Consider the following 114393-nt stretch of genomic DNA (forward strand, 5'->3'; position numbering starts at 1 on the left):
CGATCTGGGGTTCCGACGGGTCGAAGGCCGACGCCGTCGGCATGAACCACCGCCTTACCGACTTCCGCGACGGCGTGGCCGAGTGGCCGACCCTCCGCCAGGAGGGACCGACCGTCTTCCGCTGGGCCGTCTGGGAGATGGCGAAGGTCGCGAAGCAGGCGCTGGAAGCCGCCGGTGTCACCGCCGACGACCTCGCCGCGTTCATCCCCCACCAGGCGAACATGCGCATCGTCGACGAGTTCGCCAAGCAGCTCGGCCTGCCCGACACGGTCAAGGTCGCTCGCGACATCGAGACCACGGGCAACACGTCGGCCGCGTCCATCCCGCTCGCGACCCACCGCCTGCTGCAGGAGAACCCCGAGCTGAGCCGCGGCCTCGCCCTGCAGATCGGCTTCGGCGCGGGACTGGTGTTCGCCGCGCAGGTCGTCGTGCTCCCGTAGCGGCGCACAGCGCGACCATAGACTGAACCCCGGTTCCGTCGTCCGATTCGTTTCATCCGACCCCGATACATCCTGAGAAAGAGGAGAGCCCCATGGCATTCACCACTGACGAGGTCCTCGCCGGCCTGGCCGAGCTGATCACCGACGAGACCGGCATCGCCGCGGAGGAGGTCGAGCTCGAGAAGTCGTTCACCGACGACCTCGACATCGACTCGATCTCGATGATGACGATCGTCGTCAACGCCGAGGAGAAGTTCGGCGTGACCATCCCGGACGACGAGGTCAAGAACCTCAAGACGGTGAAGGACGCCGTCGACTTCATCACGAACAACCAGTGACATCCGCGGTGCCGCACCCAGCCTGACGACGGCGGGTGCGGCACCGGATCCCGCGAATCGGAGCACGAGGAACCATCCCATGACCAAGCGCATCGTCGTGACCGGAATCGGCGCCACGTCGGCGATCGGCGGCACGGCCCCCGAGAACTGGCAGAAACTCCTGGCCGGCGCCTCCGGCGCGCGCACGCTCGAGCACGACTGGGTCGCGCAGTACGAGCTGCCCGTGACGTTCGCCGCCGAGGCGATCGTGCGACCCGAGACGGTGCTCGACCGGCCCGTCGCGAAGCGGCTCGACAAGTCGAGCCAGTTCGCCATGGTCGCCGCCATGGAGGCCTGGGCCGACGCGGGGTCGCCGGAGATCGCGCCCGACCGTCTGGGCGTCGACTTCGCCACCGGCATCGGCGGCGTGTGGACGCTCCTCGACGCCTGGGACACCCTGCGCGAGAAGGGCCCGCGTCGCGTCATGCCGATGACGGTGCCGATGCTCATGCCGAACGCGGCGTCCGGCAACCTCTCGCTGCACTTCAACGCGCAGGCGTTCGCGCGCACCGTCGCATCGGCGTGCGCGTCGAGCGTCGAGTCGATCGCGAGCGCCTATGAGCACCTGCAGCTGGGGCTCGCCGACGTCGTGATCGCCGGTGGCACCGAGTCGGCCATCCACCCCATCACCGTCGCCGCCTTCGCGTCGATGCAGGCGCTCTCGCGCCGCAACGACTCCCCCGAGACGGCCTCGCGCCCGTTCTCGGTCGACCGCGACGGCTTCGTGATGGGCGAGGGCGCGGCCGTGCTGATCCTCGAGACGGAGGAGCACGCGAACGCCCGAGGGGCGAAGATCTACGCGGTGCTGGAGGGCACGGCCGTCACGGCCGATGCGTATCACATCACGGCCAACCACCCGACAGGCGCGGGCGCCGCTCGGGCTGTGCGCCACGCGCTCGAGCAGGCCGGCCGCACGCCCGACGAGGTCACGCACATCAACGCGCATGCCACGTCGACGCCGGTCGGCGACCCGGCCGAGTACGCGGCGCTGCTCGACGTGTTCGGCGATCGGGTGCACGACATCCCCGTCTCGGCGACCAAGGCGTCGACGGGTCACCTGCTCGGCGGAACGGGTGCGATCGAGTCGGTGTTCACGGTTCTCGCCCTGCGCGATCGTGTCGCTCCCCCGACGATCAACCTCGTCGATCAGGATCCGGCCATCCCGCTCAAGGCCTCGAGCTCGACGCAGGCGCTGCCGGAGGGCCCCAACGTCGCGATCTGCAACTCGTTCGGCTTCGGCGGTCACAACGCCGTCGCGACCTTCGCGTCGTACGAGGGCTGAGCCGCCGCGCGAGCCGCACATGCGAAGGGCCCCTGGTTCTCCAGGGGCCCTTCGTCGTTCCGGAGTGACGCGTTCTCATCCGCCGGGATGATTCGACCGGCCGACGGTACCGACGCCGCTCCGTGGTCTGTTCGGGCTGTTCAGCCCACCTTGTGGAGCCACACGACGGGTGCGTCGTCGCTGGCGTGGCGGAACGGCTCGAGCTCCTCATCCCACGCCGAGCCGAGAGCGATGTCGAGCTCGCGCTGCAGTTCGATCGGATCGCCGGCCGCGACCTCCATCGCGTACCGGATGCGGTCCTCGGGCACCACGACGTTGCCGGACGTGTCCATCTGGGCGTAGTGGATGCCGAGGTCAGGCGTGTGCATCCAGCGGCCGCCGTCGCTGCGCGGGGTCGGATCCTCCGTCACCTCGAAGCGCAGGTGCTCCCAGCCGCGGATGCCCGTGGCCAGGGCCGCGCCTGTGCCGGCGGGACCTTCCCAATAGAACTCGGCACGTCGTGCCCCGGCCAGCACCGGCTGGTCGGCCCACTCGAAGTTCACGGCACGGCCGATCGAGCGGCCGACCGCCCACTCGAGGTGGGGGCACAACGCGCGTGGCGCTGAGTGGATGTAGACCACTCCGCGCGCCAAAGGTGTCGCCATGATCTCTCCGTTTCGTCAGGTACGTCTTCCCCTACGACCTGACCGGTGTGATCCGGCTGACGAGCTATTCGGTTCTCCCAGCATTATTGCTGCGGTCGGTCGGAATCACAAGCGTGTGATTCCCGCGTCCTGTGTCGCCGCAGCCGCATCGGCGAGCACATGCGCCATGGAGCCGCCCTCGCGCAGGGCCGTGCGCTGCCGTTCCGCCCCCGTGCCGACGCGTGCGATCCGGCGCACGCCCTCGCGTACAGGGTCCTCGTCGCCGTGGCGGCGCAGCGCCGGACCCACCCACGCGAGCATGCGCTCGATCACCGCCACGGCGGCGCGCGGCGTGCCGGTCACAGGGTCGACGAGGCGATCGCCCATCCCGTGGCGCGCGGCGAGCCACGATGCGAGGCGGATGGCCGCCGTCGACGCCGGCAGCGGCGCGATGCCGCTGCGCCAGTCGTCCGCCGCCTGGTCGACCAGCGCGCGGACGACGCACGCCAGCAGCGCCCCGTCCTCGGCCGCCAGGCACACATCGGCGATCCGGACCTCCACTGTGCCGTGGTTACGCGACAGCCGAGCGTCGAAGTAGAGCATGCCCGTATCGAGGATGGCACCGGTGGCCACCAGTTCCCGCTCGAACGCCCGGTAGGCCGCCGCGTCGGCGAGCACGTCGATGGGGCCCGCCGTGGGCCAGTGGTGCCAGACCACGAATCGGAAGCTGGCATGGCCGGTGTCCTCGCCGTCGCGGAAGGGCGAGTTGGCCGACAGCGCGAGCACAGCGGGCAACCACGCGCGGATGCGGTTGAGCACCGCGACGCCCTCCTCGTCGTCGGCGACGCCGACGTGCACGTGGAATCCGCACTCCAGGGTCGTTCTCGCCATGCCCGCGTAGCCCTCGGCGATCGCCTGGTAGCGCCGCTTGAGCGTGGTATGCGGTTGCACGGGCAGAGGCGAGCTCGCCAGTGCCACCGCTCTCGCACCGCGGTCACGGGCGAGACCGTTCGCCGTGCGGCGCCCCGCCCGCATCAACGCGAGGAGCTCGCCGCGGTCGGTGCAGGGCGACGAGACGACCTCGATCATCTCCTGCTGCATCTCGGCCTCGAGCGCGAAGCCCGCGCTGTCGCCGTGGCCCGCGCGGTCCAGGATGTCGGGCGCCAGCGCTCGCGGGACCCCGGTGACGGCGTCGACCAGCAGCAGCTCTTCCTCGACGCCGAACGTTCGCATGCCTCACTATGGGCATACCCATGGCGGGGGCGAAACGGACTTGACGCGACTGCGGGCCCTGATCCCGTCCTCGTGCCTGGGCGGTCCACCCGGGACGGTCACGCTGATCCGCGACGGCTCGCGGGCGACTCGTCGCGATAGACCCTGTGCTCGCACCGAAAAGCGCTCCGGCGGAAGTTCGTGGGGCAGGCGGGACTCGAACCCGCGAATCGTTGAGTTATGAGCTCACTGCCTTAACCAGCTTGGCCACTGCCCCGCATCGACACTACTCGTGTCGGACGCCTGCCTCCGCGCTGGCCACGCGGAGCGCCGGAGTCAGCCCGAGCGGTCTTCGGGCGGCGGCGTACGACGTCTGAGCAGGTCCTCCGGATCGCGGAGGTTGCGCAGCTGGTCGAGCGGAGTGACCCCCTGGGGGGCCGGCGCGTCGCCGTCGCCGCTGCCGCGGGTGATCTCGATCTGCTGGCTCTCGCTCAGCACCTGCGGATGGTGCTTGGCCAGCAGGAACACCCCGTAGGACGCGATGACCCCCGCGAGCACGAAGATCAGCAGGGCCGGCACCGGCGCGTGGGACGCCTCCCCCAGCACGATGGCGGCGATCAGCACGGCGACGATCGGATCGATCACCGTGAGACCGGCGATCACCAGGTCGGGCGGTCCCGACGAGTACGCCGTCTGCACGAAGTAGCCGCCGGCGGCAGCCGCCGCGACCAGCGCTATGAGGCAGACGATGGTGATCCATTCGAAGTCGTCCGACTGGATCCGCTTGATGACGACCTTCGCGAGCGTCGCGACGAAGCCGTACAGCACGCCAGCCGCCGTGATGTAGAACAGCGCTCCCATGCGCTTGCGCATGATCACCCACATGCCGCCCAGCAGGATGATGACGACGAGCAGGATCGCCAGCACCGTCAGCAGCTCGAAATCCGACAGCGGTCGCTCGGTGGCGTAGATCGCGGCGACGATGACGAACAAGAAGATGCCGCCGACGCACAACCCGATCGAGATGAGCGACTTGCGCGTCGGCACATGACCGGTGACCTGGGCATTGAGAAGCGTCGTGATCACAAGCGACACGGCGCCCAGCGGCTGGACGACGATGAGCGGAGCGACCGCGATGGCGCTGAGCTGGCAGACGATCGCGACGCCCAGCAGCACGGTGCCGATGACCCAGGACGGACGCGTGAGCAGTCGCATGAGGTGCGACATCCCGAGACCCGTCTCACCGGTCGCGCCCGACAGCTTCTCGACCTTGCGCACGCCCTGGCTCTGATACTGGGCGCCGAGCGACATGAACACCGCTCCCGCGAGGGCCAGCGGGATGCCGAGCAGCAGCCCCGGGTTCTGGAACGCGCCGACCAGCTGGTCTCCCACGCCTTCCATCCCGGCCCCCAGGCCCCATGGAACGATCCCGCGATGCACCCTCCGAGGGTACCCGGCGGGTGCCCCACTACGCTGGAGGCATGGCCGTTCTCCCGATCCGCATCATGGGCGATCCCGTGCTCCACGCCCCCGCTTCGCCCATCGAGCAGATCACCGAGGAGATCCGCACGCTGGTGGCCGACATGTTCGAGACCATGGACGCCGCTCCGGGCGTCGGCCTCGCCGCCCCGCAGGTCGGCGTGCCGCTGCGCATCTACACGTACTCGTACGAGGACGACGAGGGCTCCCCCTGGCGGGGCGTCATCCTGAATCCCGAGCTGTGGATGACCCCGCTCGTGCCGGGCGAGCCCGACGAGGACGAGGAGTCGGAGGGGTGCCTGTCGTTCCCGGGCGAGCGCTTCGCGCTGCGCCGCTCCGAGCGCGTGCTGGTGACGGGCATCGACCTCGACGGCGAGCCCGTGCGCATCGACGTCGACGGATGGCGCGCCCGCATCATGCAGCACGAGTTCGATCACCTCGACGGCGTGCTCTACATCGACCGGCTCACGGGGCCCGACGCGAAGCTCGTGCAGAAGATCGCACGCAAGCGTGGCTGGGGCCGCCCCGGTGCGAGCTGGATGCCCGGGGTCGACGACCTCGAGGGCTGAGGCCCGCACGCAGGCGGTCTCGCATCAGCCGTTGCACAGCGAAGGGCGGTTCGCGACATGCGCCTCATGTCGCGAACCGCCCTCCCCCGCCAGGCCGCGGCGTCCCCGCCTACTCGGCGATCGCCACCCCGCCGCCCTGCGGCAGCGCGGTGGGTGCACCGATCATCGGACGCCCGAGCGCCCGGTACTCCCACCCGGCCTCGAGGTAGGCCTCGACGTCGAGCGCGTGACGCGCGTCGACGATCCGGCGCGCCGCTGCGAGCCGGCCGAGCACGCCCGGGTCGGCGTGACGGAACTCGTCCCATTCGGTCAGCAGCACGGTCACCTCGGCACCCGCGACAGCGGCGTCCATGGAGTCGACGTAGTCGAGGTCCGGGTACACGCGGTGGGCGTTGGCGTTGGCTTCGGGGTCGTAGACCGCGACGGTCGCTCCCTCGAGGTAGAGCATGCGGGCGACGTCCAGCGCGGGCGCATCCCGCACATCGTCCGAGTTCGGCTTGAACGCCGCGCCCAGCGCCGCCACGCGCACGCCTTCGAGCGAGCCGCCCGCCAGCTCGCGCACCAGGTCGACGGTGCGCGAGCGTCGGCGCAGGTTGATGCCGTCGACCTCGCCGAGGAATGCCACCGCCTGGCCCGCGCCGAGCTCAGACGCCCGGTGCTGGAACGCGCGGATGTCCTTCGGCAGGCAACCGCCGCCGAAGCCGAGGCCCGGCCGCAGGAACCGGCCGCCGATCCGGTCGTCGTACGCCAGCGCGACCGACAGCACGTCCACGTCGGCGCCCGCCACCTCGCACACCTCGGCCATGGCGTTGATGTACGAGATCTTGGTCGCGAGGAACGAGTTCGCCGCGACCTTCACGAGCTCGGCAGTCGGCAGATCCGCGACGACCAGGGGCGTGCCGGCGTCGAGCAGCGGTCGGAACACGCGCTGCAGCTCCCGCTCCGCACGCGGCGAGGCGACCCCGAACACGAGCCGGTCGGGGTGCAGGGTGTCCTCCACCGCGAACCCCTCACGCAGGAACTCGGGGTTCCAGGCGAGCTCCAGCTCCTCGCCCACGGGTGAGACCTCGCGCACCAGCTCGCGCAGACGCGCGGCGGTGCCGACCGGCACGGTCGACTTCCCCACCAGCAGCGCGGGGCGTGTGATGCGCCGCGCCAGCTCGGTGAACGCGCTGTCGACGTAGCGCAGATCGGCGCCATGCGAGCCGGGCAGCTGCGGCGTGCCGACACACACGAAGTGCACGTCGCCGAATGCCGCGGCCTCGTCGAAGTCGGTGGTGAACCGGATGCGCCCCGCGTCGAGCACCTCCCGGAGCTTCTCCGGCAGGCCCGGCTCGAAGAACGGCACCCGGCCGGCCGCGAGCTCCGCGACCTTGGGGGGATCGACGTCGACTCCGAGCACCTCGAAGCCGAGGGCGGCCATGCAGACCGCGTGAGTGGCGCCGAGGTACCCGGTGCCGATGACGGTGATCCGCGGGGCCGCGAAGTCAGTCTGGCCCTGGACGGTGATGTCGGTGTGGTTCATTTCGTTCTCCCTGGGGGTGGGTGGTGCGTGCGGTGGGGGTGGAAGGAGGCGCTCGAGGGCGCGGTCGAAGACGGTGGCCTCGCGGACGGGGGCCGTGGAAAGGCGCAGCGGCGACGGGCGCATGCGCCGGCTGGCCCGGCGCGATCGCGCCATGCGGGTACGGGCGGAGCGGGTACGGGCGGAGCGGGTGCCGACCCGGACGCGATCGTCCTGTGCCGGACTGGGCGAGGAGGCGGGGTTACCTCAGCCCGAGCACTCCACGTTCATGTCGCCCTCTGCCGCGTTGCTGGCGGTGTTGTCGCAGGTGACGACGTTGTCGCGTTCGGGGGTGAGCGAGTAGCCGAAACCGGGGCCATTGACCTCGGCGATGTTGCCGCGGAAGGTGTTGCGCGTGCCCCAGCCGTCGAGGATCTCGTGCGTCTGGAACCCGTCGAGCGGCGAGTTCACGCCGTGGTTGTCCTCGATGAGCCAGTCGTTGCCCTTGATGTCGACCCACGAGTCGGCTCCGACGATCGCCGACCCCTCGAAGGTGTTGCCGCGGACGATGCCTCCGGTCGTTCCCTCTTTGATGTCGACGGCCTCGCTGCGCACGCCGTGGATGGTGTTGCCCTCGACCACGTTGCGATCCGACTCGTCGGGTTCGCAGTCGGTGATGTTGCACCAGTTGCTCTCGGCGGACCCGACGTACACGCCCTCGCCGAACTTCTCCCGGCGCAGCCCGGTGTCGCTGATGTCGTTGCCGATCACCAGGTTGTCGGTGCTGTGGCGGCGCAGGTGGATCGCCTCATCGCCGATGTGGAAGACCGTGAGGCCCTCGATGGTGGATCCCTTCGTGCCGTCGGCCATCACGCCCTTCTGGCCGTTCGTCACGCTGAAGCCGATGAGGTGCCAGTACTCGGCCTGATCGAGGTGGAACACGTAGCCGCCCTTCACGCCATCGCCGTCCAGGATCGCGTCGGACGAGCCGCAGAGCGTGATCGGCTGATCCTCGGTGCCCGACTCGGTGGCCACGAACTCGCCCACATACCGACCGGCCTGAAGCTCGATGACATCACCGGGAGCCGCCTCGTCCAGTGCCGTCTGCAACTCGGCGGCCGTCGACACCGTGACGGTCGGCGACGGGCACTCGGTGGTGGTCGATCTCGGCGGCTCGGGCGGCGCCACGGGGTCGTCCTCCGAGTCGTCCTCCTCGTCGTCATCCGAGCGGGTCGGCGAGGGGCTGGCCGACGGGCTGGGGCTGGCGGTCTGCCCGAGGGTCGTCGGGTCGGGGTCGCCCGCGGTGCCGTCGGCGCCGGCGGCGTCGGCGCCCGTGGCCCTCCCACTGGCGCTCGCGAGGGCGACGCCGCCCCACAGGGCGCTGACGAACAGCGCTCCCAGGAGGAAGGCGGCGATCGCGAGCACGAGCGGATGGGTGCGCAGATAGGGGATCACGACGACCGCTCCTCTTCTCGGCGCAGACGCGGACGCTTGCCGATGTGCGACCACGGCGCGGGCTGAAGGCCCAGCGCCTCGGGTGCCACGACGCCCGCGGTGAGGGCCGACATCGGCACGCGGTTCGCGTAGGGGTGATGGATCCCCGCCCGCCGCCGTCCGATGCTCGTGAGGGCAGTGATCAGCAGCAGCAGCCCGAGCGACAGCCACATCACCGTGAGCGGCTGGAAGATGCTGCGCAGCACCACATCCAGCGGCTTCGTGCTCTGCCACTCCACGACCCGGTTGCCTGAGCTCGCCACGTCGCCGCCTGCCCGCGCGACGTCGATCGCGCTCGGCCCGATGCCGGACACCTCGTTGTCGGTCACCGACGACGCGACGGTCTGATCGATCAGGGTGACGGCGTGGTTCGTGACCCCCGTGACGGTGTTGCGGTCGATCACTCCCCCGGCATCCCGCAGGTAGATGCCGATCTCGCCGCCGTCGACCTCGTTGCCGCGCACGAGCGCCTCCACCACCCCGGCGCGCAAGGCGATGCCCTGCTCCTCCGAGCCGGTGACGAGGTTGTCGGTGACCTCGACGGTGTCGACGTCCGTCGAGACGACGATGCCCATGCGCTGGTCGGTGACGGTGTTGCCGTCGACCACGAGCTTGGTGCCGCCCATCACATCGATTCCGTACCGGCCGTTTCCGGATGCCTCGCTGTTGACGACCTGGTTGTTGCCGTAGCGCCCGACCGCGGTGCCGGTCGCGCTCGGCCCGTCGGCCAGAGGCCCGCCCTGCAACGTGATGCCGTTGCGGCCGTTATCGGTGGCCTCCACCCTGTCGAGGCTGATGCCGCTCGTGGCCCGGGTCAGGAGGAACCCGTCGCCGCCGTTGTCGGAGGCGGTCGACGTGCGGACGATCGTGTTCGTCACGTATCGGTGCAGCACGAGGCCATCGACCAGGTTGTGCTCGAAGGTCGAGTCTCTGATGTCCACGCCGTCAGCGCTCGTGATGAACATTCCATAGGCATTGTCGCGGCTGACCACGTTGCGGAGGAAGGCCGAGACGTAGCTGTAACCCGACAGATCCGGCGCCGTCGAGAGGGTGTCGACCCCGCCGGCGGGCAGCAGCTCGCTGCCGTAGACCTCCGCGGGCGCCTGGGTGGGCTCGGCCTGGAGGTTCTGCGGTGCGTAGTCGGACAGCACATCCGGGGTCGTCGTGCCGGTGAGCGAGACGCCTCCCGTCGTGCCCGCCCAGAACCCCAGATCGTGGAACACCACGTCGGCGAACGAGGCGTGGCCGCCCGTGACGCGGATGTAGGCGCGCCCGTCGGATGTCTCCTTGTCGGGCTCCGACTCGACCGGGTCCCAGCTCGTCACCTCGAGGGGCGAGTCGGTGGTGCCAGAGAACTCGAGAGCACCGCCGATCGTGACGATCGACACGAACGCGTCGGGGGTGCTGCTCATGTGCAGGCGGAGCCCATCCGGGCTGCTCAGCTTCAGCGTCGCATCCTGCTCGACCACGATGTTCTCGCTCAGCAGATACGACCCGTCGGGCTGCCGCACGAACGTGCTGGGCGCGTACTCGAGCAGGTCGTCGAGCGTGTACGGCGCCTCGCGGGCGATCAGCACGAGCGTGTAGGTGTTGCCGGTGACCAGGCGGTAGGGCTTGCCCTGGTTGACGTTCGTCCACCCGGCCGCGTTCGAGATCGAGCGCACCTCGACGAGGCGACGATCCTCGGCGCCCACGAGCAGCGCCTCGGCCTCGGCGTCGCCCGGGTAGGGCTGGCCGGTGACGACGGTGGCGTCCTCCGGCCCGTACGACCAGTCGACCGCGGGCTCATCGGCGTGCACGATGCCGGGGAGGAACGCGAGGACGGCGGCTCCGACGAGCCCGGCGACGCCGGCAAGCGCCCCGCGCACGGTCCGCGTCCTGCGCGGCGATCGATCCTGTGCATTCATGCGAGGGCCTCCTCGGCGACGAGCGTGCGGGCGGTCTGGCCGTCTCCGCCGATGGCGGTGGCGCTGCGCGTGAGCCAGCCCTGCTTGTTCATGGTCACGAACGCGTACAGCTTGATCGGCAGCGCGATGAAGATCACGACGAGCACGATCAACGGAAGCATCAGGATCTCCTGCGGGTGACGCCGCAGGTGCGAGAAGCCGCGGATGCCGCGGGTCAGCACGACCCAGGCGACGGCGGTCCAGATGCCGATGGTCGTCAGCTCGAGGCGGCTGAAGAAGAGGTACCCCAGCGTGAGCCCCATCGTGACGGGCGTCAGCAGGATCTGCAGCACGGTGACCTTGGTGACGAAGGGCGTCTTCCAGAGCCAGCCCTTGAACATCGCCGTCAGGTAGCAGCGGTACGAGTTGCGGCTCCAGCGCACCCGCTGCTTGACGAACGCGCGGAACGTCGCGGGGAACATCGACAGCGCCTTGGCCGACGACTGGTGCACCGTCTTGTACCCGGACGCGAGCACGAGCCAGGTGAGGCGGCCGTCGTCGCCTGCGATGCAGCGGCGCCCGAGGAAGAACTCGTTCTCGAGGTCGTCGAGCACCGGCATCACGGCTTCGCGCCGGTAGACGGCGGTGCGGCCGGAGACGCACGGAACGGCACCGGCCTTCCCCATGGCGGGCACGTAGTCGTAGTAGCGCAGGTCGACGAGCCAGTCGGCGACGCGGCGCCAGACGCTCGTCGTGCGCTGGTAGACGTTCTGCTGCGTGCTGACGGCGCCCACCTCCGGGTCGATGAACGGCTTCTGCACGTTCTCGAGCAGCCCCGGGGTCCAGCGGGTGTCGGAGTCGACGAGCAGCAGCACCTCGGAGCGTGCGGCGCGGATGCCGACCCCCAGCGCGCTGCGCTTGCCCGCGTGATGGAACAGGATCGGGTGCACCCGCTCATCGCCGAGGTCGACGATGCGCTGGTAGGCCTCGGTGTCGGCGACGTCGAGCACGATGATGATCTCGGTGGGGTTCTGCTCGCGCCACGTCTCCAGACAGCTCAGCAGGATGTCCGGGTCCTCGTGGAACGACGGCACGACAACCGAGGTCGTGGTGCGGAAGTCGCTCTCGATGGCCTTGGCGCGCCGCGACAGGATGACCCGGTAGAGCCACAGGGCCCACACGACGGTGCCCGCGGCGGCGAGCGGGAAGTACGGCAGCAGGGACACCGCGAACGCGACGATGGAGTCCCAGCTGAAACGCAGCTCGGCGAGCATCGAGAGGACGTCTGCGGGCGGGTGGACGGCGGATGGCAGGAGCGGCATCGGGTGTGCCCTTTCTCGGCGGGGGACTCAGGCACAGACCCGGAGCGGACCTCACCGGGATAGATACGGCCACCCCCACTCACTGGGAGAAGTCGCCTGAATCGGCCGCGGGGCTCCCGCTCAGCGGTGCACAACCCCCACGCCGACGCCTCCGGCGCGCGCTATCGCCGGCGCTCGCCATCCTCTCGGCGCATCCGTTCCCGGATTCCGCCGTCCACCGTGGTCGTGCCGGCCATGGGCTCGTAGATGGCACCGACCGTATGCGGCGCAGGGTGGCCCCGCTCCGTCTCCACGTCGACGACCTTCGCCGAGAACCGTTCGGTGAGGTCGGGGAAGAGCCGATGCGAGAGGTTCGCGCCGCGCGCCTTGGGGCCGACCGGCTGCTCCTCCTTCGGATCCGTGCATGCGGCCACGATCGCGTCCACGACGATGGCGGGATCGTCCATGGCCGCCATCCGGAGCGCGTGACCGGTGTAGTTCGCGGCGTGCGTCCACCAGGGGGTGTCGACGGCCCAGGGCATGATCGTGCCGACGCTGATGGTCTGATCGAGGCCTGCGATGCGCAGCTCTTCGTTCAGCGTGCGGCTCAGGCTGAGGACCGCGGCCTTCGATGCCGCGTACGAAGACTGGTACGCGAGCGGAACCTCGCTGTCGATCGAACCGACGTTCACCAGGATGCCGGAGCCCTGCGCTCGGAACTGGCGCAGGGCAGCGTGCGCGCCGTAGATGAGCCCCTTCAGGTTCACGTCGACGATGCGCGCGTGGTCCTCGACGGGGATGTCCCAGAAGAACCCCATCGCCCCGACTCCGGCGTTGTTGACCCACACGTCGATGCGGCCGAATCGCTCGACCGCCGCGCGGGCGAGGTCGGCGATCGCCGCGGGATCGGCGACGTCCGCTGTCACCGGAAGCGCATGGCCTCCGCTGGCGGCGATCTCAGCGCCCAGCTCGTTCAGCGCATCGGCGCGGCGCGCGGCGATCACCACGTTCGCCCCCAGCTGCCCGAGGCGCTGTGCCGCACCGCGCCCGAAGCCGCTCGAGGCGCCGGTGATGACGATGGTCTTCCCGGCGAGGTTCTGTGTGTCCGTCATGGCGCCATCCTGCGGCGCCCGCGGTCGCGCGGACAGGGCCTTGCGCTCGGCATCCGGCCGTGATGCGCGAAGGGAATGAGGGCGGCCATAGCGCGAGGGAAGCCCCCGGATGCACCGGGGCCCCTCGCGCCAGCCGTCACACGGTCGTGTAGCCGCCGTCGACCAGGTAGTAGCCGCCGGTGATGAAGGATGCGTCGTCCGACAGCAGGAAGCGCACCAGGTGCGCCACCTCCTCGGGCTGGCCGAGGCGCCCCAGCGGGTGCTTGCCGCGAAGCGCCTCGTACGCCTGAGTGGGGAGGTTCGCGAGGAGCGGCGTCTCGATGTAGCCCGGGCCCACGGCGTTGATGCGCAGGCCCTCGGGACCGTACTCGGCTGCGGCGTTCTTCGTCACGCCGACAACGCCGTGCTTCGCCGCGGTGTATGCGGAGTTGCCCAGCGCGGCGACCATGCCGTGGATCGACGCCATGTTCACGATCGCGCTCTCCGCGGCGCCTGCCTGGAGCATGGCGGGGATCTGATAGCGCATGCCGTACAGCACACCGTTGAGGTTGATGTCGATCACGCGGTTCCAGTCGTCGATGTCGACGTCGCCCGTGGGCGCCTGACGGCCGCCGATGCCGGCGTTGTTGACGGCGTAGTTGAGCTTGCCGTACGTCTCCACCGCGAAGGCCACGGACTTCTCGCTGTCCTCGGGCACCGCCGTGTCGGCCCGGAATGCCGCGGCGACGCCGCCCGCCTGCGTGATCTCGTCGGCCACGCGCTCCGCGGCATCCAGCGCGATGTCGGCGACGACGACCTTCGCGCCCACCGCTGCGAGCTCCTTCGCGATCGCCTCGCCGATCCCCGAACCTCCGCCCGTGACCAGGGCGACCTTTCCTTCGAACGTCATGAGTGACTCTCCTCTCTGGAACGGTGAGACCTCGCGGTGTGCAGAGATCCCGCTCCTCGACGCTACTCCGGCAGGGGCCGCCGAGGGCCGGTGGGACGGAGCACGTGGGGCGGCACGGGAGCAGATATCGCGCCCCGGTGCAACCCCCGGCCGAACTTCGCGCGCCGCCGACCCCGGGTGGAAGGGTGGGGGTCGTGACAACTCCTATCGAGCGCCTCAGCGATGCCGCGCACCAGCGCGGCCTGACCGTGGCCGTCGCCGAGTCGCTGACCTCGGGGCTCCTCGCGAGCGAGGTCGGCAAGGGGGAAGGCGCGGGCGACTGGTTCTGCGGCGGCGTGGTGGCGTACCGCATGCCCGTGAAGACGCACGTTCTCGGCGTGCCCGAGGACATCGACCCGGCGTCCGCCGAGTGCGCGACTGCACTCGCGAGCGGCGTGCGCGCTCTCCTCGGCGCCGACATCGCCGTGTCGACCACCGGCGTCGGCGGCCCTGACCCCGACGGCGGGCATCCTGCGGGAACCGTGTACCTCGGCTGGGCGACGGCGAACGACTCCGGAGCCCACCACTTCCAGTTCGACGGCCCGCCCGAGAGCGTGCTGAGCGCGACGGTGGCGCATGCCCTGGACGCGCTCGCCGCGCTCGCCGAAGGCGACCGGACAGGCCAGGCGGGCATCGGCGGCAGAAGCGACCTCAGCGGCAGGTGACGATGCATCGGGAGCCGGTGTGAGGACGAAGTTCTGCGTCGAGCGGCTGAGGGCTGTCCGCGATCGCATGCAACCCGAGTTCCTCCCGACGAAAGGCGCACAATGAGCTTCCTCGACCGGCATCTGATCGTGGACGGGTCCCGGATCGCCTATCGGGACCGGGGCGACGGCGAGCCCGTCGTGTTCATCCACGGCACACCTTCGTACTCTCACGAATGGCGCCACGTCGTTCCCGGGATCGAAGCAGCCGGGTACCGGGTCATCACATACGACCTGCTGGGCTACGGCGATTCGGAGCGCCCGCTCGACAAGGACACCTCGGTCGGAGGCCAGACCGAGCTCCTCGGGCACATCCTCGACGCCCTGGGAGTGGAACGGGCCACGATCGTCTCTCATGACATCGGTGGCGCCATCGGCCAGCGCTTCGCACTCTTCCACCCGGACAGGGTCGCGCGGCTGATGCTCATGGACACCGTGAGCTACGACTCGTGGCCATCCGAGACCTGGCAGACGATACGCGAGCACATCGACGAGTACGTCTCGATCTCGCCGCAGGAGTTCGAGCAGCTGCTGACGAAGCAGCTGAGGATGACCGTCGAGGACCAGGCCGCCATGGAGGGGCCGGAGTTGGACGCGTTCCTCTGGCCGCATCGAACCGGCGTGGGCCGTGCGTCGTTCTTCCAGCACCAGGTCAGCCACTACGACTCGACCTACACACAGGAGATCGCGGGCCGACTCGGAGAACTCACCGCACCGGTGCGCATCCTCTGGGGTGAGCACGACCGGTGGCAGCCCCTGGCATACGCGCACCGGCTGCTCCGCGACCTTCCCAACGCATCGTTGGCGGTGCTTCCGGGGGCCGGTCATTTCCTCATGGAGGACGATCCCGAGTGGGTCGCTCGCGAGGTCCTCGACTTCCTTCGCGACGGCGAACGCTGACCCGGGCGCTGCCGGAGCGTCACGCAGGACGCTGCATGCGCAGGGCCCTTCGGATGCCGACGGCGACACGTGCCGGACTGTGGGCCATGACGCCGATGCCGCGGGAGGCGGGCTGTACCGCGCGTACCCCCGCATTGCGCGAGCGCCGGTAGCGGTCCAGAACGCCATGCAGGCCGTGATCGACTCCCCCGCCAGCGGCATCCCGACTACCCTCGTCGAACTGCGACGCCTCCGCCGCATCCTGAAACAACGCACCGCGGACGTCCTCGCGTAATTCGATCCGCCCGGCACATCGAACGGCCCCGCTGAGGCGATCAACGGACGCCTCGAACACCTCCGCGGCAGCGCACTCGGGTTCCGCAACCTCAAGAACTACATCGCCCGGTCACTGCTCGAAGCCTGCGGCTTCAGACCACGCCTGCACGCTCAAATGCGATGAGCCACTTGACGGGGTCGCGCGGCTCGCCCTGCGCATCGAAGGAGGGAGAGGTCTCTCACGAGTGTTCGCGTCCAGGTCAGTCGCGCGTCGGGTCCTGCCAGTTGCTCGGCGGGGGCGACCAATCACGGGGGCCCGGTTCGCGGTCGTACCATCCGGCCCGGCTGATCTTGTGACCGGTGGGACGGCCCTGGAAGAACCGAGATGGCTGCTCGAGCGATTCGGGCGAGGTTGCGCGCGCTGCGGATGCGGCGGGTGCGGCCGGCGTCCGGTGGTACCGCGCCCGCTCGCGAGCGCGGCCGCGCTCATCGATCGTTCGCCGGAGCGTGTAGGAGATCCTGCTGATCAGCCGCGCGATGCCGTTGAGGATGCCGCGCAGCACGAAGAACATGATCAGTCCCATGACTGCGGCGAGAGCGATCCAACCCGCCGTGATCACGACGGGCTGGAACTCGGGACCGCCGAGGTATTCGAAGAACGCGCGGCCAGCGTCGCGCACGTCCGGGGGGAGGGTCAGCACACCCGGATGCTATCGGTCAGATGCGCCAGACCTGGTTCGTCGCAACCTGCTCGGCGGTGTTCGCCGGACGGATGTCGAAGTCCCGGTCGACGTCCCTCTCGGCGCACGACAGCCCGTCAGGAACGAGACGACCGAGGCGTCGCGATCATCCCGCAGACATCCCACGACGATGACGCAGCTGAAGCACGCTTCGTTGGGGTTCACGACTCTCAGCCCTTCGATCGAACGGAAGCCACTCGCCGTCCCCCGCTGCGCCCCCGTGCTGGTCGCGATTCTCGTTGCCTAACGGCGCAGGCAGTCTCCGCAGCGGCAACACCTGCCACACGCAACGCCAGGAAGTTCAACGCGCTGCCGCCCAGGGCTGCGACCGCGATGAAGATCGGCACAGACTCCGGCGACCAGACAGCCACGAAGGAGATCAGCGAGCAGAGGACCGGCCCGATCGCTACCAGCAGCCACCAGCGGCGCACGAGCCCCCACGCGAGGCGGGCGGCTACAAGCCCCATCGATGTCGGAACGATCGCGCCGAAGCACCCGCTCACCGCGACCCACGCGGGCAGGGCGCTCGGCGCTCGCGGGTCCTCCAGCCATCCCCACCCCCAGCCGTGTTGGTGCAGCGTGTACATGAGGACCAACACAGCGCCGGTGAGGAAGTTGGATATCGCCAACGCCACAGTCGCCCTTCTCGAGGGGAACGCCGGGGCGGCGCTGTACTCGCTCAACGCGGGGGTTCCCGCTACGTTCGAGCAGCGTCCCGAGGTTCTTCGACCGTTGCGCCCAGGCCCACATCACATCGAAGGGATCACCTGGCTGGATCCTATATCTCTGGAAGAACGAGCGCAGCACACCGCCCTGTAGCTACCTTCGGCGGTCCGGTCGAAACCCAGCAGATCGCGGCGGCCGCCGCGACTTCCGCGTGATCCCGCGGAACGCGGACCGGTCGTCGGCCTCGTGCTCCCTGACGACGATCCGTACTCGACTGCCGTCTACAGCCTGCTTCTTGTCATCTCCGCGACTCCGCCCGAGAGTTTCAGCCCATTCCGGCCCAACAACCAAGCATCCGTCATCGCAGGAAGTCGGCGGGGTCGAATTCCTCGATGGGGATGATGCGCACGCGCGGCAGCGGCGCGTCGAACGCACGGGCGTCGTACTCGAGGTCGAACAGCTCGAGTCCCCGGATGCCGGAGAACTCAGCGCTGCGGAACTCATGGAACGCGAGCACCCCGACGCGCCGATCCCCGACAAGCCGCGCGACGTCGTCGACGAAGTCGCGGTCGTGGCTGACGAGCACCACGTCGCCCTCACGGTCGGCGAGCGCGCGCAGGGTGCGCTGGATGCCGATGTCCACGATTTTCTCGTCAGCCGCGCCGGACAGCGGAACCGGCTGGTAGCCGAGCGCGAGCAGCGCCTGAACGAAGGGCATGGGCAGATTCGTGCTGGCGTTCAGGAAGAAGAGTCCGTGGGCCGGGTTGCCCCACCGTTCCGCGACGAACGTGAGCAGCCGGTCCCACCGCGGTCGCTCGTCGGGCTGCGGCCGACGCCCCAGAATCGAGCCACCGAGGGTCGCGTCGATGTTCTCGCCGTCGACCAGAACCCAAGTCTTGCGTTCCGCCACTGGCCATCCCCCGGTTCGTCCGCCGGCCAGAGGCCGCTGACCCGACCGTAGCAGGATGCCACGGGCCGCGGCTTCCGCTCGCAACCGGTGTCAGTGAGGCTCTTGCCCGGACGTCGCCTCCAGCCACAGCTCGCATCAGGGGGTTGTCGGTTTGTACCCCTGTGCAGCGGAACCGGGTTCGGCTCCCGCCGTCGCATTCAAACTGGTCAGTCTGAACGTTCGTGACCCACAGCGGGCTACGCGGGCGGGCTTGGTACGCGTTCGGCCCGCCCGTCAAGGGGATCTGCGCGATCCCGTGCGCCACTCATGATCGGATCATGACAGCAGACGAACACAGCCAGCCCGTCAGCGGGGAGGATGAGGACGACCTGATCGAGCACGTCGTCGACGATGTCCATGACGAGATCCTTCGCGGGCATATCGCGGACGACGTCAGCCACGTGCTCGGGGAGCGTCTCCACGAGGTCGGGGTGGAACTGCGCCCGGAACGGGTGGACGACCTCGCCGAAGACATCGAGAACGACGTCTCGACGTAGGCATCGCTCCGGATCAGAAGCGCGCCCCTACCTCCTTGGCGCCGGAGACCTCGATGAAGCACCTTGCCCACGGCGCCCTGTTCGACGGCATCCTGCGCCACCGCGGTCTGCCGCAACGGGAACAGCGTCAGCGGCAGCCCGGCTTGCTCGCCGACCGCCAGCGCGCCATCGCGCAGCGCGGCGCTGATGTCTTCGTCTGCGGCCGAGAAGGCGCCGTGAGCGACGTCAAGCCAGGCGCACCGGTCAGGACACGCGCCCTCAGTCAGACAGGTCCTGGAAGTGCTGAGTCACATCGCAGTTCCGATCAGACGCGTCGGAGTTGTCTTGCTCCCGGCTAGGGAAAGGACAGAGGCCCGGTCATCCTTTGATGCGGATTTCCGGGCCTCTGATGGCTCCCCGGCTTGGACTCGAACCAAGAACCTGCCGTTTTGGCGGCGGCCGGTCGAGTCCCTCGCGGGAGCCAAGCGTCTGCGAGGACAACTTCCGCGTGATTCTGCGGACTTTTACGCTTCCTCCGCCCGCCTGATCCCAGCCGACGGCGTCGGCGTTACGCCAATCTACATGCCGATTCACGGCCCTTCTAGGGTCGGCGGGCGAGTTTTCTGTCCGTTTCCTGGACTGCCGTCACGTTTCCGACGCGAACTGAAACGCTGCCGTATCCAAAGAGGATTAGAGATCGCGGCACCTCGTGCATCCACGTGCCGCGGACCGTCCGGGTGACGCGTCCGCGCAGCCAAACGGTGCTTCCGAGTTGCGCCCCACTGAACCGCCGATGCGGCACGTGACGCAGCCGCAATCCGGCTCGATCACAGGGACCTCCTCGAGAACGGAGCCGCGCTGACTCCGAGGAAACCAGCCGCTAGCACGCCCTGGATCCATCCGTTGCCCTGCCGTGGTAGACCTCTGTCAAACCAAGAGCAAGGTGGTCTGACTACCGACCGGATGCGTTGGATGGCCGCGAGCTACTGGGGCACATCCCCCGCCGAAGCCCCCGGTCAGCCCCGAAACGAATACCGGGCACACAAGCTGACGAAATGACTAAGCCTGGAGCAGATCGAGGAAGTGCTGCAGCGGTACGCATCCGGCGAGAGCGCGGCCTCACTTGCGACCGCCTCCCGAGTCGCGACCTCGGCGCTCAGACGCCTGCTCCGCGAACGGAAAGTGGTCGTCCGCAAGCATGGCGTGCCTGATGAGCTCGCGAAGCTGCTGGCGACAGCAGTACGAGGCCGGCGCAACGATCGCCCAGCTCGAGGAACGGCACGGACTGTCACACGGCGCCGTGTCACGAGCGCTCAAGAATCTCGGTGTACAGATGCGGCCGAAAGGTCGGCCACGAAAGTCGTGATGCCGACGGCGTTACAGCTGCTCGAAACGGTCAAGAATCCGCTCGAGCCGCTCGACGCCTAGGCTGTGGCGACTCATGCGCACGTACGCCAGAAGGAGCACCCGGTCGTAGCCACCGATGCGGCGGAGCTCGCTCAGCCGTCCGAGTGCCTGCTGCGCGGTAAAGGAGTCCTTCCAGGCACCGTTCCCAGAGAACACGACTTCCTCGAAGCACTCCAACGCATCGTCGCTGAGGCCGTGGGACATCACCTCGCCGGTGACGACGTTGTAGGCGCCCTTGAGCCGCGCCCACGGCTCGAAAGGGCTGGACCCACTCGACGAGCACGACGACGCTCTCTTTCAGCCGGTGGACATGCTTCCGCATCGTCGTCTCCAGCGGCTTCCAGGCGATGACCACGCTCTGGTCGTCCGCCCAGCCGGAGCGGTCAGTCACGACCTGCAGCTTCTTGAACTCAGGCTCATCATCCGCGAGCGGGCGGTTCGGCGAAGCGATGACCGGGCTACCGCCGTAGTGTCGCGCGACATGCAGCCCGAGTTGCTTGCCGCCTTCTATCGTGTCGGGGTCATTCCGCCATGGCACGTAGAGGTACTGGTGCTCAAGAATCTCGGACATGATGTCGCTCACGGCGGACCTCCCTGGTCCCAGCCCAAGATAGGGCTGGGCTCCGACATCAGCTCTTCATCGGGCAGCGATTGCCCCCCAGTGAACACTCTGCAACCAGGCGGCAAGCCGCGAGTAGTCGAGCACCCCGGCATTGCTGAGATACGTCAGGAACCGCGACGGCTGCTTCGCGCGGAGGTTCCCATACTTGGTGGGAACGGCTGCTGAGCGGCTCAGAATCACGCCGTGGCGCGCGCGGGACATCATCACGGACAGAATCCGGGCTTCTTCGGCGATTCCTTCGGGAGAATCGGTCTCGCGGAAGTCAGGGATGGACCCTTCCTCGAACCCCACGACGATGACCCAGTCGAACTGCTGCCCCTTGCCCGCGTGGCCGGTAAGAAGGTGGACGCCGGGTGCCGTCGTGAGCGTGTGTCCGTCACCGATGATGATGCGCGCGCTGACTTGAGACGGGGTCACTCCCTCGAGAAAGCGGTCGGCGCACCAGCCGAGGGCATCCGCGAGGTTCTCCCTGCCGGTCGGCTCGACTACCGAGTCAAAGTCGGCCGCGTCCCTCAGGAAGGCGGGCTTGTCGTCGGATTCCTCGTACTTCGCGATACTGAACCTGGCCAGCATCGACTTCATGCGCCGCGCCGTCTCGGTATCCAGCAAGCCGTCGTCCCAGCGGTAGGCCCTCACGTTGGCCGCCGCCAACGCTTCCTCCACGTACTGCCGCCGGGACGCGAGGCGGGTGATGATGCCGATGCGATGCGACGGTACGTGGCGAATGAACCCTTGGACCAGGTCGGTGACCCAGGCGCCTTCGTCTTGGACAGACCGGTGCCACACCTCGGCCGCCAGTCCGCCGCCAGGCCAGGAGGCGGGATCGGCCGAAGTGAGCGGCACACACGATGTCAGGTGCGCGAGTGAGTTGACGAGCCCGAGGACGGCCGGCGATGACCGATGGGACTCTGCGAACTCAATCGTCTCTGAGCACTCTTCCTGCACGGCGGCGAAGACCTCGGCCGGTTTCGCTCCTGCGAACCCGTAGATGCCCTGCGCCAGGTCTCCGGCGTACGTAGTGCGTCCCTTGCCAATAGCGTTCACGATGCGGAGCTGTTGCGGGGTGAGGTCCTGGAACTCATCCACGACCACCGCCCCGAAATGGCAGCGGTAGAGGTCGGCGACCTCCTCATGCGCGAGAATGAGCTCGGCTACACGCGGCATGTCGTCGTACGTGAGGCGTCCCTCCGCCACGCGCTCGCGCTCGATTGCCAGGGCCGCCTCATGCCCTGCACCCGCGAGCAGCGCCTCAACCTCCGCATCCGTCCGCGGCTCCTGTTTCGCCTCGCGCAGCGCCTTCTGGACGTCGCCCGACGTATTGAAGTCGAACCCCTTCTCACGGCATCGGTCGCGCACCCAATCGTTCTCCGGCAGGATCATCGCGGGGTCGAGCCCGATGACGTTGGCGTGGGCACGGAAGAGGCGGGCCGACAGCCCGTGGAAGTTCGCCACCGTGACCAGGTCACGCAGATCAGCTGCGCTCAGGTACCCCTGCAACCGCTCGCGGATGTTGTCCCGAGCGCGATTCGAGAAGGTGACGACAAGCACCCTGCGCGGCGCCGATACGTCGCCTCTCTTGAGCATGCCCTGGATCCGCAGCGCCAGCGCCTCCGTCTTTCCGCAACCGGCGGGCGCGATGACGAGCAGGTTGGGTGTCGTGGCGTCTCGGATTGCGAGCTGGGCCTCGGTCGGCTGCAGCATCTATTCCGCAATCTCGCTCAGGAGGCTCTCGATGCTCTGGATTTTCGCCGCGCTCTGCGCCGTGAGCAGCGGCGCGACGGCGAGCGCAGCTCTTACCTTTGTCTTGCTGTCGAGGCGGCAAAACCCGGCGACGTCAACAGCGGTAAACTCGCCGCCTTCGCCTGTGGGTTGCAGCCTCCGGAGGAATGTCGCGGAGAAATAGCCACAACCTGCAAGCGCCTCTTGGACAGCTTCCGGGCCGAGAGCCGCGACGTACTCTGCCTCGAGGTCCTTGCGGGAGACCCAGACCGAGCGCGAGTTGAGTTCTTCGGACGGGACCCCGAGGTGCTTGGCCATGTCGGATTCCGCATCCTCGTCGATGAGCAACGACATCGGGATGTCGAAACCGTTCGGGCCGAACAGCTTCTCCACCGGCCCCATCTCGCCCGAGCCGTCGACTTCTAGGACGGAAACGCCGAGCCGGTCCAGCTGCCGGTTAGTGACTTCAGCAGCCCGTTCCAGGATGACGCGGTCTGAAGTGCCTTCGACCGCCACGACCCGGCGGGCCGTGAGCGGTTCGAGCCTGTCCCGCACCCACCAGCGCACGAACATCCGTTCATCGGAGGAGAGGAAGCCAGCCGTCGGTTGGACGACTCGTCCGCCGGGTTTCACAGTCAGAATCGAGTCCGGGTCGAATGCTCCCACAATGTCGGACGAGTGGGTGGCGATGACCTTCTGATTAGCACCGTCACGCAGCAGCCGTGCCAGGGTGCGCTGACCCGTCGGGTGCAGATGTACCTCGGGCTCGTCGATGCCGACGACGTTGGCGCCGACACTCATAAGGTCATATAGGGCGATAGCGTACATCGCGCGCGTCCCATCGGACTGCTCCGAGAGCGCGTGCGGTTCGCCGTCCTTGGCTACCTGCAGCCGGACGTCGCTCAGCAGATCGTCTTCGGCGGATGCACCGCTGACGAAACTCAGGTCGTCCGTGCCAATGGTCTTGGGAAGCGCCTTGGACAGCTGCGCGGCGAGCGAATCGCGGATATGGCCCAGTGCTTCGGACGCGGTCAGCGCCTTCTGGAACTGCTCGGCAGCCTCTTCGAACGCAGCCTTCTCGGAGCCGAGCTCGACCGTCGCCAGCAGCTCATCGACCGGCGTCTTGCGCCCCTCGCGGAGGTCCCGGGTCTGCGACGTGGCGCTCAGGAACTTCCAGCCGAGGCCGGCTAGCTGGTCGCGGGAAAGTTGCCGCCCGTGGCCAGCGTGGGGCGCAACGCGCGCGATCGACACCGTGTCGTTCTCGTCGATGTCCGCGCTCAGCCTGATGATGAGCGACCGCTCCTTGGCTACCGGGTCGACAGTGGCCTCATCAGGGAACAGCGCCTTCTCGTCCTCAGAGAATCCGGTCAGTTCCACCTCGACGGCGAAGGGCGCTCCGGCGTCGCGGAAGTCGTCGGCCGTGATGGCCGAGTAGAGCTGGGCAGTGCTCGCTCCGAGCACGAGGTCGAGGCAACGCAGCAGCGAGGACTTGCCGACGTCGTTCGGTCCGACGAGCACCAGGTGGTCGCGAATCTCAATCTCGACATCTTGCAACCGCCTGTGGTTCTCAACCTTGAGCCGGTTCAGTCTCAATTCGCGCTCCTCGGTCCGTTCTTCAGCGTTCGTTCCAGCTTGCCGTGGAGTTCGCGGAGGACTTCCGCTCCGAACTCGCTCGGGCGGGCCAATCCTTCTTCCACGAGCCGCGCGGCAATTGCGCGCTTGCTCGGTTCGCGCAAACCACTCTTTCCGGCCCACTCCTTGATGACGCGGGGCCAGACGCGACCCTTCGGGTCCGGCATCTTCGGCAGCGCGGGCACCGTGACGCCCGGGTTCGACTCGGCGAAGAGCCTCCCGAGCGTCTCGCCGTAGGCTCCGGCGTCGAGCAGGTTCTCGAGCGTGAGAGCGCCGAGCGACACGATTCGTTCTTCCGGCACGCCGCCGGCGACGAGCTTGCGGCGGCGCTCCTGCCCACCGGAGTCATCGTCAACCAGATAGGCCACTCGCGCACCGGCCAAGTTGAGGTCGCCGTACGTCTCCGTCGGAGCCTCGGAGAGGCCGGGTGCGACCTGGTATTCGAGGTCTTCGTGCCCAATGGCTGCCTTGATGAGCGAGGGCAGCAGAATCATCTCGGACGCGCCTTCGCCGAGCACGACGAACCGCGCGGACGAGAACGCGGCCGCCCCTGCGCCCATGGCGAGAAGGAGCGGAGCGAAGCCCGCCGACCCGTCCCAGAAGCTGCTTTTGATGAGGCTGCGCGCCTGGTTCGCCGGGTCGGGAACGACCGCGCGGATGTTGGTGCCGAGGTCCGGCGGCAGGCACGCAGGCGAGTGGGTCGTGTAGATGATCTTTGCTGCCTGACGCTGGGTCATGAACGTGGTGACCAAGTCGGCCTGCGCATCGATATGCAGGTGCGTCTCCGCCTCGTCAATCAGAAGAATAGGCGGCGTGGTTTCGCCGCGTACTGCGAGGAAGGCGACTAGGGCGACAAACATCTTGAGGCCTGCGCTTCGCTCGTCGAACTGCGTGATGTTCTTGCCGTCTTGCTTGATGAGGATGAGCAGGTTCTGCCCGTCGGTCTTCAGATGAACGGTGATCTGCGATTGTTTCCACGCGGCGCGGAATTTTCTCGCCAGCACCTGATTCGCGCCCTCGACAAGAGTCTCGCGCAGGCCGATGTCTTCCGAGGCGTACGTAGCCCAAAGCTGCTCGAGGTCGAGCTCAGCCATTCCCGTAAGGTTCGCGAGCGCCGCAGGTACAGCGGCGACGAGTTGCTTGCTCAGCGTGTACGTCGAGGACAGGGTCCGATCGGCTTGACTGAACAGGAGAATGCTCGGCGCACGCTTGTACAGCGCATTCCTCACCACAGGCGCGGGGTCTTCCCGGTCAACCCACTCAAGAACTGACGAAACCGCTTCACGAAGCTCCTCGCCGAGGCCGTACTCCTCAAGTTCAGCGACGGCGGTGCGAAGGTCGTCGGCTGCCGCATCTGCGGCGCCGCGTACGCCGCCTTCGCCGACATCCGCCAGGAACCCTTCCACAACAGACCGAACGACATCCTGGAGCGCAACACGGCGTTCGTCGCGAGGTTCGGCGTCCTCGTCGTCCTCTTGAGGCGGCGCGTATGCAAGAACCTCCCAGGCCTTCTCCGAAGCTACGGCTCGGAGCTTCGCGACGGCTTGTTCGAGCGGTTGCAGCGCCTTCACTGGCACCGGCTCGACGCCGACCATTGTGCGACCACCTGACGCTCGACGCGAGAACGAGACCGCGCGGGGAAGCTCTTCGAGATCGAGTCCTTCGACAGCCTTTCGGTCGTCATCATCGAGCAAGTAGCGAACGGTAACGACGGTGGCATCATCCGGCACGTCCATTCCGCGCGATCGTTCGGGCTTGGAGAGCTCCGCATCGTTGTCGACTGTGTATGCGAGTGCCTTGAGAAGCGTTGTCTTGCCAGCCTCGTTCGGGCCGACGATGGCGATGACCTTGTGATCGAGGTTCACTACGCCATCAGCGAGACGTCCGAATCCGTGAACTTTCGCCTTCACGAGCCTCATTGCTCACCTCCAGCGCCCAGCCCGAAGAACCTCTCGAAGAACCGCGTCAACGCTTCGACCACGCGCTTCTTCTTCTCGCCGTGCCCGGCCTCGCGGTTGAAGCGCGACACGGGCGGCAGGATCCGGGTGATCTCAGTACCGCTGGTTCGAAGCTGGCCGTAACGAAAGGCCCTATCGACGAACGCCCGTGTCTGGTCAGGCTTGAGGTTCTCCTGCTCAATGATCGCCTGCAGCTCGGCCTGACGCTTCGCCTCGACGAACGCCTGCCACTGCTCATCCACCGCGCCGTCTACAGAGACGGAGTCGACGAAGCTCTCCACAAGGTCACGCTTGCTGCGCAGGCTCGGGCTGGCGTCGACGGCACGGGTGATCTGAGCGCGGATCTCCTTGTCCTCGCCGTCGCCCTTCTCGCTGCGGAGCTTCTCGACCAGCATGAGGATGTAGTCGACGTTGATCTCGACCTGCTTGACGAGCTCGATCTCGAAGACGACGTCGTCGTTGATCGTCTCCTTGTCGCTGTCACGGCCCTTGCGGAACTCGGCGTAGAGGTCGAGATAGACAGAGCGGTAGTCCTGCCCCTGGCGCTCAGCGAGCGGGTCTTGGCCGGCGAACTCGTCGAACGAGGTCAGGATGTTCTGCAGCCGCAGGATGGCACCAAACAGCCCGATGAAGTCCTTCTGCGCGGTCTCGCCGACGATGGCCTGCCCGAGCGGGTAGGCCTGCAGAAGCTTGATGACCTTCTCGGCATACTCGGCGTAGTACTCGCCGTACGGCTTGAGCAGCACAACGCCGCGGGCGTCCTTGTTTCCGAACAGCTCGAGGGCGGCGTTCGTCTCCTCCTCGAGGTCGCGGAAGGCAACAATGTTGCCGTACGTCTTGATGGAGTTCAGGATGCGGTTGGTGCGCGAGTACGCCTGGATGAGGCCGTGCGAGCGCAGGTTCTTGTCGACGAACAGCGTGTTCATGGTGGTGGCGTCGAAGCCAGTCAGGAACATGTTGACCACGATGACCAGGTCGATCTCGCGGTTCTTCATCCGCTGCGACAGGTCCTTGTAGTAGTTCTGGAACTTGTCGGCGCTGGTGTCGTAGCTCGTCCCGAACATCGCGTTGTAGTCGGCGATCGCCGACTCGAGGAAGTCGCGGGCTCCGCCGCTGAGCGCTTCGGTGTCGAACGCCTCGTCGTCGAGGATGCCGTCGTCGGTCGCCTCGTTGGCGCCATAGCTGAAGATGACGCCGACCTTGAGCTGCTGGTCCGGCATCAGCGATTCCTGGCGCTCCTTGAACGCGAGATAGTACCGCTGCGCGGCATCGATAGAGGCAGTCGCGAACAGGGCGTTGAAGCCACGGACGCGCTTCTTCTCCTTGATCGCCTCAGCCTGACGACGGGTGCGCACCGACTCCGCCACGTTCGTGACGACGGAGTGCTCGTAGCTCGAGGTCCGTCGAGTCTTCTGGTCGAAGTGCTCGAGCGTGTACTTGACGATTTCGCCGATGCGGCGGGAGTCGAGCAACGCCTTCTCGCGGTCGATGGACGAGACCTGCTTGTCGTCCGGGTTACCGACCTTCACGGTGTTGATGTAGTCGATGCGGAACGGCAAGACGTTCTTGTCCATGATGGCGTCGACGATCGTGTAGGTGTGCAGCTTCTCACCGAATGCCTGCTCGGTGGTGCGCAGCTGCGGGTTGCCACCGGCGCCGGCGTTGGCCGAGAAGATCGGCGTGCCGGTGAAGCCAAACAGGTTGTAGCGCTTGAACGCCCGCGTGATGTCGGTGTGCATGTCACCGAACTGCGAGCGGTGGCACTCGTCGAAAATGATGACGACGTGGCCCGAGTAGATCTCGTGGCCCTTGTTGGCCTTAATGAAGGTCGACAGCTTCTGGATCGTCGTGATGATGATCCGGGCGTTCGGATCCTCGAGCTGCTTCTTGAGGACGGCCGTGGAAGCGTTCGAGTTAGCGGCGCCCTTCTCGAAGCGGTCGTACTCGCGCATCGTCTGGTAGTCGAGGTCTTTGCGGTCGACGACGAAGAGCACCTTGCTGACGTCGGGCAGCTTGCTCGCCAGCTGGGCAGCCTTGAACGATGTCAGGGTCTTGCCGGAGCCAGTGGTGTGCCAGACGTAGCCGCCGGCTTCGATGGTGCCCAGCTTCTTGTAGTTGGTCGCGATGTCGATCTTCTGCAAGATCCGCTCGGTCGCCACGATCTGGTACGGCCGCATGACCAGCAGGTCGCGGTCGGCGGTCAGCACGCAGTACTTTGTGAGGATGTTGAGCAGGGCGTGCTTGGCGAAGAACGTCTTAACGAACGCCGTCAGCTCCTGGATCGGCTTGTTCTGCGCGTCTGCCCACCACGAGGTGAACTCGAACGAATTGCTCGACTTCTTGCCGCGACCCGGCTTGGCGCTAGCTTCCTTGAGGTGCTTCGCGCGGGTGCTGTTGGAGTAGTACTTCGTCAGCGTCCCGTTGCTGATCACGAACAGCTGGACATACTCGAAGAGGCCGGAGCCAGCCCAGAAGCTATCGCGCTGGTACCGGTTGATCTGGTTGAACGCCTCGCGGATGTCGACGCCGCGGCGCTTCAGCTCGATGTGCACCATCGGGAGGCCGTTGACCAGCACGGTGACGTCGTAGCGGTTGGCGTAGTTGCCGCCGCCGTCGCTCTCGTCGCCCTGGGCGATCTCGTACTGGTTGATGACCTGGAGGCGGTTGTTGTGAACGCTCTTCTTGTCGATGAACGTGACGTTCCGTGTGGAGCCATCGTCCCGCTTCAGGACTTGGATGTGGTCCTCCTGCACGCGCACCGTCTTCTCGACAATGCCGTCGTTCTGACCAGCCACCTTCGTCCTGAAGAAGGTCTCCCACTCCGGATCCGAGAACGTGATCTCGTTGAGGGCTTCCAACTGGGCGCGCAGGTTTGCGACCAGCTGAGCCTCCGAGGTGATCGGGAGGTACTCATACGCCTGGCCCTGCAGCAGGCGAACCATCTCGCGCTCGAGGTCGGCCTCCGACTGATAAGCCGTGGCTTCGTGAGCGTCCGCGATGTACTCCGAAACGACCGTGCTCTCAGCCGAGACGGCGATTGGGTCGTACCTGCGAGCAGCGGCGTCGCTCATCTTGCGAGCTCCTTGAAGGTGAAGAGTCGGTCGCGGTAGTGCTCGTACTGCCGGCGACGAGCCGCACGCTCATTTACAAGAGAGTCATTCAACTCCGTCGCCGCCGACTCAAGTCGGCGAAGCCGCTCGACGACCTTCTGCTGGGCGCCCGTGGATGGAACCGGAACGATTACGCGCTTGAGTGCGTTCGCGTTGAACTGAGGCTGGCCGCCTGTGCTCACCAGGGCGTTGGCCTGATCCCAGTACGCTGTGCTTTGCGCGAAGTACCAGTAGTAGGCGGGAAGCAGAGTTCCGTCCGGAAACCTAATGCGGATAAGAAATGACGCGTAGACCGACGGCTCTTCGGAGTCGAACAGCATGGTCTTTCCGAACGTGCCACCGGTACGAGCCATCAGCAGGTCACCGACCTTTACAAGATACTCGTCGGCGCTTCCCTCCGGGCTCACGTACTTCGCGCCATCAGCCAGAAGGCGACCATGCGATCCTATATCCGTGATCCGGATGAAGCGATGCGTTCCCGACAGCGACGCCTTATCGGTGTAGCCGTACTTAAACTCCGCGATCTCTCCGAGCGGCACCAACGGGACGTCTCCGTTGACACGTGTAAGCAAAGAGAGGAAGTGCGCGTACTGAAGGCGGCGAGCCCCGAGCTCTGCATCAATCGTCGCCTGAAGCTCAGTTTCCAGACCACTGAACCTATCAAGGATATCCACAATCGCCTCCTGAACCCGGGTCGGTGGGACAGGGATCTGAATCTTGGCGAGGGATTCCCCTGAGATGCGACGCACCTTCGTGCCGGAGATGTAGCGACGTTTCTGGTCTTGGAAGGACGTCGATTGAAAGAAGTAAGCAACGTACATCGGATTGAGTTCGTGCCGATAGATGTACGCGTCACCGCTCAGAACGACGTCTGTGGCGCCAAGCCATGCGGTGGCCTTCGCAACAGCGTCATCGTCCTCGCTGGTGGTGGCAATCAAGAGGTCACCCGGCTTCGCGTGGCGAAGCTTGACGGCGATAGCTTCGTCTGTAAACGACTTCGTCTCGGCCGTCGATACACCGTAGAAGGTGTGGATCTGCCCGTAGTGCACCGCGGGCACACCCTCGTCACGAAGATCAGACTTCTGCAGTCCGTTGCCGCGAATGAGAGTACCGACCTCGCCGAGGGCTTTGCGGTCGACGCCGTTAGGAGCCAACTGTGCGATCAGCTCTTCAACGTAGCTCATGAAGCGGCCCCCTCTCCCGCGATCTCATCGACGTTGTCGACGTTCCAGCCCAGCTCGTCGATCGCCTGCGCGAACATGTTGTCCCGGCTGACCTCGTCGACAACACCAAGAACCAACTGAAGGCACGGTTTGAACTTCTGCAGCGCCTCGGCTTCCCCCGAGTCACCGTGGATGATGCCGCTCAGTTCCTTGAAGAGCTGATATCCATCGCTAGAGAAACGCTGGGGAATGATGCTACGGAGATTGTTGACCTGTTCAAGCACAGCGGCGAACGGGCGTGGATTGCCGTTCGGCTTCTTCGTTTCGACGCCCACGATCTCTGCAACCTCCCAAGTGACCTTCTCGAAGATCTTGCGAAGGTAGATAACGGCGCCCGCACCGAGGCCGTTTTCATAGGCAAGCTGTGCACGGTTGATTAAATCCGCGAACGGGCCCTGTGGCGCGCCGGCGCGCTCTGCGCGGTCCCGAAGATTCTCGGTGTACCGCTCGACGCGCACTTCAGGCGCCCGCGAGTTGATCGGGCCCTTGGCCGCCACCAGGAACCATGTCTCAACCGACGCCCCGCACACCATGCAACGCAAGGTCGCGTCAATGCTGACCTGCTCGTTGCTCACCCCAAGGCAGGAGAGCTCCTCGCCTGACTCAAAGGGACGCACGTCTCCACAAGAACGGCATTGGAAGTTGTGGATGACCTTTCCAACCCTGATCCTCTTGTGCTTCCCCCATCCAAGCTGACGGTCGCCAAGAAAGCCTTCGACCTGAGCCGATGTAGCTACATCAGGAGCCTTCGAGAGAAGATCAGACAACCTCATGTCCCCCCACCTCCAGGTCTGCGACGATCTCGTCGATCGCAGCGCGGAGCTCGACCTGACGTGCGACGATCTGCTCAAGCTCGCTGTTGAGCACCGCGATGTCGATGGCTTCGCGCGTGTCCTCTGCCTCCACATAGGACGAGACGGAGAGGTTGTAATCGGCCCCCGCAATGTGCTCATTGCTGACGAGCTTGGCGAAGTGGTCTTCATCTTCGCGGAGCTCGTATGCACCGAGGATGTTCCGCTGGTGATCTGGGGTCAGCCTGTTCTTGTTGCCGATACGGTCGGACTCCGCTGAAGCGTCGATGAACAGCACATCGTTGGACTTCTTCGACTTTTTCAACACCAGGATGCAGGTCGCGATGGTGGTGCCGAAGAAGAGATCCGCGGGTAGCTGGATGACGGCGTCAACGTAGTTGTTGTCGATCAGGTACTTGCGGATCTTCGCTTCCGCGCCCCCGCGGTAGAGCACGCCAGGGAACTCGACGATGGCCGCCGTGCCGTTCACGGCGAGCCAACTGAGCATGTGCATCGTGAAGGCGAGGTCGGCCTTCGACTTCGGCGCGAGCACACCGGCGGGCGCGTAGCGTTCGTCGTTGATGAGTAGCGGATTGGCGTCACCCTCCCACTTGATCGAGTAGGGCGGGTTGGAGACGATCGCTTCAAAGGGCTCGTCGTCCCAGTGAGCCGGGTCGATCAGCGTGTCGCCGTGCGCGAGGTTGAAGTCGGCGTAGTTGATGTCGTGCAGGAACATGTTGATTCGCGCGAGGTTGTACGTGGTCAGGTTGATCTCCTGGCCGTAGAAGCCCTGGCGGACGTTATTCTTGCCGAGCACCTTGGCGAACTTCAGCAGCAGTGAGCCCGAGCCGACGGCCGGGTCGTAGACCTTGTTGACCGACTTCTTACCCGACACCGTGATGCGCGCCAGTAGCTCGGAGACCTCCTGCGGCGTGTAGTACTCACCGCCGGACTTTCCGGCGTTGGCCGCGTACATCTGCATCAGGTACTCGTAGGCGTCGCCGAAGAGGTCGATCGAGTTGTCCTCGAAGCGCCCCAGGGGCAGGTCGCCGATGGCGTCGAGAAGCTTCACGAGCTTCTCATTGCGACGGGCGACCGTGGCGCCGAGCTTGTTGCTGTTGACGTCGAGGTCGTCAAACAGCCCCTTCAGGTCGTCCTCGGAGTCAGTGCCGAGCGCCGAGCCTTCGATGTTCTTGAACACGCGCTCGAGCGTCTCGTTGAGGTTCTCGTCCTGTGCCGCGCGCTTGCGGACGTTGGCGAATAGCTCGCTCGGGAGGACGAAGAAGCCCTTCTCAGCCACCACCTCGCTACGCGCGAACTCAGCCTGCTTGTCGTCGAGGTGCGCGTAGTCGAAGGCGGCGTCCCCAGCCTCGTGCTCGCCTTTGTTGATGTAGGCGGTCAGGTTCTCGGAGATGAAGCGGTAGAACAGCATGCCGAGCACGTAGCTCTTGAAGTCCCAGCCGTCGACCGAGCCCCGCAGGTCGTTGGCGATGCGCCAGATCGTCTTGTGCAGCTCGGCACGCTGGGTTTCTTTGGTGATCGGCGGCATTCCGTAGTTCTCCTTGCGCAACGACGCGCGTTCATCAGTGCGGTTTACTCGGGCTCTCAGGCTATCGGCGAACCACCGACACTTGACGTCGGGACTCGGTCGATTCGCGCGACCGGAACAAGCTGAGCGGCGCGCGAGCCGGAGCCCCAATAGTCGTCTAATCAGGTGCTTTCCCGACGAAGTACTTCCCACCAACTCACTCAGGAGCTCGACTCACGCTCCTCGGCTTCCGTGGCCACGGCACGTCCGCCCTCGAGCAGTGACTCAAAGAACCGTCCCTCCCGGCTTCGACAAGGCCAGGGCGGTGTCGTCGTATCCGGGGCCGAGCGAACCGCCCGATCGGTAGCATTCGGGGGTGTTCCTTACCGAGCCGCGCGGCTTCCGTGCCCGCGATCGCATCGAAGAACGACTTCTCATGCTCGGCAGCGAGCCCGCAGTGCAGCCCCTCACCGAGTGGTCGCGGCGCCTCGAAGCGATGAGCCCCGGGAAGGTCGTTCCTCACATCGATCCCGCGGACGCCGGCGTCGACGCCCGGGTGCTCTTCGTCCTCGAAGCGCCGGGTCCGATGACGAACGCGAGCAACATCCGCCCGGGGTCCGGGTTCATCTCCGTCGACAACGACGACGCCACCGCCGCCAACATCTGGCAGGCACGGTCGGACGCCGGGCTTCACAGTGGATGCATGCTGTGGAACATCGTGCCCTGGTATCTGGGCCCGGCGTCCGTCAAGCCGACGAAGTCGGAACTCGGTGAGGGTGCCGCGTCCCTGCTCGAACTGATGGGCCTGCTTCCCAAGCTCACCACGGTGATCCTCGCCGGCAGGATCGCGCAGCAAGGCTGGCGGGCTCACATCGCAAGCTCGCTGCGGCACCCGCCCGTCGACGTCATCGAAACCTGGCACCCGTCGCCTCTCGCGATGAACCAGCCGGGCAAGCGCGACCAGTTCGCTGCCGCCCTCGCAAGTGCGCCCAGATCGGCTTAGCCCCGGACCCTCTCCCGTATCCCTCAGCTGCCGTTCACAGCGAGCTTGAACCAGCGTCGACGCCCCGCCTGAAGCACGTCGTGTGTCCGGACGGAAGCCAGCTCCTCGACGTCGAGGCACTTCATCCCGTTGATGCGCACACCGCCTTCGGCGATCAGTCTCCGCGCCGGTGACCGTGTCAGTTCTGGGCGCGCGGCTTGGACGAGGTCAAGCAGCGTCACGTGCTGCGGCACACGCAGTTGCGGCATGCTCGTGGGGAGCCCGCCATCGGAGAGCACGCTGAGGAAGGGGATGCGCCGTGGTGGCGTGCGACGATCGCTTCCGCCAGATCCAACTTGGCGTCGCGGGCTTGGACACCGCCGAGGCTGGCGCGGCGCGCGAGTTCACTTACATCTGCGAAAGGCAGCTCTGTGTAGACCTTTGCCCACAGACCGATGAGATCGTCGTTCAGCGTCATGAGCCTTCCGAACTTCTCCTCAGCGGGTTGCGCGAGTCCAACGTAGTTGCCCAACGACTTCGACTGCTTTGGCCCGCCGTCGAGCCGGGCGTGAGTGTGCTCGTGATGACGGTCTGCGGTAGCTGTCCATGCTTGGCCTGGAGCTCCCGCCCCATGGTCCCATTGAACAGTTGGTCGGATCCGACGATGCGTTATATCCAACCGCAACGCAACGCTGTCGAAGCCCTGCAGTACGGGGTAGATCAGCTCATGCATCGCGATCTCGCGACGCTCCTCGACACGGCTCTGGAACATGTCCCGGCTCATCAGCCGCCCTTGGGGCACCAGGCTGAGCTCACCGAGTAGTTCCGTGATCGGCATGGTGTCGAACCACTCGGCGTTTCGTCGAATCTCGAGCACCGCGGGCTCCTTACGCAGAACCATGCTCACTTGCTCGAGAAATGCCTGCGCGTTGCGTTCGATCTGTTCAGCAGTGAGAACCGGTCGGGTCGTGCTGCGACCCGTTGGGTCGCCGATCCGGGTTGTTATGTCGCCGAGAAGGAACACAACCACCTGACCGAGATCCTGCAGGTACCGCATCATCCAGAGATTCACCGCATGTTCGAGGTGCAGGTCGGGCGCGGTGCAGTCGACGCCGAACTTGATCCGGAGGGGCCGTCCAGCGACGAGTCGGTCGCGCAGATCGTCGCGACCGTAGCTCTGGTCAGTCCTGCGGCTCAGATGTTCGAGTACCTGGTCGAGCGTGGTCATGGGTTCTCCCTCGAGTGTGCGACCGGAGAACTCCCAGCAGACCCGCTCTCGTAGAAAGCAAGAGGTGAGGACCGGATGGTCCTCACCTTGGGCTCTGGGTGCGCCGAGTGTCTGGGATCAGCGACGCATGCGCCGACGGCTCACTCGAGAGCCGTCGAGATACACGAAGCCAGTCACCATGCGCGACAGCATGGTCGACAGCTGGACGAGTGTTCGTAAGCCGGTCGTTCTATGAGCAGCCAAGAGTCCTGCTGGCGTCACGAGATTCCGTAGGTTGGCCCGTCTCATAAAGGGTGTTCGCATACTTGTCCGGTGAAGGTGCCCTATCCGAACACGTTCGCTCTGTTCAGCAACCGAGCCCCAACTACGACGCCATTAGCCCAACTCGCGTTCCGGGCAGTCCCCTACCCGCAGCAGTGAAGCCGGTAGAGCATGCCCGGCGGATCCGCGGTGGCCCTGGAGGCAAGCGGGCGTCCACTGATGAGCTTGTCGTCAGCGGTGAACGTCACCGTCGAGGATCGTCAGAGGGGAATTGCTTCGTCGAGAATCTGCGCCATAGCGTCGCCGACCGAGTCGTCGAGGACGAGGTCGACCGAGAACCCCAGGATTCGCTCCGCGTCCTGGGAGAAGCCGAAGACGTGCAGCGGACGACCACGGTGCTGGTCATCGAGATGAGCGAGGATATCGACGTCGCTGCCTGGGCCGTCATCGCCTCGCGCTGCGGAGCCGAAAACGCGAAGCTGTGTCAGACCGTAGCGTGCGGCAAGACTGAGCAACTCGTCACGGTGCGCGGCGAGAAGTACGCTGGGGCGCGCTCTTGCCGCCCTCAGAATCGCTTCGTACACGTCGTCGCTGACGTCGCGTTGGTCAGACTCGATCGCCGAGAGGACGGACCGCGACGTGCCGAGCCGGCGTGCGAGTTCCCTCTGGGAGAGGCCAGCATCCTGTCGCACCAGGCGTACGACTTGGTTTCGGGTGGCCACCACGCAAGTCAATCAGCGTTGCACGACGTGCCGCTGGCAGCCGCCCATTGCGAGTCGCATACCGTCCCTGCCCCGCCTGTATGAGCCCGCGTCGAGCACTTAGTGCCGCGCGACGCCAGTGTCATCGTCCCGCCGCTCACTGAGGATGCCGTCACCGCAGCCAGCCGCCGTTGAGGTCGGTCACGCTGAGGTCGTCGAGGCGCAGCAGGGCGACGCTGCCCGGCATCTCATCGCAGGCAAGCGACTCGACGCGGCGGCCGTCGCCGGTGACGCCCGTGCCGCGCGCATGCATGTGTCCGTGAAGCAGCAGCTGGGGGCGGACGGCGTTCCAGACCGCCGTGACGCGGGCGCGGGACGTGGCTGAGTACGCCTGGGAGCTCTCGGGCTACCCCAGTGGGTTGGATGCGAGCAGGTTTTCGACAACCGCGACGCCGCTGCCCTCGACACAGTCGTGAGTGACCATAACCTCCGCGGGGCCACCGCCGATCGCTGCGGCGGCCTGCTCCTCGCTCGGCATCTCGTCCGGCCACCAGTCCACGCCTTCACGCCGCGACCGCACATCGACGGAAGCTGCGCCACCGAACGACAGCACGCTTCTGCCGCCGTTTGTGAACCGGAAGGGCCGAGGCAGGATCCACACGTATGGGCTGATGCGAACCGCGTGCCCCGCCGGTGCGTCATCGAACGCCTGCGCGACCCGGTCGTACTCCTCGTGGTTGCCGAGCGTGATCAGCGCGCGTGCGATGCCGCTGCGTCGAAGCAGGGAGTCGAACTGGTCGAGCCGGTGCTTCTGCCAGTACCCCCAGTCGCCGAGCGACAAGACCGTCCTCACCGGAGCGGGCTCGGCAGCGAGCATCTCGGGCAGCCACGGTCGCGCAGCCGGTGCGCCCACAGCGTCGAGCCGTGCGTGTCACCGAGGACGAGGACCTGGTCGTCGGGAAGGTCGAACGTCTCCGCCGACTCGAGCACGGGCAGGGGTTTCACGCGGGGCATGCTCCAGTGTTGCTGAAGCCGCCTGTGGCGTGCACGATGGCCGCATGTCGATCGATCCGGCCAGGCTTGCAGCGGCTCTCAGAGCCCGAGGCGTGGACGTGACTGCCGAGACGGTCGCGGACGCCACCCGCACTGCGTGCGCGCGGCGTCGCTCCGACCGGGCGCGATGGCTGGCCGCCGAGATCCACGTAGAAGCCGACCGGAGGCTAGGCGACCGCACCCCGGATTGGATCCATCGACTGGCCGCGGAAGGGCGAACTCGATTCCGCGGGTGACCACCGCGGGAGCAAACGGCTGAGCGACGCCGTCTGGGCACTCTCCCGCGGGCCTCCGCTTCCGTGTCGTTCCTGAGCTTCGGCGGCGCCCCGTCGATGGGCTTTCACGCCAGCAGGCGCGGGCGCGACTGGTGACCCGAAGGACTTGCCGCCGACGAGGAAGTCGTCGCAGCCACCGCCGCCCGCCCTGCAGACGTGATGCTGAGCCGCGAAACCGTCAACGGCTCCTGCTTAGAGGCTCGCCGTCGGGACGTTGAGCAGCGTTGCCCCCGGACGAGAGCCCGCAGGGATGGAGCGAGGACCATGCACCTCAGGGCAGCTCCAGGCTCGGCGAGGCTCGGCGAGCAGAATCTGTGCCGATGGACATGGTGGGGGTGACGGTGTGCCTCCGCCGGCGGTGCTGTTGGCAGCACCAGCGGAGGCTTCCGCACTGTCCGGCGCAGTCAGGCGACCGATCTGAGCATCGACGACATCGAGGTGGGTAGGTGCTTGGTGCGCTTGCGGTGGACGACGCTCCGCTCCGCCGACGGCAACACGCCACTCCTGGAGGAGCACGCTTCACCACTATCGCACTGTATGCCGCTCGAGGAACTCGACGATGTCACGCTCGCAATATCGGACGCTGCCGCCGATCTTGACGTAGGCGGGGCCACCGCGTCCGTAGAACCGCCAGTTCTGAAGCCGACGTACGGAGACGAACAGCATCGCAGCGACTTCCCTTTCGCTGTAGCGCGGGAGTAGGTCGGAGGGGAGAGGTGGCTGATCGCGATCGCTCATGCACTACACATGCACGGCGGCCGGAGGCTCTCGTACCCGCCTCAACACCGCGGGGCATGCGCAAAGTATGTGCTGGAGCGCCATGGTCGCTGGCTGACCGACCCTCTACCGCTATAGAACCGTGATGGACACGACCTCAGACGTCAGTCTTATCGTCATCGGGCGACTTCTGCACCGACGGGCACACCATTCCGGAGCGCCCCGCTGTGAACTCGAAATGGGGGACGTGCATCACTTCGCCGTCGACCCTCCAGACTGGCTACCCCTAGTTCCTTGTTCGGATGAGAACGGCTGCAGCATCCGGTTTCAGCTCGATGAGCCTAGTTCGTGCCGCTCGAGGTTGTCGCGGGTAGCGTCCCGGGCGCCCCCAGGAGGTGAGCTCGGACAGCTCCGTGCTGGCGCTGCCACTCACGGGATGCTCATCGCTTACTCGTGCTTCTCCGTTCGGGCTTCGATGTAGTCGAGGAGCGCCCGCTCCGTATAGCGCACGTGGGTACCGATCCGCACAAATGAAGGCCCAGTTCGCCGCAGCCGCCACGCTTGGACCGTGCGGACTGACACCCGGAGGATCCGCGCCACGTCGACCTCGTCGTAGCGCGGCTGCATCTCCCGCGGGAATTCTCGCTCCTCGCTGCTCATCCACCCATCGTTCCTGCTGAATCTAGCGATACTTCACCCGTCAGCGTGCTCACGCTAGCGACTTTGACGCGCCGGTACTAACGTGACGGGCCTCTTGTCGTACCACGTGGTCGGCGGGCGCAACAGAGCGCGAATCCCGGGTCCGAGCGGCGGCTCGTGATGCACGGGAGCCGCCACTCGCCCCGACGGCGCTACATGCAGCGCAGGTCATCCACGTCGCCGATGTCGGCGAAAGCGCGCGCGAGGATCTCTGCCGTTACCTCAGGCACCGTGTCCTCCGGGGGCAGGTAGTGGTTACGCGTAGTGCGCTCGTCTGCATGGCCGAGGAACCGTCGCGCGAGATCGATGTTCGCATCGTCCTCGACGATCGACGCCGCGGTCTTCCGGAACACCTTCGGCGTGAAGAGGTGCACGTTGTCGATGCCGATCGCCCTCAGCTCGACATCGTTCGCCTCGCGGAACCTGCGATACAGCAGTTCAAGGTGGTTGACGGCGTACGGCGTGCCGTTCTTGGTGGCGAACAAGAGCTCGTCATCGTTGTCAACGTACTCGGCCAGCCGACGACGGAGCACGGCTGCGGTGAAGGTCGGCACGGTGATCCACCGGCGCTGGCGCGCCTTCTTGGGTGAGTCTTTCCGGACGTTCCCGTGCTTGGTGGTGTGGCTGACCGTCCCGCCGATCCGGAGCTGCAAACGGCCGCGAGCCGTGAACCGCACATCGCTACGCCTGATGGCCAGTGCCTCCCCCGGTCGGCTGCTGCTTCCGAGCGTGATCAACGCGGTGTCGATGAGGAGAGTGGTGTTGGGACGCACTCCTCCTCGGCGGTCGGGGTTCTTGCCCTTCCATTGACTCATGAGGGCGAGCGCGAGGGGGACCTGATCCACTTCCAGCGACAGGAAATCCCGTTCCTCGTGGCGAATTCGGGCAACGGTGCTGACGGGGTTGTGCTCGAACACCCCCTGCTGCACCGCGACGTTGAGCATCTGACTGAGTGTCTTTCGAGCCTTGGAGGCATAGGAGGACGACTTCTCCAGCGCCAACTGCTGGATGAACCTATTGAGGAACCCGGGGGTAAGCGACTTCACGGGCACAGCGCCGATGCGGGGGCTGAGGATCGTCCTGACGTTCGCCTCGTAAGCCTCGATGGTGCTCTGCTGGTTTCGTTGCACGCTCGGGCTGGCCAGCCAGATCTGGCCGAGTTGGGCGACGGTAGTGGCCGGTGTGACCTCAATGAAGTACCCCGCCCAGATCGCCCTCGCACGCACTTCCACCAGACGTCGGGCTTCGTGCTCCTGATCGGCCGTGACGCTGATCGGCACCAGGCGGCCCGCCCCGTCTCGCACTGACGCCCGAGCACGGAACCGGGCCCCGCGCCGATCGACGGCAACCGCGCCGAGCTCTCCCGGCGCCTTCCGGGGCCTAGCCACGTCCGACCGTCCGCTCGTCGAGGTAGTCGAGAAGGGCGCCGAGGCGGTACCGCACTTGGTCGCCGATCTTGACGTACGCCGGACCACCGCCCTTGATGCGCCATCCTTGGACTGTTCGGACGGAGACGCGGAAGATGGCCGACACGTCGTCTTCGTCATACTTTGGGATCAGGTTCTCCGGGACTCCACGCGCCGTGGCCCGGTCTTCGTTCACTTCGTCGGTCTTGTCTGCGGTCATGTACCCCACATGCACGGCATTTGTCGTGGCGAGCGTTCTGACATCTGAGCGATGTAGGACGGGCGTCCATGACGAGTCGTTCCCATCGCCTGCCGCAGGGCGCGTCGCGCCGGCCAATCCCCGTCGCTGGGTCGACTGCGGCATGCAGGGAGTTGAGCCGCAGGGGCGTCGATCCTCGCTCCCCTCGGCGGATCCACCAAGCCCTCGCGCGACGCGTGGCACTGGGTGCCCCCGCCGAGTGAGTCGCCGGCTGCGCCTGCGGAAAATACCGTGCATGTGGGGTCCATGACCCCTCAGCGGACCGCTCGCACATACGCCTCGGCACGTCCGACATACCCTCCAGAAGAGGGCCGACTGGCGGTTATCTGTCCCTTGACCGGCATTCTTCGTCCGGGTGCAACACGTTCTCGGAAGCACGAAGCCCCCCATTCCCTTGAAAACAAAGGGAACAGGGGGCTTGCTTGGCTCCCCGGCTTGGACTCGAACCAAGAACCTGCCGGTTAACAGCCGGCTGCTCTGCCAATTGAGCTACCGAGGATCATTCCTCTGCCCCTCGCGGGGCAACCAGGCAATCTTAGCAAAGCGAGAGCCGTGCTCACGACACGGCCGTGCGCCCTGGCGTGTCGGGCGTCCAGAGCAGCCGCCCGTCGGCCGATTGGGCCACGACGTGCCCCGCGCGCAGGCGCAGCTGCGCGGCGCCCAGCTCACGGACGAACGCCTCGTCGTTGGTGGCGATGACCGCCGCCATGCCCCACTCGCGCCGTCGCCGCATGATGGCGTCATAGATGACGTGCCGTACCTCGAGGTCGATGTTGGCCAGCGGCTCGTCGGCCACGAGCAGGCGCGGGTCGAGCACGAGGGCGCGCGCGAAGGCCACCCGCTGCCGCATGCCCGCACTCAGTTCGAACGGGAAGCGGTCGGCCGTGCCGAGGGGCAGGTGCATCTCGTCGAGCAGCGCGGCGACCCGCACCGAGACTGCGCGGCTGTTCACGCGGCGATCGCGCGACGTGATCGGCTCGGCGATCGCCTCGCCCACGGTCAGACGCGCGGGTAGCGCCGCCCCGGCGCCCTGCGGCACATAGCCGACCCGGTACGTGAGCACGCGCCGATCGCGACCCTTGCGGCGCACGGAGATGCCGCACACTCGCGCCTCACCGCCCGCCACGGTCAACGCCTCGTCGCTGCGCCCCGCGAGCACGCCGAGCAGGCTGGACTTGCCCGACCCCGTCGGGCCGGACACGCAGACGGTCTCCCCCGCCTTGAGCGTGAAGGTCACGCCGTCGACCGCACGGGTCTCGGGCCCATGGCCCCATCGGCTGACACTGAGGTCGTGACAGACCACGGCGTTCACGGGGTCATCGGGAACGCGGAACATGCGTCCATCCTGCCGGGTACGGCAAGCCGGGGCCACTGCCGGGCGTGATCCGGGCGCGCCGGTCACTCCACGTCGATGAGCGCGCGACGCTCGACATCGAGATCGCGCAGGCGCATACGCAGCGCGCGACCCTCCTCGGAGGTCGGCGCGGCCCGCTGCACGGCACCGAGCAGCTCGTTCTTCTCCTGATCCAGAGAGCGCAGGATGAGGCGGCGGCAGATGTCGTTGACGGAGGCCACCGCGTGTTCGTCGTCACGCGCCGGGAAGTCGCGGGCCAGAAGCTCTCCCGCCAGCTGCCGGTACGGCTCGCGCACCGCGTCGATCGCGGTCATGGCCCATCCCGGACGCGTGCGATCGGCCGCTGCGGCGACGTTGCCGCGCACCGCCTCGAGTGCGGGCGTGCGGAACGGGATGGCCAGCGCGCGGGCGAGCAGCGCGGGGTCGATGCGGTGACCGTACAGCAGCGCTCCGGTCAGCGCATCTCGCTCCAGAGCCGTGTCGACCGTTCGCGGCAGCGTGCCGAGAGTCGGACGCTGCAGGGGTGAATCGGGCGAGGCCGTCGGACGCTCGGAGCCCGGCATCGGGCGCGGCTCGGGCGATCCTCCCGGTCGCATCTCGCCCTGGCCGGCCTTGCTGGAACCGCCGTTCGACGCGCGCCGCGCCGCCTGCTCCACGGCTCCGTGCACCTCACGGGGGTCCATTCCCAGCTTGCGCGCGAGCACGCGCTCGTATCCGGCGCGCAGCATCCGATCGCGGATGGCGGCCACGATCGGCGCTGCCGAGCGCAGCGCGCCGATGCGGCCTTCCACGCTCGCCAGATCGAACCCGCCGATGCGGCGGTCGATGACGAACTCGAACATCGGCACCTTGTGATCGAGCAGGCCCCGCACCGCCCCGTCGCCGCGCTGCAGGCGCAGATCGCATGGATCGAGCCCGTCCGGCGCGACCGCCACATACGTCTGCGCGTTGAAGCGGCTGTCCTCCGCGAAGGCGCGGATGGCGGCCTTCTGTCCCGCCTCGTCGCCGTCGAACGTGAACACGACCTCGCCCGACGCGGAGTCGTCGCCCATGATGCGGCGCAGCACCGTGACGTGCTCGGATCCGAACGCCGTGCCGCACGTCGCGATCGCGGTGGTCACGCCCGCGAGGTGGCAAGCCATCACATCGGTGTACCCCTCGACCACGACGACGCGCTTGGGGTCGCCGCGCGCGATATCGCGCTTGGCGAGGTCCAGTCCGTAGAGCACCTGCGCCTTCTTGTAGATCGGCGTCTCGGGCGTGTTCAGGTACTTCGGCCCCTGGTCGTCGTCATAGAGCTTGCGCGCGCCGAATCCGATCGTCTGACCCGTCACGTCACGGATCGGCCACACCAGCCGCCCGCGGAAGCGGTCGTACACGCCGCCTCGCTGATTGGTCGACACCAGGCCGGCCGTTGTGAGCTCCTCACGCGTGAAGCCCTGCGCGCTGAGCGCCTTGAGCATCGCGTCCCACCCCTGCGGCGCGTAGCCGACGCCGAAGTGCGAGGCGGCGCCGGCGTCGAAGCCGCGCTCGCCGAGGAACCGGCGGGCCGGCTCGGCCTCGGGGCTCATGAGCTGGGATCGGAAGAACTCCGCCGCCGCGGCGTTCGCCGCGAACAGTCGCGAGCGCCCGCTGGTCTCGGGCGCGGCGCCGCCGTCCTCGTAGTGCAGGGTGTAGCCGATCCGCCCCGCGAGCCGCTCGACGGCCTCGGTGAACGAGACGTGGTCCATCTCGCGGAGGAACGTGTAGACGTCACCCGACTCACCGCATCCGAAGCAGTGGTAATACCCCACCTGCGGACGCACGTAGAAGCTGGGGCTCTTCTCGTCGTGGAACGGGCACAGCCCCTTGAGCGAGCCCACGCCGGCCGAGCGCAGCGCGACCCGCTCCCCCACGATGTCGGCGATGTTCGTGCGGGCCTTGACCTCGTCGACGTCGCTCTGCCGGATGAGCGGCATCAGCGCGCTCCCACGTCGACCGCCAGCGGCGTCGTCGCGGAGTGCGCCCGCACGCCCGGCCGGGCATGGCGCGGCGTCCAGATGCCCACCTCGGCCGGATCGATCTCGCCCACAAGGCGGTTGTGCCAGTCGATCGCGGTCTGGTCGGTGAGGCTGGCCACCTGATCCACCACGACACGGGCGCGCTCGGCGTCGGTCTCCGCCGCGCGGAAGTCAGCGGCGAAGGCCGGCTCCAGCACGTCGGCTCCCGCCGACCACAGCGCATCGGTCGACCACAGGGCGTTCGCGAGGCGCTTGAGCACGCGCCGCTGCTCCTTGTAGACCCCCTTGCGGGCGTCGATCGTCACGATCGAGGCGCCCATGATCCCCTTCAGCACCGCGATCTCGACGTCCACGACACGCGGCACCACGACGTGCGCGTTGTACCGCGCGAGCGACGGACCGGCATAGGCCTCCCGGGTCGCGGCGACGGCAGCCCGCGCGAACCGACCGATCAGGTCGCTCGTGAGGTTCTTGAGCCGCGCGAGGTCGCGGCGCGAGCGGTCGAACGACTTGAGCCACATCGGCTGCCGCGTCAGGCGGTACAGCCCGTCGGCCAGCTCCTCGCGCGAGTAGTCGTACCCCACCCACTGCTGGATCTTGCCGATGAGGGGATGGTGCTCGACCGGATCCGCGAGCGCCGCCAGATCGATGTAGCCGTTCACCACGGCGTCCTCGAAGTCGTGCACCGAGTAGGCGATGTCGTCGGAGAGGTCCATGACCTCGGCCTCGATGCAGCGCAGCCGGCCAGGCGCCCCCTCGCGCATCCAGTGGAAGACGGCCTCGTCCTCGGGGTACACGCCGAACTTGAGGCGACCGCCCGGGTCGGGCAGCGGGTTGTCGACCGTCCACGGATACTTGCACGTCGCATCCAAGCTGGCACGCGTGAGGTTGAGACCGACCGAGTGATCGCGGGCGTCGAGCACCTTCGCCTCGAGCCGCGTCAGGATGCGCAACGACTGCGCGTTGCCCTCGAAGCCGCCGATGTGCTCGGCCCACTCGTTGAGCGCGCGCTCGCCGTTGTGCCCGAACGGCGGATGACCGAGGTCATGGCTCAGGCAGGCGGTGTCGACCACGTCGGCCGACAGGCCCAGCGCGATGGCGAGCTCGCGCCCGATCTGCGCGACCTCCAGGGAATGCGTGAGGCGGTTGCGCGCGAAGTCGGCCGTGCTCGCGGGGCTCAGCACCTGCGTCTTGGCCGCCAGCCGCCGCAGCCCCGCCGAGTGGAGCACGCGCGCGCGGTCGCGCGCGAAGTCGTCGCGCTCCGAGCGGTGCCGCTCGGCGAAGAAGCGTTCGGCGTCGCGCTCGTCGTAGCCCCCGGGCCGATCCGGCAGCGGGCGGATGCCGTCAGCCACCACTGGTGTCCAGCTCCGCTTCCTGCAGCTCGCAGCTGGCCTGCTCGCCCATCTCGCGTGACTCCAGCCAGCCCTCGGGCAGCACCGGACGCTTGGGCGAGCCGGCGCGCCCGCGCTGCCCCTCGGCCGCGGCACCCGGGTACGGCGCGTCGTGGTCGAGCTGAGCGAGCAGATCATCGATCTCGGAGAGGCTCGAGGCGGTGGCGAGGCTCGCGCGCAGGTCGCCGCCGACCGGGTAGCCCTTGAAGTACCACGCGACGTGCTTGCGGATGTCGCGACATCCGCGGTCCTCGTCCTCGAAGAACTCCACGAGCAGCTCGGCGTGACGGCGGAACGCCTGCGCGACGAAGCCGAGGTTCGCGTCGACCACCGGCGCGTCGGCTCCGAACGCCGCTGCGAGCTCACCGAACAGCCACGGTCGGCCGAGGCATCCGCGCCCCACGACGACGCCGTCGCATCCGGTCTCGTCCATCATCCGCACGGCGTCGGCCGCGCTCCAGATGTCGCCGTTGCCGAGCACCGGGATGCTCGTGACCGCCTGCTTCAGCTCGGCGATCGCCGACCAGTCGGCGGTGCCCGAGTAGAACTCGGCGGCGGTGCGCGCGTGCAGCGCGACGGCCGCGGCACCGGCGTCCTCCGCGATGCGACCGGCGTCGAGGAACGTGAGGTGGTCGGCGTCGATTCCCTTGCGCATCTTCACCGTCACGGGAACGTCGCCGGCGGCCTTCACGGCCCCTTCGACGATGTCGCGGAACAACCCGAGCTTCCAGGGCAAGGCAGAGCCGCCGCCCTTGCGCGTCACCTTGGGGACGGGGCAGCCGAAGTTGAGGTCGATGTGGTCGGCCCGGTCCTCCTCGGCGATGATGCGCGCCGCCTCAGCCGTGGTCTTCGGGTCGACGCCGTACAGCTGGATCGAGCGCGGCGTCTCGGACTCGTGGTGCCGGATCAGCCGCATGGTCGCGGCGTTGCGCTCCACGAGCGCCCGCGTGGTGATCATCTCGCTCACATACAGGCCGGCTCCGTACTCGCGGCAGAGGCGACGGAAGGCGGTGTTCGTGATGCCCGCCATGGGAGCGAGCACGACCGGCACATCGAGGTCGATCGTGCCGATCCGGAGCGCGCGGTCGCGGGTCAACGCTCGATTCTGGGTCAGCACAGAGGTCACGCTCCCATTCTCCCAGACTCCGCACCGAGCCGGCTGTGACGGTCGTACGCTGTGGACATGACCACCGGATCCGACGATCTCCCGCTGCACGACATCCCTTTCGCCGACGCCACGGGCGCCGAGAAGACCCTCTCCCAGTTCGACGGCCCGGTGCTGGTCGTCAACGTCGCGTCCAAGTGCGGGCTGACGCCGCAGTACGAGCAGCTCGAGGAGCTCCAGCGCACCTACGGCGACCGAGGTTTCACGGTGCTGGGCTTCCCGTGCAACCAGTTCATGGGGCAGGAGCCGGGCTCGATGGAGCAGATCCTCGAGTACTGCGCCACGACGTGGGGCGTCTCGTTCCCCATCAACGACAAGATCAAGGTCAACGGGCCGAACGCCCATCCGCTCTACAAGGCGCTCAAGAAGACCAAGGACGCGCACGGCAAGGCCGGCCGCGTGGCATGGAACTTCGAGAAGTTCCTTGTGCTGCCCGACGGCTCGGTCAAGCGCTTCCGGCCCCAGCAGAAGCCGGACGACCCCGAGATCGTCGCCGAGATCCAGCGCGCCCTGACCCGCTGAGCCCGACTGCACACCAATTTGCGTGTGCACAGGGCGCCCCGGAGCAACGCCGAGGACACACGAACATTGGTGTGCACTCGACCGGTAGTGCCGGAGCGAGGCCGAGTACACACGAACATTGGTGTGTACTGGACCGGGAGTGCCGGAGCAAAGCCGAGTACACACGAACATTGGTGTGTACTCGACCGGGAGTGCCGGAGCAAAGCCGAGTACACACGAACATTGGTGTGTACTCGACCGGGAGTGCCGGAGCGACGCGGGTGACGCCTGGAGAGCGGGTCAGGCCTCGAGGCCGCGGTGCTCCGCCCACACCTGGCGGGCGACCCGTGTGAAGGCCTCGGCGGGCTGCGCGCCGCTCACGCCGTACTTGCCGTCGATCACGAAGAACGGGACGCCGTTGATGCCGTAGGCCCGCGCCTGCGCCTGGTCCTGCCGCACGGCGGGCAGGTAATGATCATTCTCGAGCGCGTCACGCGCGGCGTCCGCGTCGAGCCCGAGCTCCGCCGCGAGCTCCACGAGCTGGTCGATACGTCCCACGTGACGTCCCTCGACGAAGTACGCCGACATCAGGCGCTCGGTCATCTCGACCTGCTTGCCGTGCTCCTTCGCGAAGTGGATGAGCTCGTGCGCCTTCACCGTGTTGGTGTGCTGCTGCAGGTCGAAGCGATAGTGCAGATCGGCCTGATCCTTCGCGATCTGCGCGACGCGGTCGTTCATCCGCTTCGCCTCGTCGCGGGAGATGCCCTTGCGCTCGGCGAGGAAGTCCTCGCTCGACCCCTCGAAGTCGACCGGGGTGTCGGGCGACAGCTCGAACGAGTGGTACGTGATCTCGACCTGGGGCGCGTCGTCGTCGCCCGCCGCCGCGGCCAGCCCGTTCTCGAGGTTGCGCTTGCCGATGTAGCACCACGGGCAGGCAATGTCGCTCCACACATCGATGCGGATGGGGGCGGGGGTCGTTGTCGCGTCGCTCACGTGAGTCTCCAACCTCAGACGGCGGTGGTGTATTCCGGTCGGCTCATGCAGGGGCGCCCGTCGGCGCGTCGATCGCGCCCCCGAAACGGCGCTCGCGCCCCAGGTAGAGGTCGATCGCATGCCACAGATCGGTGCGACGGAAATCGGGCCACAGCGTGTCGAGGAAGACCATCTCGGCGTAGGCCGACTGCCAGAGCAGGAAGTTCGACGTGCGCTGTTCGCCGCTCGATCGCACGAACAGGTCGACATCCGGCATGTCGGGCACGTAGAAGTGCCGGCGCAGCGCCTTCTCCGTGATGCCCGACGGCTTCAGCCGGCCGGCCGCGACCTCTTCGGCCAGGGCCCGGGCGGCGTCGACGATCTCGTTGCGGCCCCCGTAGTTGATGCACATCGTGAGCGTCAGCACGTCGTTGCCGGCGGTGAGCTGCTCGGCGAAGCGCAGCTCCTTGATCACCGACCCCCACAGTCGCGGCGTGCGGCCTGCCCACCGGATGCGGACGCCCCACTCGTTGAGCTGGTCGCGGCGGCGGTGGAGCACATCGCGGTTGTAGCCCATCAGGAACCGCACCTCTTCCGGCGACCGCCGCCAGTTCTCGGTCGAGAAGGCGTAGACCGAGAGGTGCTTCACCCCCGCCTGGATCGCGCCCGCGACCACGTCGAGCAGCACCTCCTCCCCCGCCTTGTGCCCCTCGATACGCGACAGTCCGCGACGGTTGGCCCAGCGCCCGTTGCCGTCCATGACGATCGCCACGTGCCCCGGGGCGTCCTTGCCGTACGCGGGGGCCTGCAGGCCGGTCCAGTCGAGCGGGCGGTACGGGACCGCGTCACGATGCGTATACGGCTTGGGAGCTGCGGGTTTCGGGGTCATCGCCGTCCTCGAGTCGATGGGGGCTGGGTCTGGGTCTGCGACAGCGCGCGGATGCCGCGCTCCATGGTCCATTGCACGTATGCAGAGACCAGTCCGGATGCCTGCGACGCGTCGCGCGGGGACGCCGCGTCGACGACGTCCCAGTCGCCCGCCAGCAGAGCGCGCAGCAGCGCCAGCACCGACGCGCTCGCGCGCGGGGTTCCGGCGGGGGCGCACGCCGCGCACACCACGCCTCCCAGCTGCGCGAGGAACATGTCGTGGGGCCCGGGCGCACCGCACCGCGCGCAGTCCTCGAGCGCGGGCGCCCAGCCGGCGAGCGACAGGGCGCGCAGCAGGTACGAATCGAGCGTGTGGCGCGGCGCGTGCTCGCCGCGTGAGAGCGACCGCAGGGCCCCGACGAGGAGGAAGTACTGGTTCGGCGCGGGCTCGTCGTGCGTGAGCCGATCGGCTGTCTCCGCCATCGCGCTCGCTGCCGTGTAGCGGTCGTAGTCGCCGGCGATGTCGGCGCCGTACGCGCCGAGGGATTCGGCCTGCTGCACGATGTCGAGGCTGCGGCCCGCATAGAGCTGGATGTCAGCGACCATGAACGGCTCGAGGCGCGAGCCGAAGCGAGACGACGTGCGCCGCACCCCCTTCGCCACGGCGCGCACCTTGCCGTGCCTGCGGCTCAGCATCGTGACGATGCGGTCGGCCTCACCCAGCTTGTGCGTGCGCAGCACGACCGCTTCGTCTCGATAGGTGGGCACCCGACCATTATCCGGCCGACCCCTGACATCCGGCCGAGCGGGCGTGAGACGACGCGCCCGGGCCGGTCGCCGAGCCGACGCTCGGCGGCCCGGTGACACCATGGAGGGGTGACCGAGAACGCGTTCATCCTGCCCCTCTGGGCCGATCTGGTGGCGGTCGGCCTGGGCGGCGTGCAGGGCGCGGTCTTCGCGTCGGGCTTCCAGGGGCAGCGCCGTCTCGATCTGCTCGGCGTCGCGCTGATCGGCATCATCGTCGGGCTCGGCGGCGGCCTCATCCGCGACATCCTGCTGGGCGTGACACCCGCCGCCATGCAGTCGAACTGGTACCTGCCCACCGCGGTCGTCGCGTCGCTCTCGGGCATGCTGCTGGCAGGGGTCTTCCAGCGGCTCAACAAGGTCATCATCGCGCTCGACGCCGTGCTGATCGGCCTCTTCGGCGCCTTCGGCACGAGCAAGGCGCTCGCGTTCGGTCTGCCCCTCGTGCCGGCCATCTTCATCGGCGCCATGGCCGCCGTCGGCGGCGGCGTGGCGCGCGACGTCGTGATGGGACTGCCCATCGCGATCATGCACGTCGGGTCGCTCTACGCCGTCGCGGCGGCCGCCGGATGCACCGTGCTCGGCGTGAGCTACCAGGCCGGGCTCGACATCGTGCCCGCCGCGACGGCCGGCGTGATCGTGACGACCGTCATCCGGCTGCTCGCGGTGATCTTCGATCTGTCGCTGCCCGAACAGCGCCGCATCTATCGCCGGAGGGTCGCGCTCGAGACCGCCGCGATCCCCGTCATCTCGTCCGAGATGCTCGAGCAGGCCCAGGCCGCGGCGGACCAGGCGACCGAGGCGGTGGAGCAGGCCGTCGAGGCCGTCGCCCAGGCGCAGGCCGCGGCGGAGCAGGCCACCGAGGCGGTCGGTCAGACGGCGGAGGCCGTCGAGCAGGCGACAGAGGCGATGGAGCTCGCTGCCGAGGCGAACGAGCAGGCTCAGGCGGCCGCGGAGCAGGCGGCGGAGGCCGTCGGCGACGACGACCTCACCGCCCGCTGATCAGACCGCGGCCAGCTCCGGCTGACGCGCCCGGATCGACCGGTTCACTCCCGACACGATGGCCTTGAGCGACGCGGTCGAGATGTCGCCGTCGATGCCGACGCCCCACAGGCGCTGCCCGTCGACCTGCAGCTCGACGTACGCCGCGGCCTCGGCATCGCCCGACGCGCTGAGCGTGTGCTCGACGTAGTCGTACAGCGTGACGTCGATGCCCTGCTCGCGCAGCACGGACAGGAACGCGGCGATGGGGCCGTTGCCGTGGCCCGAGAGGTCGATCCGGTCCTCGCCATCACGCAGCGCGACCTCGAGCGACACGTCGCCGTCCATCATGCTGCGCGTGCTGGTGCCCAGCAGCTCGAAGCGACCCCAGCGCGCCTCCTCGCGGGCTGACGGCAGGTACTCGTCCTGGAAGATCGCCCAGATCTGGTCGCTTGTCACCTCGCCGCCCTCGGCGTCGGTCTTGGCCTGCACCACGCCCGAGAACTCGATCTGCAGCTTGCGCGGCAGGTCGAGCGCGTGGTCGCTCTTCAGCAGGTACGCGACGCCCCCCTTGCCCGACTGGGAGTTGACGCGGATGACCGCCTCGTAGGACCGGCCGAGATCCTTCGGATCGATGGGCAGGTACGGCACGCCCCATTCGATGTCGTCGACCGAGACGCCCTGAGCCTCGGCCTTGGCGGCCATGGCCTCGAAGCCCTTCTTGATCGCATCCTGGTGCGACCCGCTGAACGCGGTGAACACGAGGTCGCCCGCCCAGGGGCTGCGCTCGGGGACGGGCAGCTGATTGCAGTACTCGACCGTGCGCTTGACGTGATCGATGTCGCTGAAGTCGATCTGCGGGTCGATGCCCTGCGTGAGCAGGTTCACGCCCAGCGCCACGAGGTCGACGTTGCCCGTGCGCTCGCCGTTGCCGAACAGGCATCCCTCGATGCGGTCGGCGCCGGCCATGTAGCCCAGCTCCGCGGCGGCGACGGCCGTGCCGCGGTCGTTGTGGGGGTGCAGCGACAGGATGACGTTCTCGCGGTGGTTCAGGTGCCGGCTCATCCACTCGATCGAGTCGGCATAGATGTTCGGCGTGGCCATCTCGACCGTCGCGGGCAGGTTGATGATCACCTTGCGCTCGGGGGTGGGCTCGAACACCTCGAGCACCTGGTTGCAGACATCCACGGCGAAGTCGAGCTCGGTGCCCGTGTAGCTCTCCGGCGAGTACTCGTAGTACACGGCGGTCTCGGGCACGGTCCGCTCGTACTGGCGGCACAGGCGCGCGCCCTCGAGCGCGATGTCGATGATGCCCTGGCGGTCGGTGCGGAACACGACCTCACGCTGCAGCACGCTGGTCGAGTTGTAGAGGTGCACGATGGCCTGCTTGGCACCCTTGATCGCCTCGTACGTGCGGGCGATCAGGTGCTCCCGGGCCTGCGTCAGCACCTGGATCGTCACGTCGTCGGGGATGAGCCCCTCCTCGATCAGCTGACGCACGAAGTCGAAGTCGGTCTGACTGGCCGACGGGAAGCCGACCTCGATCTCCTTGTAGCCCATCTCGACGAGCAGCTCGAACATCACGCGCTTGCGCTCGGGGCTCATGGGGTCGATCAGCGCCTGGTTGCCGTCACGCAGGTCGACCGCGCACCACCGCGGCGCCTTCTCGATGCGCGTCGACGGCCAGGTGCGGTCGGGCAGGTCCACGGCGATCTGCTCGTGGAACGGGCGGTACTTGTGCACCGGCATGCCGCTGGGCTTCTGGGTGTTCTCCATGGGATGTCGCTTCTTCTCGTGTCGTTGTGTGTGAGGGCCGACGACAAGCTCCGCGACGAGGAGGCCCTAGATCGAGGTCTCGTCGCGGCGGCTAAGAAGAAGAAGCCCACCGAGGCGCATGTCGTCAGACTACCACGCAGATTGCGCGGTTCCGGCGGCACCCATGGCCACCGCTCTGGGCAGGATGCTCAACGGCGAGACGTTCGCCTGCGATGCGACACTCTCCAGCATGAGCACTTCGCAGCGCATCGCCGGCGCCATCCTTTCCGCCATCGCCTTGAGCGCGCTGATCACGGCCTGCAGCACCCCGCGGGCCGACGCGCCGGCGGCCCCGCCCGCGCCGCGCCTGGGCGACGTGCATCCGGCGCCGCCGAGCGGCGAGGTGGTGGTGGAGGGTCTGGTCATGGACAAGGAGGGCCGGGACGTCCAGCTCTGCTACGGCGTCATGGCGCTGTCCTACCCGCCGCAGTGCGGCGGCCTGCCGCTCGACGGGTGGGACTGGGGCTCGGTTGACGGATCCGAGACGGCGGGCGACAGCACCTTCGGCAGCTATGCCGTGACCGGGAGGTACGACGGCGAGCGGCTGACGGTGACCGCACCGCCGATCCCGCTGGCGCTGTACGACCCGATCGCACGGGACGACCCGACGGGCGGCGTCCCTGGCGACACGCCGGAGGAACGGCTGGAGCGGGTCGGCGCCGCGGTCCACGGCCGGCTCGGCGACCGGGCGATCCTGGCGCATCCCGACGGCGGGTACCTGCGTGTGCAGGTGCTGTGGGACGACGGCACGTATCAGGATGCCGCGGACGCCGAGTTCGGCGAGAAGGTCGTGATCGTCGAGTCGCTGATGCGCCCCGTCGGCTGACGGCTCGGCCTCAGAAGCCGAGCCGGCCCAGCTGCTTGGGATCGCGCTGCCACTCCTTCGCCACGCGCACGTGCAGCTTGAGGAACACCTTCGTGCCCACCAGCGGCTCGATCTGCGCGCGGGCGCGCGCGCCGACGTCCCGCAGGCGCGCGCCCTTGGGGCCGATGATGATGCCCTTCTGGCTGTCGCGCTCGACCACGACGCTCGCGTGCACATCGGTCAGGTCGTCGCGGTCCTCGCGCGGCATGATCTCGTCGACCGTGACGGCGATCGAGTGCGGCAGCTCGTCGCGAACGCCCTCGAGCGCGGCCTCGCGGATGATCTCGGCCACGCGGTCCTCGGTGCTCTCGTCGGTGACGACGCCCTCCTCGTACAGCGCGGGCCCCTCCGGCATGAGGGCGAGCAGCTCGTCGCTGAGCACGTCGAGCTGGTCACCGGTGAGGGACGACAGCGGGATGACCGCGGCCCAGTCCTCGCGCAGCGCGTTGACCTCGATGAGCCGCTCCATGGTCTGCTCCGATGAGGCGGCATCCGTCTTGGTGACGATCGCGACCTTCTTGGCGCGCGGGTAGCCGTCGAGCGACTCGGCGATGCGGCGATCGCCTGGGCCGACCTTCTCGGGAGCCGGCGCGCAGAAGGCGATCACGTCGACGTCACCCAGCACCTGCTCAACCAGATCGTTCAGCCGCTGCCCCAGCAGCGTGCGGGGCTTGTGGATGCCGGGCGTGTCGACGACCACCAGCTGACCGCCGGGCCGGTTCAGGATGCCGCGGATCGCGCGCCGCGTGGTCTGCGGCTTCTCGCTGGTGATCGCCACCTTCTCGCCCACGAGCGCGTTCATGAGCGTCGACTTGCCGACGTTCGGCCGGCCCACGAACGTGACGAAACCCGATCGGGTCGACTCGGTCATCCTGCGTCTCCTTCGTACCGGTCTCGGCCGGCCTCTCGTGGCTCGATCGCGATCTCGCCCGTGCGCGGGTGGAACTCGGCGAACGCCTCCTCCACGGCTTTGAGGGCCTCACCCCGCTCGACGAACACGGTCGCGATGCCGCGCCCGCGGCCGCGCGACGTGCCGCCCGTCAGCAGGATGCCCGCCACCTCCGCCACGTCGCCGGGCTGCGGCACACGGCCCAGCGCCTTGCCGAGCAGACCGCCGACGGAATCCACATCCTCGTCCTCGAGCTCGACGCCGAACAGATCGCCGACCTCGTCGAGTGAGAGGCGCGCGCTCACACGGTAGCGGCCGTCGGCCAGCTCGACGATCTCCTTCGAGGGCGCGTCGTACTCGTCGGAGATCTCGCCGACGAGCTCCTCGATCAGGTCCTCGAGCGTGACGAGCCCCGCGATGCCGCCGTACTCGTCGACCACGAGGCACACGTGCACGGCATCGCGCTTCATCTGCTGCAGCAGCGTCTCGGCGCGCATCTGCTCGGGCACGAACACCGCGGGCCGCGCGATCGCCCGGATCCCGGCCTCACGCCATCCCGCACGCTCGGCGCCCGTCACGGCATCGCGGAACCCGAACTGCACGACGTCCTTGAGATAGAGCACGCCGACGATGTCGTCGACCTCGCCGTCGACCACGGGCATGCGCGAGATGCCGCGGTCGAGGAACAGCTGCATGGCCTCCTGCATGCTCGCGGCGGCGTCGACGGTGACCATGTCGGTGCGGGGCACCATCACGGCCCGCACCACCTGGTCCGTGAAGTCGAAGACCGAGTGGATGAGCTCCCGGTCATCGGCCTCGATCAGCGCGTGCGAGGCCGCCTCGTCGACGATGCTGAGCAGCTGCTCCTCCGACTCGAAGCTTCGGCGCCCGCCTCCCGGGGTGACGCGGTTGCCGACGCTGGCGAGCCCGTGCGCCACAGGGCCGAACAGGATGCGCACGCCCCGCACCAGCGGCGCCGTCACCGGCAGCAGACGAGACGAGTAGCGGCGCCCGTATGTGGCGGGGCTCGACGCCACCGCGATGTAGTCGAGCACCGCCATCAGCAGCGCCGCGAACAGGATCGCCCACCACACACTGCCCCACGGCACTCCGTCGAGCAGCAGCACGAAGGCCGCCGTCACGAGCACAGCCGCCGTCATCTCGGCGAGCACGCGGGCGAACACGACCACCGCGCCATGGCGGTCCGGGTCCGCCGCAATCCGAGCCAGCGAGCGGGCGTTGCGCCCTTCGGTCGCGAGGTCGACGAGGTCACCGCGCGAACTCACCGACAGCGCGGCATCGACGGCCGACATGAGGCCGGCGAAGATCACCAGGAGCAGGGCGGCGCCCAGCAGCAGGAGAGGCGCGGCCAGAGCGGTCTCGGTCATGCGGTCTCAGTCATGCGGTCGATCACGCCGAAGCGCGACGGCGCTCGGCGACGGCGAACGCCGAGATCAGCTCGCGCTGCAGGCCGAACATCTCCCGCTCCTCCTCCGGCTCGGCGTGGTCGTAGCCGAGCAGGTGCAGCAGGCCATGCGTCGTGAGCAGGATGAGCTCGTCCATGGTCGAGTGACCGGCGGTCTCGGCCTGCGACTCGGCCACCTGCGGGCACAGCACGATGTCGCCCAGCAGGCCGGGGGGCGTCGGCTGGTCCTCGGTGCCCGGGCGCAGCTCGTCCATGGGGAAGCTGAGCACATCGGTCGGCCCGGGCTCGTCCATCCACTGCAGGTGCAGCTGCTCCATGGCACCCTCGTCGACCAGCACGATCGCCACGTCGGCGTCGGGCGACACGTGCAGCGCCGCCAGGTTGTCCTGCGTCAGGCGCAGCAGCACCGACTCGTCGATGTCGACGGCGGACTCGTTGTTGATGTCGATCACGATCGTCCTCGCTTGGGAGTGCGGTCACGGGGGCCGGCGGAGCCCAGGCCTGATGGGCGCTGTGCCGCCCGCCGCTCGGCGCGGTTGGCGAACTCGGCGGCCTCGTCGCGCTCGTGGCGGGCGGCCAGGCGCTTCTCGTCGTACTCGCTGTAGGCGTCGACGATGCGCCCGACGAGCGAGTGACGCACAACGTCGTCGCTCGACAGGCGTGCGAAGTGGATGTCGTCGATCCGGTCCAGCACGCGGGTCACCAGGCGAAGGCCCGACGCGCCCTGAGGCAGGTCGACCTGCGTGATGTCGCCCGTCACCACCATCTTCGCGCCGAAGCCGAGGCGCGTCAGGAACATCTTCATCTGCTCAGGCGTGGTGTTCTGCGCCTCGTCGAGCACGACGAACGAGTTGTTGAGCGTGCGCCCGCGCATGTACGCAAGCGGTGCGACCTCGATCGTGCCCGTCGCCATGAGCTTCGGCACGAGCTCGGGATCCATCATCTCGTTGAGCGCGTCGTACAGCGGCCGCAGATACGGGTCGATCTTGTCCGTCAGCGTGCCGGGCAGGAAGCCCAGTCGCTCCCCCGCCTCCACGGCGGGACGCGTCAGGATGATCCGCTCCACCTCACGACGCTGCAGCGCCTGCACGGCCTTCGCCATCGCGAGGTAGGTCTTGCCCGTGCCTGCGGGTCCGATCCCGAACACGATGGTGTTCTCGTCGATCGCGTCGACGTACTCCTTCTGACCCACGGTCTTGGGCCGGATGGTCTTGCCGCGCGAGGACAGGATCGCCTCGCCCATGACCTCGCTGGGCCGCGGACCGTTCTCGTCGCGCATCATGCGCGCCGAGCTCTGCACGTCGGCCGGGCCGAGCGCATGCCCGGCCCTGGTCATCTCGAGCAGCTCGTCGACGAGGGCGCGCGCGGCTCGCACGGGACCGGCCGCGCCGCGCAGCGTGATCTCGTTGCCGCGCACGTGCACGTCGACATCCGGATGAGCGCTCTCGACCATGCGGAGCAGGCGATCCTGTGGGCCGAGCAGCTGCACCATCGCGACGCCGTCTGCGGTCACCGTCTCGGTGACGGGATCGCCGTTCTGCTCCGAGCGGCGCGGATCAGGGGTACCGGAGTCACTCACCGACGAGGCTCTTCTCTCCCAGGCCGCCGGCGAGCACGTGCGCGTGCACGTGGAACACCGTCTGGCCGGCTCCGGCACCCGTGTTGAACAGCAGCCGGAAGTCGCCGTCACCGTGCTCCGCGCCCAGCCGCTTCGCCAGGCCGATCATCTCGGCCAGCAGCGACGGGTCACCCGCCGCGAGCTCTGTCACGTCGCGGTACTCCTGAGTCTTCGGGATCACCAGCAGGTGCACCGGCGCCTGCGGCGAGATGTCCTTGATGGCGAAGACACGCTCGGTCTCGGCCACGATCTCGCCGGGGATGTCGCCCTGCAGGATGCGGGTGAAGATCGAGGGTTCGCTCATGAGTCCAGTCTATGCGCGCGGGGGCGCCCGAGCCGGGGCGAGCTCACCAGCGGCCGAGGCGCGCGTTGACGAGCGCCAGAGCCGCGGGACCCGCGGTGGAGGTGCGCAGCACCGTGTCGCCGAGTCGCACACGCGTGGCTCCGGCTTCCTCGAGCCGCTCGAGCTCTTCGGGCGCGATGCCGCCCTCCGGGCCCACCACCAGGAGGATGTCCCGCTCGCCCGCCAGATCGACCCCGCTCAGGCGCGCCTGGGCGGTCGGGTCCAGCACGAGCACGCGGGAATCCGCCGCACGAGCGGCCAGTGCCGCTGTCGAGACCACGGCGGTGACCTCCGGAAGCCAGGCGCGGTGCGCCTGCTTGGCCGCCTCGCGCACGATGGTCGCCCATCGCGCGCGCCCCTTCTCGGCCTTCGGGCCCTCCCAGCGGGAGACGCTGCGCGCCGCCTGCCACGGCAGGATCTCGTCGACGCCCAGCTCCGTCGCGGCCTGCACGGCGAGCTCGTCGCGGTCGCCCTTCGCCAGCGCCTGTGCCAGCGCGATGCGCGGCGCCGGCGCGCTCTCCTCACGGCGCGCCGTGATGCGCACCACGACCTCGCGCGGCGCGACCGAGGCGCATTCGCCTTCGAGCCATGCCCCGCGGCCGTCGGTCACGGTCACGGCCTCCCCCACGCGCACGCGCCGCACCGCGGCCGCGTGGTGCGCCTCCGCGCCGGTGAGGGTGAGGGTGTCGCCGACGGCCGCGGATCCGGCCGTCTCGTCGACGAAGTGCAGCGCCACGGACTCAGCCGTTCCGGAACTTGTCGCGCAGCTTCGAGAACAGCCCCTGGTGGAACTCGGCCAGGCGCGGCTTCGGTGCCTTGGTCCGCTTGGCGAGCTCCTCGACGAGCGCGCGCTCCTTGGCGTCCAGGCGGGTGGGGGTCACCACGTGGATGCCCACGCGCAGGTCGCCGCGCTTCGACGAGCGCAGGCCGGTGATGCCGCGATCGGCGATCGTCAGCACCTCGCCGCCCTGCACGCCGGGACGCAGCTCGATGTCGACCGGGCCGTCGAGGGCCTCGAACGTCGTGCGCGTGCCCAGGATCGCATCGGTCATCGAGACCTCCAGCGTCGCCAGCAGGTCGTCGCCGTCGCGGCTGAACACCGGGTGCGGCGCCACCTGCACCTCCAGGTAGAGGTCGCCGTGGGGGCCGCCCGCCGGGCCCACCTCGCCCGATCCGGGCAGCTGCAGCCGCAGGCCCGACTCGACGCCTGCGGGGATGTCGACCGAGACGGTGCGGCGCGAGCGCACACGGCCCTGGCCGCCGCACGTGGCACACGGATGCGGGATCGTCGTGCCGTAGCCCTGGCACACGCCGCACGGCTGCTGGGTCACGACGTTGCCCAGCAGGCTGCGCACCTGGCGCTGCACGAAGCCGGCGCCGCCGCAGACCTCGCAGCGCTCGGGGCTGGTACCGGGCTGGCAGCACGATCCCTGGCACGTCTCGCACAGCACGGCGGTGTCGACCTCGATGTCGCGGTGCGCTCCGAACACGACGTCGCCCAGCTCAAGCGACACCCGCACGAGGGCATCCTGTCCGCGCTCGCGACGCGATCGCGGGCGACCCGCACGGGCACCGCCGGCGCTGGCCCCGAAGAACGTCTCGAAGATGTCGCTGAAGCCGCCGAAGCCGCCCGCGCCGCCGAACGGGCTCTCATCGCCGCCCATGTCGTAGCGGCGACGCTTCTCGTCGTCGCTCAGCACCTCATACGCGTGCGTGACGAGCTTGAACTGCTCGGCCGCGTCGTCGCTGGGGTTGACGTCGGGATGCAGCTGACGGGCCAGCTTGCGATACGCCTTCTTGATCTCGTCGGTCGTCGCCTCACGCGACACCCCGAGCACCTCGTAGTGGTCAGCCACACTCGCCTCTCAGTGGAGCGCCCGGGGCCGTCGCCCCGAGCGCATCCGGATGTTCGATCGCTCTCCGCCTAGCGGCGGTTCTCGTCCTCGTCCAGCAACCGGCTCAGATACCGCGCCACGGCGCGGGCTGCCGAGAGGTTGCTGGGGTAGTCCATGCGCGTCGGCCCCATCAGGCCGATGCGCGCGCGGCCGATGGCCGCGTCGTAGTCGCTCGCGATGATCGACGCCTCCGTCAGGCCGAACGCCTCGTTCTCGCGTCCGATGCTGGCCGACAAGCCTTGATCGTCGGCCGCCATCTCCGACATCAGCCGCAGCAGCGTGACCTGCTCCTCGATCGCCTCGAGAAGCGGATGGATGCTGCCGCGGAAGTCGTGCTCCCGCTTGGCGAGCGTCGCGGCACCGGCCATGACCAGGCGATCCTGCCGGAACTCGTCGAGCTCTTCGCCCACGACGGCCGCCAGGGCGAGCAGGGCGTCGTCGATCCGGGCGCGCTCGGCGGGGGCCGACGCGTGCAGCGCCTCGATCCGCTCCGACCCCGATCGCACCGAGCGTCCGGTCACGAGCGCCGCCAGCTGGGCCCGCAGCACAGGCACGTCGTCCTCCTCGACGCCCTGCGGCACGGCGGTGAGCCGCTGGGAGACCCGCCCCGTGTCGGTCACGATGATCACCAGCATCCGGATGTGGTCGAGCCGGACGAGCTCGACATGGGTCACGTTCGCCGAGGCGAACGACGGGTACTGCACCAGCGCGACCTGCCCGGTGAGCTGCGTCAGCAGGCGAACGGTGCGCGCGAGCAGGTCATCGAGATCCGCCGGGTCGGCCAGGAAGGTCGAGATCGCGGAGCGCTGCGCCGGCGACAGGGGGCGCAGCTCCGCCAGATGATCGACGAACACGCGGTAGCCCTTGTCGGTGGGAACGCGTCCCGACGACGTGTGGGGCGCCGTGATGAGCTCCTCATCCTCCAGCAGCGCCATGTCGTTGCGGATCGTCGCGGCCGACACCCCGAAGGCGTGCCGTTCGACGATCGACTTGCTGCCCACCGGCTCGTGGGTGTCGACGTAGTCCTGCACGATCGCGCGGAGGACCTTGAGTCCACGTTCCGTGACCATCCGCACACCTCCGTCAGAAATCCGCACCGCCTGGCACTCGTATCCGCTGAGTGCCAATTCTAGCGGCGATCGGGGCGGATATCGCCCAGCTCGCCGCGCTCTCCGCGCTCTCCGCGCGCCGCGTGCGCCGCCCGGTCACTCTGTGAGGGCCCGCACCACCGCGTCCGCCAGGAGGCGACCCTTCAGCGTGAGCACCACGCGCCCGCGCACGGCCGCGGCACCCTCGACCATGCCGTCGGCGACGAGCCCGGCGACCGCCCGACGCGCGCCGGAGGGCAGCGCGTCGACAGACAGTCCCTCCCGGATGCGGCTCTCCAGCAGCACGCGCTCCAGGCCGCGCGCCTCGGCATCGGGGGTCTCGCGGCCCGCTGCAGGCGACGTGCCCAGGGCGAGGCGCTGCGCGTACGCCGCGGGGTGCTTCACGTTCCACCAGCGCAGGCCGCCGACGTGACTGTGCGCGCCGGGACCGAAGCCCCACCAGTCCGACCCGCGCCAGTACGCGAGGTTGTGACGCGAGCGGTGCTCGTCGCCCCGGGCCCAGTTGCTGACCTCGTACCAGTCGAAGCCGGCGGCGGCGAGCGTGGCGTCGGCCAGCTCGTACATGTCGGCCTGCAGGTCGTCGTCCGGAGCGGGCACCTCACCGCGCTTGATCTGTCGGGCGAGCTTCGTGCCGTCCTCGATGATCAGCGCGTAGGCCGACAGGTGGTCGGGCCGCAGCGCGAGCGCGGCGTCGAGCGACGCCTCCCAGTCGGCCAGCGTCTCCCCCGGCGCTCCGTAGATCAGGTCGACGCTCACGTCGAGTCCCGCCTCGCGCGCGGCGTCCACGGCCGTGCGCACATTCGCCGGTGAGTGGGTGCGATCGAGCGCCGCGAGCACGTGCGGCACGGCCGACTGCATGCCGATCGACATGCGGTTCACTCCCGCGGCGGCGAGCTCTCGCACCACCTCGGGCGTCACGGTGTCGGGGTTCGCCTCGACCGTGACCTCGGCGCCGTCGGCGATGCCGAACGCGTCGCGCACGCCGTCGAGCATGCGCCCCAGGTCGCCGGCCGGGAGCAGGGTCGGCGTGCCGCCGCCGAAGAAGACGGTGCGCGCTGCCCGCAGCGGCCCCGCATCGGCCAGCACGTCTCTGCCGAGCCGCACCTCGCGCAGCAGCGTGTCGGCGTACTCGTCCTGGCGCGCGCCGCGCAGCTCGCCCGATGTGTAGGTGTTGAAGTCGCAGTATCCGCACCGCACCCGGCAGAACGGCACGTGCAGATACACGCCGAAGTCGAGCTCCGGATCGATCCGGACGTCGTCGGGCAGGCGGCCGTCGGCCGGGGCCGGGTCGCCGAGGGGCAGCGCGCCGGCCATCAGGGAAGGCCCATCAGGATCCGGGCGTCGCGAACAGCGGCGAGATGGCGCGCAGGTAGCCCGCGAACAGCGCCCTGCGGCGACGGCGCACGAAGCCGCGGAACATCCGATAGAAGAGTCCGACGGGCCGGTCGAACGCCTTGACCGTGAACCACACCTCGTCGTTGTCGCGCCACTCGACCATGAACGACTCCTCGCCGCTCACCATCGAGCCGCCGACCGTGCCGAGCGCGAAGCCGATGCGCCGGGCCTCCTCGATGACGAAGATCACGCGCAGCTCGGCGTCGGCGCGCATGCCGCCGATGCGGCCGTGCACCCGAAGCGTCGTGCCGGGGCCCGCGTAGGGCGTGCCCTCGGCGTCGTACCTCTGGTCGGTCTCGAGGCGCGACGGCGCGATCGCGTTGCCGTCGCCGTCGAAGCTCACGCCCGAGTAGGCGGGGCCCGGGGCGGGCCGCACGTCGGTGACCTTCAGCCCGGCGCCCTTCAGCGCGCCCCACGCGAGCAGCGACTCGCCCGCCGTGCGGAAGCGGTCCTCGCCGCTGCCGATGCGCCACGATTCAGCCGCGGGGAGGCTGTGCTCCGGCGGGTACTGCAGCAGGTCGTGGGCCTGCGTGGCGCCGACGGCCGCGTAGTCGACCGTCTCGTCCTGAAAGGTGCCGCGACGCATGTGATCCAGCCTACGTCCTGAGTCTGAGAGGCTTACTTGCCCTTGGTCTCCACATCGCCCGAGAGCGCCGCGATGAACGCGTTCTGAGGCACCTCGACGCGGCCGATCGTCTTCATCCGCTTCTTGCCTTCCTTCTGCTTCTCGAGCAGCTTGCGCTTGCGGGTGATGTCGCCGCCGTAGCACTTGGCCAGCACGTCCTTGCGGATCGCGCGGATGTTCTCGCGCGCGATGATGCGCGCGCCGATCGCGGCCTGGATCGGCACCTCGAACTGCTGGCGAGGGATCAGCTTGCGCAGCCGCTCGGCCATCGTCGTGCCGTACGCATATGCCTTCTCACGGTGCACGATCGCGCTGAACGCGTCGACGCGCTCCCCCTGCAGCAGGATGTCGACCTTCACGAGGTCGGCCTCCTGGCGTCCGGCGGGCTCGTAGTCGAGGCTCGCGTAGCCCTGCGTGCGGCTCTTGAGCTGATCGAAGAAGTCGAACACGATCTCGCCGAGCGGCATCGTGTACTTCAGCTCGACGCGCTCCTCCGACAGGTAGTCCATGCCCAGCAGGGTGCCGCGTCGGCTCTGGCAGAGGTCCATGATCGTGCCGACGTAGTCCTTGGGCGCCAGGATCGACGCCTTCACGATCGGCTCGGTCACCGCGTTGATCTTGCCGTCGGGATACTCGCTGGGGTTCGTCACGACGATGGTCTCGCCGGTCTCGCTCGTGACCTCGTAGATCACGCTCGGCGCCGTGGTGATCAGGTCGAGCCCGAACTCGCGCTCCAGCCGCTCGGTGATGATCTCGAGGTGGAGCAGGCCGAGGAAGCCGCACCGGAACCCGAAGCCGAGTGCGACCGACGTCTCCGGCTCGTAGGCGAGCGAGGCGTCCGACAGCTTCAGCTTGTCGAGCGCGTCGCGGAGGTCCGGATAATCGCTGGCGTCGATCGGGTACAGGCCCGAGTACACCATCGGCTTCGGGTCGACGTAGCCCGGCAGCGCGTCGGACGCGGGCGTGCGCGCGTTGGTGACGGTGTCGCCGACCTTCGACTGCCGCACGTCCTTCACGCCCGTGATCAGGTATCCCACCTCGCCCACGCCGAGACCCTTGGAGGGCACCGGCTCCGGGGCCGATACGCCGATCTCGAGCAGCTCGTGCGTCGCCCGCGTCGACATCATCTGGATGCGCTCGCGCGGCGACAGGCGCCCGTCGATCATGCGCACGTACGTCACCACACCGCGGTACGCGTCGTACACCGAGTCGAAGATCATCGCGCGCGCCGGAGCATCCGCGTCGCCCTTCGGGGCCGGGATCTCGCGCACCAGGCGGTCGAGCAGCTCCTCCACGCCCTGCCCCGTCTTGCCCGACACGCGCAGCACGTCGTCGGGGTCGCCGCCGATGAGGTCGGCGAGCTCCCTGGCGAAGCGCTCGGGGTCGGCCGCCGGCAGGTCGATCTTGTTGAGCACCGGGATGATCGTGAGGTCGTTCTCGAGAGCGAGGTAGAGGTTCGCGAGCGTCTGCGCCTCGATGCCCTGCGCTGCGTCGACCAGCAAAATGGCCCCCTCGCACGCCGCGAGAGAGCGGGAGACCTCGTACGTGAAGTCGACGTGCCCCGGCGTGTCGATCATGTTGAGCGCGACGGTCTCACCGTCGACCTCCCAGGGCATGCGCACGGCCTGGGACTTGATCGTGATGCCGCGCTCGCGCTCGATGTCCATCCGATCGAGGTACTGCGCCCGCATGTCGCGATCGGCGACCACGCCGGTGATCTGCAGCATGCGGTCGGCCAGCGTGGACTTGCCGTGGTCGATGTGGGCGATGATGCAGAAGTTGCGGATGCGCTCGGGGGGCGTCGCGGCAGGCTCGAGCGGCGTAGAGGCACGGGGTGACATGTTCCCTCGATTCTACGGTGCCCCCGGCGCGAGGCCCGCCGTGCATCTCGATGCCTCGGGGACACCGGCTGGCCACGATCTGCTCAGCAGTTGGACACGATTCACTAACGAATTGCGCGCCCGTAACACTCAGGAAACGCTCAGCCCGCAGACTCTTCCGCATGCGCCGGCCTGATATGTCGGGCCAGCTCACACCAGTCCCCAACAGAAACAGGATCAGCGAATGCGTCAGAAGCGCACCTGGATCGCCCTCGCGGCGATCGCAGCAGTCGCCGCGGGCCTCACCGCCTGCGCCCCGCCCGAGGCCACGGAAGGCGGCGGCGACACCTCCTCGAACGTCAGCCAGTCGATCGCCGTCTCGGTCGGCCCGAACGAGTTCATCAGCTACAACGGCTTCACGCCCGAGAGCTACAGCACCTACAACTCGGCCATCACCGACCAGATCAAGATGGGCTTCTACACGATGGGCCCGGACGGCACGGTGGAGCCGAACCCCGACCTCGGCTCGTACGAGCTCGTGTCGGAGGACCCGATGGTGATCGAGTACACCATCAGCGACGACGCCAAGTGGTCGGATGGCACGCCCATCACGGTCGCGGACGCGGTGTTCGCGTGGGCTGTTCAGAACCCCAATCTCTCCTCGGGCGACGCTCCCCTGTTCAACTCGGTCTCGCAGGACCTCGGCAATACCGTGCCCGAGGGCCCGCAGGGCGACTGGGACGGCAAGACCTTCACGGTCGAGTTCACCGACCCGGACCCCGACTGGCAGATCCAGACCTGGATGCTCGACCCCGCGCACGTGGTGGCCGAGCAGGCCGGAATGGAGCTCGAGGCCTTCGTCGAGGCGATCCGCAGCGGTGACGCCGAGGCGCTCGCCCCGGCCGCCGAGTTCTGGAACACCGGCTGGATGACCGAGCCGGGCACGCTTCCGGAGGAGGCGCTCATCCCGTCGTCAGGCCCCTACGTGCTGTCCTCGTGGGAGCCCGGCCAGTCGATCACGCTGAAGGCCAACGAGGAGTACTACGGCGACAAGTGGGCGCCCGCCAACGACGAGCTCGTGTTCCGCTTCGTCGAGCAGGACGCGATGGTGCAGGCGCTCGACAACGGCGACCTCGACGTGATCGCCCCGCAGCCGACGGTCGACACCGTGAGCCAGCTCGAGGAACTGGGCGACGCCGTGACGATCCACGACGGCGCGACGCTGACGTGGGAGCACCTCGACTTCAACTTCGTCGAGGGCTCGCTCTTCGCCGACAACCTGGAGCTGCGCAAGGCCTTCGCGATGTGCGTGCCGCGCGCGCAGATCGTTGAGAACCTCATCAAGCCGATCTATCCCGAGGCCGAGGTCATGAACGCCCGCGAGGTGTTCCCGTTCCAGGACACGTATGACGAGGTCGTCGAGGCCTCGTACGACGGTCGGTACGACGAGGTCGACATCGAGGGCGCCAAGGCGATCGTCGAGGCCGAGGGCGCGACCGGCACCGAGGTGCGCATCGGCTACTCGGCTCCGAACCCGCGCCGCGCCGACGAGGTCGCCATGATCAAGTCGTCGTGCGACCAGGCCGGCTTCACAATCGTCGACGCCGGCAACGAGGACTTCTTCGCGCCGGGCGGCACGCAGGAGCGCGGCGACTACGAGGTCGCGCTGTTCGCCTGGGCCGGTTCGGGCCAGATCACCTCGGGCCAGAACATCTACGCCACGGGCAAGCCGCAGAACTACGGCCAGTACTCGAACGCCGAGGTCGACGCGGCGTGGCAGAAGCTCGTGACGACGCTCGACACCGAGGTGCACCTCGAGCAGACGAAGGTCATCGAGAAGCTCCTGTGGGACGACCTGTACGGCATCCCGGTCTTCGCGCACCCCGGCATCGACGCCTCCGCGTCGGACATCGAGGGCGTGGAGCACACCACGACCCAGAGCGGCATCTCCTGGAACGCGTCCACCTGGCACCGCGCCGAGTGATCGCGATCGCGTGACCGTGGGCCCGGCTCCTCGGGAGCCGGGCCCACACCCGTGCCGGTCACGACACCAGTCACGACTTCCAGTCACGACTCACAAGAGAGATCCCCGTGCTTCGATTCATCCTCCGCAGGGTCGCCGCCGCGGTCGGCATCCTGCTCGGCGCCTCCGCGTTGATCTACGTGCTCGTCATCAACTCGGGCGATCCGCTCAAGGATCTGCGCGAGAGCAATGCCGAGAACCGCGAGCTGCTGATGCAGCAGCGCATCGACTACCTCAACCTCGACCTCCCCTGGTACGAGCGCTACTTCACCTGGCTGGGCGGCGCGGCGAAGTGCGTCATCGGGCAGTGCGACCTGGGCCGCAACGTCAACGGCGTCGAGGTCACCAGCCTGCTGTCGCTCGCAGCGTCGTCGACCCTCCGCCTCGTGTTCCTCGCGACCGTGCTGGCGCTCGTGGTCGGCATCGCGATCGGCGTGCTCACCGCCGTGCGTCAGTACTCGGGCCTCGACTACTCGGTCACCTTCCTGACCTTCCTGTTCTTCTCGCTGCCGGTGTTCTGGGCAGCCGTGCTCCTGAAGGAGTACCTCGCCATCGGATTCAACGACTGGCTGAGGGACCCGGGATTCACGCCGCTGGAAGTCGTGCTGATCGCCCTCGTGGCGGGATTCCTCATGCAGGTGATGCTCGCCGGCTCGTGGAAGCGCCGCGCCATCACCTTCGGCGTGACCGCCGCCTTCTTCACCGTGGCGCTGCCGGCGCTGTCGGCGCTCGACTTCTTCCGCGCCCCGCAGCTCGGCTGGCTCGGGGTGGCCGTGCTCACGTTCGGAGTCGCGCTCAGCGCGACGGCGCTGTCGGTCGGCGTTCGCAACCGAAAGGTGCTGATCCCGGCGCTCATCACCGCCGCCCTCGTGAGCGTGATGCAGATCGTGCTCATCAACGTCTTCATCTACTACATGAGCTGGTGGATCCTGCTCGGCGGCCTCGCTCTCGCGGTGGCTGTGCCGTGGTTCCTCGGCCGCCGGCTCGGCGGACGGTACGGCGGCATCGCCGCCGGCGTCAGCGTCACGACCGGCGTGGTCGGCGCGGCGCTGACCGTGCTGGACCACCTGTTCCGCAACTGGCCGGAGTTCCTCGACCTGAAGCCGCGACCGATCTCCACGATCGGCTCTCACACCCCGAACTTCACCGGCGGCTTCTGGGAGACGTTCATGGACCACGCGACGCAGCTGCTGCTGCCCACGCTGCTGCTCACGCTCGTCGCGCTGGCGTCCTACAGCCGCTACACGCGCGCGTCGATGCTCGAGGTGAATCGTCAGGACTACATCCGCACGGCCCGCGCCAAGGGCGCGCCCGAGCGGGTCGTGATCTTCCGCCACGCGTTCCGCAACGCGCTCATCCCGATCACCACGATCGCGGCCTTCGACTTCGCCGCCCTCATCGGCGGCGCGGTCATCACCGAGCGGGTGTTCGGCTGGAAGGGCATGGGCGAGCTGTTCGCCACGGGACTGGACCACGTGGATCCTGCGCCCGTGATGGCCTTCTTCCTGGTGACCGGCACGTCGGCCATCCTGTTCAACCTGCTGGCCGACATCTTCTACGCAATTCTGGATCCGAGGATCAGGGTATGAGCACGACGGAACCGACCATGGACACGACGGAGATCCTGTCGCTCGCAGAGGCGGAGGACGCCGCTCTCCTGACGAAGCAGGCGAAGCCGCTCTCGCAGGGACAGCTGGTGGTGCGCCGCTTCGTGCGGCACAAGGCCGCCATGATCTCGCTGATCGTGCTGGCGCTCATCACGGTGGTCGCCTTCAGCTCAGTGGGCTTCGCCGGCATCCCGGGCTGGTGGGGCAAGAGCTACCTCGCCGCCGGCGCGGTGATCGACGGCGGACGCCCCACGCTCAGCCTGATCCCGACGTGGCTGGGCGGCGAGGGCATCCACTGGGGCGAGAACCCGTTCGGACAGGACAGCACGGGCAAGGACTACTTCGCGCTCGTGATGATCGGCACGCAGCGCTCGCTCACGATCGGCCTCATCGTCGGCATCGTGTCGACCTTCATCGGCTCGGTGATCGGCGCCGTCTCGGGCTACTTCCGCGGGTGGGTCGACTCGGTGCTGATGCGCATCACGGATGTCGTGATCGTCATCCCGCTGCTGGTGCTCGCCGCCGTGCTCGGCAAGATGGCGGGCAACCTGGGAGGCTCGGTCGTGCCGCTGGCGCTTCTGGTCGGCCTCGTGACGTGGACCGGACTGGCCCGCCTCGTGCGGGGCGAGGTCCTGTCCCTGCGCGAGCGCGAGTTCGTCTCGGCCGCGCAGTCGATGGGTGCCAACCCCGGGCGCATCATCTTCCAGCACCTGCTGCCGAACACGATCGGCGTCATCGTCGTCAACGCGACGTTCGCGATCGCAGGCGCCATCCTGCTCGAGAGCTCGCTCAGCTACCTGGGCTTCGGCGTCAAGCCGCCGGAGTCGTCGCTCGGCCTGCTCATCGCCCAGTACCAGGGCGCCTTCACGAACCGCCCGTGGCTGTTCTGGTGGCCCGGCATGATCATCCTCGCGATCACGCTGGCCTGGAACTTCATCGGCGACGGCCTGCGCGACGCATTCGACCCGCGTCAGGGCCGCAAGACACGCAAGGCGCGCCGCTTCGGGCTCGCCGGGAGGAACTCATGACCCTGGTAGAGGATGCCAAGACGGCGCTGAGCTTCACCGACCTGAAGGTGCGCTTCGGCACGGAGTCAGGCGTCGTGGACGCGGTGCGGGGGATCTCGCTGTCGGTGCGCCCGGGTGAGGTCGTCGCTCTGGTCGGCGAGTCCGGCTCCGGCAAGTCGGTGACGTCGATGGCGGCGATGGGGCTGCTTCCGGACAACGCCGAGGTCACCGGATCGGCGCATGTCGGCGATGTCGACGTCGTGGGCCTGCCTGCCGAGCGGATGCGCGGCATGCGCGCGACCGAGGTCGCCATGATCTTCCAGGAGCCGATGACGGCGCTCAATCCCGTGCTGACCATCGAGCGTCAGCTCACGGAGATCTACGAGCTGCACGACATCGCGTACGGTCAGGAGGCACGCGACCGCGCCCTCGAGATGCTGCGCCTGGTCGGCATCCCCGACCCGGAGACGCGCATCAAGCAGTATCCGCACCAGTTCTCGGGCGGCCAGCGCCAGCGCATCGTCATCGCGATGGCCATCGCCTGCGATCCGAAGGTGATCATCGCCGACGAACCGACCACCGCACTCGACGTGACGGTGCAGGCCGAGATCCTCGATCTGCTGCGGCGCCTGAAGGACGAGCTCGATGCCGGCATCCTGCTGATCACGCACAACATGGGCGTCGTCGCCGACCTCGCCGACCGCGTGGCCGTGATGTTCCGCGGCCGGCTGGTGGAGACGGGCACGGTGCAGGATGTGCTGACGCGCCCCCAGCACCCGTACACGGTCAAGCTGCTCGACGCGGTGCCGCGCCTGACGCAGGTGGATCTCGCGCACGGCCACGCGCCGAGCGAGATCCACGAGAGCGCGCCGGTGCTCGAGGCGCACGACCTGGTGCTCGAGTACACCATGCGCGGCAAGACGTTCCGCGCGGTCGAGGGCGTCTCGTTCGAGCTCGCACGCAATCAGGTGCTGGGCATCGTGGGCGAGTCCGGCTCGGGAAAGTCGACGATCGCGAAGGCGGTGCTCGGGCTCCTGCCCGTGGCGGGCGGCTCGCTCAAGGTCCACGGCGTGGAGCTCGCTTCCCTGCGGGGCCGACGCGCGAAGGAGGTGCGGCGGCGCATCGGCGTGGTCTTCCAGGACCCGGCCGCGTCGCTCAACCCCCGTTTCCCGATCGGCGACTGCCTGATCGAGCCCATGGTCATCCATCGCGTGGGCTCGCGGAAGGAGCGGATGGCGCGCGCCGAGGAGCTGCTCGATGCCGTGCGCCTGCCGCGCGACGTGATCAACCGCTACCCCCACGAGCTGTCGGGCGGGCAGCGGCAGCGCGTGTCGCTCGCACGGGCGCTCATGCTGCGTCCGGAGCTGCTGATCGCGGATGAGCCGACCTCGGCGCTCGACGTCTCGGTGCAGGCTGCGGTGCTCGACATGATCCGCGAGCTGCAGAGCGAGTACGAGTTCGCGTGCATGCTGGTGAGCCACGATCTGGCGGTGGTCGACATGCTGTCGGACAACGTCGTGGTGATGCAGAGCGGGCGTGCGGTGGAGCAGGGCCGCGCGACGAGCGTGCTGCACCATCCTGAGCACGAATACACCAAGCGGCTGCTCGCTGCCGCCCCCGTGCCCGATCCCGTCGAGCAGCGCGAGCGCCGTGAGGCGCGGCGCGCGCTGCTCGACGCGTCCTGAGCGCCGGCGCGTCGTGTGCTCTGGGGCCGGCGGTCCGTCCGCCGGCCTCAGAGCGGTCTTGGCGGCGCCTTCTAGGGTGAAGGCATGACGGTGCAGGTCGTGCTGGTGCACGGGATCCGGACCTCCGCCACCATGTGGCGTGCGCAGGTCGCCCATCTCGAGGAGCGGGACATCCCGGTGACGGCCCTCGATCTGCCCGGTCACGGCACACGCATCGATGAGACGTTCACCCTCGACGGGGCCTTCCAGACGATCGACCATGCCGTCCGGGAAGCGGCGTGCCGTGGGCCGGTGCTGCTGGTCGGACATTCGATGGGCGGGCTCATCGCCACGGAGTACGTGGGGGCCGAGGACGGGCCACCCGTCGCGGGCTTCGTCGCCGCCGGAAGCACCACCATTCCGCGGGGCGTCGGGCTGCGGGCCTACCGCGCGCTGATGGCCGGGTTCAACGCGCTGCCGGGCCGCGGCCGGTTCTTCACCGACGCGATGCTGCACGCCACGCTGCCGGCCGAGACGCGCGCCGACTTCGCGGCCGGGGGCTACGCGTTCCTGGCGCAGGACGTCGCCCTCCGGAGCCTGTCGGTGCTGGACCTGATGGCCGCGCTCAAGCGGATCGACGTTCCCACCTGGTTCGTCAACGGGCAATGGGATCAGCTGCGCCTGCACGAGCGGCTGTTCCTGCGCCTCGTGCCACATGCGGAGTTCGTCCTGGTGCCCCGCACGACCCACCTGGTGACCGCGATGCGCCCCGCCGTCTTCAACGCCGTGCTGGACCTCGCGATCGCGACGATCGACGCGCGGGATCGGCCGGGAGTCAGGGGCTGACCTGCTAGACTCGGTCCTTGGCTTGCGTGTGGGGCCAACCCACACCCGTCGTGCGACACCCCTCTCTTGTCAATCGACATCGTCCGAACAACCTCTGAACGAAAGTCCTCTGACACGTGGCAAACATCAAGTCGCAGATCAAGCGCATCAAGACCAACGAGAAGGCCCGCGAGCGCAACAAGGCCGTCAAGAGCGAGCTGAAGTCGGTCGTCCGCCGCACGCGCGAGGCCATCGCCGCCGGCGACAAGGCCGCCGCCGTCGCCGCCTTCGGCAAGGCCGCCAAGAAGCTCGACAAGGCCGCCAGCAAGGGCGTCATCCACAAGAACCAGGCCGCGAACCGCAAGTCGGCTCTCGCGTCGAAGGTCGCCGGTCTCTGACCCGACCTGAACGATGAAGGCCCGTCCCGTCAGGGGCGGGCCTTTTCGTCTGCCTGGTCTCGGCAGCTCGGCGTCGACGACGAGGTATCGACGACGAGACGAGGCGCCGGCGATGAGGTGTCGACGACGCGGCGTGAGGCTTGCCCTACTCCCCGAAGGGGCGGCGGGTCGCGATGACGGCGATCATGCGCTCGAGCGCGAACACGGGGTCTCGAGAGGCGCCCTTGACCTCGGCATCGGCCCGCGCCGCCGCCTGGATGGCGAGACCGAGACTCGACTGCGTCCAGCCCGCCTGGAGGTCGCGGCGGGCGCGGTCGACCTGCCAGTCCTTCATTCCCAGGCGCGACGCGAGGGCGCGCGCGGGCTCGCGCGAGCCGGCCACCTTCGCCATCGTGCGCAGCTTCATGGCGAAGGCCGCGACGATCGGCACCGGGTCGGCGCCGGATGCCAGGGCATGGCGCAGGCCCACGAGCGCCTCGCCGTAGCGCCCCGCGATGGCCGTGTCGGCGACCGCGAACGCGTTGGTCTCCACCCGTCCGCCGTAGTACCGCGCGACGATGTCTTCGGTGATGTCGCCGTCGACGTCAGAGATGAGCTGCTGGCAGGCCGCCGCGAGCTCGGTGAGGTCGTCGGTGAACGCCTGCAGCAGAGACTGCAGCGCGCGTGGCGCGATGCGGCGCCCAGCCGCCTTGAATTCGCCGGCGGCGAAGTCGTGGCGGTCGGCGTCGCGCTTGATCGCCGGGCAGGCCACCTCCGCTCCCCTGCCGACGCCGGCGCGGATCGCATCGAGCAGCTTCTTGCCCCGCACGCTGGCGCCGGTGTGGCGCAACACGAGGGTCGCCCCCTCCTGGGGGTGCTCGATGTACGCGAGCGCTTCGGCAAGGAACGCATCGCTGCACTTCTCCACCCCGGACACCCGCACCAGGCGGGGTTCGCCGAACAGCGACGGCGCCGACACCGCGAGCAGCGTGCCGGCGGTGTAGTCATCGGCCCGGATATCGCTGATCTCGACCGCCGGATCCTCCGCCTTCAGGTAGTCGCGCACGCCGGCGATCGCGCGCTCGGCGCAGATCTCCTCGGGCCCCGACACCAGCACGACGGGAGCGGGACGCGGACTGCGCCACGACAGCTGCGGGATCGAAGACTTGGGCGCCCGTGCGGTGGACTTCGAACCGGGTGCGGGGGCCATACGGCCAGCCTACCGGCGGCGTCCGACACCGCTCAGGCGGACTCCGGTCAGGGCGCGCGTTCGTGCCAGATTTGGAGCCCGTCTGGACGCGGCGACAACAGGACGAGCCCCGACCGGTCGGTACGCGCGATCGTCGCGCCGAGACCTCGCAGCGTGCGCAGGATCTCGTCGCGGGGATGACCGTAGTCGTTGTCGACGCCCACCGAGATGATCGCTGCGGATGGCCGGAGCTCCTGGTACAGCGCGGGCAGCTGGTCGGCGCTACCGTGATGGGCGACTTTCACGACCGAGACAGGGCCCGCGACGCGACCGGTGCCGAGCAGCGCGGCCTGGGACGCAGCGGAGAGGTCGCCGAGCAGCACCGTGCGCGGCAGGTCGGGCCCTGCGACGTCCAGTACGACGCTCGCGTCATTGCCGCTCGGGAAGGCCCGCGACTCGGCGCGCGGCCACAGCACGCTCCAGCGGGCGGCGCCCAGCGACCCGGTCAGCCCCGCCGTGGCGGGCACCCGTCGTGCCCTGCCGAGCGCATTGAGCGCGGGCTCATCCTCGCGTCCGGCGGGACCGTGCAGGACCGTGCCCACGCGGTCGCGCAGCGCGGCCACACCGCCCGCGTGGTCTAGGTCGAAGTGGGTGAGCACGAGCAGGTCGACCCGGTCGATGCCGATGCGCGCCAGGCACGACGCCAGCGCCTCCGGATCGGGGCCCGTGTCGACCACAGCGACGGATCCCGCAGACCGCAGCACAAGCGCGTCCCCCTGCCCCACATCGCATGCGGCGATCGCCCAGTCGCGCGGTGCCGTGAGCGGGCCGGCCACGCCGCTCAGCGCGCTCACGCCCGCCGCGACTCCCACCGCCACGGCCAGCACGCACGCCGCCGCTGTGCGCAGCCGGCGATCCGCCGGCGCGGATCTTCCCGCTCGCAGCACCATCACCCCGGCGGCGGTGCCGACGATCGCGAGCAACACGCCGCCCCAGGGTCCCGGCACCCATTCCATGCCCGCCCCGGGCAGCGCCGAGAGCGTCTGAGCGGTCGCCGCGATCCACGCCGACGGCAGCCACGCCACGGCCGCGAGCCCGTCGGCCAGTACGGGCAGCGGCGCGGCAAGGCACGCCGCCAGCCCCACGAGCGTGACCACCGGTGCGGCCGGGCCCGCCAGCAGGTTCGCCACCACTCCGTACAGAGGCACTTCCGGTGCCAGGAGCACGAGCACCGGACCGCAGGCGAGCTGCGCCGCCAACGGCACGCTCAGGGCGAGCGCGACGGGCGTCGGCAACCATCGGGTCAGGCCGCGCGCGAGCGGACCGGCGAGCAGCAGCAGAGAACCGGTCGCGACGACCGACAGAACGAAGCCGTAGCTGGTTGCCAGCCAGGGGTCGGCGACGAGCAGCGCAGTCACGGCGAGCGACAGCACCGAGATCCCCGCACCGGTGCGCCCGAGCGCGAGCGCGAACAGGGCGATGGCGGCCATCGTGGCGGCGCGCACGACGCTCGGTTCGGGCGTGACCAGGATCACGAAGCCGGTGAGGGCGGTCACGGCGACGACGATCCGTACGGCGCGGGTCGCGCCCGCCAGAGCCGCCGCGCCGAACGCCAGCCCTACCACGAGCGCGCAGTTCGCGCCGGAGACCGCGGTCAGATGTGAAAGGGAGGTCGCTTTCATGGCCGCATCGAGGTCTTCGGACACCGCTCGTGTGTCCCCCACCGCGAGCCCCGGAAGCAGCATCGATCCGGGTGCGGGGAGCGTCGATGCGCGCTCGACGAGCGCGTCACGGAGGCCGGCGGCCACGCCCAGCAGCGCCGGCGGGGCCGTGGCCACCTCCAGATCGCGCGCGAACACCATGAACACCGCCCGGTCACCCGCGTCACTGGCCTCCGCGCTGCCGCGTGCGGTTGCGACGGAGCCCAGATCTAGCCGCTGCCCCGTTATCGCCTCCGCGGGCACGCTCACCGTCACCGGCACAACGCCGTGCAGCGTCTCCTCGCCGCGCCGCACGGCGGATGCCTCGGCGTCGAACCACAGCGCCTCCCCGCGCCGCTCGACCTTCGACGTCACCGACAGCTCGAGCTCGACCGCCCTCCCGCCGCCCGCAGCGAACTCCGCCACCGCGACGCGCCCCGGCTGCGCGAGCGCCACGTGCCCGGCCACAGCCCCTGCCGCCGCACAAGCGACCACCGCGATCGCGCAGGTCTCCCGCCAGACGACCCCACGCCATCCTGCGAGCCCGATCCCCATGAGTACTGCAGCACCAGCGGCTACACCGACTGCGATGGCCGGCACGAGCACACTCAGCATCGCCGCGCACCAGCCCGCCGCTCCGACCCAGACCAAGCGCAGATCGCGTGGGGCGGCGCCCACACGCAGCTGCTCGCCGTTCGACATCGGCCAACGCTACGAAGTCGACGCTGGTCAGGAGTGCGCGATCACCGCCACGTGGACGGATCAGAGGGCCACTGCACCTGGGGACGAGACACAGACTTCCGTGGTCCGCACTCCGTGTGTCACTTATCCGCTCAGCAGAACAAACGACCGCCCCATCGGGCGTCGACGAGTCATGGCGGGTCGAGGGGAGTCGACGTCTCAGCGGAACCACCAGATCGCGGATCAGGACCGGCTTAAGCGAAGCCGCCAAGGTCAATTGCAGCCCGAATCGGGTCTTTGGATCCGATTGAATGATCGCATGGACAGCATCACCTTTTGGGACTTCGGATTCGGCGTCGTCACCACGGTCGCGCTAGGCGTGCTTGCTGTGGTGGAGTTTCTCGCGGAACGGAAGCGGCGGCGATTCGAGGACACTCAAATCGCGCTGGATATCCAGGCGGCGCTGACCACGTCCGAGATCATCGGTCTGTTGCGCAAGGACACGCTGTCCGATTCTGAGCGCGAGTTTCTTCAGTACGTCCATGCGGTCGCGCTGGATCGGCAGACTGCGATGGACAATTTCAGCAAGCTGAAGCCGAAGATCCGGGAGGCCGTGACGGCATCCCTCGCCCGCGTGTATGCGGTGGTGCAATCGGATCCCCTGGTGCGGGACCGGCAGGAAGCGGCCGACGCTGCCTACGGGACCAACGTCGTTGACCGCAGCAAGTTCACGTGGGGCGCCTCTGCGGAGAAACTCGGGAAGTGGGATGTCCTTGCGCTTGCCGGGGCGAGGTGGCTGAGGGAGCACCCGGAGATTCGTACCCGGCGGCAGTTCGAGGATGAGTTCGGCCGGATCGTCCGTCCCGTGGTTGCGCCTCACGCAGGAGGTGCATCGTTCGATCCGAAGTTGCTGCTCGAGCCGGTCGTGTTCGACGGGCAGCGCGAGACGTACGCGAAGCGCGGCCACAAGTGGCTCGACGCACACGGCGAGGACGGTGTCATCCAGTTCGACGATCAGGCGCTCCGTGTGGGCTGGGATCTCGGGTTCTCGCGAAAGGGCGGCGGTGCCGCGCATCTGGCTCTCGTCGAGCACTTCCGCAGCGCGTTCGGCTACGACATCCGGCCCGTGCGGTGATCGGCTCCGGGCCTGGCGCGGAGGCCGTGCCATGGGTTGTCGACGAGGAGCTTGCGTGGCAAGCGGGGCGGCTTTCGAGCATCACCCGCAAGCCTTACGAGCTGTGGGCGGTCAGCCGGATCGTCCACCGCTTGGATGACCCGCAGATCGAGTGGGCTACGCAGCAGCTCGTACGACATGCCGACACCGGGCGGATCTCCCTGCTCGACCTGTACTTCCCGCAGTTCCGGCTCGCGGTCGAGATCGACGAGCTCGGGCATCGCAAGACGGTCGAACTGGACCGGATCCGGGAACAGCGAGTCATCGACGACGCGCGAGTCGAGTTCCGGAGGTGGCGTCTTGCAGAGACGCGGACACTTGCCGAGGCCAGGCAGTCGATCGACGCGCTGGTCGACGAGGTCCGGGAGCGCCGCCGTGCGCAGGAGGCCGCCGGCGAGTTCATCCCGTACGTGCGGGGTAGGTCCTACGATCCCGACCATTGGATCGCCCTGGGGAAGCTCAGCGTCGATGACGACGCCCGATTCCGCCGTCACGTCGATGTCGCCCGTCTCTTCGGGAAGCAATACAAGGCTCACTACCGGGCGACGATCCGTCTCCCTCCCGCGGACATGATCTGGTTCCCGAAGCTCTACCCGAACGCGGATTGGCACAACAGCCTCCTCGAGGACGGAACCCTGATCCTCCAGCGACCTGCGGACGATGTCGCCCTGGGCGCGTCGCCCACGCCCCTCCCCGTGGGAGCCCCGATGGACGCCCGGATCGTCACCTTCGCGCACTATGCGGACGAGTTCGGACAGGTCTACTACCGCTTCGTCGGCGTGTTCCAGCAGACAGCGGGGACAGGAAGAACGGTGGATTACAGACGCATCGCGGACGTCATCGAGTTCGACGGGAACGGGTGGTTCGAGATCTCGAACCGGCCCCCGGCAGGTGCACGATGACAGACCTGCGGCCCTACGAAGTCATCGTCCAGCGGGCGGAGGCCCTGTCGATGACGCGCGACTGGGAGGAAGGCGCCGAGGAGTTCGACGGCTTGCTCGCGCGACTCAGGGCGCTGGGCCCGCCCGACGACCCGAGGGCGCGCGAGCGGTACTGGGCGCGATTCGACGCGGCGAGGAGACATTTCGATGTCGCCCGCAGCGCGGCGACCGTTGCGGCAGCCTCAGCGGGAGACGCTCTCCACGCACGGGAGAACCTGCTGGGCCTCGCCTTCGCCGGCTTCATCCGGCCGTTCGCGTTCCGTCAGCGCGACTCGCGCCGCCAGTTCTGGCCCTTCGCTCTGCTCGGCCTGCCACTGGGAGCCGCCGTCATCGTGCTGCTGCACGCCTCTGCCCAGATCGTGTCACAGCTTGGAGTGCTCTTCCTCCTCCCAACGGCATTGCTCACGCTGTGGTGGATTCTGAGCTTCACCGCGGCCGCATGGCGGAGGCTGGAGGATGCGGGCGCAGAAGGAACGCTCGCGCTGGTGCTTCCCTTTCTGCCGGTGGCCTTCGGAATCGACGCCGGCCTCGGTCCCCTGATCCTCACCGCGAGCCCGAACGCGGAGAACCGCGACGACGTCGCAGTCGTCATGACCGTCGTCGCCGCCGTCGTCGTCCTGCTCTCGCTGGCGAATGTCCTGTTCGCGTGCGCGCAGCCCACCGACCGGATCATCCAGTGGGGCAACGGTCCCGCCCCGCTCGCGCTGTTCTCCGTGTTCGTCATCGCGGTTCCCGCCATGCTCGTCCTCTCGTTCGTCTTCGGCGCCCTTGGGGCTCTCGGCACTCGCGCCGTGACGACGAGGGTGTCGTCTTCGACGCGCCAGGTCGGCGGCCGTCGCGGCGCGCACGGCCGATGGCGGCCTCGCCGTGCGGTGACCGTACGCGCGCACGATCGGCGGACGGGGCGCACGACCAGCAATCTCCCGGGCGGCGGCCTCGACATCATGGGCATGTCGGCCTTTCGAGGCGCCCTCGCGTTCCTTGTCTTCCCGTTCCTGGCGTGGCGAATCGAACTCGCTCCCCGCACACACGAGGAGTCGTCATGAGGACGTGACTCACCGCAGCGAGATGGCTGGCGCGAGAGTGAGCGCGACACCCTCACGTCAGTGCAACCGCTGATCAGACCGCGAGCACGGTCAGAGCTTCGGGCGGAGATACCCGATCAGGTGCGCCTTGGTGTCCTTCACCTCCTTGGCGGCATACTGGTCGCCGCTCTGCGTGAAGGTCTGGAGTGTTCCGTCGCTGTTCTGCTTCAGCACGATCGAGGTGTGACCGAATCCTCCAGAGTAGGGCTTGCTGGCACCCCACACGGCGATGTCGCCCTTCCGTGGCGTCGTCGCCGCGGTGAGTTTCTGGTACTTCGCGGACGAGGCCCGGGCGTAGAAGTCCTTCGCGTTCCCGCCGATCCGTGCCGCCTTCATGACCTCGCTGTTGAAGAGTTCCACGAGGTCCGTGCACTGAGCGCCGTACGCGCCATCGATGTCGACCCACCTGCCCTTGTACTTGGCGATGAAGGCATCGGTCTTCGCATAGGCCGGCGGGTTCGCCGGGGTCGGCGACGTCACGGTTCCGACCTTGGTGAAAGCGATCTTCTGCGCGTCTGTGTCGTTGCATACGGCGATCTGCAGCTGGACAGCGTTGTTCTTTGTTGCGCCTGGCACGTCGAGGCACATCCAGGGAGCATGACGTGACACGAGGTTGACGTAGCCCTTGGCTGAGTGCACGGGCCGCCACTGCTGGTGAGCCGCCGTACCGCCAGACCAGGTGTTCACTCTGGAGCCGTTCGCGTTGCGGCCGCCTCCGACTTCGACCACCTGCGAACTCGAGAGCTGGCTCATGATCTTGAAGTAGCCCCCGCCGACGGACACGAGCTTGAACGCCTGCGACTTCGTGCCGTTCGCGGTGTGCTGCTGAACGGCGGTGCCGTTAGCCGTCTTGCCGGCGCGGATGTCGAGCGCCTTCCCACTGTTGCGGAACGTCAGCTTGTACCAGGCATTCGCGTCGATGCTCACGGCGCAAGCCGGTGTCACCGCGCCGTTGCTGCCCGTCTCGATGTCGATGTCGGCGATGTAGTGCCCGTCGGCGGTGCGATACCAGATGTCGGAGTAGCCACCCTTGACGTACTTGGAGAAGTAGCCCTTCACCGGCTGGCCCTTCTCGTAACAGACGAGCCCGACCTTCGTGCCGACTTTGTACGTGCCCCGCTGTGTCGACGACAACGTGGATTGCGACATCTTCTGCGTGGCAGCCTTGACGGTCGCGGTAGCCGATGCGGCGTACGCGCCCGTCGGCGCGGCGATGAGGGCGAGTGAGAGGCCAACGGCGGCCACGAGGGCAAGGGGACGCGTCTTCTTCATGGTCTCCTCCAGGGTTCGGAATCTCGAAACTCGGGGCGCATATCCACCCCATGAGCGACATCAATCGATGAAAGGAGCCGAACAAGGCAGAACAAATACTTTCCGTTCTCTTCGCGCCATTGCCGACGCCGAATGGCCGCTGCGTGAGCGCCGTCTCTTCGGCCGGGGCCTGCCGCGACGTGCCGCAGTCCCGCCGCACCAGTCGCTGAACGGGCAGCACGGATGCCAGACGAGATCGCAAGCCAGCGGATCGCATCGACTCGCCCACGGGAGGACGCTCATCCGACCCTGACGTGCGGCCGCAGCGACTCGAGCATCTTCTCGCCGATTCCGGGCACGGCGAGCAGATCTTCGACGGCCGCGAACCGGCCGTTGGCGTCGCGCCACTCGAGGATGCGCTGCGCCATCGCCGGTCCGATGCGCGGCAGCTGCTCGAGCGCGGCGGCGTCGGCCGTGTTCAGATCGAGCAGCGCGCGACCGGGTGCCCCTCCCGCCGCCGGGCCGCCCCCGGAGGGCGCTGCCGGGGCCTCGCCCTTCGCGGGCACCACGAGCTGCTCGCCGTCACTCACGACGCGCGCGAGGTTCACCGCGGCCCGGTCGGCCTCGTCCGCGAAGCCGCCTGCCGACGCGATGGCGTCGACCACGCGAGCACCGGCGGCGAGCACATACAGGCCCGGCGCGCGCACCTGGCCGTCCACGTGCACGTACACGCGGCCCGAGTCGATCGTCGCCCCCGCCGTCGGTGTCGGCTCGGCGACGATCTGCGCCGGGGCGGTCGCTCCCCGCCAGACGCCGATGCCGATGGTCACCGCGAGCGCGGCGAGCACCAGCACGACCACGGCGCCGAGCCCCAGCCGCACGCGACGCGGCGGCGCGCCGATCTCGGGGATCGGATCGGCACGTGTCCCGTCGCTGCCCACCACCCCGCCACGCTAGGCCGCACGCCGCACGCGAGAGCGGGCATCCGGTCGCTCGTGGAGAGACCGCGATGCCCGCTCGGCTGGGGACGAGCCCCAGGGTGCTACTTCGTCGAGAAGCTGACGACCTTCGGCGCACGCACGATGGCGCGCACGATGTCGCGACCACCCAGCGCGCGCACCACGCGCTCATCCGCGCGGGCCAGCTCCTCGAGCGTGTCGGGGTCGACCTTCGCGGGCACCTCGAGCGTCGCCCGCACCTTGCCGTCGATCTGCACGACCGCCGTGACCGACTCCTCGACCAGGAGCGCCGGATCGGCGCTGCGCCACGTCACGTGGCCCACCGAGGCGTCGTAGCCCAGCAGCTCCCACATCTCCTCGGCCGTGTGCGGGGCGAACAGGTCGAGGATCATCGCGGTCGCCTCGACCGCCTCGCGCACCGCCGGATCGGCGGGGCCCGCGGCACCGTCGACGGCCTTGCGGATGGCGTTCACGAGCTCCATCAGGCGCGCCACGACGACATTGAACTTTGTCTGCTCGATGAGCACCGGCGCGTCGGCCAGCAGGCGGTGCGTCACGCGACGCAGCGCCGCGTCGCCCTCGGCCCACACCACGTCCTGCTCGCTCGAGACCTCCTGCGCCAGGCGCAGCGCTCGGGCGAGGAACTTCTGGGCACCCGTGGTCGAGACGTCCTTCCAGTCCTTGTCGTCCTCCACCGGGCCCGCGAACGCCAGCGCGACGCGCAGCACGTCGGCGCCGTGCCGTTCGAGCTCCTCCTTGAAGAGCACGAGGTTGCCCTTCGACTTCGACATCTTCGCGCCGTCGAGGATCACCATGCCCTGGTTGATCAGGCTCGAGAACGGCTCGGTGAAGTCGACATGGCCCATGTCGAACAGCACCTTGGTGATGAAGCGCGCGTACAGCAGGTGCAGGATGGCGTGCTCCACGCCGCCGATGTAGGCGTCGACCGGCGCCCAGCGGTCGGCATCCTTCGGATCGAACGCCATCCGGTCGTTGCCCGGCGACAGGAAGCGCAGGAAGTACCACGAGCTGTCGACGAACGTGTCCATCGTGTCGGGGTCGCGCAGAGCGGGCTCGCCCGTACGGGGGTCGGTCGTCTCGACCCAGCCGGTCGCGGCGCCGAGGGGCGACTGGCCCTTCGGCTTGAGGTCGAGGCCCGCGGCGTCGGGCAGGCGCACCGGCAGCTGGTCGGCCGGCACGGGAACGATCTCGCCGTCCTGCGTGTGGATCATCGGGATCGGCGTGCCCCAGAAGCGCTGTCGCGAGATCAGCCAGTCGCGCAGACGGTACTGCCTCGCGGCACGGCCGGTTCCGTCGGCCTCAAGCTGCTCGATCACGCGCGCGATCGCGTTGCGCTTGGACAGGCCGTCGAGCGAGCCGGAGTTGATCATCCGGCCCTCTCCCGTCAGCGCCTCCCCCGTCACGCGAGGGTCGAGCTCGCTCAGCTGCGGGTCGATCGGCACACCGTCCTCATCGACCTCGATCACGGGGATCGCGCCGGTGATGGGGGCCGTCGTGTCGACCACGACCTTCACGGGCAGGTCGAAGACGCGGGCGAAGTCGAGGTCGCGCTGGTCGTGTGCGGGCACCGCCATGACGGCGCCGTGACCGTAGTCGGCCAGAACATAGTCGGCCGCCCAGATCGGCAGGCGCTCGCCGTTGATCGGGTTGATCGCGTAGCGCTCCAGGAAGACGCCGGTCTTGGGCCGGTCGGCCGACTGACGCTCGATCTCCGTCTGCTTCTGCGTCTGCTCGAGGTAGTCCTGGAAGCGCATGCGCGCCTCGGGCGACGCCTCGGAGACCAGTTCGGCGGCCAGGTCGCTGTCGGGCGCGACCACCATGAACGTCGCGCCGTGCAGGGTGTCGGGGCGCGTCGAGAACACGCTGATCTTCTCGGCGCGGCCCTCGATCTCGAAGTCGATGTCGGCGCCCACGGAGCGGCCGATCCAGTTGCGCTGCATCTGCAGCACCTTCTGAGGCCAGAAGCCCTCGAGCTGGTTCAGGTCGTCGAGCAGGCGGTCGGCGTAGTCGGTGATGCGGAAGTACCACTGCGTGAGCTTCTTCTTCACCACGACCGTGCCGCAGCGCTCGCACGCGCCGTCGACGACCTGCTCGTTCGCGAGCACGGTCTGGTCCTTGGGGCACCAGTTGACGGGGCTGTCCTTGCGGTACGCCAGGCCGCGCTCGTGCAGCTGCTGGAAGAGCCACTGGTTCCAGCGGTAGTAGTCGTCGTCGCTCGTGTGCAGCACGCGGCTCCAGTCGAACGAGACGCCGTACGCCTTCAGGCTCTCGCGCTGCTGCGCGATGTTCGCGTACGTCCACTCGCGGGGGTCGGCGCCGCGCTGGATGGCGGCGTTCTCGGCCGGAAGGCCGAACGAGTCCCAGCCGATCGGGTGCAGCACGTTGTAGCCGCGGTGGCGCCAGAAGCGCGCCACGATGTCGCTGTAGAGGTAGTTCTCGGCGTGACCCATGTGCAGGTCGCCCGACGGGTAGGGGAACATCGCCAGCACGTACTTGCGCGGACGGGTGTCGTCGTCGGCCCCGGCGAGGAACGTGTCGTGCTGCTCCCAGTACGCCTGCCACTTCGCGTGCAGGGCGTGGACGTCGAACGCGCCCTCGGCCTGAGGGCTCGAGGAGGGCGCGCTGATGGGAGCGTTCTGAGACACGGGGAGACTGCCAATCGATCGTGAGCACGCCGAACCGGCGCATTGATGCGAGATTCCAGGTTAGCGGCCCGCGGGCCCGCCGTTTCGCCCTCGCGGCCGTCGCCCTGCAGCCCTGAGCGGACTCCCGGCTTCGCGCGGGGCGCGCGCACATATGCTCGTGGCGTGAACGACGTGCTCACGTGGCTGCTCGACGCGGTGCAGTCCGTCGACCCCGTGCTGCGCACCGGGCTCGCCGCGCTCGCGATCCTGCTCGAGACGAGCGTGCTCATCGGGCTGATCGTGCCGGGTGACACGATCGTGATCGTCGCGGCCACCGGGGTCTCCTCTCCCCTCGAAGGGCTCGGACTGGGCGCGGCGCTCGTGGCGGGGGCGATCGGCGGCGAGTCGATCGGGTTCGCTCTGGGACGCTGGCTGGGCCCGCGCATCCGCGGGTCCTGGGTCGGCCGGCGCATCGGCGAGCACAACTGGGCGCGTGCCGAGCGCTATCTGCGCCGCCGCGGCGGGCTGGCGATCTTCCTCTCCCGCTTCCTGCCCGTGCTGCACTCGCTCGTCCCCCTCACCGTGGGGATGAGCGGTTATTCGTATCGCCGTTTCATCGCCTGGACCCTGCCCGCGTGTGTGCTCTGGACCGCGCTGTACGTCTCGATCGCGGCGGGTGCGGCGCACTCGTACCGCGAGCTCTCCGACAGCGCTCACTATGCCGGCTACATCTTCGTGGGGGTCATCGTGCTGTTCGCGGTGGGCGTCTTCGCGGCCAAGAAGATCATCGGCCGCATCGAGCGCCGCCACATGCACGACTGACGGCATCCCGGCTGCCGACACGCGGCGCCGGCGGGGGGCGCATGAAAGACTGGCCCGGATGTCTGCTCCCACGCCACGAGACAGGATCCACTGGATCGCCCGGATCGAGCGCCGCGTGCACGCCTGGCGCGAGCGGCGCGCACGCCGGCGCGGCCGCAAGCCCACGGTGCTGGTGTTCCCGGGGTACGGCGGCGACGGGTGGGTGCGCGTGCTCGGTCGCGTGCTGATCGTCCCCAAGCCGAAGCACACGGCCACGGGCGAGCTGGCGAGCGTGCGCGGCTGGCGCAGCTTCGTGGGAATCCCGGTGGGCTACGCCACCGTGACCATCACGATCGGCGACGAGACCCACGAGGTCGTCGCCGACCGCGGCGGCGTGATCGACGCGCGTATCGAGGCGCAGCTCGAGCCCGGCTGGCAGACCGTTCGGATGTCGGTCGAGGGCGGCGAACCGGGTGAGTCGCCCGTGCAGATCGTGTCGCCCGACGCCCGGCTCGGCGTGGTCTCGGACATCGATGACACCGTCATGGTCACCGCCCTGCCGCGCCCCCTGCTCGCCGCCTGGAACTCGTTCGTGCTTGACGAGCACGCGCGCCAGCCGGTTCCCGGCATGGCCGTGCTGCTCGATCGCCTCACGCGCCAGCAGCACGGCATGCCGATGGTCTACCTGTCGACGGGCGCGTGGAACGTCGCGCCGACGCTGTCGCGCTTCCTGAAGCGACACATGTTCCCGGCCGGCTCGCTGCTGCTGACCGACTGGGGCCCCACGCACGACCGGTGGTTCCGCAGCGGCACCGAGCACAAGGCGACGAGCCTGCGCCGCCTGGCCGAGGAGTTCCCGGATGTGCGGTGGCTGCTGGTCGGCGACGACGGGCAGCACGACGACGCGATCTACACGCAGTTCACGAGCGAGCACCCGACGTCGGTGGCGGGGGTCGCCATCCGCCGCCTCTCCCCCGCCGAGGCCGTGCTGGCCGGCGGCCGCACGGCCGTCAACGACCACTCGGCCGCGTCGGTGCCGTGGGTCACCGGCGACGACGGCGCGGGGTTGGCCGAGCGTCTGGAGGCCGTGGGCCTGCTCGATCCCGAGGCCTGAGCCGCGCGATGTCCCCGCCGCGGCATACGCTGGCGGCATGTGCGGACGATTCGTCGTGGCGAAGGCAGGCAACGAGCTCGTCGGCGAGCTGCGCGTCGATCTCGTGGCCGACGAGCTGCCGCCGCCCTCGTACAACGTCGCCCCGACCGATCCCGTGGCGATCGTGCTCGACTCGGCCAAGACCGAGCCGCCCACCCGGAGGCTCGAGGTCGCGCGGTGGGGCCTCATCCCGTCGTGGGCGAAGGACACCTCGATCGGGGCGCGCGCGTTCAACGCCCGCTCCGAGGAGCTCGAGGACAAGCGGATGTTCCAGAACGCGCTACAGAAGCGGCGCGCGATCGTCCCCTCGAGCGGCTACTACGAGTGGCAGCGGCAGGGCGACGTGAAGGTGCCGCACTTCATCCATCCCGCCGACGGCTCGCCGTTGCTCTTCGCCGGCCTGTACGAGTGGTGGAAGGACCCGGCGAAGGCCGAGGACGACCCCGCGCGGTGGGTGCTGAGCTTCACCATCCTGACGCGTGACGCGATCGGCGAGCTCGGGTCCATCCACGGCCGCATGCCGGTGTTCCTCGACGTCGACCACGCCGACGCGTGGCTCGACCCGACCATCGACTATCCCCGCGACGTGCTCGACGCCGCGGTCGACGCCGCGCCGTACGTCGCGGAGACGCTCGCGTTCCATCCGGTCGGGAAGGCGGTGGGCAACGTGCGCAACAACTCTGCCGAGCTGATCGAGCCGGTTCCGGCCGCCTGACTCCGCTCGGCCCTGGGGATAATGGTCGGATGACCGCCGACCGCGTTCCCGCCGATGCCCGAGCCCATATCGACGATCTCGCCGCCTTCGTGACGGCCTCGCCGTCGTCGTACCACGCGGCTGCCGAGATCGCCCGGCGCGCCGAGGACGCCGGCTACGCGCGGCTGCGCGAGGACGAGCCGTGGGACGTCGCTCCCGGCGGCAGCTATGTGGTCGTGCGCGACGGGTCGGTCGTCGCGTTCGCACTGCCTGCGGAGGCCGGCCCGACCATGCCGTTCACCATCGTGGGCGCGCACACCGACTCCCCGGGCTTCAAGCTCAAGCCGAAGCCGACGACACACGGCCCCGGCGGGTGGTGGCAGCTGGGGCTCGAGGTGTACGGAGGCCCGCTCCTGAACTCGTGGCTCGACCGCGAGCTCGAGCTGGCCGGCCGCATCGTGACGCTGGAGGGCGAAGAGCATCTGGTGCGCACGGGCTCGCTGCTGCGCATTCCCCAGCTTGCGGTCCACCTCGATCGGGGCGTCAACAACGACGGGCTCACGCTCGACAAGCAGCGCCACACGCAGCCGGTGTGGGGTCTGGGCGATGAGGAGAGCGCGGACATCCTGCAGGCGCTCGCCTCGCGCGCAGGCATCGACGCGGCGCAGATCGGCGGCTACGACGTGGTCGTGGCCGACACGCAGGAGCCGCGCACGTTCGGCCACGCCCAGGAGCTGTTCGCCTCGGGCCGGCTCGACAACCTGCTCTCCGCCCATGCCGCTCTCGTGGCCCAGCTCGCGACGACCCCGCGCACGTCGATCGCGATGTACGCGGCATTCGACCACGAGGAGATCGGCAGCGCGTCGCGCTCGGGCGCCGCCGGCCCCTTTCTCGAGGACGTCCTGCTCCGCGTCTCAGCTTCCCTGGGCGCCGACACGGAACAGCGGGCGCAGGCGTTCGCAGCGTCGCTGCACATCTCGAGCGACGTCGGACACGCGGTCCACCCCAACTACCCGGAGCGCCACGACCCCGTGAACAAGCCGGTGGCGGGCGGCGGCCCCATCCTCAAGATCAATGCGAACCAGCGCTACGCGACCGACGCGCACGGGGCCGCGGCCTGGAACGCGGCCTGTGAGTCGGCGGGGGTCCCGACCCAGGAGTTCGTCTCGAACAACGCCATGCCGTGCGGATCGACGATCGGCCCGATCGCAGCGACCCGCCTCGGCATCCGCACGGTCGACGTGGGGGTGCCCATCCTGTCCATGCACTCGGCTCGTGAGCTCACGGCCGTGGTCGACCCGTGGTACCTCTCGCGCGCGATGCGCGCGGTGCTCGACCGCTGACATGACCACTCCCCTCGCCACGCCTCTCGTCACGCGTCTGACACGCGACGAGTGGCGAGCGCGCGAGCGGGAGCACGAGCTGCGGGCAGACGCCCTCACGGCCGCGCACCGAGAACGCGCGGCGCACGGCGAGAAGCACCCGGTGTGGGACTTCCTGTTCACGTACTACTCGTACAGGCCCTCGCTGCTGCGCCGTTGGCACCCGGGACCCGGCGTGGAGCTCGAGCAGGCTGCGGCCGCCCGCGAGGGGTGGCGCTGGTACGTGCCCGGGACCGCGCCGGGCTCGCTCGTCGTGGACGCGGAGGGGTTCGCGCGCGAGAAGGCGCCACTCGCGCGCCTGATCGACATCATGCTGCGGCGCACGGCCGACCGTCCGGGCCGGTTCGACTGCTTCGGTCTGCACGAGTGGGCCATGGTCTACCGGGAGAGCGAGCATCGCCATCCCGTGCCCCTCCGGCTGGGTCAGGCCGGGACGGATGACGTCGTCGAGAGCCACGACCTCAGGTGCACGCACTTCGACGCCTTCCGCTTCTTCACGCCCGATGCCGTGCCCCGCAACCAGCACGCGCCCTCGCGCGACACCCAGCCGCTGCTCGACCAGCCCGGGTGCCTTCACGCGGGCATGGACGTCTACAAATGGGCCATGAAGCTCGGTCCGCTCGTGCCCGGGCACCTGCTGCTCGACGCGTTCGAGCTGGCGCGCGACATCCGGCGGCTCGACATGGAGGCCGCGCCCTATGACCTCGCGGCGTGGGGCGTCGAGCCCGTGCGCATCGAGACGCCCGAGGGCAAGGCCGAGTACGTGCGCCGGCAGCGCGCCTTCGCCGAGCGCGGCAACGTGCTGCGGCGACGCATCCTCGATGCGTGGCGCCCGGCCGGTGCTCAAGATGCCGGATCGCCCGGCGACGTTGCAACTCTGTAAACAGATCGCCCAACCCGGAGAGTGGGATTCGTCACATCCGCCTCCGTGTGCGAGGATCACGGATCATGCGCCCACCCCACCGGCGCACTGTCCCGAATCGCGCAGGCAGCCGAGCTGCGAGCCCGGATCTGCGCGGACAGCACCCAGAAAGAGGCACAGAATGGCTTCCCCCAGAAAGTCAGCCCGCACGCGCGCGCTCGTCGCGATTCCCGCGGTCGCCGCATTCGCCCTCGCCGGCTGCTCGGCCGGCGGCTCGAACGGCGGCGGCGGTGACGCCGGCGGCGGCGACAACCTGATCCTCGTCGGCACCACCGACAAGGTCACCACGCTCGACCCGGCCGGCTCGTACGACAACGGCTCGCTCGCGGTGCAGACCCAGGTGTTCCCGTACCTGGTCAACACCGACTACAACAGCACCGAGGTCGTGCCCGACCTGGCGGAGACAGCGGAGTTCACGTCGCCGACCGAGTACACGGTCACCCTGCCCGAGGGCCTGAAGTGGGCCAACGGCAACGACCTCACCTCGAGCGATGTGAAGTTCTCGTTCGACCGCAACCTGGCCATCGCCGACCCGAACGGCGCGTCGTCGCTGCTCTACAACCTCGACTCGGTCGAGACGCCGGACGAGACCACCGTCGTGTTCAAGCTGAAGACCGAGAACGACCAGGTCTTCCCGTTCATCCTCACGAGCTTCCCCGGCGCGATCGTCGACGAGGAGGTCTTCTCGGCCGACGCGATCACCCCCGACCAGGAGATCGTCGACGCGAACGCGTTCGGTGGCCCGTACACGATCACCGAGTACAACTTCAACGAGACCGTCGAGTTCACGCCCAACGAGAGCTACCAGGGCCTGCTCGACGCGCCCGTCAACGACGGCGTCATCCTGAACTACTACTCCGAGTCGTCGAACCTGAAGCTCGCCGTGCAGCAGGGCGACGTGGACGTGGCCCACCGCAGCCTGGCCCCGACCGACATCGCCGACCTGAGCGGCGACGACAACCTGACCGTGCACGAGGGCCCCGGCGGCGAGATCCGCTACATCGTGTTCAACTTCGACACGCAGCCCTACGGCGCCAAGACGCCCGAGGCCGACGAGGCCAAGGCCCTGGCGGTGCGCCAGGCCGTCGCGTCGCTCGTGGACCGCGAGGCGATCAGCGAGCAGGTCTACAACGGCACGTACACGCCGCTGTACTCCTACGTGCCCGAGGGCTTCGCCGGTGCCACCGAGGCGCTGAAGGGCCTCTACGGCGACGGCGAGGGCGGTCCGGACGCCGCGAAGGCCGCCGAGCTGCTCGAGGCCGCGGGCGTCGAGACGCCCGTCGCGCTGAGCCTGCAGTACAGCCCTGACCACTATGGCCCCAACTCGGGCGACGAGTACGCCATGGTCGAGGAGCAGCTGGAGGCCGACGGCCTGTTCGACGTCACGCTGCAGTCGACCGAGTGGGTGCAGTACTCGAAGGACCGCACCTCCGACGTGTACCCCGCGTACCAGCTGGGCTGGTTCCCCGACTACTCGGACGCCGACAACTACCTGACGCCGTTCTTCCTGACGGAGAACTTCCTCGCCAACCACTACTCGAACCCCGAGGTCGACGAGATGATCCTGCAGCAGGCCGTGACGCCGGATGCCGACGAGCGCACCGCGCTGATCGAGGACATCCAGCAGAAGGTCGCGGAGGACCTGTCGACCGTGCCGCTGCTGCAGGGCGCTCAGACGCTCGTCAGCTCGGCCGACATCGACGGCGTCGTGCTCGACGCCTCGTTCAAGCTGCGCTTCGCGCCGCTGACGCGCTGATCGCACGCGGAAGGGGCGGCCTCGCCGGGAGGCCGCCCCTTTCCGTGGGCACCCACCGCAGCTCCCGCAAGGGAACGCAACACCCCGTGAGGACATCCTGTCGTGACAGCTGAGACGACGACCGCCGATCCGCCCCCCGCCTCCGCCGGCGCCACGCGCCGGGCACGCTCCGGGGGCTCGCTGGGCCGGTACATCCTGATCCGCTTCCTGCTGATCTTCCCGACCGTGTTCATCCTCGTGACCACGGTGTTCCTGTTCATGCGGCTCACGGGCGACCCGCTCACGGCCGCGCTGGGCGGGCGCCTTCCCGCCGACCAGCTCCAGGAGCGCATCCACGCGGCGGGATACGACCGGCCCCTGGTCGTGCAGTACCTCGAATACCTCGGCCAGATCTTCACCGGCGACTTCGGAACGACCATCACCGACAACCAGCGCGTGTCGGATGTGCTGCTGCGGTACGGCGTCGCCACGCTCGAGCTGGCGTTCTACGCGCTCATCATCGCGTTCCTCGTCGGCATCCCTCTCGGCATGCTCGCGGCCGCGCTGCGCGACCGCTGGGGTGACGCGGTGCTGCGCGTGTTCGCGATCCTCTGCTACGCCACCCCCGTCTTCTTCGCCGGTCTGCTGCTCAAGCTGGTGTTCTCGGTGTGGCTCGGACTGCTGCCCACGTCGGGCCGCGCATCGCCGCGCGTCGAGATCAGCCTCGGCCGCATCGACTCGCCGACCGGCTTCTACCTGATCGACGCCATCCGCTCGGGCAACCCGAGCGCCGTCGCCGACGTGCTGTCGCACGCGCTGCTCCCGGGCCTCGCACTCGGCCTGCTGACCGCCGGGGTGTTCCTGCGCCTGGTGCGCACCAACGTCATCGGCACGCTGTCGATGCCCTACATCGACGCCGCGCGCTCGCGCGGCGTGCCCGAAGTGCGCCTCGTGCGCAAGCACGCCTACAAGCCCGCGCTCATCCCGATCGTCACCGTCATCGGCATGCAGGTCGCGATGCTGCTCGCCGGAGCGGTGCTGACAGAGACCACGTTCGAATGGCAGGGTCTCGGCTTCCAGCTGTCGCACTACCTCGGAGCGCGCGACTTCGTCGCCGTGCAGGGAATCGTGGCGCTGCTGGCCGTGATCGTGGCCGTGACCAACTTCGTCGTGGACATCATCGCCGCGCTGATCGACCCGAGGGTGAGGTACTGACATGCGCATCCGGAATCTCCTCGGACGCCTGCCGGTCGTCCACCAGTACCGTCAGTCCGTCGGCCTGCAGAGGGGCATGCTCACCGCGGGCCTCGTGATCTGCGCGACGTTCGTGCTGACCGCGCTGTTCGCTCCCCTGCTCGCGCCCTACGGCTTCGCTCAGCTCTCGATCGACGGCGAGCGGTTCGGCGCCCAGCAGCCCCCGAGCGCCGAGCACCTGCTCGGCACGACCGTCGGCGGCTTCGACGTGCTGTCGCGCGTCATCTGGGGCACCCAGACGGCACTGCTCGTGATCGTGATCGCGGTCGTGCTCTCGATCTTCATCGGCATCCTGCTCGGCCTGATCTCGGGCTACTTCGGCGGATGGCTCGACCGCGTGCTCGTCGTCATCGCCGACGCCGTCTACGCGTTCCCGACGCTGCTGCTCGCGATCGTCGCGGCGATCGTGATCTCGGGCGGCCAGTCCGACCTGTTCGGAGGCGTGCTCGCCGCCGCGATCTCGATCACGGTGGTGTTCATCCCGCAGTACTTCCGTGTGATCCGCGCCGAGACGATCCGGATCAAGTCGGAGGCTTTCGTCGAATCGGCGCAGGTGATCGGCGCCTCGACGGGCCGCGTGATGTTCCGCCACGTGCTGCGCAACGCGACACGCACGCTGCCGCTGATCTTCACGCTCAACAGCTCGGAGGCGATCCTGACGCTCGCCGGCCTCGGCTTCCTGGGCTTCGGCATCGAGCCGACCCAGGCCGCGGAGTGGGGCTATGACCTCAATCGCTCGATCGCCGACGTCACCAGCGGCATCTGGTGGACCTCGGTGTTCCCCGGCGCGGCGATCGTGCTCGTGGTGCTCGGCATCACGCTCGTGGGCGAGAGCCTGAACGACCTGGCCGACCCGCGCCTGCGCACGCGACGGCGAGCCGCCGCCGCGACGCCTGCCGACGCGGCCGCGGCGACGACGCCCGTCGCGCGCACCGACCTCGGAGAGGTGGAGTGACATGAACGCCACGGAACAGCTCGCGGTGAGCATCCGCGACCTGCGGATCACGTTCGCGACCGACGGCGGCGACGTCGCGGCCGTCAAGGGCATCGACCTCGACGTGCGGCCGGGCGAGGTGCTCGCCGTGGTGGGCGAGTCGGGCTCGGGCAAGACCGTGACGGCGCGCAGCATCCTGGGCCTGCTGCCCGAGACCGCTCGCGTGGAGGGCGCGGTCGTGCTGAACGGCACCGACATGGTCGGCCTCTCCCCCGCCAAGCTGCGGGCGATGCGCGGCTCCGAGGCCGCGATGATCTTCCAGGAGCCCATGACGGCGCTCAACCCCGTGTACACGGTGGGATGGCAGATCGCCGAGGGCCTGCGGGCGCACGCCGCGTCCGGTCAGCGACGCCTCTCCCGGAGGCAGGCGCGCGAGAAGGCGATCGACATCCTGCGACGGGTCGGCATCCCGGAGCCCGAGAAGCGCGTCGACGACTATCCGCACCAGTTCTCGGGCGGCCAGAAGCAGCGCATCGTGATCGCGCAGGCGCTCGCGCTCGACCCCGCGGTCATCATCGCCGACGAGCCGACCACCGCGCTGGACGTGACGGTGCAGGCGGAGATCCTGGATCTGCTGCGCCTGGCGCGGGATGAGTTCGGCACGGCGATCGTGCTGATCACGCACAACATGGGCGTGGTGGCCGACCTCGCCGACCGCGTGGCCGTGATGTACCTCGGCGACATCGTGGAGACCGCGCCGGTGCGCGAGCTGTTCGCGGCGCCGCAGCACGACTACACGCAGCGCCTGCTCGGGGCCGTGCCGCGGCTCGAGGTGGCCGACCGACGCTTCACCGGCGACGCGGACGCCGAGCCGATCGTCGCCGCCCGTGGCCTCGAGATCGAATACCCGGGCCGCCTGGGACGCAAGGCCTTCAAGGCCGTGCAGGCGGTCGACTTCGACATCCGTCCGGGCGAGGTGCTCGGGCTGGTGGGCGAGTCAGGTTCGGGCAAGACCACGATCGGACGGGCCATCGCCGGGCTCGCGCCCGTGACCGGCGGCTCGCTGCGTGTGCTCGGCCAGGAGATGCTCGGGATGCGCGAACGCGAGTTCCGTGCGAAGCGTCGTGAGCTGGGCTTCGTCTTCCAGGATCCCGCCTCGAGCTTCAACCCGCTGCTCACCATCGCCCAGTGCGTCGCCGAGCCGCTCGTCGTGCACGGCGTCGCGAAGAGCGCGTCCGATGCCCGCGATCGCGTCGACGAGCTGCTGGAGGCGGTGCAGCTGCCGAAGGACTTCGGCGACCGGTTCCCGCACGAGCTCTCGGGCGGTCAGCGTCAGCGCGCCTCGCTCGCGCGTGCCCTGGCGCTGGACCCGAAGCTGCTCATCGCGGACGAGCCGACCAGCGCGCTCGACGTGTCGGTGCAGGCACGGGTGCTCGACCTGTTCACCGAGCTCCAGGAGCGCTTCGGCTTCGCCGCGCTGTTCATCACGCACGATCTCGCGGTGGTCGACCTGCTCGCGCACCGCGTCGTCGTGCTGCATCAGGGGCGCATCGCCGAGCAGGGCGAGACCGCGCAGGTGCTGGGCGCTCCGCAGGCCGACTACACGCGCCGCCTGATCGCGTCGCTGCCCGTGCCCGATCCGGTCGAGCAGGCCGCGCGCCGCGCCGCCCGCGGCTGACGACCGCCGCTCGGCGGCAGTGCGGGTTCGGCTGCGGGGCCGCCAGAGGTGCAGTGCACACCAATGTGCGTGTGGACTCGCGAGTCCACACGCACATTGGTGTGCATTCGGGCGGCACCCCTTGCGGCGACGGGCGTGGCGGCGACAGGCGGGGGCCGCGACAGGCGCGCGGGGCGCCGGATGAGCGGCGGCTAGGTGGCGGCTGGATGCGGCAGGATCGGTGGATGGCAACCGATCCGCTCGTGGACATCGCCTGGCAGCTGTACGACCTGCCGCCCGCGCGGTTCACGGCCGAGCGCAATGCGCGCGCCAAGGAGGTCAAGGGCGAGAACCCCGGCCTGGCCGAGCGGATCGGCGAGCTGCGCCGGGCGTCGGCGGCCGCGTGGATCGTGGGCCAGCTGGTGCGGCACCGAGCCGAGCGCCTGGGACAGGTGCTCGAGCTGGGAGCCGAGCTGCGCGAGGCGCAGCAGGATCTCGACGCCGCCACGCTCGCCCAGCTCACGCGCGACCGGCGGGCTCTGACGGCGGCCTTGGCCCGGGAGGGTGCGGCATTGGCCGAGACTCAGGACGTGCGAGCGACACCGGCCGTGCTCGACGAGGTCGCGCAGACGCTGCAGGCCGCGATGGCCGACCCGGGGGCCGCCGATGCCGTGACCTCGGGACGGCTCATCCGATCGCTCGAAGTGGTGGGGTTCGACCCGGTGGATCTGACCGACGCGGTCGCGGGACCCGCACCCGACGGCTCACCCCCGCGGGCTCCGCAGGTCGACGAGGTCGCTCAGCGCCGCGCCCGCCGGGCCGCGGAGCGCGCGGTGCGGGAGGCCGAGAGGCGGTTGGAACGCGCCGAGGGGCGCCTCGGCGATGCCCGGCGCGACGTGAGCGCGCACGAGACGCGACAGCGTGAGGCCGGCCGGCGGCGCGACGACCTGCGGGCGGCGCTGGCCGAGGCAGAGGACGAGCTCGCGCAGCTGACAGACGAGACAGACGATCTCGCCGCGCAGCTCGAGGCGGCGCAGCACGACGAAGCGGAAGCGCGCGAGGCGCTGGAGGCGGCGCGCCGCGAGCTCGAGAGCTGAGGCGAGCGCTTCGCCGAGTGCCGCGTCAGCGCGCGCGGGCGCCGCATCGGCGAGGATGGGGCCATGACGACTGCGCCTTTCGGACTGCTGCTCGACGTCGACGGACCGCTCGCCAGCACCGTGACACGGTCGCTGCGCGTGCCGTCGATCGCCGATGATCTCGTGGCGATCGCTCGCGCCGGGTGCCCTGTCGTGTTCAACACCGGGCGCTCGGACGCGTTCCTCGCCGAGCAGGTCATCCCGCGGCTCGTCGAGGCCGGTCTGACGGAGGACGCGCCCGTGTGGGGCATCGGCGAGAAGGGCGCGACCTGGTTCACCGTGTCGCACGGGCGCGTGGGGGACGTGTCGCTCGATGAGCGGATCGCGGTTCCCGCTCATCTCGTGGCGGCATGCCGGGACGTCGCCGACGCGCACCGCGACCTGATGTTCTGGGACGCGACCAAACGCACCATGGTGTCGCTCGAGCAGAACCTGGATGTGTCGAACGCCGCCTATCTGGAGCGACAGCCCGAGGTCACGGCCGCGCTCGACGCCGCGATCTCGGACACGGGCGAAAGCGAGCGCTTCCACACCATGCCGACGGTCATCTCGATCGACCTCGAGCACCGACAGGCCGGGAAGGCCCTCGGCGCCGAGCGCGCTGTCGACCTGGTCGCCGAGCGGATGGAGGTGCCCACGCGCTGGTTCACGGCCGGTGACTCGAACGCCGACTACGACATGGCCGCGTGGCTGCACGACGCGGGCTTCGACGCGACGCACCTCGACGTGCGTCCGACGGGCGCCCTGCCCGAGACGGCCTTCGCCGTGCTTCGCGAGGTGCCCACGTTCGCCGAAGGCCATGCCGAGGACGACATCACGGCCGCCTACCTGTCGCGCTGGCGCGCCGAGCTCGCGAGCTGAGGCGCCCGGATGCGCGTGCCCAGGGTACGACTGCCGCGGCTGCTGCGCGGGCTCTTCGAGGGCCCGCGCATCGCGCTGGCCCTGCGCACCGCCATCGCCGCCTCGCTGGCCTGGTGGCTCGCCCCCTACGTGCCGTTCGCCGACAGCCAGTACTCGTACTACGCCCCGCTCGGTGTGCTGGTGAGCATGTACCCGACGCTGGCGGGGTCGGCTCGATCGGGCGCCCAGACCCTCGCCGGGCTCGCGCTCGGCATCGCGCTGGGCTCTGCCGGAATCGGTGTCGTCTGGCTCGGAGCACCGGGGATCGTCGCGGTGGCGCTGGTGGTGGGCCTCGGCGTGTGGCTGGGGGGAATCACGGCGCTGCAGGCGGGCCGCGACTGGATCGCCATGGCGGCGCTGTTCGTGCTGCTGCTGGGCGGCGCGAGCCCTGAGGAGTACTCGGTCTCGTACCTCGTCACGATGGCGTTCGGCGTCGCGGTCGGCGTGATCGCCAACCTGCTGCTGTTCCCGCCCCTGTATCTGCGTCGCGCCTCGGTGCGGCTCTCGGGCCTGCGCGACGCGGTCGCCGGCCACCTGCACCAGATCGCCGACGCGGTGGAGGCCGGTGAGGTCTCTCCCGAGCAGCTCGAGACGGTCGTCGGCGACCTCGACGCGACCGTCGCGCAGGTCACGGAGGCCGTGCACGACGCGGACGAGAGCAGCCGCGCGAACCCGAGAGCGCGCAAGGAGGGCGACGCGCGCGACCTCAACCGACGGCGCCTGCGCGCGCTGGAGCGCACGGTGTTCTCCACGCGCGATCTCGCAGACATCCTGGCGCACGCCGATGATGACCAGGCCGATCTTCCCGACGCGGCCCCCGCACTGCTGGCCGAGGCGATCCGCCGCACCGCCGACCTGGTGGCCGAGCCCCTCGGCAGCGACGCCGCTCGGCAGCGGCTCGACGACGCCGTCGATGCGCTGCGCCGCTACACCGGCGCGATCGACGAGGATGCGCGAGCCACGCCGTCGAGCGTGGCCGGCGATCTCACCGCAGCGGTGTGCCTGCAGCGGATGATCGCCGCCTCGCGCCCGTTCGTGTGACGTCGCGGACGCTGCCGCGCCGGCCGGGCGTCATCCTCGCCCACGGTCTCGTCACGCCTATCCGCGTTGACTGAGAACACGCGTCTCAGAACACCGCGCCTCAGGACACCTCGTCGCAGAACACGCGTCTCGGGCAGCGCGTCTCAGTGCACCGCGGCGGGCGTCTCGACGCGCTCGGCGCCGGCGTAGACGTTCATCGTCTCGCCTCGCAGGAAGCCGACCAGCGTGAGGCCCTGCTCGACGGCGAGCTCGACCGCGAGCGACGACGGCGCCGACACGGCCGCCAGGATCGGGATGCCGGCCATGACCGCCTTCTGCGCGAGCTCGAAGCTCGCGCGGCCGGACACCATGAGCACGTGTCGCCGCAGCGGGAGCCGGTCGTTCAGCACGGCCCAGCCCACCACCTTGTCGACGGCGTTGTGCCGGCCGACGTCCTCGCGAAGAACCATGAGCTCACCGGTCTCCGCATCGAACAGGCCCGCGGCGTGCAGTCCGCCGGTCTTCTCGAACACGTCCTGGTGCGCGCGCAGGGCATCCGGAAGCGACGCGAGAGTCTGGGGCGTGACGCGCACATCGTCGACAGCCACGTCGTACGCCGAGACCGACTGCACCGCTTCGATGCTGGCCTTTCCGCACATGCCGCACGAGCTTGTCGTGTAGAAGTTGCGCGCCAGATCGGTGCTCGGGGGCTCGACGCCCGGGGCCAGGGCGACATCCAGCACGTTGTAGGTGTTCTCCATCCCGCCCGTGCCCGGGCCGCCGCAGTGAATCGCGGAGCGGAAGTCCGTTCCCGTCTTCACCACGCCCTCGGAGACCAGGAACCCGGCGGCGAGCTCGACGTCGTGCCCCGGCGTGCGCATCGTGACCGCGAGCGGCTCACCCGCGACCCGGATCTCGAGCGGCTCCTCCACGGCCAGCGTGTCGGGGCGGCGCGACGTGCTGCCGCTCAGCGCGATGCGCACGACCGGGCGTCGCTGCGTGATGCGTCCCATCCGATGCCTCCTAACCGCCGACCGCGACGCGCACCGGCCGCTCGAGCCGCACCACCACAGCCTTCGACGTGGGCGTGCCGCTCACGTCGGCCGTCGAGTCCAGCGGCACCAGCACGTTCGTCTCGGGGTAGTACGCGGCCGCGTTGCGGCGCGGGGTGTCGTACGGCACGAGGCGGAACTCCTCGGCGCGGCGCTCCTCCCGTCCGCCGGGTCCGTTCCATTCCGAGACCAGGTCGACCACGTCGCCCTCCGCGAAGCCCAGCTCGCGGATGTCGTCCGGGTGGATCAGCACCACGCGACGCCCGTCGTGGATGCCGCGATAGCGGTCGTCCTTGCCGTAGACCGTGGTGTTGTACTGATCGTGCGAGCGCAGTGTCTGCAGCAGCAGGCGTCCCTCGGGGATGATCGGATACTCGAGCGGATTCGCCGTGAAATTGGCCTTGCCGTTGTGCGTGGTGAACCGGCGCTCGTCGCGCGGACCGTTCGGCAGGAAGAACGTGCGCCCCTTGTCGATGCGCTTGTCATAGTCCTCGAAGCCCGGGATCACGCGCGAGATGTGCGACCGGATGACCGCATAGTCGCTCTCGAGCGCCCGCCAGTCCGCGCGGGGTGCATCCGGCCTGTCGGCGAACACGAGCTCGCACAGCCGAGCGAGGATCGCGACCTCGCTCAGCAGGTCGTCGGCAGGAGGGGCGAGGCGTCCGCGCGAGCCGTGCACCGCGCCCATCGAGTCCTCGACGGTGACGCGCTGGTCGACCCCACCGCGGCGGTCGCGGTCGGTGCGGCCCAGCGTGGGCAGGATGATCGCCCGCCGCCCGTGCACGGTGTGCGAACGGTTCAGCTTGGTCGACACCTGCACCGTGAGGTCGACATTGCGCATGCCCTGCTCGACCACGCGCGTGTCGGGGGTGGCGCTGACGAAGTTGCCCCCCATGCCCATGAAGACCTTGACCTTGCCGTCGCGCATGGCGCGGATCGCGGCGACCGTGTCGTAGCCGTGCTCGCGCGGAGCCGTGAACGAGAACTCGCGGTCGAGCGCCTCGAGGAACGCCTCGGCCGGCTTCTCGTAGATGCCGACCGTGCGGTCGCCCTGCACGTTCGAGTGTCCCCGCACGGGGCACACGCCGGCTCCCGGTCGGCCGAAGTTGCCCTGCAGCAGCAGCACGTTGACGACATCGCGCAGCGTCGGCACCGAGTGCTTGTGCTGCGTGAGCCCCATGGCCCAGCACACGATGGTCGAGCGCGAGACCCGCACACGCTCGCCGATCTCACGCAGGCGCTCCTCGCTCATCCCCGTGGCCTCGGTGAGGTGCTCCCAGCCGATCCCCGCTACGTGCGCGGCGTACTCGTCGAAGCCCGCGGTGTACGCCTGGATGAACGGATGGTCCAGCACGCCGCCCTCGCGTGCCTCGACCTCGAGCAGATGCTTGCCGATCGCCTGGAACAGCGCCTGGTCGCCACCGAGCCGGATCTGCACGAAGTCGTCGGCGAGCTTCGTGCCGCCCAGCAGCACCCCCTTGGGCGTCTGCGGGTTCTTGAAGTGGAACAGTCCGGCCTCGGGCAGCGGGTTGACCGCGATGATCGTGGCGCCCTTCTCCTTGGCCTTCTCGAGCGCGCTCAGCATGCGGGGGTGGTTGGTGCCGGGGTTCTGCCCGGCGACGATGAGCAGGTCGGCCTCGTGGATGTCGGTGATCGAGACAGTGCCCTTGCCGATGCCGATGGTCTCGGTCAGCGCCGAGCCGCTCGACTCGTGGCACATGTTCGAGCAGTCGGGCAGGTTGTTGGTGCCGAGGCCGCGCACGAGCAGCTGGTACAGGAACGCGGCCTCGTTGGAGGTGCGGCCCGACGTGTAGAACACCGCCTCGTCCGGGTCGTCGAGCGAGCGCAGCGCCGTCGCGATCTCTGAGAGCGCGGCGTCCCATGAGATCGGCCGGTAGTGCGTGTCGCCCTCCTCCAGCAGCATGGGGTGGGTCAGGCGTCCCTGCTGGCCCTGCCAGTAGTCGTCGTGCGCATCGAGCTCGGCGACGCTGTGGCGCGCGAAGAAGTCGGGCCCGACGCGGCGCACGGTCGCCTCCTCGGCGACGGCCTTGGCACCGTTCTCGCAGAACTCGGCGGCGTGGCGGCGATCCTCTTCGGGCCACGCGCAGCCCGGGCAGTCGAAGCCCGTCTTCTGGTTCACGCGGAGCAGCGTCTGCGCGCTGCGCAGCACGCCCATCTGCTCGAAGGAGATCTTGAGGGCCTTGAGCACGGCCGGCACGCCGACCGCGTACTGCTCGCGCTCCTCGACCCGGAGCTTCGACTCGTCGATGTCCTCGGTGGGGGGCTTCGTCGCCATGGATCTCTCCTTCGCCTCCTCGCCAGGCTAGACCCGCCCGGCGACACCGGGGCGCGATCCTCCCGATCCGCGGAGGGGTGTCGCCCTCTCCCGGTCGGAAGAGCGCGACCACGGCGGTCAGGCCGCGTCGCGGGCGGGCCGCGCGTTGCGGATGCCGGCCCACGACACCGCCGCCCCCGCCGCGAACAGCACAGCCGTCGCCAGGGCCGCGCGATGGAAGCCCGCGAGATCCAGCCCTCCCCCGGTGATCACCGCGACGACCGCGACGACGAGCAGCCCCGCCACGCGTGCGACGGCGTTGTTGACCGCCGAGGCGGTGCCTGAGCGAGCCGGTGCGACCGCGCCCAGCACGGCGGTCGTGAGCGGCGACACGGTCAGCGTGAGTCCGACGCCCAGCAGCACGATGCCCGGCAGCATCTGCAGCCAGTAGTCGAACGGCTCGCCCACCGTGAGAAGCAGGGCCGCGCCGGCGGCCATGGCCGCGGGCCCGGCCGTCATGAACAATCGCGGCCCCCTCCGCCCCGCCCACGCCCCGACGCGCGAAGAGCCGAGGATCATCACGACCGTCGTGGGCAGCGACGCGAGGCCCGCGAGCGTGGCCGACAGGCCCGCGGTCTCCTGCAGGTACACGACGACCGCGAAGCCGTTGAGGGCCAGAGCGCCGTACACGAACGCGGTGGCGAGGTTGCCGGCCCAGAAGTTGCGGAGGCGGAACAGATCCAGCGGCAGGATCGCCTGGCTCGCCCGCCGCTCGCGCACGAGGAACCCGGCGAACAGGATGATCCCCAGCGCCAGCGCCGCGACCACCAGCGGGGCACCCCATCCGATGCGCGGTCCCTCGATGAGAGCAAACACCACGCCGCCGAGCCCCAGCGCGCACAGGGCGCACGCGAGCACGTCGACGCGCGCATCCGGGTTCCGCGCGTCGTCCGCTCGCAGCCCCGCGAGCAGCGACAGCGTCGCCCCGATCGGCAGCGCGTTGAGCAGAAACGCCCACCGCCACGACGCGAGGTCGATGAACAGGCCCCCGACGAGCGGCGCGACGAGCATCGCCGCACTGGTCGCCGCGGTCCACGCGCCGATCGCCCGCCCGCGCGACGACTCGTCGAAGTGCGAGGTGATCAGGGCCAGCGAGCTGGGCACGAGCAGCGCCCCCGCGATCCCCTGCACAGCGCGCGCGACGATCGCGAACTCGATCGTCGGGGCCGCCGCGATGGCGATCGACGACACGAGGAAGCCGATGAGGCCCATCCGCAGGACGAGCACCCGCCCGAACTGGTCGCTGAGCGAGCCGGCCACGAGGATCAGCGCGCCGAGGGTGACGAGGTAGGCGTTGACCATCCACTGCTGGCCCGCCAGCCCGCCGCCGAGCTCCGCGCGGACCGCGGGCAGCGCGACGTTGACGATGCTCGAGTCGAGGAACGCCACGAACGACGCGAGGATCGCGATCGCGAGCACGCGCCGGCGCGAGGCGTCGCCCGGTTCATCGGTCACTCCTGCACCCTAGTCCCGCGCGCGAGCGCGACGGGCCGACGCAAGAAGCACCCGAGCCTCCGCTGCATCACCCCGAGAGCCGGAGGCTCCTGTCCTGCAAGCGGGCGGATTTCCCGCCGCACACGGAAGGGAGAGGCATGGGCCTGTACATGGATGTGCACACGCTGGAGGGCGGTGTGAAGCGGGAGGACGTGGCCGAGGCCCATGCCGCCGACCTCGCCACGCAGGACGCGCACGGCGTGAAGTATCTGCGTTACTGGGTCGACGAGGCGCAGGGCAAGATCTTCTGCCTCGTGGACGCGCCTGATGCGGAGGCCGCGAGCGCCGTGCACCGGGAGGCGCACGGCCTCGTCGCCGACGAGATCTACCAGGTGTCCGAGGGCTCCTGATCCGCCGCTCAGCGGCGGCCGACCCTGCGCGCGTGCGCGGTCGCCGAGCGCACGCCCTGGCGCCACGGCTCGCCGTGGCCGGGCAGCACGACACGGGCGTCGGTGTCGTCCAGGCGCGCGAGCGACTCGAGCGCCTGGTCGACGTCGGCCGTCGCGGCGGCCGCAACGACCCGCGGCCCCGTCTCGGTCGTGTACGGGTCGAACGTCACGAGCGCGTCGCCGCTGAGCAGCGCGTCGCGGTCGGGCAGCAGCAGCGCACAGTGCCCGAAGGTGTGCCCTGGGCTGAACACCACCCGCGGCCGCCCGGGGAGGTCGAGCGTCGCATCGGCCGGGATCGGGGTCAGTCCCGCCACCGCACGCACGTTCAGGGCGCCCGCCGCCGTCATGCGCGCGAAGACGGGCAGGTTCGCGGGGTATCGCAGCGCGTACTTCAGGCGCGGCGATTCGTGCGCGTAGCGATAGGGATGCGACGCGAGCTCGGCCTCATCCGGATGGGCGAACACCGGCACCTGCCACTGGGTCTGGGCCGCGCGTGCGAAGCCGAGATGGTCGAAGTGCGCGTGCGTCAGCACGACCGCCCGCACGGCGTCGGGGCCGCTGCCGATCGCCTGGAGGGCGCGCATCAGGTGACGCCACGTGGCGGGAAAGGCGGTGTCGACGATCGTCACCTCGCCCTGATCCTCGATGAGGTAGCAGTTGACATGCGCGTGCTCGAGCCGGTGGACGCCGGGCACGACGTTGCGGACGAGCCGGGGGGCGCCCGGCCGCGGCGTGGAGCGTCGAGGAGACATGTCGGTGACGTTAGGCGCCCGTGTCGCCCTGCGGCATGGGCTTGACGCGGACCGTCAGACCGCCTCGACAGCGGTCGGTCGTGGTTCGCCCGGCTCCTGCGCCGGCTTCCGCCGCCCGTCGCGCTGCGCCGCCGCGCCGGCGATCACCACCAGCGCGATGCCGCCCACCTGCAGGAGCGTGGGCGCCTGATGCAGGATGAGCAGCCCGATCAGCACGCCGAACGCCGGCTCGATCGACAGCAGCGTGCCGAACGCCGTGTGGGTCATCCGGCGCAGGGCGAGCATCTCCAGCCCGAACGCGATCACCGGAGCGGTGAGGGCGATTCCGGCCGCAGCCAGCAGCACCCCCCACGAGAAGTCGCCGCCGATCACCTGCGGCAGCCCGACGGGCAGCGTCGCGAGCGCGGCGACGGGGATGGTCAGCGACAGTCCGCTGATGCCCGAGAAGCGGTCGCCCACGCGCTGCATGAGCACGTTGTACGAGCCCCAGCATGCTGCCGCGAGCAGCGCGAAGCCCACCCCGGCGAGGTCGACCTCCCCGTGCCACGGCTCGGTCAGCAGCACCACGCCCATCAGAGCCAGCAGCGGCCAGACGAGCGCCCTGCGGCTTCGGCTCATGACGCCCGCGACCGTGAGCGGACCCAGGAACTCGATGGCGACGGCCGTGCCGAGCGGGATGCGCTCGACAGCCGCCAGGAAGAACGTGGTCATGAACCCGGTCGCGGCGCCCAGAGGAGCACCGCGGGAAGGTCTCTCGCCCGCAGCGACCGGAGGGACGGACGAGCGATCACCCACAGAAGCACGGCACCGCAGCACATGCGCAGCCAGGCCGTGCCGGCCGATCCGACGTGCGCGATCACGCCGACGGAGAGCGCGTTCGCGAGCTGGACCGTCGGCATGGCGGCCAATGCCAGCACCCACGCCGGCACGCGAGTCGAGATGGAGGTCCTCATGGCGCCGCGATCGCACGACGCGTGGCGGAGGAGAGACCGTGGTCTGCGGGGTTCGGACCACCCGTCCGAGCCTCCGCCGCGATATCCACAGAGTGCAGGATAGTTCACTTCCGTGGCGGGGAACGCGGGCTCGAGCCCCGTCTGGCGACCCGCGAATGTGACGGCTGCACACGGCCGCGCGTCCGATCCGACGCCGTGCACCCACTTCGCCGCCCCGCCCTCGGCGGCGCGGACGCCGAAGCTACGTTGAAAGGCGATCGAGGAGGTTCACGTGACCCAGTCCATGCACATGGCCAACAGCTTCAACCCCGCCGCGGCCGTCGCGCTGCCAGAGGCCGACTCCGAGCTGCTCGAGCGGAGACAGCGGGTGCTCGGCGCTCCCTACCGGCTCTTCTACCAGCGCCCCGTGCACCTCGTCCGGGGTGAGGGGGTGCTGCTGTACGACGCGGACGGACGCGACTACCTCGACGCTTACAACAATGTGCCGGTGGTGGGCCACTCGAACCCCGTGGTGCGCGCGCGGGTGAGCGAGCAGCTGTCTGTTCTCAACACGCACACCCGGTACCTGAACGACGCCGTCGTGAACTACGCCGAACGTGTGACCGGGCTCCTCGGCGACGGCCTCGACCAGGCGGTCTTCGTGTGCACCGGCAGCGAGGCCGTCGACCTGGCGCTGCGCGTCTCGCGCCACGTCACCGGGCGCCGCGGGGTGATCGCGACCGCACATGCCTACCACGGCACGACGGAGGCCGCGGCGGCCGTGTCGCCGAGCCTCGGCCCCAACAACCCGATCCCGAGCGAGATCGAGCTCGTCACGGCTCCCGACCTGGCCGCCGAGGCGCCGGAGCAGGCCGCCGCGGCGTTCGCGGAGCGGGTGCATCAGGCGGTGGCGGCGCTGCGCGCGCGCGGGCACGAGCCCGCCGCGCTGATCGTCGACTCGATCATGTCGAGCGACGGCCTGCAGGGCACGTCGCCCCGGGTGCTCGGGCCCGCGGCCGACGCGATCCGCGCGCACGGCGGTCTCTACATCGCCGACGAGGTGCAGCCGGGCTTCGGCCGCACCGGCGACTGGTGGGGCTTCCCCGGGCAGGGCGTGCACCCCGACCTGGTCGTGACGGGCAAGCCGATGGGCAACGGCATTCCGATCGCCGGTCTGTTCGGGCGCCCCGACGTCCTCGACCGCTTCGGTCGCGATGTCCGCTACTTCAACACATTCGGCGGCAACCCCGTGAGCATCGCGGCGGCGGATGCCGTTCTCGACGAGCTCATCGGGCGCAGGCTGCTCGAGAACGCGAAGAACCTCGGCGCCTCCCTGCTGGACGAGCTGCGCACGCTCGCGACCGAGCACGATTCCGTGACCGGCGTGCGCGGCTCGGGGCTCTTCTTCGCCATCGACATCAGCGACGGCGAGGGAGCACCGGATCCCGCACGGGCGGCCCGCGTGGTCAACGAGATGCGCGAGAACCGTGTGCTGATCAGCGCATCCGGACCCGCCGCCAACGTGCTGAAGGTGCGCCCGCCGCTCGTGTTCGGCCCCGAGCACGCGCCGCGCCTGCTGGACGCGCTGGACGCGGCGCTGCGGGCGACTCGCTGAGCGCGGCGGCGCACGAAGGGCGGGCCCGGGGATGTTCCCCGGGCCCGCCCTTCTCGCACTCGCGCTACGCGCCGATCAGCGCCGGAAGAGTGCCCTCGAGCGTCACGGTCGAGTAGTCGGCCTCGCTGAACCACTCCTGCTCGTTGATGCGACGGATCACGCCCGCGGTCGTCGCGATGCCTGTGACCTCGAGCTCGTCGAGCGCGCGATCAAGTCGCCGACGGGCCGCCGCGCGGGTGGGGGCGTGGACCATCACCTTGGCAATCAGCGAGTCGTAGTACGGCTGCACCGTGACCCCCGTCTCGATGAAGGTGTCGACGCGCACGCCGATGCCGCCCGGCACGCGGCAGTACTCGATGACGCCCGGGCTGCCGAGGAAATGGAACGCCGGGTTCTCGGCGTTGATTCGGGCCTCGATCGCGTGCCCCGAGACGGCGAGGTCCGACTGCGCGAAGCTGAGCGGCGCTCCGGCTGCCACGCGGAGCTGCTCGGCGCAGACGTCGACCCCCGTGATCATCTCGGTGATGCCGTGCTCCACCTGGATGCGGGTGTTGACCTCGATGAAGTAGATGCCGCCGTCGGCATCGACCAGGAACTCCACCGTTCCGGCGGACGAATACGACAGGGCCGATCCGAGAGCCACCGCGTAGCGGTGCAAGGCGGCGCGTGTCTCATCGGGCAGCCCGTACGCGGGAGCCTCCTCCACCACCTTCTGACGCCGGCGCTGCAGCGAGCAATCGCGCTCGAAGAGATGCACGATGCTGCCGTGCCGGTCGCCGATCAGCTGCACCTCGATGTGACGCACCTCCGTCAGCGACTTCTCGAGGTAGAGGCTCGCGGCGCCGAACGCCGCCGTCACCTCCCGCACCACCTCCTCGAACGCCACCGCCAGCTCCTCTTCGCCGCGGATCTCGCGGATGCCCTTGCCGCCGCCGCCCTCCGCCGCTTTCAGCAGCACGGGGTATCCGATCCGGGCGGCCTCGGCTCGCGCCTCGGCGACGTCGACCAGGACCTCCGTGCCCGGCACCACCGGCACCCCGGCGGAGATCGCGAGGGCGCGGGCCGCGGCCTTATTGCCCATCCGCTCGATGACATCCGCGGGCGGACCGATCCAGATGAGCCCCGCCTGCTCCACCCGACGGGCGAAATCGGCGTTCTCCGAGAGAAAGCCGTAACCCGGGTGCACCGCATCGGCGCCGGCAGAACGGGCGGCTTCGATCAGCGCCTCCTGCCGCAGGTAGCTCTCCGCGGCCGGGGCCGGGCCCACCAGCACCGCGGCGTCCGCAAGCCGCACGTGCAGAGCGTCCGCGTCCGCCTCCGAGTAGACGGCGACCGCCTCGATGCCCTCGTCGTGGCAGGCACGGATCACGCGCACGGCGATCTCGCCTCTGTTCGCGACGAGCACACGGCGCATCACGCCTCCTCCAGCTCGACGAGCGCGGCGCCCATCGGCACGGAGGCGCCATTGTCCACCGCGTACGCCTTGAAGACGCCGTCTCGGTCCGCGTTGACCTCGACGAACATCTTCATGACCTCGATGACGCCGATCGGCTGCCCCTGACGCACCTCCTGCCCGGGGGCGAGGAAGGGCTCCGCCTCAGGGCTCCGGCGGTGCCAGAAGATTCCGGGGGCGGGCGAGGAGATCACATTGCTGTTCATGGTGCGCACTTTCGTTTGGTGGAATCGAGCGGAATCGGTGACGTCACGCGGACAGCGTGCGGGCGATGTCCGCGAGGTCGGCTCGGGCCTCGGCCCGGATGCGGCGGGCGTCGTCGGGCGAGACGGCGCGGAAGCTCACGGTCTCGGGGGTCTTCAGCTGGGCGAGCTTGTCGAGCTCCGTGGACACGATCGTGCCGAAGGTGACGTAGCCGCCGCCGGTCACGGCGTCGCGCAGGAGGCAGATCGGCTCGGTGCCGCTGGGGATCTGGATGGATCCGAGCGGGTAGCCCAGATTGACGACGTTGCTCGGGTCGTCCCCCGCCCCGAACGGCGGCTCTCGCGGAACGAAGTCGAGCGACGGCCCCGACAACCGGAAGCCCGTGCGATTCGCCTCGTGCGAGACGGTGAACGTCGACGCGAAGAACCGCTCCACCGACTCCGGGGTGAAGCGGTAGTTGCACAGCCCCGGCACGACCGCGAGCTGCACGTGCGACTCAAGAGCGGGACGCCGATCCTCGGGAAGCGACAGTCCCTCCTCGTCGGTGGTCCCTTCGCGCAGCTGGTCGCCGACCGGCAGGACGTCGCCGGCCGCGAGCGCGCGACCCTCGTGGCCGCCGAAGCCGATCGTGGCGTAGGTCGAGCGGCTCCCGAGCCGCTGAGGCACATCGATGCCGCCCCGCACGGCGATGTAGCCGCGGCTGCCGCGCGTCATGGGACCGAACGACAGCGTCTGCCCCGCGCGGATGCGCAGCGCCGTCCATCCCGGTCGGGCCTCGCCGTCGACCAGCACGACGACATCCGCGCCCGTCACCGCGACGAGGGCGTCCTCGGTGAACGCGATCGCCGGACCCATGAACGCGAACTCCAGACTCGCGGCATCGGAGGCGTTGCCGACCAGCACGTTCCCGACGCGATACGACCGCTGGTCGAGCGCTCCGGCAGGCGGCATGCCCATCGCGTAGTACCCGTCCCGGCCGCCGTCCTGCACGAGGGTCTGCAGCCCGGGCATCGTCACGCGCATCATCTCAGGGCCTCCTTGAGCTCGCGGTTGTATCCGTGCCAGTCGTCGAGGTGCCGTGCGACCGAGAAGACGACCGGCGCACGCCGAACGCGGTACTCCCCCGCCTCGACACGGCGGCGGATGTCGACGTACTCGTCGCCGTCGATCCGCCGGAACGCCAGCAGCGCGCCCGCGGTGAAGAGCACGGGACTCTCGGCGAAGTCCGGACGCGCCTGATCCATGTCGACGATGTCGATGGGTGTGCGCCCGATCAGCTGCACGCCCCCGGCCCCGAACGACGGGTAGACGTTGGTGAAGGCACCGCCATGCCCGACCGCGCGCGACGGCGTCTCGGTGCGGGGACGCTTGTACTTCGGCGCCTCGATCTGACGCTCGCGCGGAACGAGCTGCACGGACTCGGCATTGCCCGGCACGAAGTTGGGGAACGTCACGAGGAACGGATGCTCGGCATGTGCCGCGGCGAGCTCGTCGGCCCCGGCATACCCGTTGATCCGCGCGACGTAGTCGATGTCGGTGCTGTCCGGGTCCTGATGCCGGTCGCGGAACTTCATGAGCGTCTCGCGCGTCCACGGGTCGTCGTAGTAGACGGGGACGTCGATGATGCTGGTCTCGATCGACGCCGAGGCTTCGCCGGAAGCCTGAGCATGCATGTCGTCGAGCAGCGCGAGCAGCCCGTCGAGGTCGACGAGCTCGGAGTCGAAGCGGATCATGTAGCTGGCGTGCGCCGGGCAGACGTCGATCACGCCCGCGACATCGAGCGCTGCGATGCGCTGGGTGAGCGCCTGAATGGCGAGCGCCTGCGGGATGCGCATGTCTTCCGAGAGCTCGACGAAGACGAACTCGTCGCCGCCGAAGCTCAACCGGGCCCCGCCCTGGAGCGTCTTGTAGATATCGGCCATCGTCGCCTCAGCGGTGCAGCGGGCCGACATGGACGCCGGCGTCGGTCAGCGCCGCGCGGACGGCGGCGGCGATCTGGGGAGCGTTGGAGCGGTCGCCGTGCACGCACATGCTGGCGATCTCCATGGGGACGATATTGCCGGTGCGGCTCAGCACGCTCCCCTCGGCGATGCGCAGCGCCTGCGCCGCCACGATCGCGGGGTCCTTCTCGCGCGGCACGGGATCGATGATGTTCATCGCCTCGTCGTCGAACTCGAGGTCGACGGCGTTCTCGCGCACGACCCGGCAGCCGACGGCCTCCATCGCATCGGCGCCGACGCTCGGGGCGAGGTAGACCGGAGCATTCGGATAGACCGCCGCCAGGGCCCGTCCGACCGCCTCGCCCAGTTCCGCATCCCGGGCGATGACCCCGTACAGCGACCCATGGGGCTTGATGTGGCGCAGCACACCGCCGCGTGAGCGGACGATGGCCTCGAGCGCTCCCACCTGATACAGGATGAGGTCGACGACCTGGTCGTGCGGCATCGGGATGATCCGACGGCCGAAGCCGAGCAGGTCCTGGTACCCCGGATGCGCCCCGATGCTGAGGTCGTACTCGAGCGCGAGATCGACCGTCCTGCGCATCGTGGTCGGGTCGCCGCCGTGGAACCCGCACGCGATGTTCACGGCGTCGATGTGCCGGAACAGCGCCTCATCGTCGCCCAGGCTCCAGCGGCCGAAGCTCTCGCCGGCGTCTGCGTTGATCTCCATCGTCCATCCCTCCTGTCGTCCGTTCGGGGCGGGGCGATCGCCCCGCCCGGAACGCATCTTCTACTCCTGCACGCAGCCCGGAAGGCCTGCGGGGATCTGCCCCTCGGTGACCGGGCCCTCGGTCCAGCCGTCGTCGCAGGCCCCGCGCGTGTAGATGCGCCGCGACTCGGGCTGCTCGAACTGAGACATCTCCGGCAGCGGCTGCACCTCGGCGACCGGCTCACCGGTCTTGGCGGCCTCGAGGTTGGCCTCCGGCAGCAGATCGGGCTGGAAGATCGCAGTGACGAACGTGTCGTCCTCACCCGGGAAGAAGTTGCAGCCGTCCACGAACTCCGTTCCCTCGCAGGGCTTCGCCGTGTCGGTCGTGACCCACTCCAGCGGCATCTCGATGTTCTTCGGCATCCCCTCCGCGCCGTTCTCGAGGATCTCGAGGCCGACCTTCATCGCGACGCCGGCCTGCGCGGGGGGCGACGCGGACGAGACGCCCGGCCAGCCCTCGCTCAGACGCTGCCGGAAGTAGTTCGATCCCTCGCCCGTGACGGGGATCTCGAGACCGGCGGCCTCGAGAGCCTTCACGACGCCCGCCTCACCGTCCTGCGACCACACTCCGTCGATGTCGGGGTGCGCGGCGAGGGCCTTCGCGGTCTCCTGCTGGCTCTTGGACGAGTCCCAGTCGCCGTAGTACTCGGCCACCACTTCGATGCCCGGGTACGTGTCGAACACCGCGCGCGCCGTCTCGTAGTGCACGCTGTCGGTGGATGTGCCGGCCACGCCACGGTTCATGAAGATCTTGCCCTCGCCGCCCAGCATCTCGGCGAGCGCCTCGGCGGTCTGGGCGCCGAAGAACGCGCGCTCCGGGTCGTCCGCGCGCGCGCCCGTGATGAAGGCGACGTTGTAGGCGCAGTCGGCGTTGACGGTCGAGTCGTAGAACACGAACGTCACTCCGCGCTCGCATCCCTCCTGCACGACCTGGTCGAGCGCCGTGGGCGAGATCGGGTACGAGACGATGAGCTTCGCCCCCGACGCGATCATGGACTGCAGGTCGGAGATCTGCTTCTGCACGTCGGTGCCGGAGATCTGCTTCGTGACCTCGTACTTCTCGGCGTACTCGGGTGACTGCGCGATCGACATCGCCAGGTTCGCCGCCTCGTCCTGCCAGTTGTTGCCGCTGTAGCTGAGGTTGAGGAAGACCTTCTCCTTGCCCCCGGCCCCTGCGGACGGGTCGGTGCAGCCGGCCAGCGCCGTGGTCGCCGCGAGGAGGACCGCAGCCGCGACCCCCGCTCTGCGCCACAGTGACGTCTTGATTGCCATGTGCTTCTCCTTGTTCGGGAATCTGCTTGTGTTCGGGAATCTGCTTGTGTTCGGGAATCTGCTTGTGTTCGGGAATCTGTTCAGGGAATCGATACGGGGAATCGGTACAGGGGAATCGGTACAGGGGTCGGTGCCGGACGAACGCGAGGTTGTCGCACTGGCCGCGCGCGGCTCAGGCCCGCGCCCGCCCGAATCGCCCCGCGATGAGGGCCAGCAGGATGATCACGCCGTAGAGCACCTGCTTGACGCCCTCCGAGAACCCTGCGGCACTGATGTCTATGTTGATGACGGTGATCAGAAGCGCACCGCCGATCGTGCCGACGAAGCTGCCGGCTCCGCCGCGGATGGCGGACCCGCCGATGACCACCGCCGTGATGCTCGGCAGCAGCCACTGCTGGCCGATGTTGAGGTCGGCCCCCGACGAGTAGCCGAGCAGCATCACCCCCGCAAGGCCGTAGGCGACGCCCGCGATCATGTACGCCGTGACGAGGGTCGGCGCGACGCGCACCCCGGCGACGCGCGACGCCTTCTCGCTGTTTCCCACCGCGAACGCCCGGCGTCCGATGGTGGAGCGCATCTGGATGAGATACGCCACGACGACGAACACCGCGAGCGCCCAGATGGGCGTCGGAATGCCGAGAAGGGCGTGGCGGCCGCTGAAGAGGTCGGCGATCACGGCAGGAGACGGCTGCGCCGGCGTGCCGCGGCTGACGCCCAGCAGGATCGAGCCCAGCATCGTGCCCGTCGCCAGCGTCACGATGAAGGGCGGGAACTTCGCATACGCGACGAGGAGCCCGTTCACGACGCCGACCGCCGCAGTCGCCGCCAGCGCGACGAGCACCGCGACGACCACCGGCCATCCGCGGTTCGACAGGAACCCCGCGAGGAAGGCCCCCAGCGCGACCGCCTGCGGCAGCGAGAGGTCGAGTCCGCCCGTGAGGATCACCATCCCCTGGCCGAAGGCGACCACGATGAGGAAGAGCCCCAGGATGAGCGTGCTCTGCAGCATGCCCAGCGACGGGAAGTTGGGGCTGACGATGCGCGACAGCGGAATCAGCGCGATCAGCAGCAGCCAGACGATGATCATCGGCTGACTCACGAAGCTCATGACGCGTGCCACGGGTGACGGCGCGGCGACGACGTCGCCCGTCGCGGTGAGCGGCACAGTTCCGGTGTTATGCGACACGGGTGGCTCCCTTTCGTGCGGACGCGGCTGCGATGTCGCTGCGCCGATCGGTTCGCGTTCTCTGGGCCACTCCCGCCACGAGCGGGATGCCGAGCGCGAGCAGGATGGTGAGTCCCTGGATGAGGCCCGACCAGAAGTCCTGGATGCCCAGGCCGAACAGCAGCTTCGGCAGTGCCGTGAGCGTCGCCGCTCCGAAGAGCGCGCCGATCGCCGAGCCCTTGCCGCCGCGGAAGCTCACGAGGCCGAGAGCGATCGCGGCGAAGGTGGTGAGCAGGAACGGGAAGCCGGCGTTCGGGTCGCCCGAGGCGGTGAGCGCCGTGAGGTAGAGGCCCGCCAATGCGTACGTGAACCCGGCGAACGTGTACGCCCCGATCTCGGTGCCGCGCACAGGCAGGCCCGAGATCACGGCCGCCTGCCGGTCGTTGCCGATCGCGAAGAGCGTGACGCCGGCGCGCGTGCGTCGTGCCCACGACCATGCGAGCCCCAGGACCACCAGCACGGCGAGCGCCGTGGGCACCCCGGCGACGGAGCCCTTGAGCAGCGATGTGAACTCGATCGGCACGGAGCCGCCGGGTGCCGGCAGAAGCACGAGTGCCACGCCGGTCATGACGATGTACGACGCGAGCGTCACCGCGATGGCCTGCAGCCGGAGCAGCACGACGAGGAGCCCGTTCACGAGGCCGACCAGCAGGCCCAGCACGAGGACGCCGCCCATGATCGCGTACATCTGCTCGGGGTGCGCGGAGATCAGCACCGTCGCCAGCACGTTCGACAGACCGATCATCCCCGCGACGGACATGTCGGCGCCGCCCGTGATGAGCACCGTGCTGGTGCCGATCGCCGCGACCGCAAGCGGCATCAGCAGCAGCACGAAGTTGCTGAAGGAGTAGAGGTTGCGTTCGAACGGCGCCACGGCGAGCAGCAGCCCATAGACGACCGCGAAGATCGCGATGGCCGCGACGATGTCGAACGGGATGCGCCGGCGGGCGTTCATCGAGCTGCTCCTTCTTCCACGGTGCGCAGGTTCAGCGCACCCGTCATCACGTTCGACTCGTCGATCAGCGATCCCGTGAACTCCCCCGACAGCCGCCCGTTGTGCATCGTGAGCACGCGATCGCACAGGCCCACCAGCTCGGGGATCTCGGTCGAGTACATGAGCACCGTCCGCCCGGACCGGGCATACGAGCGGATGAGCGCGTAGAGCTCGACCTTGGTCGGCACGTCGACTCCGCGCGTGGGGTCGAACAGGATCAGGCACGCGGGTTCCTGCGAGAGCGCCCGCCCGAAGACGACCTTCTGCTGGTTGCCGCCCGACAGCGATCCGACCGCCTTCTCGAGCATCGGGTGCGGAAGCTTCACGTCACTCGCCCGCTGCCTCGCGATCGTCCGCTCGCGCTTCGGCGAGGTGACTCCGAGCGAGCTGAAGGCGCCGAGCGTCGACACGGTGAGGTTGAACGTGGAGCTGAGCTCGAGGAACAGCGCCTCGGTCTTGCGCTCCTCCGGCACGAGGGCCGTTGCGCACCGCGCCGCCGAGGCGTCGATGTCGATGCGCCCGCCGGTGGGCTGCTGCATGCCGGCGAGCGTGTAGAACAGGTCGCGCTGCCCCTGCCCCTCCAAGGCGGCGACGCCGAGGATCTCGCCCGGATACATCGAGAACGACACGCCGCGCGCCTTGCCGGACGACAGGTCCGTGACCCGCACCAGGGGCTGCACCGCGTCCGCTTCCCTCTCCGGCTTGTCCGGGAAGGCGTGCTCGAACGATCGGCCGATCATCAGCTCGACGAGCCGAGACTCCGTGACCTGCCCCGAGACGAAGTCTCCGACGACCCGCCCGTTGCGGATGACGGTGCCGCGACGGCAGACCTCCTCGATCTCCTTCAGCTTGTGGCTGATGTAGATGATGCCCGCCCCGCGTGCCGCGATCTCCCGCATGCGAGCGAACAGCCACTCCGTATCGGGGAGCGCAGCCGTGGGCTCGTCGAGC

At 68.9% G+C, this 114393-nt stretch carries 103 protein-coding genes, 2 tRNA genes and 3 pseudogenes (2 of these 108 cut by a window edge); 36 read left to right on the top strand and 72 right to left on the bottom strand.

Translation table 11 applies throughout. The annotated features are described in order from the left end of the window. The 3 genes from ABTW64_RS00830 to ABTW64_RS00840 form a co-directional block, all read left to right on the top strand. On the top strand, positions 1–440 hold the final stretch of the coding sequence (locus ABTW64_RS00830; protein ID WP_350618201.1) for a beta-ketoacyl-ACP synthase III. It extends 562 nt beyond the left edge of the window; 440 of the gene's 1002 nt are visible here — the last part of the coding sequence; the start codon falls outside the window, past its left edge; its stop codon occupies positions 438–440. 92 nt (positions 441–532) lie between these two features. Then, complete coding sequence (locus ABTW64_RS00835; protein ID WP_350618203.1) at positions 533–778, top strand: acyl carrier protein; 246 nt, start codon at positions 533–535, stop codon at positions 776–778. 79 nt (positions 779–857) lie between these two features. Beyond that, positions 858–2099 (top strand): beta-ketoacyl-[acyl-carrier-protein] synthase family protein, encoded by a 1242-nt coding sequence (locus ABTW64_RS00840; protein WP_350618205.1) that lies wholly within the window; start codon positions 858–860, stop codon positions 2097–2099. Between the two features lie 140 nt (positions 2100–2239). Here ABTW64_RS00840 and ABTW64_RS00845 read toward each other — a convergent pair whose 3' ends face one another. The 4 genes from ABTW64_RS00845 to ABTW64_RS00860 form a co-directional block, all read right to left on the bottom strand. Next, positions 2240–2743 carry a DUF3145 domain-containing protein gene (locus tag ABTW64_RS00845; protein ID WP_350618207.1) on the bottom strand — a complete coding sequence of 168 codons (504 nt, stop codon included), beginning with the start codon at positions 2741–2743 and terminating at the stop codon, positions 2240–2242. A 105-nt stretch (positions 2744–2848) separates the two neighbouring features. Then, on the bottom strand, positions 2849–3955 hold the full coding sequence (locus ABTW64_RS00850; RefSeq protein WP_350618209.1) for a carboxylate-amine ligase: 1107 nt from the start codon (positions 3953–3955) through the stop codon (positions 2849–2851). 181 nt (positions 3956–4136) lie between these two features. Then, a tRNA-Ile gene (locus ABTW64_RS00855) sits at positions 4137–4211 on the bottom strand. Between the two features lie 59 nt (positions 4212–4270). After that, positions 4271–5335 carry a DMT family transporter gene (locus ABTW64_RS00860; RefSeq protein ID WP_350618816.1) on the bottom strand — a complete coding sequence of 355 codons (1065 nt, stop codon included), beginning with the start codon at positions 5333–5335 and terminating at the stop codon, positions 4271–4273. An 80-nt stretch (positions 5336–5415) separates the two neighbouring features. Between ABTW64_RS00860 and def the strand changes: the two genes are divergently transcribed. After that, positions 5416–5982 carry a peptide deformylase gene (gene def / locus ABTW64_RS00865; RefSeq protein WP_350618211.1) on the top strand — a complete coding sequence of 189 codons (567 nt, stop codon included), beginning with the start codon at positions 5416–5418 and terminating at the stop codon, positions 5980–5982. A gap of 109 nt (positions 5983–6091) precedes the next feature. On the opposite strand, the gene ABTW64_RS00870 is transcribed toward def, so the two are convergent. From ABTW64_RS00870 to ABTW64_RS00895, 6 genes are all read right to left on the bottom strand, one after another. Then, the gene (locus ABTW64_RS00870) at positions 6092–7507 is read right to left on the bottom strand and encodes a UDP-glucose dehydrogenase family protein (protein ID WP_350618212.1); all 1416 of its coding nucleotides are present in this window, start codon (positions 7505–7507) and stop codon (positions 6092–6094) included. A 243-nt stretch (positions 7508–7750) separates the two neighbouring features. After that, a complete protein-coding gene (locus ABTW64_RS00875; protein WP_350618213.1) occupies positions 7751–8938 on the bottom strand; it encodes a right-handed parallel beta-helix repeat-containing protein in 1188 nt (395 codons plus the stop codon). Next, positions 8935–10884 carry a right-handed parallel beta-helix repeat-containing protein gene (locus tag ABTW64_RS00880; RefSeq protein WP_350618215.1) on the bottom strand — a complete coding sequence of 650 codons (1950 nt, stop codon included), beginning with the start codon at positions 10882–10884 and terminating at the stop codon, positions 8935–8937. Before ABTW64_RS00880 ends, ABTW64_RS00875 begins: the two co-directional genes overlap by 4 nt. Next, the gene (locus tag ABTW64_RS00885) at positions 10881–12185 is read right to left on the bottom strand and encodes a glycosyltransferase (protein ID WP_350618217.1); all 1305 of its coding nucleotides are present in this window, start codon (positions 12183–12185) and stop codon (positions 10881–10883) included. Before ABTW64_RS00885 ends, ABTW64_RS00880 begins: the two co-directional genes overlap by 4 nt. A 161-nt stretch (positions 12186–12346) precedes the next feature. Continuing rightward, on the bottom strand, positions 12347–13276 hold the full coding sequence (locus ABTW64_RS00890; RefSeq protein WP_350618219.1) for an SDR family NAD(P)-dependent oxidoreductase: 930 nt from the start codon (positions 13274–13276) through the stop codon (positions 12347–12349). A 136-nt stretch (positions 13277–13412) separates the two neighbouring features. Next, the gene (locus ABTW64_RS00895) at positions 13413–14165 is read right to left on the bottom strand and encodes an SDR family NAD(P)-dependent oxidoreductase (protein WP_350618221.1); all 753 of its coding nucleotides are present in this window, start codon (positions 14163–14165) and stop codon (positions 13413–13415) included. A 194-nt stretch (positions 14166–14359) separates the two neighbouring features. On the opposite strand from ABTW64_RS00895, the gene ABTW64_RS00900 reads away from it, so the two are divergent. The 3 genes and pseudogenes from ABTW64_RS00900 to ABTW64_RS00910 form a co-directional block, all read left to right on the top strand. After that, entirely contained in the window at positions 14360–14869 is a 510-nt protein-coding gene (locus ABTW64_RS00900) for a CinA family protein (RefSeq protein ID WP_350618223.1), read from the top strand. 102 nt (positions 14870–14971) lie between these two features. Beyond that, on the top strand, positions 14972–15808 hold the full coding sequence (locus ABTW64_RS00905) for an alpha/beta fold hydrolase (protein WP_350618225.1): 837 nt from the start codon (positions 14972–14974) through the stop codon (positions 15806–15808). A 178-nt stretch (positions 15809–15986) separates the two neighbouring features. Beyond that, positions 15987–16247: pseudogene (locus tag ABTW64_RS00910) on the top strand (transposase); the annotation flags it as partial. Between the two features lie 76 nt (positions 16248–16323). Here the strand turns inward: ABTW64_RS00910 and ABTW64_RS00915 are convergent. From ABTW64_RS00915 to ABTW64_RS00925, 3 genes are all read right to left on the bottom strand, one after another. Continuing rightward, entirely contained in the window at positions 16324–16764 is a 441-nt protein-coding gene (locus ABTW64_RS00915) for a hypothetical protein (RefSeq protein WP_350618227.1), read from the bottom strand. 209 nt (positions 16765–16973) lie between these two features. Then, complete coding sequence (locus ABTW64_RS00920) at positions 16974–17486, bottom strand: hypothetical protein (protein WP_350618229.1); 513 nt, start codon at positions 17484–17486, stop codon at positions 16974–16976. Between the two features lie 341 nt (positions 17487–17827). Then, positions 17828–18379 carry an NYN domain-containing protein gene (locus ABTW64_RS00925; protein ID WP_350618231.1) on the bottom strand — a complete coding sequence of 184 codons (552 nt, stop codon included), beginning with the start codon at positions 18377–18379 and terminating at the stop codon, positions 17828–17830. A gap of 317 nt (positions 18380–18696) precedes the next feature. Between ABTW64_RS00925 and ABTW64_RS00930 the strand changes: the two genes are divergently transcribed. Continuing rightward, complete coding sequence (locus ABTW64_RS00930; protein WP_350618233.1) at positions 18697–18915, top strand: molybdopterin-binding domain-containing protein; 219 nt, start codon at positions 18697–18699, stop codon at positions 18913–18915. 56 nt (positions 18916–18971) lie between these two features. Here ABTW64_RS00930 and ABTW64_RS00935 read toward each other — a convergent pair. Next, a pseudogene (locus ABTW64_RS00935) lies at positions 18972–19127 on the bottom strand (NADPH:quinone reductase); the annotation flags it as partial. A 977-nt stretch (positions 19128–20104) separates the two neighbouring features. Between ABTW64_RS00935 and ABTW64_RS00940 the strand changes: the two are divergent. Continuing rightward, positions 20105–20260 (top strand): helix-turn-helix domain-containing protein, encoded by a 156-nt coding sequence (locus ABTW64_RS00940; protein WP_350618235.1) that lies wholly within the window; start codon positions 20105–20107, stop codon positions 20258–20260. Positions 20261–20271: 11 nt separating this feature from the next. On the opposite strand, the gene ABTW64_RS00945 is transcribed toward ABTW64_RS00940, so the two are convergent. From ABTW64_RS00945 to ABTW64_RS00980, 8 genes are all read right to left on the bottom strand, one after another. Beyond that, a complete protein-coding gene (locus tag ABTW64_RS00945; protein WP_350618237.1) occupies positions 20272–20505 on the bottom strand; it encodes a hypothetical protein in 234 nt (77 codons plus the stop codon). 433 nt (positions 20506–20938) lie between these two features. Beyond that, positions 20939–22624, bottom strand: coding sequence for a UvrD-helicase domain-containing protein (locus ABTW64_RS00950; RefSeq protein ID WP_350618239.1), 1686 nt, complete (start codon positions 22622–22624; stop codon positions 20939–20941). Beyond that, a complete protein-coding gene (locus ABTW64_RS00955) occupies positions 22625–24235 on the bottom strand; it encodes an ATP-dependent nuclease (protein WP_350618241.1) in 1611 nt (536 codons plus the stop codon). Then, complete coding sequence (locus ABTW64_RS00960; RefSeq protein ID WP_350618243.1) at positions 24232–26193, bottom strand: AAA family ATPase; 1962 nt, start codon at positions 26191–26193, stop codon at positions 24232–24234. The genes ABTW64_RS00955 and ABTW64_RS00960 overlap by 4 nt, the downstream gene beginning before the upstream one ends. Then, a complete protein-coding gene (locus ABTW64_RS00965; protein ID WP_350618245.1) occupies positions 26190–29303 on the bottom strand; it encodes a type I restriction endonuclease subunit R in 3114 nt (1037 codons plus the stop codon). Before ABTW64_RS00965 ends, ABTW64_RS00960 begins: the two co-directional genes overlap by 4 nt. Next, entirely contained in the window at positions 29300–30526 is a 1227-nt protein-coding gene (locus ABTW64_RS00970) for a restriction endonuclease subunit S (RefSeq protein WP_350618247.1), read from the bottom strand. The genes ABTW64_RS00965 and ABTW64_RS00970 overlap by 4 nt, the downstream gene beginning before the upstream one ends. Then, positions 30523–31140, bottom strand: coding sequence for a hypothetical protein (locus tag ABTW64_RS00975; RefSeq protein WP_350618249.1), 618 nt, complete (start codon positions 31138–31140; stop codon positions 30523–30525). Before ABTW64_RS00975 ends, ABTW64_RS00970 begins: the two co-directional genes overlap by 4 nt. Positions 31141–31324: 184 nt before the next feature. Next, on the bottom strand, positions 31325–32905 hold the full coding sequence (locus ABTW64_RS00980; RefSeq protein ID WP_350618251.1) for a type I restriction-modification system subunit M: 1581 nt from the start codon (positions 32903–32905) through the stop codon (positions 31325–31327). Positions 32906–33320: 415 nt separating this feature from the next. On the opposite strand from ABTW64_RS00980, the gene ABTW64_RS00985 reads away from it, so the two are divergent. After that, positions 33321–33887 (top strand): uracil-DNA glycosylase, encoded by a 567-nt coding sequence (locus ABTW64_RS00985; RefSeq protein WP_350618253.1) that lies wholly within the window; start codon positions 33321–33323, stop codon positions 33885–33887. Between the two features lie 23 nt (positions 33888–33910). Here ABTW64_RS00985 and ABTW64_RS00990 read toward each other — a convergent pair whose 3' ends face one another. The 15 genes from ABTW64_RS00990 to dusB all read right to left on the bottom strand — a co-directional run bounded on the left by ABTW64_RS00990 (position 33911) and on the right by dusB (position 46324). After that, entirely contained in the window at positions 33911–34108 is a 198-nt protein-coding gene (locus tag ABTW64_RS00990; RefSeq protein WP_350618255.1) for a S4 domain-containing protein, read from the bottom strand. Further along, positions 34105–35094, bottom strand: coding sequence for a tyrosine--tRNA ligase (tyrS, locus tag ABTW64_RS00995; RefSeq protein ID WP_350618257.1), 990 nt, complete (start codon positions 35092–35094; stop codon positions 34105–34107). The genes ABTW64_RS00990 and tyrS overlap by 4 nt, the downstream gene beginning before the upstream one ends. A 521-nt stretch (positions 35095–35615) precedes the next feature. Further along, entirely contained in the window at positions 35616–36077 is a 462-nt protein-coding gene (locus ABTW64_RS01000; RefSeq protein ID WP_350618259.1) for a helix-turn-helix domain-containing protein, read from the bottom strand. Between the two features lie 151 nt (positions 36078–36228). Beyond that, positions 36229–36369: a hypothetical protein gene (locus ABTW64_RS01005; protein ID WP_350618261.1), complete on the bottom strand. Its 141-nt coding sequence runs from the start codon at positions 36367–36369 to the stop codon at positions 36229–36231. A 93-nt stretch (positions 36370–36462) separates the two neighbouring features. Continuing rightward, complete coding sequence (locus tag ABTW64_RS01010; RefSeq protein ID WP_350618263.1) at positions 36463–36933, bottom strand: hypothetical protein; 471 nt, start codon at positions 36931–36933, stop codon at positions 36463–36465. Next, on the bottom strand, positions 36906–37061 hold the full coding sequence (locus ABTW64_RS01015) for a hypothetical protein (RefSeq protein ID WP_350618265.1): 156 nt from the start codon (positions 37059–37061) through the stop codon (positions 36906–36908). Before ABTW64_RS01015 ends, ABTW64_RS01010 begins: the two co-directional genes overlap by 28 nt. 848 nt (positions 37062–37909) lie before the next feature. Then, positions 37910–38122, bottom strand: a complete 213-nt coding sequence (locus ABTW64_RS01020; protein ID WP_350618267.1) for a helix-turn-helix domain-containing protein — start codon at positions 38120–38122, stop codon at positions 37910–37912. Positions 38123–38548: 426 nt separating this feature from the next. Beyond that, positions 38549–38761, bottom strand: coding sequence for a helix-turn-helix domain-containing protein (locus ABTW64_RS01025; RefSeq protein WP_350618269.1), 213 nt, complete (start codon positions 38759–38761; stop codon positions 38549–38551). Positions 38762–38952: 191 nt separating this feature from the next. Continuing rightward, the gene (locus ABTW64_RS01030; protein WP_350618271.1) at positions 38953–40080 is read right to left on the bottom strand and encodes a tyrosine-type recombinase/integrase; all 1128 of its coding nucleotides are present in this window, start codon (positions 40078–40080) and stop codon (positions 38953–38955) included. Positions 40081–40180: 100 nt separating this feature from the next. Further along, the gene (locus ABTW64_RS01035) at positions 40181–40426 is read right to left on the bottom strand and encodes a helix-turn-helix domain-containing protein (RefSeq protein WP_350618273.1); all 246 of its coding nucleotides are present in this window, start codon (positions 40424–40426) and stop codon (positions 40181–40183) included. A gap of 462 nt (positions 40427–40888) precedes the next feature. Next, positions 40889–40964 (bottom strand) — tRNA-Asn (locus tag ABTW64_RS01040). A gap of 57 nt (positions 40965–41021) precedes the next feature. Continuing rightward, complete coding sequence (locus ABTW64_RS01045; RefSeq protein WP_350618275.1) at positions 41022–41801, bottom strand: ATP-binding cassette domain-containing protein; 780 nt, start codon at positions 41799–41801, stop codon at positions 41022–41024. A 62-nt stretch (positions 41802–41863) separates the two neighbouring features. Beyond that, the gene (dnaG, locus tag ABTW64_RS01050) at positions 41864–43777 is read right to left on the bottom strand and encodes a DNA primase (RefSeq protein ID WP_350618277.1); all 1914 of its coding nucleotides are present in this window, start codon (positions 43775–43777) and stop codon (positions 41864–41866) included. After that, the gene (locus ABTW64_RS01055; RefSeq protein WP_350618279.1) at positions 43777–45171 is read right to left on the bottom strand and encodes a deoxyguanosinetriphosphate triphosphohydrolase; all 1395 of its coding nucleotides are present in this window, start codon (positions 45169–45171) and stop codon (positions 43777–43779) included. Before ABTW64_RS01055 ends, dnaG begins: the two co-directional genes overlap by 1 nt. Further along, the gene (dusB, locus tag ABTW64_RS01060; protein WP_502892289.1) at positions 45164–46324 is read right to left on the bottom strand and encodes a tRNA dihydrouridine synthase DusB; all 1161 of its coding nucleotides are present in this window, start codon (positions 46322–46324) and stop codon (positions 45164–45166) included. Before dusB ends, ABTW64_RS01055 begins: the two co-directional genes overlap by 8 nt. 69 nt (positions 46325–46393) lie before the next feature. On the opposite strand from dusB, the gene ABTW64_RS01065 reads away from it, so the two are divergent. Further along, entirely contained in the window at positions 46394–46897 is a 504-nt protein-coding gene (locus ABTW64_RS01065) for a glutathione peroxidase (protein ID WP_350618283.1), read from the top strand. Positions 46898–47176: 279 nt separating this feature from the next. Here the strand turns inward: ABTW64_RS01065 and ABTW64_RS01070 are convergent, their stop codons facing one another. The 3 genes from ABTW64_RS01070 to recO are packed head-to-tail and all read right to left on the bottom strand — an operon-like array spanning position 47177 to position 49483. Then, entirely contained in the window at positions 47177–47869 is a 693-nt protein-coding gene (locus ABTW64_RS01070; RefSeq protein WP_350618285.1) for a DsbA family oxidoreductase, read from the bottom strand. A 43-nt stretch (positions 47870–47912) separates the two neighbouring features. Then, positions 47913–48737, bottom strand: a complete 825-nt coding sequence (locus ABTW64_RS01075) for an isoprenyl transferase (protein ID WP_350618287.1) — start codon at positions 48735–48737, stop codon at positions 47913–47915. Continuing rightward, complete coding sequence (gene recO, locus ABTW64_RS01080) at positions 48734–49483, bottom strand: DNA repair protein RecO (protein WP_350618289.1); 750 nt, start codon at positions 49481–49483, stop codon at positions 48734–48736. Before recO ends, ABTW64_RS01075 begins: the two co-directional genes overlap by 4 nt. A gap of 108 nt (positions 49484–49591) precedes the next feature. On the opposite strand from recO, the pseudogene ABTW64_RS01085 reads away from it, so the two are divergent. After that, positions 49592–50269: pseudogene (locus ABTW64_RS01085) on the top strand (trimeric intracellular cation channel family protein); the annotation flags it as partial. A gap of 252 nt (positions 50270–50521) precedes the next feature. Here the strand turns inward: ABTW64_RS01085 and leuA are convergent. Continuing rightward, the gene (leuA, locus tag ABTW64_RS01090) at positions 50522–52276 is read right to left on the bottom strand and encodes a 2-isopropylmalate synthase (RefSeq protein WP_350618291.1); all 1755 of its coding nucleotides are present in this window, start codon (positions 52274–52276) and stop codon (positions 50522–50524) included. Between the two features lie 229 nt (positions 52277–52505). Here leuA and ABTW64_RS01095 point away from each other — a divergent pair, with 229 nt between their 5' ends. Then, positions 52506–53141 (top strand): hypothetical protein, encoded by a 636-nt coding sequence (locus tag ABTW64_RS01095; RefSeq protein WP_350618293.1) that lies wholly within the window; start codon positions 52506–52508, stop codon positions 53139–53141. Positions 53142–53151: 10 nt separating this feature from the next. Here the strand turns inward: ABTW64_RS01095 and era are convergent, their stop codons facing one another. The 11 genes from era to lepA all read right to left on the bottom strand — a co-directional run bounded on the left by era (position 53152) and on the right by lepA (position 64321). Continuing rightward, a complete protein-coding gene (era, locus tag ABTW64_RS01100) occupies positions 53152–54051 on the bottom strand; it encodes a GTPase Era (RefSeq protein WP_350618295.1) in 900 nt (299 codons plus the stop codon). Further along, the gene (locus ABTW64_RS01105; RefSeq protein WP_350618297.1) at positions 54048–55457 is read right to left on the bottom strand and encodes a hemolysin family protein; all 1410 of its coding nucleotides are present in this window, start codon (positions 55455–55457) and stop codon (positions 54048–54050) included. The genes era and ABTW64_RS01105 overlap by 4 nt, the downstream gene beginning before the upstream one ends. Before the next feature lie 22 nt (positions 55458–55479). Next, positions 55480–55950, bottom strand: a complete 471-nt coding sequence (gene ybeY, locus ABTW64_RS01110) for an rRNA maturation RNase YbeY (RefSeq protein WP_350618818.1) — start codon at positions 55948–55950, stop codon at positions 55480–55482. Continuing rightward, a complete protein-coding gene (locus tag ABTW64_RS01115; RefSeq protein WP_502892280.1) occupies positions 55944–57074 on the bottom strand; it encodes a PhoH family protein in 1131 nt (376 codons plus the stop codon). Before ABTW64_RS01115 ends, ybeY begins: the two co-directional genes overlap by 7 nt. Beyond that, a complete protein-coding gene (locus tag ABTW64_RS01120) occupies positions 57067–57417 on the bottom strand; it encodes an HIT domain-containing protein (RefSeq protein ID WP_350618299.1) in 351 nt (116 codons plus the stop codon). The genes ABTW64_RS01115 and ABTW64_RS01120 overlap by 8 nt, the downstream gene beginning before the upstream one ends. A 43-nt stretch (positions 57418–57460) precedes the next feature. Continuing rightward, positions 57461–58192 carry a 16S rRNA (uracil(1498)-N(3))-methyltransferase gene (locus ABTW64_RS01125; RefSeq protein ID WP_350618301.1) on the bottom strand — a complete coding sequence of 244 codons (732 nt, stop codon included), beginning with the start codon at positions 58190–58192 and terminating at the stop codon, positions 57461–57463. A gap of 4 nt (positions 58193–58196) precedes the next feature. Continuing rightward, positions 58197–59312, bottom strand: coding sequence for a molecular chaperone DnaJ (gene dnaJ / locus ABTW64_RS01130; protein WP_350618303.1), 1116 nt, complete (start codon positions 59310–59312; stop codon positions 58197–58199). A gap of 68 nt (positions 59313–59380) precedes the next feature. Next, positions 59381–60421: a heat-inducible transcriptional repressor HrcA gene (gene hrcA, locus ABTW64_RS01135; RefSeq protein ID WP_350618305.1), complete on the bottom strand. Its 1041-nt coding sequence runs from the start codon at positions 60419–60421 to the stop codon at positions 59381–59383. Positions 60422–60556: 135 nt separating this feature from the next. Continuing rightward, on the bottom strand, positions 60557–61774 hold the full coding sequence (gene hemW / locus ABTW64_RS01140) for a radical SAM family heme chaperone HemW (protein WP_350618307.1): 1218 nt from the start codon (positions 61772–61774) through the stop codon (positions 60557–60559). 13 nt (positions 61775–61787) lie between these two features. Next, positions 61788–62441 (bottom strand): DUF1990 domain-containing protein, encoded by a 654-nt coding sequence (locus ABTW64_RS01145; protein WP_350618309.1) that lies wholly within the window; start codon positions 62439–62441, stop codon positions 61788–61790. 32 nt (positions 62442–62473) lie between these two features. Further along, on the bottom strand, positions 62474–64321 hold the full coding sequence (lepA, locus tag ABTW64_RS01150; RefSeq protein WP_350618311.1) for a translation elongation factor 4: 1848 nt from the start codon (positions 64319–64321) through the stop codon (positions 62474–62476). A 223-nt stretch (positions 64322–64544) separates the two neighbouring features. Between lepA and ABTW64_RS01155 the strand changes: the two genes are divergently transcribed. From ABTW64_RS01155 to rpsT, 6 genes are all read left to right on the top strand, one after another. After that, the gene (locus ABTW64_RS01155; protein ID WP_350618313.1) at positions 64545–66284 is read left to right on the top strand and encodes an ABC transporter family substrate-binding protein; all 1740 of its coding nucleotides are present in this window, start codon (positions 64545–64547) and stop codon (positions 66282–66284) included. A gap of 107 nt (positions 66285–66391) precedes the next feature. Next, positions 66392–67912 (top strand): ABC transporter permease, encoded by a 1521-nt coding sequence (locus tag ABTW64_RS01160; RefSeq protein WP_350618315.1) that lies wholly within the window; start codon positions 66392–66394, stop codon positions 67910–67912. Beyond that, positions 67909–68958: an ABC transporter permease gene (locus ABTW64_RS01165; protein WP_350618317.1), complete on the top strand. Its 1050-nt coding sequence runs from the start codon at positions 67909–67911 to the stop codon at positions 68956–68958. Before ABTW64_RS01160 ends, ABTW64_RS01165 begins: the two co-directional genes overlap by 4 nt. Beyond that, on the top strand, positions 68955–70622 hold the full coding sequence (locus ABTW64_RS01170; protein ID WP_350618319.1) for an ABC transporter ATP-binding protein: 1668 nt from the start codon (positions 68955–68957) through the stop codon (positions 70620–70622). Before ABTW64_RS01165 ends, ABTW64_RS01170 begins: the two co-directional genes overlap by 4 nt. A gap of 84 nt (positions 70623–70706) precedes the next feature. Then, the gene (locus ABTW64_RS01175; protein ID WP_350618321.1) at positions 70707–71447 is read left to right on the top strand and encodes an alpha/beta fold hydrolase; all 741 of its coding nucleotides are present in this window, start codon (positions 70707–70709) and stop codon (positions 71445–71447) included. 116 nt (positions 71448–71563) lie between these two features. Continuing rightward, positions 71564–71824, top strand: coding sequence for a 30S ribosomal protein S20 (gene rpsT / locus ABTW64_RS01180; protein WP_350618323.1), 261 nt, complete (start codon positions 71564–71566; stop codon positions 71822–71824). 145 nt (positions 71825–71969) lie between these two features. On the opposite strand, the gene holA is transcribed toward rpsT, so the two are convergent. Together holA and ABTW64_RS01190 are read right to left on the bottom strand one after the other, a co-directional pair. Next, positions 71970–73013 (bottom strand): DNA polymerase III subunit delta, encoded by a 1044-nt coding sequence (gene holA, locus ABTW64_RS01185; RefSeq protein ID WP_350618325.1) that lies wholly within the window; start codon positions 73011–73013, stop codon positions 71970–71972. Between the two features lie 47 nt (positions 73014–73060). Then, entirely contained in the window at positions 73061–75394 is a 2334-nt protein-coding gene (locus tag ABTW64_RS01190) for a ComEC/Rec2 family competence protein (RefSeq protein WP_350618327.1), read from the bottom strand. Positions 75395–75692: 298 nt separating this feature from the next. On the opposite strand from ABTW64_RS01190, the gene ABTW64_RS01195 reads away from it, so the two are divergent. From ABTW64_RS01195 to ABTW64_RS01205, 3 genes are read left to right on the top strand one after another with little or no spacing between them, the layout of a single operon-like run. Then, positions 75693–76508: a hypothetical protein gene (locus ABTW64_RS01195; RefSeq protein ID WP_350618329.1), complete on the top strand. Its 816-nt coding sequence runs from the start codon at positions 75693–75695 to the stop codon at positions 76506–76508. Between the two features lie 26 nt (positions 76509–76534). Next, positions 76535–77449, top strand: a complete 915-nt coding sequence (locus tag ABTW64_RS01200; protein ID WP_350618331.1) for an AbaSI family restriction endonuclease — start codon at positions 76535–76537, stop codon at positions 77447–77449. Continuing rightward, positions 77446–78534 carry a DUF805 domain-containing protein gene (locus tag ABTW64_RS01205; RefSeq protein WP_350618333.1) on the top strand — a complete coding sequence of 363 codons (1089 nt, stop codon included), beginning with the start codon at positions 77446–77448 and terminating at the stop codon, positions 78532–78534. Before ABTW64_RS01200 ends, ABTW64_RS01205 begins: the two co-directional genes overlap by 4 nt. 90 nt (positions 78535–78624) lie before the next feature. On the opposite strand, the gene ABTW64_RS01210 is transcribed toward ABTW64_RS01205, so the two are convergent. From ABTW64_RS01210 to leuS, 3 genes are all read right to left on the bottom strand, one after another. Further along, positions 78625–79845, bottom strand: coding sequence for an RICIN domain-containing protein (locus ABTW64_RS01210; protein ID WP_350618335.1), 1221 nt, complete (start codon positions 79843–79845; stop codon positions 78625–78627). 278 nt (positions 79846–80123) lie between these two features. Continuing rightward, on the bottom strand, positions 80124–80726 hold the full coding sequence (locus ABTW64_RS01215) for a helix-hairpin-helix domain-containing protein (protein WP_502892290.1): 603 nt from the start codon (positions 80724–80726) through the stop codon (positions 80124–80126). Positions 80727–80866: 140 nt separating this feature from the next. Beyond that, positions 80867–83464 (bottom strand): leucine--tRNA ligase, encoded by a 2598-nt coding sequence (gene leuS, locus ABTW64_RS01220; protein ID WP_502892291.1) that lies wholly within the window; start codon positions 83462–83464, stop codon positions 80867–80869. Between the two features lie 147 nt (positions 83465–83611). Here leuS and ABTW64_RS01225 point away from each other — a divergent pair, with 147 nt between their 5' ends. The 12 genes from ABTW64_RS01225 (at position 83612) to ABTW64_RS01280 (ending at position 97037) form a co-directional block, all read left to right on the top strand. After that, a complete protein-coding gene (locus ABTW64_RS01225; RefSeq protein WP_350618341.1) occupies positions 83612–84250 on the top strand; it encodes a DedA family protein in 639 nt (212 codons plus the stop codon). Between the two features lie 58 nt (positions 84251–84308). Further along, positions 84309–85343 carry an App1 family protein phosphatidate phosphatase gene (locus ABTW64_RS01230; RefSeq protein WP_350618343.1) on the top strand — a complete coding sequence of 345 codons (1035 nt, stop codon included), beginning with the start codon at positions 84309–84311 and terminating at the stop codon, positions 85341–85343. A 37-nt stretch (positions 85344–85380) separates the two neighbouring features. After that, positions 85381–86097 (top strand): SOS response-associated peptidase, encoded by a 717-nt coding sequence (locus tag ABTW64_RS01235; protein WP_350618345.1) that lies wholly within the window; start codon positions 85381–85383, stop codon positions 86095–86097. A 29-nt stretch (positions 86098–86126) separates the two neighbouring features. Continuing rightward, positions 86127–87419, top strand: a complete 1293-nt coding sequence (locus tag ABTW64_RS01240; protein ID WP_350618347.1) for a M18 family aminopeptidase — start codon at positions 86127–86129, stop codon at positions 87417–87419. Between the two features lies 1 nt (position 87420). After that, positions 87421–88341: a 3-methyladenine DNA glycosylase gene (locus ABTW64_RS01245; RefSeq protein WP_350618349.1), complete on the top strand. Its 921-nt coding sequence runs from the start codon at positions 87421–87423 to the stop codon at positions 88339–88341. Between the two features lie 160 nt (positions 88342–88501). Beyond that, positions 88502–90136, top strand: a complete 1635-nt coding sequence (locus ABTW64_RS01250) for an ABC transporter substrate-binding protein (protein WP_350618351.1) — start codon at positions 88502–88504, stop codon at positions 90134–90136. A 102-nt stretch (positions 90137–90238) separates the two neighbouring features. Then, positions 90239–91330: an ABC transporter permease gene (locus ABTW64_RS01255; protein ID WP_350618353.1), complete on the top strand. Its 1092-nt coding sequence runs from the start codon at positions 90239–90241 to the stop codon at positions 91328–91330. A 1-nt stretch (position 91331) separates the two neighbouring features. Continuing rightward, positions 91332–92324 (top strand): ABC transporter permease, encoded by a 993-nt coding sequence (locus ABTW64_RS01260; RefSeq protein ID WP_350618355.1) that lies wholly within the window; start codon positions 91332–91334, stop codon positions 92322–92324. 1 nt (position 92325) lies between these two features. Further along, positions 92326–93981 carry an ABC transporter ATP-binding protein gene (locus tag ABTW64_RS01265; RefSeq protein ID WP_350618357.1) on the top strand — a complete coding sequence of 552 codons (1656 nt, stop codon included), beginning with the start codon at positions 92326–92328 and terminating at the stop codon, positions 93979–93981. Positions 93982–94205: 224 nt separating this feature from the next. Continuing rightward, positions 94206–95057, top strand: a complete 852-nt coding sequence (locus ABTW64_RS01270; protein WP_350618359.1) for a transposase — start codon at positions 94206–94208, stop codon at positions 95055–95057. A 63-nt stretch (positions 95058–95120) separates the two neighbouring features. Continuing rightward, positions 95121–95957, top strand: coding sequence for a hypothetical protein (locus tag ABTW64_RS01275; RefSeq protein ID WP_350618361.1), 837 nt, complete (start codon positions 95121–95123; stop codon positions 95955–95957). A gap of 9 nt (positions 95958–95966) precedes the next feature. Then, a complete protein-coding gene (locus ABTW64_RS01280) occupies positions 95967–97037 on the top strand; it encodes an FUSC family protein (RefSeq protein WP_350618363.1) in 1071 nt (356 codons plus the stop codon). Positions 97038–97180: 143 nt separating this feature from the next. Here ABTW64_RS01280 and fdhD read toward each other — a convergent pair whose 3' ends face one another. The 3 genes from fdhD to ABTW64_RS01295 all read right to left on the bottom strand — a co-directional run bounded on the left by fdhD (position 97181) and on the right by ABTW64_RS01295 (position 101858). After that, positions 97181–98029 (bottom strand): formate dehydrogenase accessory sulfurtransferase FdhD, encoded by an 849-nt coding sequence (gene fdhD, locus ABTW64_RS01285; RefSeq protein ID WP_350618365.1) that lies wholly within the window; start codon positions 98027–98029, stop codon positions 97181–97183. A gap of 10 nt (positions 98030–98039) precedes the next feature. Further along, complete coding sequence (locus ABTW64_RS01290; protein WP_350618367.1) at positions 98040–100364, bottom strand: FdhF/YdeP family oxidoreductase; 2325 nt, start codon at positions 100362–100364, stop codon at positions 98040–98042. Positions 100365–100481: 117 nt separating this feature from the next. Further along, entirely contained in the window at positions 100482–101858 is a 1377-nt protein-coding gene (locus ABTW64_RS01295) for an MFS transporter (RefSeq protein ID WP_350618369.1), read from the bottom strand. A gap of 137 nt (positions 101859–101995) precedes the next feature. On the opposite strand from ABTW64_RS01295, the gene ABTW64_RS01300 reads away from it, so the two are divergent. Further along, positions 101996–102247: a DUF4242 domain-containing protein gene (locus ABTW64_RS01300; protein WP_350618371.1), complete on the top strand. Its 252-nt coding sequence runs from the start codon at positions 101996–101998 to the stop codon at positions 102245–102247. Positions 102248–102255: 8 nt separating this feature from the next. Here ABTW64_RS01300 and ABTW64_RS01305 read toward each other — a convergent pair whose 3' ends face one another. Genes ABTW64_RS01305 through ABTW64_RS01315 form a run of 3 tightly spaced genes read right to left on the bottom strand, consistent with a single transcriptional unit; the run spans position 102256 to position 103991 of the window. Next, on the bottom strand, positions 102256–103038 hold the full coding sequence (locus ABTW64_RS01305; RefSeq protein ID WP_350618373.1) for an MBL fold metallo-hydrolase: 783 nt from the start codon (positions 103036–103038) through the stop codon (positions 102256–102258). A gap of 54 nt (positions 103039–103092) precedes the next feature. Continuing rightward, positions 103093–103749 (bottom strand): EamA family transporter, encoded by a 657-nt coding sequence (locus ABTW64_RS01310; protein WP_350618375.1) that lies wholly within the window; start codon positions 103747–103749, stop codon positions 103093–103095. Further along, a complete protein-coding gene (locus ABTW64_RS01315) occupies positions 103746–103991 on the bottom strand; it encodes a DMT family transporter (protein WP_350618377.1) in 246 nt (81 codons plus the stop codon). The genes ABTW64_RS01310 and ABTW64_RS01315 overlap by 4 nt, the downstream gene beginning before the upstream one ends. A 271-nt stretch (positions 103992–104262) precedes the next feature. Between ABTW64_RS01315 and ABTW64_RS01320 the strand changes: the two genes are divergently transcribed. Continuing rightward, complete coding sequence (locus tag ABTW64_RS01320; protein ID WP_350618379.1) at positions 104263–105585, top strand: aspartate aminotransferase family protein; 1323 nt, start codon at positions 104263–104265, stop codon at positions 105583–105585. Between the two features lie 64 nt (positions 105586–105649). On the opposite strand, the gene ABTW64_RS01325 is transcribed toward ABTW64_RS01320, so the two are convergent. The 9 genes from ABTW64_RS01325 to ABTW64_RS01365 form a co-directional block, all read right to left on the bottom strand. Further along, positions 105650–106999: an acetyl-CoA carboxylase biotin carboxylase subunit gene (locus ABTW64_RS01325; RefSeq protein WP_350618381.1), complete on the bottom strand. Its 1350-nt coding sequence runs from the start codon at positions 106997–106999 to the stop codon at positions 105650–105652. Further along, positions 106999–107244 (bottom strand): biotin/lipoyl-containing protein, encoded by a 246-nt coding sequence (locus tag ABTW64_RS01330; protein WP_350618383.1) that lies wholly within the window; start codon positions 107242–107244, stop codon positions 106999–107001. The genes ABTW64_RS01325 and ABTW64_RS01330 overlap by 1 nt, the downstream gene beginning before the upstream one ends. A 43-nt stretch (positions 107245–107287) precedes the next feature. Next, positions 107288–108268 (bottom strand): 5-oxoprolinase subunit C family protein, encoded by a 981-nt coding sequence (locus ABTW64_RS01335; RefSeq protein WP_350618385.1) that lies wholly within the window; start codon positions 108266–108268, stop codon positions 107288–107290. Then, positions 108265–109164 carry a 5-oxoprolinase subunit B family protein gene (locus tag ABTW64_RS01340; protein WP_350618387.1) on the bottom strand — a complete coding sequence of 300 codons (900 nt, stop codon included), beginning with the start codon at positions 109162–109164 and terminating at the stop codon, positions 108265–108267. The genes ABTW64_RS01335 and ABTW64_RS01340 overlap by 4 nt, the downstream gene beginning before the upstream one ends. A gap of 7 nt (positions 109165–109171) precedes the next feature. Next, positions 109172–109912, bottom strand: coding sequence for a LamB/YcsF family protein (locus ABTW64_RS01345; RefSeq protein WP_350618389.1), 741 nt, complete (start codon positions 109910–109912; stop codon positions 109172–109174). 60 nt (positions 109913–109972) lie between these two features. Further along, positions 109973–111223, bottom strand: a complete 1251-nt coding sequence (locus ABTW64_RS01350; RefSeq protein ID WP_350618391.1) for a sugar ABC transporter substrate-binding protein — start codon at positions 111221–111223, stop codon at positions 109973–109975. A gap of 172 nt (positions 111224–111395) precedes the next feature. Further along, entirely contained in the window at positions 111396–112409 is a 1014-nt protein-coding gene (locus tag ABTW64_RS01355; protein WP_350618393.1) for an ABC transporter permease, read from the bottom strand. After that, positions 112399–113403 (bottom strand): ABC transporter permease, encoded by a 1005-nt coding sequence (locus ABTW64_RS01360; protein ID WP_350618395.1) that lies wholly within the window; start codon positions 113401–113403, stop codon positions 112399–112401. Before ABTW64_RS01360 ends, ABTW64_RS01355 begins: the two co-directional genes overlap by 11 nt. After that, positions 113400–114393: the 3' portion of a sugar ABC transporter ATP-binding protein gene (locus ABTW64_RS01365; protein ID WP_350618397.1), read on the bottom strand. 491 nt of this gene lie beyond the right edge of the window; the window shows 994 of its 1485 coding nt (coding positions 492–1485); its start codon lies beyond the right edge, outside the window; it ends in the stop codon at positions 113400–113402. Before ABTW64_RS01365 ends, ABTW64_RS01360 begins: the two co-directional genes overlap by 4 nt.

This window comes from Microbacterium sp. NPDC096154, assembly GCF_040302945.1.
In the GTDB taxonomy this organism is placed as follows: domain Bacteria; phylum Actinomycetota; class Actinomycetes; order Actinomycetales; family Microbacteriaceae; genus Microbacterium.

What these genes read in the sequence shown, in the direction of transcription:
- ABTW64_RS00835 (WP_350618203.1), top strand. Translation starts at nt 533, where the DNA reads ATGGCATTCACCACTGACGAGGTCCTCGCCGGCCTGGCCGAGCTGATC.
- ABTW64_RS00840 (WP_350618205.1), top strand. Translation starts at nt 858, where the DNA reads ATGACCAAGCGCATCGTCGTGACCGGAATCGGCGCCACGTCGGCGATC.
- ABTW64_RS00845 (WP_350618207.1), bottom strand. Translation starts at nt 2,743, where the DNA reads ATGGCGACACCTTTGGCGCGCGGAGTGGTCTACATCCACTCAGCGCCA.
- ABTW64_RS00850 (WP_350618209.1), bottom strand. Translation starts at nt 3,955, where the DNA reads ATGCGAACGTTCGGCGTCGAGGAAGAGCTGCTGCTGGTCGACGCCGTC.
- ABTW64_RS00860 (WP_350618816.1), bottom strand. Translation starts at nt 5,335, where the DNA reads ATGGAAGGCGTGGGAGACCAGCTGGTCGGCGCGTTCCAGAACCCGGGG.
- def (WP_350618211.1), top strand. Translation starts at nt 5,416, where the DNA reads ATGGCCGTTCTCCCGATCCGCATCATGGGCGATCCCGTGCTCCACGCC.
- ABTW64_RS00870 (WP_350618212.1), bottom strand. Translation starts at nt 7,507, where the DNA reads ATGAACCACACCGACATCACCGTCCAGGGCCAGACTGACTTCGCGGCC.
- ABTW64_RS00880 (WP_350618215.1), bottom strand. Translation starts at nt 10,884, where the DNA reads ATGAATGCACAGGATCGATCGCCGCGCAGGACGCGGACCGTGCGCGGG.
- ABTW64_RS00885 (WP_350618217.1), bottom strand. Translation starts at nt 12,185, where the DNA reads ATGCCGCTCCTGCCATCCGCCGTCCACCCGCCCGCAGACGTCCTCTCG.
- ABTW64_RS00890 (WP_350618219.1), bottom strand. Translation starts at nt 13,276, where the DNA reads ATGACGGACACACAGAACCTCGCCGGGAAGACCATCGTCATCACCGGC.
- ABTW64_RS00895 (WP_350618221.1), bottom strand. Translation starts at nt 14,165, where the DNA reads ATGACGTTCGAAGGAAAGGTCGCCCTGGTCACGGGCGGAGGTTCGGGG.
- ABTW64_RS00905 (WP_350618225.1), top strand. Translation starts at nt 14,972, where the DNA reads ATGAGCTTCCTCGACCGGCATCTGATCGTGGACGGGTCCCGGATCGCC.
- ABTW64_RS00930 (WP_350618233.1), top strand. Translation starts at nt 18,697, where the DNA reads ATGACAGCAGACGAACACAGCCAGCCCGTCAGCGGGGAGGATGAGGAC.
- ABTW64_RS00940 (WP_350618235.1), top strand. Translation starts at nt 20,105, where the DNA reads ATGAGCTCGCGAAGCTGCTGGCGACAGCAGTACGAGGCCGGCGCAACG.
- ABTW64_RS00945 (WP_350618237.1), bottom strand. Translation starts at nt 20,505, where the DNA reads ATGTCCCACGGCCTCAGCGACGATGCGTTGGAGTGCTTCGAGGAAGTC.
- ABTW64_RS00950 (WP_350618239.1), bottom strand. Translation starts at nt 22,624, where the DNA reads ATGCTGCAGCCGACCGAGGCCCAGCTCGCAATCCGAGACGCCACGACA.
- ABTW64_RS00960 (WP_350618243.1), bottom strand. Translation starts at nt 26,193, where the DNA reads ATGAGGCTCGTGAAGGCGAAAGTTCACGGATTCGGACGTCTCGCTGAT.
- ABTW64_RS00965 (WP_350618245.1), bottom strand. Translation starts at nt 29,303, where the DNA reads ATGAGCGACGCCGCTGCTCGCAGGTACGACCCAATCGCCGTCTCGGCT.
- ABTW64_RS00970 (WP_350618247.1), bottom strand. Translation starts at nt 30,526, where the DNA reads ATGAGCTACGTTGAAGAGCTGATCGCACAGTTGGCTCCTAACGGCGTC.
- ABTW64_RS00980 (WP_350618251.1), bottom strand. Translation starts at nt 32,905, where the DNA reads ATGCCGCCGATCACCAAAGAAACCCAGCGTGCCGAGCTGCACAAGACG.
- ABTW64_RS00985 (WP_350618253.1), top strand. Translation starts at nt 33,321, where the DNA reads ATGCTCGGCAGCGAGCCCGCAGTGCAGCCCCTCACCGAGTGGTCGCGG.
- tyrS (WP_350618257.1), bottom strand. Translation starts at nt 35,094, where the DNA reads ATGACCACGCTCGACCAGGTACTCGAACATCTGAGCCGCAGGACTGAC.
- ABTW64_RS01005 (WP_350618261.1), bottom strand. Translation starts at nt 36,369, where the DNA reads ATGCATGCGCGCGGCACGGGCGTCACCGGCGACGGCCGCCGCGTCGAG.
- ABTW64_RS01010 (WP_350618263.1), bottom strand. Translation starts at nt 36,933, where the DNA reads ATGCTCGCTGCCGAGCCCGCTCCGGTGAGGACGGTCTTGTCGCTCGGC.
- ABTW64_RS01020 (WP_350618267.1), bottom strand. Translation starts at nt 38,122, where the DNA reads ATGAGCGATCGCGATCAGCCACCTCTCCCCTCCGACCTACTCCCGCGC.
- ABTW64_RS01025 (WP_350618269.1), bottom strand. Translation starts at nt 38,761, where the DNA reads ATGAGCAGCGAGGAGCGAGAATTCCCGCGGGAGATGCAGCCGCGCTAC.
- ABTW64_RS01035 (WP_350618273.1), bottom strand. Translation starts at nt 40,426, where the DNA reads ATGACCGCAGACAAGACCGACGAAGTGAACGAAGACCGGGCCACGGCG.
- ABTW64_RS01045 (WP_350618275.1), bottom strand. Translation starts at nt 41,801, where the DNA reads ATGTTCCGCGTTCCCGATGACCCCGTGAACGCCGTGGTCTGTCACGAC.
- dnaG (WP_350618277.1), bottom strand. Translation starts at nt 43,777, where the DNA reads ATGCCGCTCATCCGGCAGAGCGACGTCGACGAGGTCAAGGCCCGCACG.
- ABTW64_RS01065 (WP_350618283.1), top strand. Translation starts at nt 46,394, where the DNA reads ATGACCACCGGATCCGACGATCTCCCGCTGCACGACATCCCTTTCGCC.
- ABTW64_RS01075 (WP_350618287.1), bottom strand. Translation starts at nt 48,737, where the DNA reads ATGACCCCGAAACCCGCAGCTCCCAAGCCGTATACGCATCGTGACGCG.
- leuA (WP_350618291.1), bottom strand. Translation starts at nt 52,276, where the DNA reads ATGGAGAACACCCAGAAGCCCAGCGGCATGCCGGTGCACAAGTACCGC.
- ABTW64_RS01095 (WP_350618293.1), top strand. Translation starts at nt 52,506, where the DNA reads ATGAGCACTTCGCAGCGCATCGCCGGCGCCATCCTTTCCGCCATCGCC.
- era (WP_350618295.1), bottom strand. Translation starts at nt 54,051, where the DNA reads ATGACCGAGTCGACCCGATCGGGTTTCGTCACGTTCGTGGGCCGGCCG.
- ABTW64_RS01105 (WP_350618297.1), bottom strand. Translation starts at nt 55,457, where the DNA reads ATGACCGAGACCGCTCTGGCCGCGCCTCTCCTGCTGCTGGGCGCCGCC.
- ABTW64_RS01120 (WP_350618299.1), bottom strand. Translation starts at nt 57,417, where the DNA reads ATGAGCGAACCCTCGATCTTCACCCGCATCCTGCAGGGCGACATCCCC.
- hrcA (WP_350618305.1), bottom strand. Translation starts at nt 60,421, where the DNA reads ATGGTCACGGAACGTGGACTCAAGGTCCTCCGCGCGATCGTGCAGGAC.
- hemW (WP_350618307.1), bottom strand. Translation starts at nt 61,774, where the DNA reads ATGGCCGGCGCGCTGCCCCTCGGCGACCCGGCCCCGGCCGACGGCCGC.
- ABTW64_RS01145 (WP_350618309.1), bottom strand. Translation starts at nt 62,441, where the DNA reads ATGCGTCGCGGCACCTTTCAGGACGAGACGGTCGACTACGCGGCCGTC.
- lepA (WP_350618311.1), bottom strand. Translation starts at nt 64,321, where the DNA reads ATGTCACCCCGTGCCTCTACGCCGCTCGAGCCTGCCGCGACGCCCCCC.
- ABTW64_RS01155 (WP_350618313.1), top strand. Translation starts at nt 64,545, where the DNA reads ATGCGTCAGAAGCGCACCTGGATCGCCCTCGCGGCGATCGCAGCAGTC.
- ABTW64_RS01165 (WP_350618317.1), top strand. Translation starts at nt 67,909, where the DNA reads ATGAGCACGACGGAACCGACCATGGACACGACGGAGATCCTGTCGCTC.
- ABTW64_RS01170 (WP_350618319.1), top strand. Translation starts at nt 68,955, where the DNA reads ATGACCCTGGTAGAGGATGCCAAGACGGCGCTGAGCTTCACCGACCTG.
- ABTW64_RS01175 (WP_350618321.1), top strand. Translation starts at nt 70,707, where the DNA reads ATGACGGTGCAGGTCGTGCTGGTGCACGGGATCCGGACCTCCGCCACC.
- holA (WP_350618325.1), bottom strand. Translation starts at nt 73,013, where the DNA reads ATGGCCCCCGCACCCGGTTCGAAGTCCACCGCACGGGCGCCCAAGTCT.
- ABTW64_RS01190 (WP_350618327.1), bottom strand. Translation starts at nt 75,394, where the DNA reads ATGTCGAACGGCGAGCAGCTGCGTGTGGGCGCCGCCCCACGCGATCTG.
- ABTW64_RS01195 (WP_350618329.1), top strand. Translation starts at nt 75,693, where the DNA reads ATGGACAGCATCACCTTTTGGGACTTCGGATTCGGCGTCGTCACCACG.
- ABTW64_RS01205 (WP_350618333.1), top strand. Translation starts at nt 77,446, where the DNA reads ATGACAGACCTGCGGCCCTACGAAGTCATCGTCCAGCGGGCGGAGGCC.
- ABTW64_RS01210 (WP_350618335.1), bottom strand. Translation starts at nt 79,845, where the DNA reads ATGAAGAAGACGCGTCCCCTTGCCCTCGTGGCCGCCGTTGGCCTCTCA.
- ABTW64_RS01230 (WP_350618343.1), top strand. Translation starts at nt 84,309, where the DNA reads ATGTCTGCTCCCACGCCACGAGACAGGATCCACTGGATCGCCCGGATC.
- ABTW64_RS01235 (WP_350618345.1), top strand. Translation starts at nt 85,381, where the DNA reads ATGTGCGGACGATTCGTCGTGGCGAAGGCAGGCAACGAGCTCGTCGGC.
- ABTW64_RS01240 (WP_350618347.1), top strand. Translation starts at nt 86,127, where the DNA reads ATGACCGCCGACCGCGTTCCCGCCGATGCCCGAGCCCATATCGACGAT.
- ABTW64_RS01245 (WP_350618349.1), top strand. Translation starts at nt 87,421, where the DNA reads ATGACCACTCCCCTCGCCACGCCTCTCGTCACGCGTCTGACACGCGAC.
- ABTW64_RS01250 (WP_350618351.1), top strand. Translation starts at nt 88,502, where the DNA reads ATGGCTTCCCCCAGAAAGTCAGCCCGCACGCGCGCGCTCGTCGCGATT.
- ABTW64_RS01260 (WP_350618355.1), top strand. Translation starts at nt 91,332, where the DNA reads ATGCGCATCCGGAATCTCCTCGGACGCCTGCCGGTCGTCCACCAGTAC.
- ABTW64_RS01265 (WP_350618357.1), top strand. Translation starts at nt 92,326, where the DNA reads ATGAACGCCACGGAACAGCTCGCGGTGAGCATCCGCGACCTGCGGATC.
- ABTW64_RS01270 (WP_350618359.1), top strand. Translation starts at nt 94,206, where the DNA reads ATGGCAACCGATCCGCTCGTGGACATCGCCTGGCAGCTGTACGACCTG.
- ABTW64_RS01275 (WP_350618361.1), top strand. Translation starts at nt 95,121, where the DNA reads ATGACGACTGCGCCTTTCGGACTGCTGCTCGACGTCGACGGACCGCTC.
- ABTW64_RS01280 (WP_350618363.1), top strand. Translation starts at nt 95,967, where the DNA reads ATGCGCGTGCCCAGGGTACGACTGCCGCGGCTGCTGCGCGGGCTCTTC.
- fdhD (WP_350618365.1), bottom strand. Translation starts at nt 98,029, where the DNA reads ATGGGACGCATCACGCAGCGACGCCCGGTCGTGCGCATCGCGCTGAGC.
- ABTW64_RS01290 (WP_350618367.1), bottom strand. Translation starts at nt 100,364, where the DNA reads ATGGCGACGAAGCCCCCCACCGAGGACATCGACGAGTCGAAGCTCCGG.
- ABTW64_RS01300 (WP_350618371.1), top strand. Translation starts at nt 101,996, where the DNA reads ATGGGCCTGTACATGGATGTGCACACGCTGGAGGGCGGTGTGAAGCGG.
- ABTW64_RS01305 (WP_350618373.1), bottom strand. Translation starts at nt 103,038, where the DNA reads ATGTCTCCTCGACGCTCCACGCCGCGGCCGGGCGCCCCCCGGCTCGTC.
- ABTW64_RS01310 (WP_350618375.1), bottom strand. Translation starts at nt 103,749, where the DNA reads ATGACCACGTTCTTCCTGGCGGCTGTCGAGCGCATCCCGCTCGGCACG.
- ABTW64_RS01315 (WP_350618377.1), bottom strand. Translation starts at nt 103,991, where the DNA reads ATGAGGACCTCCATCTCGACTCGCGTGCCGGCGTGGGTGCTGGCATTG.
- ABTW64_RS01325 (WP_350618381.1), bottom strand. Translation starts at nt 106,999, where the DNA reads ATGCGCCGTGTGCTCGTCGCGAACAGAGGCGAGATCGCCGTGCGCGTG.
- ABTW64_RS01330 (WP_350618383.1), bottom strand. Translation starts at nt 107,244, where the DNA reads ATGAACAGCAATGTGATCTCCTCGCCCGCCCCCGGAATCTTCTGGCAC.
- ABTW64_RS01335 (WP_350618385.1), bottom strand. Translation starts at nt 108,268, where the DNA reads ATGATGCGCGTGACGATGCCCGGGCTGCAGACCCTCGTGCAGGACGGC.
- ABTW64_RS01340 (WP_350618387.1), bottom strand. Translation starts at nt 109,164, where the DNA reads ATGGCCGATATCTACAAGACGCTCCAGGGCGGGGCCCGGTTGAGCTTC.
- ABTW64_RS01345 (WP_350618389.1), bottom strand. Translation starts at nt 109,912, where the DNA reads ATGGAGATCAACGCAGACGCCGGCGAGAGCTTCGGCCGCTGGAGCCTG.
- ABTW64_RS01350 (WP_350618391.1), bottom strand. Translation starts at nt 111,223, where the DNA reads ATGGCAATCAAGACGTCACTGTGGCGCAGAGCGGGGGTCGCGGCTGCG.
- ABTW64_RS01360 (WP_350618395.1), bottom strand. Translation starts at nt 113,403, where the DNA reads ATGAACGCCCGCCGGCGCATCCCGTTCGACATCGTCGCGGCCATCGCG.